This window comes from Luteibacter sp. dw_328, from assembly GCF_018449605.1.
In the GTDB taxonomy this organism is placed as follows: domain Bacteria; phylum Pseudomonadota; class Gammaproteobacteria; order Xanthomonadales; family Rhodanobacteraceae; genus Luteibacter.
The window spans coordinates 230,687-346,029 of record NZ_JAAVUW010000001.1 but is presented as its reverse complement, the minus strand read 5'-3'; the positions used below and the strand labels follow the sequence as shown (position 1 = coordinate 346,029).

Sequence of the window (115,343 nt, the reverse complement as noted above, 5' to 3'; positions counted from 1 at the left end):
CCGAGGCAACCTGAAGCAAAGGACGACCCAGTTTAGTCCCGCTTCGTGACACTCCGCCGCCATCGGCCGGTAAAGCAGTGCTTTGTGCAAGAGCTTGCAAGCCTGCTCCGCTAGCTTAACGCGGGTATGCTGGTCGTAGATCCGGCCATCCCCTTGCGCCCTCCGGAGTTAACCCATGTTCGTCATCCGCCACGCAGCCGACCGCGGCCACGCCAACCATGGCTGGCTCGATTCGCACCACAGCTTCTCGTTTGCCGACTATCGCGACGAGGACCACATGCACTTCGGGCCGCTTCGCGTCATCAACGAAGACCGGGTCGCTGCCGGCGCCGGCTTCGGCACGCACTCCCACCGCGACATGGAAATCATCAGCTACGTGCTCGATGGCGAACTGGCCCACAGCGATTCCATGGGCAACAAGGTCGTGATCCGCCCCGGCGAAGTGCAAATCATGTCTGCGGGCAGCGGCGTGACCCACTCGGAAGAGAACCACGCGAAGACGCTGACCCACTTCCTGCAGATCTGGATCATCCCCAACGAACTGCACCTGAAGCCCGGATACGAGCAGAAGACCTACCCGGACTCTGAAAAGCGCGGCAAGCTGCGCCTGGTTGCCAGCCAGAGCGGCGAACACGGCTCGGTGACCGTGCACCAGGACGTACGGATCTACGCAGGCCTGTTCGGTCCGGACGAAACCGCGCATCACAATATCGACTACGAGCGGCTGGTGTACGTGCACGTCGTACGCGGTACGGTGCACGTCAACGGCCATCCGCTATCGGCAGGCGACGCGGCGAAGATCACCGCCGAGCAACGCGTGGTCCTGAGCGATGGCGTCGACAGCGAGGTGCTGGTGTTCGATATGGCGCCACTGGAATGAGCCCATGCCTGCACCAGCGCCGATAACCGATCGGGACCCGCTGGTCGTCCTGCTCACCTTGCTTTCGCTGACCACGGGTATCGTCGACGCGACGAGTGTGCTCGGCCTGGGCAAGGTGTTTACCGCGAACATGACTGGCAACGTCGTGTTCCTGGGGTTCGCCGCTGCGGGGGCGCCCGGGTTCCACTGGGAGCTTTACGTGCTCGCGCTCCTCGCGTTCGGCCTGGGCGCGATCGGGTCCGGACGTCTGGGTCGCTATTTCATCGGTCGCAGCCGGCGCCGCTGGCTCATCGCCTCCGCCGCGCTGGAAGCGAGCCTGCTCTGGATCGCAGCTGGCTGCGCCTTCGCCATGCCCTCGGATACCGGTGCGAGCCTCCGATCGATACTTATCGCCCTCGTTGCGATTGCCATGGGCGCCCGCAACGCGACGGTTCGTCAACTCAATATCCCCGATCTGACCACGACGGTCGTCACCCGCACCATCACTGGCCTGGCCGCCGATTCCCGCCTCGCGGGCGGACCCGGGCACAATCTCGGCCGACGACTGCGCGCCATCCTCTCCTTGTTCGTCGGTGCCGCCGTGGGCGCGTTCATGGTGCTGCGCTGGGGCCTCGCCCCTCCTCTGGCACTTGCCGGCGCGACGGTCCTCGTCTTTACACTGACCCTCGCAAGGGACGAAGCCCGAAGCGAAGCCTAGGCGCGGTCGTCCCGGTTTTCTCTCCCCGAGGAGGCTCGTATGGCGACGCGAAACCCTGCTGTTTTTGCCCTTCCCCTGCTCATTTGCTGCGTCTCCCTTTCAGCAGCGGAAGCGCCCCCGGCGCTGACCAGGGAGCTGGTCGCGTCCACACAAGCCCTCGTGGACGCGCTCCCGAAAGGCGACAAGGCGCCATGGCAGCGACTGCTTACGGACGATGCCGTGCTGATCGACGAATTCGGGCGGGTGACGCACAAGGCAGACACCATCGCGTCCCTTCATCCTTTTCCAGAGGGCTTTTCAGGCAGCATCGAGTTGCGGGATCCGCACGCCACGCAACACGGCAATACAGCGACCCTGCAAGTGGAGGAATACGAGCAGGAGACCGTCTTCGGCCAGAAACTCACGGTGCGGTACCAGGCGCTGCTCACTTACGTGAAAGAAGGCAACGACTGGAAGGTCGTCGGCTACGCAGATGTCACCCTGCCGACCGAACCACCCAGGCTCGTCGTCAAGAACATACACGCCGACGACTACACCGGAACCTATCGCTACGCCCCCACGCGCGCATGGACCGTTGTGAACACGGGTGGCGAACTCAGCTACACGACGCATCCTGGCGGCACGCCCAACGTGCTCCAGCCGTTGGGCGAGGATATTTTCATGGGCAGCGACGACGAACGGAACCTGCTTATCTTTCACCGTGATGCCGACGGAAAAGTCGATGAGGTGATCGAGCGGCGGAAATTCAACGACCTGAGACTGGCCCGGGATGCGCGCTAGGACGCCCGGTCAGGAGGCTGCGACAAACGAACAACCCCTGACGGACGATGCCAGGAGTACGTTAGCCAAAGTCACCACTGTGAGGGCGATCATGTTCAAGCACATTCTCATTGCGACGGACGGCTCGGACGCGTCCACCCGCGCGGCGGACCAGGCCATCGGCCTGGCGGCACAACTCGGGTCCAAGGTCCTGGTGCTGTGCGTGGAGCCCCCCACGCCTGCCTTCGTCTATATCGCCGAAGCCATACAGGGCGCGGACGCGTTGCCGGCAGCAACGGCGAAACGTACACAGGGTTGCCTGAGCGATGTATGCGCGAAGGCCCAGGCGGCCGGCGTGCCTTTCAGTAGCCAGACCGTGATCGACAGTCGGCCTTACTGCGAGATCGTCAGCATCGCCGCGCGTGAGCATTGCGACCTCATCGTCATGGGTTCGCACGGTACCCGTGGGCTGGACCGCCTATTGCTTGGCAGCGAGACACATAAAGTGCTCTTGAGCACGGACATCTCCGTGCTTGTGTGCCACTAGCCGTTAGCCCGTTTGACATTCTTGGCCCGCGCGATGCGCCGGCCAGCTGGCGTGATCTTCCAGTACTCGTCCGCTTCCCTGGCGACCAGCCCGAAGCGGGCAAGGCGAGCGCATGCGGCGCAGTCGAGATGGCCGATGGCCAGAAAGCTGGTGTCGTCGAGTTGACGCAGTGTGGCCACGTCCAGTTCGTCGAGTGCGTCGGTCGGCAGCGTGCACTCGCCGCCGCGTGGTGATCGGTGTTGCCCTGGCATACGGTCTCCCTGTCCCCAGCGCCATCATGGCGTCGGGGGGAGCGGGAGTCACCGGACCTGCCGGGAACCTGCCGATTTTGCACGTGGATCGACCGCGCGGTTCAGGACGGCGAGGTCAGGACGCCGAGGTATCCAGCACGCGAGCCCCGGTAATGATCATGCGCAGCATCTGCGAGATCTGTTCGATCAGCTCGGGGTCGCGCTCGGGCGGCTGGTCCATCGCCACAGCACCCATGGCGAACACGAGGCGGGTAATCGCCTTGGACACCAGTGCGGGCTCATGCAGCCTGGCGCGCTCGGCGGCCGCCAGCCGGATCAGGTCGACCCGCAGCTCGTCCTCGAAGTAGCTCAATTCGCGTTCGACCGCCTGCTTGAAGGCATCGGAGCCAACCGCGCCTTCGCGCAGGAGCACATGCAGCAGCTTGTCGTCCGCGCGCAGCTGTTCCATGAACGTCTCGACAGACACACGGATCACGCTGCGATCGGTGGACGTGGCGCGCTCGCGCGCCTGGCCGATGATGGTGCGCAGCGAGCGGCCGGCCAGGTCGATCAGGGCGATGGCCAGTTCGTCCATGTCGCGGAACTGGCGATAGAAGCTGTTCGGCGAGATGCCGGCTTCACGCGTTACCTCGCGCAGGCTCACCGTCGACAGGCTGCGGTGCGGCCCGATCAGCTTGAGGGCGGCCACGATCAGGTCCTCACGCGCAATCGCCGGCTTCCGCGGCAGCGGAAGGACGGATGACGGGGTCAGGATGATCGAGGTCATGGGGCGGCGATGAAGGAAGCAGGGTCAATCATAACCCGTCGACACCAATGCACAACTGTATACACAGGTGTATGAGCATGCGTATAGTGACCCCCATGAACGCGATTCTCGCCCCCCGGCCCCTGTGGCCCGTCCGCCTGGCCCGGCGCGTGGTCTCGCCGGCCCTGTTCGACTTCTGGTCCACGCGGATCAACCCGCTGTGGACCCTGGAGCAGCCGCTGGCAAGGCTCGTGTCCCGCTCGCAGGCCAGCCGCGATGCGGTCACGCTCGTTCTCCGGCCCAATCGCCATTGGCGGGGATTGCTCCCCGGCCAGCACGTCAACGTGGATGTCGAGATCGAAGGGCGACGTTTGCAACGCAGCTATAGCCCCACCGTCCTGGACGACGGGAACCTTGAGATCACGGTCAAGGCGATCACCGGCGGCCGGGTCAGCGGCCATCTGGCTCGCGACGCGCGGATCGGTGAGGTAGTGGCGCTGGGAGCGGCCTTCGGCGACATGGTGCTGCCGAACGGGAAGGACGACCTCCTGCTCCTGGCCGCCGGTAGCGGCATCACGCCGATGCGTGCGCTGCTTCGCTCGCTGGCGGCGCGCGGCATGCCGGTCAACGTGGATCTGATGTACTGGGCACGCCGCCGCGACGAGCTGTGCTTCGTCGACGAGCTGGACGCCCTGGCGGCCGCCCATCCTCGCCTGCGTGTGCGTTATTTGCTCACCCGCGAGGACGCCTCGCCGGATCCGCGCATCGACACCGTGTCGCTGGATGCGATCGCCGCGCTCGCCGGGCGTCGCGTTCTTGCGTGCGGCCCGGGTGGCTTCGTGCAGGCCGCTCGCAGCCGCCTGGACGGCAAGGTCGCCCACTTCGACGCTGAAGCTTTCAGCGTTCCTGTACGCGTCGACGGTGACGAAGGCGACGTGGAGGTGCATCTCGCGCGCAGCGGTCGCACGCTGCAACTGCCTCGCGGGAAGTCGCTGCTGGAAGGCCTCGAAGCGCAGGGCATTCGTCCGCGCCACGGCTGCCGCATGGGCATCTGCAACACCTGTGCCTGTGGGCGCCAGTCGGGCACCACGCGCCAACTCCTTACCGGTGATCTCAGCAGCGAACCTTCTTCGCAAGTGCGCCTGTGCATCAGCGCGCCGAGCACCGACCTGATTCTGGACCTCTGAGTACCCTTATGAGCCGTGTCCGCAACCGCACTCTCTCGCCCGCCGACCTGCAGGCCTTCGGTGATGAACTCGACGCCATCCGCGCCCGGGTCACGGCCGATATCGGCCAGCGTGACGCGAAGTACATCCGGAAAATCGTGGCCTCCGTGCGCTGGTGCGGCGTTGCCGGCCGCGCACTCCTGTTCCTCGGCGCCTTCGTCCACAGTGTGCTGATTCCTGCGTGGATCGCCGGCGTCGTGTTGCTCGCCCTGTCGAAGATCCTCGAGAACATGGAGCTGGGCCACAACGTCATGCACGGCCAGTACGACTGGATGAACGATCCCAAGCTCAACGGCCATACCTATGAGTGGGACATCGTCGCGACCGGTGACAACTGGCGCAAGACGCATAACTTCCAGCACCACACCTATACGAACGTCCGCGGCATGGACGACGACATCGGCTATGGCTTGCTGCGTATTTTCCCTGAGCAGCGTTGGCGCCCGTTCTACCTGATGCAGCCGGTCATCGCCATGGTGTTCATGGTGCTGTTCCAGTGGGGCGTGGCCATCCAGGAGCTTCGTGTGGGCCGCTGGTTCGCCGGCAAGAAATCCACCGCGCAGATGCGCGAAGATTTCCGCCCGGTGCGCCGCAAGATGGGTCGCCAGCTGCTCAAGGATTACGTGGTGTTCCCGCTGCTGGCCGGCCCGTTCTTCCTGCCGGTGCTGCTGGGCAACATGCTTGCCAACACGCTGCGCAGCATCTGGACCTTCGTCATCATTTTCTGCGGCCACTTCACCGCTGACGCCGAAGTGTTTCCGAAGGAATCGATCCGCAACGAATCGCGTGGTCACTGGTACCTGCGCCAGCTTCGCGGCTCGTCCAACATCTCGGGCGGCAAGCTGCTGAACGTGCTGTCGGGCAACCTCAGCCACCAGATCGAACATCACTTCTACCCCGACCTGCCGGCCAATCGCTACGCCACGATCGCCGTTGAAGTGAAAGAGATCTGCGCACGCTACGGCCAGCACTACAACACAGGCTCCCTGCCCCGTCAGTTCGGCCAGGTCATCTGGCGTATCTGGCGGCACGCGCTGCCCAGCCGCCCCGGCAGGAAATTGCGAGCGGCCGAACCGGCACTGCAAGGCGGCTGATCCCCACCTTCACTGTTCCTTCGGCGCGCTGGCGCACCATGAGGGTGTGGCAGCTTCGCCGGGCAACGGCCCGGCGCTCCACCCGAGGAGTGCCACGTGCCGTTGCCACGATCCGTTCGCATTCCGTCGCTGCCCCGCATCCATCACGGCTCATGGTTCAAGCGACTGAGCGGGGGCCTCATCACCGGTGCGGCAGATGACGACCCCAGCGGTGTAGCCACGTATTCGCAGGTGGGCGCGAAGTTCGGCTACGCCACGCTGTGGTCACTCCTGTTCTCGTTGCCACTGATGATCGGCATTCAGATCATCAGCGCGCGGATCGGTCGGGTCACCGGCATGGGTCTGGGCCAGAACATGCGCGACCACCTGCCTCGCTGGCTGGTGGTTGCCACCATCGGCCTCCTGGTCATCGCAAACTTCATCAACATCGGCGCCGATGTCGCCGCGATGGGTGCGGCACTCCAGCTCCTGATCGGCGGTCCTGCGATTGCCTACGGCATGGCCTTCGCCTTGCTGTCGCTCCTGCTGCAGATTTTCATTCCCTTTGCCCGTTACTCGCCGATTCTCAAGCTGCTTACGGCCAGCCTGTTCGCCTACGTCGCCACCGTGTTCGTCGCCCGGGTGCCATGGGCCGAAGCGTTCCACGGCGCCTTCGTGCCGGCGTTCCAATGGAACAGGGAATACGCCGTCGCGATCGTCGCCATACTGGGCACCACCATCAGCCCTTACCTCTTTTGCTGGCAAGCTGCGCAGGAGGTGGAAGAGATACGCGCCAGCCACCAGCGCGAACCCCTGCTCCAGAAAGCCGCGCAGGGACCCGATGCCTTGCGGCGGATCAACATCGATACGTCGGTAGGCATGCTCCTTTCCAACGTCGTCGCGTTCTTCATCATGCTGACGGCGGCAGCGGTACTGCACGCGCATGGCAAGACCGACATCCAGACCTCGGCCGACGCCGCGCTGGCACTCAAGCCACTGGCAGGACGTTTCGCCTTCGTTCTCTTCGCCGCAGGCATCATCGGCACCGGATTGTTGGCCGTGCCGGTCCTTGCGGGGGCGACGGCATTCGCCTGCAGCGGTGCCACGCGCCACGTCTACGGCCTCGAATACACGCCGAAGCAAGCGACCTTCTTTTATGGCGTGCTGGTGGTTTCGATGCTCGGCGGCGCCGCACTGAATCTCACCCCCGTCGATCCCATCAAGGCGCTTTACTGGAGCGCTGTCATCAACGGCGTATGCGCCGTGCCGATGATGATCGCCATCCTCGTGCTCGCCCAGCGAACCAGCGTCATGGGCACGTTTGCCGTACGCGGCTGGCTACGTTGGCTGGGCTGGACCGCGACGGCCGTGATGGGCGTCGCCGCCGTCGTCATGTTCGCGACGCTTGGGACGTGAGCACGCGGAGCACGGGGGGCCTGTTGTCCAGCCGCCAGCGGCTTGGCGTCTCGCCGGTCATGCGCCGGAACACGTTGGAGAAGTGCGGCTGGTCGGCCATGCCGCAGGCGAGCGCTATCTCGCTCAGCGGCTGATCGGTCGAGAGCATCAACCGCATGGCGTAGGCGACGCGACGGCGCATCAGATAGGCCCGCGGCCGCTCGCCAAAGCTTCCCTTGAAGGCGCGGCAGAAGTGTCCGACCGAGAGATGCACGAGGCCTGCGAGCTGGTGCAACGGCACCTGCGCGCCGAGGTTCGCTTCCATGAAAGCGGCGATGCGTCGCGCCTGCAGTTCGCTAAGCCGGGCTTCCGGCCTGACATAAGCCACGTTCAATGCCTTTGCGAAAGGCCATGCAGGCGACGCATGCCCGCAAGCAACCGGTGGAAGATATCCGCGTGCGAATCGGTTTGCACGGGCAGGTCCTTGAACGCCTCGGAGGCGATCGCCTGGAAGGCGACGAGTCCGTCCAGCATGTCCTGTCCGGCAGCTGGATTGGCTTGCAGGATCGGCGTCAATGCTGCTTTGGGAACCCAGGCAACCGACACGTGACCGATGGCGCGCAGCTTGATGGGCACACTCTCACCCGTGAGCACTCCTGCCCTGCCCACGGCGTCGCCCGGTGAAAGACGCGCGATCTCGACGTAGCGTCCGGCGTGTTCCGCGAGCAGGCCGGCCACGCCGGAGGTGACGATGTAAAGCGCGCGGCGCTCGTCCGGGCACTGCACGCCCACCTCGTAGATCATCTGGCCCGGCTCGAACTGCTTTCTGTCCATCGCGTCGGCGAGCTGGCCCAGCTCCGCCTCGCTGAGCGAACGGAACATTTCGATCTCGCGAAGCAGGCTGACCGCGTCCTTGGACAGGTCATGCACCGGCTGGCCAGAAGAAAGCGGGATGCCGTTGGCAAGGAAGTGCCGATGGATCTGGTCGATGAGTTGATTGCGCACTTTCACCTTCGCGCTCATCGCGTCGACGTAGACGACCACGCGGTAATCGACATGTTTCCCGTGGAGTCCGATCGCGGTCACCGTCGGCGCGGGCGTCGCGAGAATGCCGCGGGTGCTGGTCACCGCATCGGTCAGCGCGGCGATCACGCTGGCCGGTCGGGCGTGCGTCGTGACCTGCACAGGCACATCCACGCCGTGGGTCTTCTCCGGACGGCTCTGGTTGATGATGTTCGACTTGGCCGCGGAGCTGTTCGGCACGATGACCGTGTTGCCGTCGCCGTTGAGCAGGGTGGTCGCACGCCAGTTGCTCTCGATGACCTCGCCCTGGATATCGCCGATGGTGACCGAATCGCCAATGCTGAAAGGTTCTGTCGCGCTGAGCACGACGCCGGAGAAAACATCCGCGAGCGTGCTCTGCACCGCGAGGCCGATAACGATGGCCACGGCGCCCGAGGTCGCGAGGAGACCGCCGATCGGAAGGTTGACGACAAAAACCAGGCCGGCGACCAGGGCGCCCATGAACGTAAGGGCGCGCACGACGTCGCGGAAGAGTTTTTCGCGCAGCCCCTGCGGAAGGACGAAGGCACTCATCAAGGCCGTGGCGATCTGCGCGAACTGCAGCCACCACATCAGTTCCAGCACCTGGGCAACAAAGTGCCGCAGCGGCTCGCCTTTCCAGGGCGCCTCGTCGAACGGCACCAAGCCATGTGTCCAAAGGACATAAGACAGCAGGAGGAAGAGTGGAATCCGCACGAACGTGTGGCCTTTCCTGCCGCCGAAGCGCAGGAAACGCCAAGACAGGAAGTCGAGGGCGAGGACGCCGACGCCGAGCAGCATCGCGCTATCGAGGAAGGTCACGTGTTCTCCCCCAGGGGCTTGGATGGCAGCGTCCATGCTTTCAGACTAATGGAGCCATCGTTTCACGGAATCGTGCATAGCGACAAGCTGGCTATGCTTTTTCACAAGGTCCCGGTGTGCCGGCTGAGCCGGCGAAGCTGGATCACCAGATCCAGTTTCGATATCCATCCGGGATTGTCCAACTGCGCACCGAGGATCGACTCGAGCCGCGCCAGCCGGTAGTTGAGCGTGTTCGGGTGGATGCCCAGGGCGCTGGCGGTGAGTTTCCGGTGCTGGCCCTGGTCGAAGTACGTCGCGAGGGTGAAAAGCAGCTCGGGCTCGATCGCTATCCGTTCGAGCAGCGAGTTGAGGTAACGCAGTACGTTGTCGGTGCCGAGCACGCTGTCCGTCACTGCCTGATCGGAATACAGGAACACCGCCGGACCGTCACTGCGGTTGCGCCCGGCTTGCAATGCCTTGAAAGCTTCGTCGACCGACGTCGCCCATCCCGCAGCACCCTCGTTCATCAGCCCGACCCCGACCCCATGAACTTGCGAAACGGAACGCACCAGCGAATGGGCGTGCGTCCGCATGCGCAGATCCGTCGTGAGCATGGATTCGCCGCGTACGGCCGGCACCCATATGACGAGGCGGCCCTGATGGACCGCGCTGACCAGATCGTCGGTCGCCAGTTTCAGTTGCCGGGCAATGGCCAGGACGAGTTGTTCCACCTCGCTCTCGTGCCGGGACGCCAGGATGTCCGGAATGGCGAGGTCGAGCGCCAGTGCCACGCGTGGCATGGTCGAGTCCAGCCCAAGCGAATCGCAGGCGCGGCGGAAGCCCGCGGCGTCTTCGGGGAAACTGAACACCACGCAGACCAGTTCGTTGCGGAGCGACTGGCGCCATCTGGCCTGCCGGTACTGTTCGTCCACGTAGGCAACACCGACCGATTGCGCCAGCTGATCGAAGAATCCGAGCAGGCTGGGACATACCGTCGTGAGGAGTCCCTCGAGAACCTCGCGATCTTCAAGGCCAACCTCTACCATCGCCTGCCATAGCTCCAGCGAGCCGATGCGGATAGCCGTGAGCAACGCGGTGAGAGGTACACCCAGGTGCACGCGGCGCCGGCCGTACGCTTCGAGAAGCTCGCGGTCCCCCCGGGTGGGGGCCCTTCCACCGAGCAATGTCTTGAACCAGAGTGTCACGGAGAAGGCGACATGCGCTCTCACGTCTTCCCGGTGCGCCTCGGGCAGTGCGCGATACGCCTCGTCCGACACGGTGATCGCCGCATACACCCGCTCGACGATGCGGGCATGCTCGCCAGCCAGTTGCTCGGTTTTCGCCCGCAGCTTTGGCCCCAGTTCGGGAGCCGTTACCAATATCCGCACAACATCCCTTGCATCCCGTCGCGTCGTCTCGCGCTCAACGCCTGTTGTAGCAGTTGACGCACAGCCGGCCCATCGTGAAAAACGTGGTTCGACTTGTGGAGTTTCACAGTCGCCCGCGCGCATACTCATCCACGATGTCCGGGAGGATCCGTTTGTCTATGCACACCCCGCGCCTGCACGGTCGCCTCCGGGACATGGCCCGGGGGATCGCCGAGGACCCTGCCCCCATCGTTGCGCGGATCGGCCGTACGCTGATCGACAACGACGAAAGCTATGCAGCCCTCTCGCCCGCCATCAAGCAGGACGTCCGCGATTTCCTCGCGTTTTCCGCGGGTGTATGGTTTCGCACACTGCTGGACGGCGATCCTCCCACCGACGCCGAACGTCAGGTATTGAGCGACACGGTACGTCGTCGGGTGCATCAGGGCATCAGCCTCACGTCCATTCTTCGCGCCGTTCGCCTGGGCTCACGCGAGCTTTGGTCGACGCTGCTGGAGGTGGCCCGGGACGACACCGGGGCACGGGACGAACTGGTCCTCGTCTTTTCGACCTACCTGCTCGATTATTTCGACGATCTGGCCGAGCGGATCGCTTCGACCTACCTCGACGAGCAGTTCCAGCACGCGCGCTGGCGGGATGCCCTGCGCTACGAGCTGATGAGCGTCATTTTCAGCTTTCCCGATGATGACGCAGCCTTCCACCGGGCCGCCGCAGCACTCGGCCTGGATCCCGCGGCACCGCGGGTCTGCCTTGCTCTGGACGTGAAGCTGCCCGAAACGCTCCCTTCGCACAGGGAGGGCGAACTGGACCGGACTCTCCTGGCCATTTCCCGCAGCATCGGGGTACCGGCGGACGATCTTGTCCGTTCGCTGTATCGCGGACGCCTGGTGATCTGGCTGCCGGTGGCCCGTGGCGACTCGGTGCTGGCGGCCGACAACCTCGTGCTACACCAGGCCGCCGAGCTCGTGGGCGCCGTCACCTGCGTAAGGAAGGTCGGCATCGGCCTGATGAACCAGGGCGCCCGTGGCTGGTCGACCAGCATGGAGGAAGCGTTCCGCGCGCTCGACCAGGGCCCGCGAACGGCGCCGCAGCGTCACGTCTACGCGTTCTCCGACATGGTGCTCAACGAAAGCGTGCTTCGAAGCGGGAATGCCTTGCGCTACCTCGACGCCCTGATGGAACGCCTTTCCCACGAATCCGAACTGCTCACGACGCTCGCCGCGTTCTTTGACGGCGGTCAGCACCGCAAGCATGCGTCGGAACAGTTGGGTATCCATCCCAATACGCTCAACTACCGGTTGGGCCGGATCGAGGACATCCTCGGTGGTTCGTTCGACGATGCCGCGTGGCTCTCTCGCCTGCACGTGGCGCTGACGCTTCGCCGCGCCAGCGAGCGCGACCCTCCTGTGTAAAAACACATCCGCATTGTGCGTTTACACGATGCCCGTTCGAGCCATTAAGCGCTTAAATCCCTCCCCATCGGCGCTCCGCCGTGGGGATCCCACATGGACCACTTCGTGCCGCAGGCAAGCGGCAGGCTTGCCGATGTAGCGATCGCACTGGCCCGGCATCCGCAGGCCATCGTCGAGCGCGCGAGCCATGCGCTGCTTCATGGCGATCCCGCCTACGCGGCCCTCCCCGCATCCATCCGCGCGGATGTCCGTGATGCCGTCGAGTTCGCGGCACGGCTATGGCTGACAGCGATCGTGGACGGCCGCGCGCCCAGCGATGAAGAACTGCTGACCGTGGCCGAATCGGGCCGACGTCGCGTCCATCAAGGCGTTCCCCTCTCCAGTCTCCTGCACGCCGTGCGCCTGGGCTCGCGCGAACTCTGGCATGCCTTGCTCGAGCAGTGCGGCACGGGACCGGAATCCCGCGAGCAACTGCTCAGACTGTTCTCGCCATTCCTGCTCGACTTCTTCGACGCACTGTCGCAACGGCTGGCGTCGGCCTATGTCGACGAGCAGTACCAACGAGCGCGCTGGCGGGACGCGCTGCGCTATGAACTGCTCAGCATCATCTTCAGCTTCTCCGACGATGCGGCAGCCTTCCGACGTACGACCGAAGCCCTGGGACTGGACCCCGAAACGCCACGGGTGGCCCTCGCGCTCGAGGTGGACCTGCCCGAAGTACTGCCCTCGCGCATGGAAGGCGAGCTCGACCGCATCGTGCTGTCTGTCTCGCGTTGCCTCAAGGTTTCCGCCGGCGACCTCGTCCGTACCTTTCATCGCGGCCACGTGGTGATCTGGCTGCCGACGGTCCGGGGCGATTCGGTACTCGCGACCGATACCTTCATGCGTGCCTATGCCAGGGAAGTCATGGACAGTACGCGCGATGTCCGCGCGATCGGGATCGGCCTGATGAACGCCGGCGCGGCAGGCTGGGCGGCGAGCGTCAACGAGGCCTTGCGTGCCCTGGAGTCGAGCCGACTCGCAGGGGCCGGCGCTCCGATCTCCTCCTATTCCGACTTTGTCCTCGAGGAAAGCGCGCTGCGCTCGGACAACGCGCTTCGCTACCTCGAGGCGCTGATCGACCGCCTCTCTCACGAGCAGGAACTCCTGCAGACGCTCTCCGCGTTCTTCGAACACGGCCAGCACCGCAAGCAAACCTCGGAGCACCTGGGCATTCATCCCAACACCCTCAATTACCGACTCGGCCGCATCGAGGAAATCCTCTGGGCGGACCTGAGCGACATGAACTGGCTGGCCAGGCTGCACGTGGCTATTCAACTGCGGCAGGTCAGCGACCGAACCGCTACCCCGGAGCGACCATGATGTCACCGACCCTTTCCGTCTTCGGCTCGTTCTTTCCTACGTGGCTGCTGTTCGCCCTGCTGGGCGTGATCTTCGCCTTCGTGGTGCGCGCGATCTGCGTCAGGCGCCATTGGGATGTCGCCCTGCCCATGCCCGTCCTTTTTTACCTGGCCTGCGCCGCGGCGTTTACGTTCGGTAGCTACCTCGTGTGGCTGGCATGACCGCGCCCTCGCGCCGTGCCGGTATCGTGGCGACCGCTATCGCGGTCGTCCTCGCCGTCCTGTTCTTTACCCTGGTGCTTCTCCGCATCGATGCGCAGCCCCGCACCCACGTGGCTTACCTGTATGCCGATACCACCGCGCTCGCGCCGGACGTAGGCGGGCGCATCGTTGCCATCCACACGCACGACAACCAGGCGGTGCACGCGGGCGACCTGCTGATCGAGATCGATCCGGAGCCTTACGAGCTGCATCTGCGGCAAGCGCATGCCCAGGTCGCCGCGCTCGAAGCGCAGGTGAGTCTCGCGGGCCGTCAGGTCACGTCGCAGAATTCGGGCGCCCAGGCCGCACAAACCAATGTCGTTCGCGCCCGGACCCAGTTGAAGCTGGCCGACGAAACGCTCGCACGGCTGCAACCGATGGTGGCGCCCGGCTATGTCACCCAGCAAAAGCTGGATGAAGCCATCGCCAACCAACGTTCCGCCGCCGCCGCATTGGACGCCGCGTCGAGTCAGGCCGACCAGGCGCGGCAGGGCGTCAGCGACACCCACACGCTGGAAGCCCAACTGGAGGGATCGCGAGCCTCCCTGTTGCTGGCCGAGCGCGACCTGCGCATGACACGCCTCGTCGCCCCGTTCGACGGCGTCGTGACCGGCCTGCAGATTGCCGAGGGAACGTACGCCGTCGCCGGACACCCGCTGTTCACCCTGGTCGACGCGCGCCGTTGGTACGCCGTGGCGGACTTCCGTGAAACCGATCTGTCCGGCATGGCCGTGGGCGACCGCGCTTCCGTCTGGCTGCTCGGCGATACGGCGCGCAGCGTGCCTGGCCACGTGGAAAGCCTTAGTCCCGGCGTGCAGGGCGAGGTGGGTGGCGGACCCGGTTTGCCGACCGTGGAGCGGTCACTGAAATGGGTCGTCATCGCCCAGCGCTTCCCGGTACGGATCCTCCTGGACAATCCCCCGCCTGCGCTGATGCGCATCGGCGCGACGGTGACGGTCGTCGTGCGAGGCCCGCATGTTCGCTGATGCACCGCCCGCATGGATGAGTCTCGTGCGCCACGAGCTGGGAATGAACCGTGCTCGCTGGGCGCGTATGGCCAGCATGACCGGCTGCGCGACCTTCCTCGCGACCGTGTTCCTCGTCTACCGCGTGCCCTTGCCTGCTTACGGCGCCTACGTGGTGCTGATGGCATCGCAGCGCGACCTCGTCACATCGATCACGCTGTCCATCGGGGCGCTCGCCGCCGCGACCGTGGCGATCGCCTTCAGCATCGTGTTGTACATGCTGGACGTCGACGAGCCCGCGCTTCGTATACCCGCCATGACCGTGGTGATGTTCGGCGCGATGTACTTCTCACGCATACCGAAGCTGGGACCCGTGCTGTTCCTCAGCGGCTTCCTGCTCGTCGTCACGCAGACGCTGGTCGACCAGATACCGGATACCGAGGCGCTGACGCACCTGCTGCTCTGGCTATTGCTGCTGGTTTTCTGCGCCTGCACCCTGGTGCCCCTGGTCGAACTGCTCATCGGACGCAGGCCCGCCCTGGTGTTTGCCGATGGCCTGCAGGAGCGCGTGAGCGGGGCAACACCGTCGATTTCCTTGCGCGAACTGGCCAGCCTGGCCTCACGCCTCGGCCCGCAGGCGCTCCGTCGCCTGGCTGTTGTCGTGCAGCTCGAGCAAGTGGCGTCGCTGGGCGCGAGTCAGGGGGACAAGACGCTTCTCGAGCGCACCCGCCGGGATCTCGAACGGCAGTTGGAACACCCCGCCGATGAAAACGCGACCCCTCTTCCGGCCACGCCCAGCCGTCAAGACCACATCGCGGGTGTGCGATTCGCGTTCAAGGCCACGCTGGCGGCGATGGCCTGCTACATCATCTACTCCGGGCTGGACTGGTCGGGCCTTCGCACGTCGATCATCACGTGCTTCTTCGTTGCCCTCAGTAGTACGGGCGAAACGATTCACAAGCTCGGCCTTCGCCTCTCCGGTGCGCTTATCGGCGGCGTACTCGCCGGCGTGTCGATCGTATTCCTGTTCCCCGTGATGGACGATATCGGCGGTTTCGTCGTGCTCTTCGCGTCGGTGACCCTGCTCTGCACCTGGGTGGCTACGTCCAGCCCCCTGCTCGCCTACGCCGGCTTGCAGATGGCCTTTGCCTTCTATCTCGGCGTGCTTCAGGACACCGGCCCGACGGACGACCTGACGATCCTGCGTGACCGTCTGGTTGGCATCGTACTGGGGAATATCGCCATGTCGCTGGTCTTCTCGACGCTATGGCCTGTCGGCACGAAGGCATCGGCGAGGGCTGTGCTTGCCCGCCTGATCGGGCGGCAAAGGCGCTTGCTCGACGCCGCGAGGCCGCCCGCAGCGGTCGACATCGTCGCGGTGGCCGGCGATCTGGAAGAGGCCTCCCGACTGTGTCTCCTGGCATCGTTTGATATCGGTACGTCGCCAGACACCCTGCTAGCGCCACGACGTGTACTCATGCCGCTTGCGCACGTGGTCGGGTGGTCCAACGCGTGCCTCGCCGAGCAACCCGTGGACGACGTCCGGCGTATGTCGCTGCTGGAGGCGCTGGATGCGCTCGATCGGGAGACGACTGATGCACGCTGAAGCCCGTCTGCGCCGGTGCGCGTTAGTACTGGCGCTGCTACCTCTGCCGGCCCCGGCCGCACCTCCGCCTGCGGTCATTCCGGGACAAAGCTACGACCTGGCAGCGCTCATCGACATGGCCGAGCAACTCAGCCCCGAAACGAGCGAAGCCTGGAACGAAGCGCGCGCCGCGGCAGCCGCTGCCGGCATCGCCCGTAGTGCGTATCTTCCACAGCTCGCCATCGAGGCGCTCGGTGGTGCGCAGCGAACGCCGTTGGCTGCGCCGTCCAATCTGGTTCCCAAGGGCTATTTCATCTCCGACACGCGCGAAGTGCTTCCGACCTTGACGGCTAAATGGCTGCTTTTCGACTTCGGCCGGCGCGATGCGGTTCTCGACCGCGCCAATGCGCAGACCTTCGTCGCCAATGTCGCTTTCACCGGAGCGCACCAGAAGCTCGTCTACACCGTGAGTCACGATTACTACGCGCTCGGCGCATCCACGGGCAAGCTTGGCGCAGCAAAGAAAGGACTCGAAACGGCTCGAATCGACAACGAGGCGGTGAGCGAACGCCGGCGCCGTGGCGTCGCCACCTCGGTCGAACAGGCTCGCTCGGACCGTCAGCTCGCGCAGGCGCGCTTCGCCGTCGTAAGAGCCCAGGGAGCGGCGGATATTGCACAGGCCACCCTCATCGCCGACATCGGTCTGCCCGCGGGGACCGCGCTTCAGGTCGCCGGCAGCACCGGACAAGCCCTGCCTCTTCCGCCAGCCTCCCGCGTCGACACGTACGTCAACGAAGCGCTCTCCGAGCGGCCGGACCTCATCGCGGCCAGGGGCAAGATCGAAGCAGCCGAGGCGACGATTCGCGAGGCGACCGCCGATTTTCGACCGACTGTCGGCGCCACCGGGCAAGCCTTCTTCAACGACGGCAGGTTGCGCTCGGACGGTGGCCCCTGGTCGTCCGTACACCGACCCGGCGGCGCCATCTTCCTGCAGTTCTCGTGGACGCTATTCGACGGCGGCGCACGGCGTTCGAAGCTGGCGCTGGCCACCGCCGAGCGCGATGCCGCGACAGACGCGTATCGCCACTCCCGCGACGTCGCCGGCAAACAGGTCGCGGAGGCTTTCAGCACCCTGCAAACCGCCCTTGCTTCAGCAACGGCGGCGGCCGAAGTGACGCGCACGGCGACCATCGCACACGATGCCGCGCTCGCCGCTTTTCGCAACGGTCTCGGCACCTTCGACGACCTCGCTGGCGAAGCCAGTGCCCTGAGCACGGCGCAAGCGGACGATGAGGATGCGCGCGCCGACGCGTTCACCGCCGCGGCGGCGTTGGCGTTGGCTACCGGTCAATCGGCCCCCGGGATGCCTGCGCGATCGCCATGAGGGTTACTCAGGCACCCCAGAGTCGCCTCGCCTCGTCGGCGATCACCTCCGGGTATTCCTCCTGGAAGAACAGCTTCCCTTCGGGGACGAGGCGAACGCCTCGCGACTGTCCAGCCGTCCGCTCGAGATACCGGGCGTCACTCACGGCGAAGAGTGTGTCCTTCGCGCCCCATACCATCCGCGTAGGGACCGGGCTGCGGGAAAGCACAGCTTCGACACCGACCAGGGGATTTGTCGCGAGTTCGAGGTGATACGACTCGTACTGCGAACGTCGCAGCGGCGAGCTCACCAAGGGCGTCACGTAATACGCGATCGAGGCATTTGTCAGTGTGGACGGGTCACGATAAACGGCGGCGCCAAAGGTGGATCGCGCCGACGCTTGATCCGTCAGCCACATCGCCGTGACATCGGCGAGCTTGCCGGCCCTCGCCATGTCGATCGCCGGCTTCACGCCGGCCGGCGGGCTGTCGACTTCGACATCGCCATTGGTCAGCAGGAGCGTTCGGACCCGCTGCGGGTAGTGCCAGAGGAATAGTTGAGCCACGGCCGTGCCGCTGTCGCTGGCGACGATGTCGACCGAGGTCACACCCAGGCTGTCCAGCAGGGCGGCGAGCATCTGCGCCTGCGCCCGTGGCGCCAGGGATTGCTCCTTCGGAATATCCGAGTACCCCAGTCCCATGAAGTCCGGGGCGATGCAGCGCCGGAAGGAGGCCAGTCGCTGTATCGCACCGCGCCACTGGAAGCCATTCAAGGGTGCGCCGTGGAGAAACAGCGCCGCTGGACCTCTGCCCCGCTCGACGTAAGCGATGCGGCCGAAAGGCAGTGAAGCGTATCGGCGATTGGCCGCGAACCACGCGGCCTCGCTCATGCCCGGGTCGGGTGGCGTGACGGATGACGCACGAGCCAGCTTCGACACCGGCCCCGCCACCAGGGCGGCAGCGGTGACAGCCGCGGTACGCAGGAGGAAATCACGACGCTGCATCGGAGTGCCTTCAGAGGGATGATGGGGCCATGCTGTCGCGTGGCGGGGCCACGGCGCCCGCACAAAGGGACGACCACGAGTACAAACGGATGATCGGCGTCAGGCACTTGCATCGGACCCCGCCTGGTAGAACGATCGGCCCATGACGCCGCGTCCCGCCTGCTATCCACCGCCGCCCGAGGCCTTGCTCGCCGCCGGGCATGCCGATGGCGTCGCCCTGCTGGACGCCCTTACCTCGCCGGTACCCGAAGGCCGCTTCGACTCACCGGTCGATCATCGCCACGTGCTTTGCCTTCACATCGGCGAACCCGTCCCGGTCACCTACCGGGCGGGACGCGTGGAGCGATCGGGTGTCCGGCTGCACGGGCAGTTCTGCGTCGTGCCGGCGGGTTCGTCCACGCGCTGGACGCTCACCGCCCCTGCCCGATCGTTGCTGCTGCGTATGCCGGCGAGCCTGTTCCGGGAAGCCGCCGAAGCGCTGCATCAGGGTGACGCTGCCGACCTCGCGCCGGCCATCCATATTCGTGATCCGCAGGTCGAACGCATCGGATGGCTCATGAAGACGGAAGCCGACGAAGGCCATCCGGGCGGACGACTATTTGCCGACAGCCTCGCCAGTGCACTGGCGGTGAGGCTGCTGTCGCTATCGTCCTCGCGACCGATGGCCGGTCAACCGACAGCCCGCCATGTACTCGCGCCGTGGCGTCTGCAACGCGTGATCGAGTACATCGAAGCGAACCTGGCGGACGACCTGAGCCTGGCCGCACTGGCGGGGATCGCCGGTTACAGCGTCTCGCATTTCAAGCCGCTGTTCCAACGGGCGACGGGTGTATCGGTCCATCAGTTCGTCGTCTCACGAAGAGTCGAGCGAGCCCGCCTGCGACTGGCCGAGGGCGCGAGCCTTGCGGATACCGCGTGGGAGACAGGCTTTACCGACGCCAGCCACCTCGCCCGATGGACACGTCGCCTGCTCGGCGCGTCGCCTTCGACGCTGCGCGGGAGCCTTCCCTCAGTGGTCCAGCCCGTGGTCTTTCAAGGTCAACGAGATATCGAAACGCCAGATGTTTCGTGAGCCGTTCTCGGGTGACGACAGGCGATGCTGCAGTGATCCGAGGTCGTCACGCACTTTCGGATACCGCGGCCCGTCGGAACGATTGCTGGAAAGGTACACCTCGCCGAAGACACGACCCGGCACCGGCGCGATGTCGAGCGACGTGCTGTTGATGTCTCCCGGCAAACGTTCCGGCTTGGCCCATTTGCCGTCCGCGCCGCGGAAGCTGATGTAGATATCGGTACTGCCCACCGAATCGCCCTCGTTGCCCGAGTAGACGATGTAACGCTCGTCGGGATCGATGCCGGGATCCATGCGGTTCTGGGCCACATCGCCGAGGTCGACACGCTCGGGCGCTGCGTAACCCGATTCCGTGCGGCGAGCGACGTAGATCTGGTACAGCTTGCCCGAGTCGGGCCGGTGCGCGGAGAAATAGATATTGCCGCTGGCGGCGACGGACGGGTTGTAGATCTGCGCACCGTCATTGATCTGGCCATCGATGTGCACCGGCGTGCCCCACTTGCCGTTCGACTGCTGCTCCACGTACCAGAGGTTGGTGCCGGGAAACTGCTTTCCGCCCAGCTCCGCGACAAGGGCTTCACCGCCCTCCTTCAGCGGACGGTTCGACACGAAGTAGAGGCGCTTGCCATCAGGTGACAGGGCCGGCTCGGAATCGTGCCACTGTCCGGAGAACGGCGCGACCTCAGGTACCGACCATTGCTTTCCGTCGCGATGCGACACCAGGATCGTATCGTCCTTTTCGGCGAAGTCCGAACGCATGAAGTACACCGTCTTCCCGTCCGGCGTCACCGCCGCCGACGTCTCCTGCAATCCCGTCGAGATGATGCCCGGGGCCAGGAGTTCACCGGCCATCGCCGTGGCTCCGATGAGGCCGAGAAAAAGCGTGGTCGTCAGGATGTACGTGCTCGATCGCATGAGGGGTTCCTCGTCACGGGGTATGTTTGACCCTATGAACGATGAGCCTGTCGGAACGGCCGCGCATGTGAAATGTGATCGATGGTGTGTCGTGTGGGACGAGCGGCGAGCGGCACGTTACGAACGGTCAGCTCATACCCAGCGCGTGGCGTGCACTGGCGCGGAAGCGCCGGCTGAGGTTGAGCCTCGTGCCATCGTGCAGGACCACTTCGGCACTACCCTGGAACAGCGGATGCACCTCGGCGATGCGGTCGACATTGACCACGATGCCACGATGGATGCGCAGAAAGCGCGCGGGATCGAGCGTCGCCAGCAGCCCCGTCAGCGGCTCGCGGTGCAGATGCGAGGTACCGGCGGCATGGATACGGACGTAGTTTCCATCGGCTCGAATCCAGTCGATGTCAGCGGTGGCGATCACCCGGATGTGCTCGCCGCTGGGCACACTGATGCGTTGGAGATACGCCGTCGGAGCGCTCACCGAAGCGACGTTCAGTCCCTGCCAATGCTGCCGCACCCGACACATGGCCTGGTCGAAACGTGCCTGGTCGATGGGCTTCAGCAGGTAATCGATGGCATTCGCGTCGAACGCGCGCAGGGCATGCTGCCCATACGCCGTCGCAAAAACGACCATCGGCAAGGTACTGCGCTGCATCCCGTGCAGCAGACGGAAGCCGTCCATGCCCGGCATGCGGATGTCCAGGAACAGCAGCTCCGGCTCCAGGGCCGCGATAGCCTGCTTCGCCTCGGTGGCGTTGCCGCATTCGCCGACGACGTCGATATCCGGATGCGATGCCAGCGCCTGGCGGAGTGCGAGCCGGGCCAGCATCTCGTCGTCGACCAGCAGAGCGCGAATAGCGGGCGCACTCATGCCGTCTGCTCCCGGTAGGGGAAGCGCATCTCGACGCGCGTGCCGCCGTCGGCACGCCGCGACAGCTCCAGCGTGGCCGAGCCGCCGAACAGCATGTCCAGCCGCGTTCGTGTGTTGCCCAGGCCGATGCCGTCCTTCGCGCCTTCCGGTGGCAGGCCCAGACCGTCGTCGTCGACCTGGACGTGCAGGTCGTCACCGTGGCGACGCGTCACGATGTGCAACGTGCCGCGCTCGGGTTTGTCCAGCAGGCCATGGCGTAACGCGTTCTCTACGAGCGGTTGCAGGATCATGTTGGGCACGAGGGCACGCACCGTATCGCTGGCGACGTCCATGTGCGTCACCAGGCGATCCTGGAAACGCACCTGCTGGATGCCGAGATAGCACTCGAGGAACTCGAGCTCGCGTGACAGCGGCACCTGCTGCGCGTGCCGTTCCTCCAGCGTGAGCCGGAGGAAATCGCTCAACCGGGAAATCATCAGGCGTGCCTGCATCGGGTCGGCGAGTGCCAGCGCCGAGATCGCATTCAGCGTATTGAACAGGAAATGCGGCTGTAGCTGCACGCGAAGCGTCTGCAATTGGGACTGCACGAGTTGGGTTTCCAGGTACGAATTGCGCAGTCGTTCGTCGCGCAGACGCTGCTGCGAGTCGATCGCGCGAAGCAACACCAGCAACACCCAGTAAGTGATGAAACTCAGATGGGCGTTGTAGACGAACTGCATGAGCACGAAGGCAGCGAAGGTCATGCCCTTCATGGACGCCGACGGCCCGCAGATCGCCCAGTACAGCGACAGCGTGAGCAGTACCTGCGCCGTCGCCAGCACCGCGCCAGCCGGTATGTGGATCGCAAAGAAGCGTCCCCAACCGCCCTTCGCGGTCGCCCTGCCAAGCCAGGCCACCACCGGTGTCAGGAACATCCAGAGATAGAAGTCGACGAAGGTCCAGACCAGCGGCCTTGTCCAGCCCGCCGGATGGCCTTCGGCACGCGCGGAGATCACGGCACTCGCGGCGTACGAAACGGCCAGCACCGTCCACAGGGCCAGCACCAGTGCCCGCTTCTTCCACACGGGCCATGTCATCGGATCGGTCACGGCGTTTTCCCCGGCGGAACGGGCCAAGTATGCGAGACGCTCCACGTCGAGAACAGTGCCGTCAGTCGGGTCCATCGTGCAACGATAGAACGTACACGCACGCGTGTAGTGCGCGACAGGATGGACGGCGCGGCGCCCGTGACGAACGGTCCGGAATGCATGTCGAGCGGTCGTCCAGCGGTGTCGCTCAGGCGTTCAGGCGCAACCCTGAAAGCAGGCGCTCCAGCGCATCGCTGTACTGCCGCATGGATTGCGACGGCGATGGACTGGTCGCGCACACCATGGCCGCCTCCGTGACGGCACCGAGCAACAGCCTTGCCAGCGGCTCGACGGGTTGGTTGGCAATGAGGCCCTGGGACACCGCTGCCTGCACGGCAGCGGGAAGCATCGCTCCGAAATGTTGGGCATCGATCTCACGCCAGCGCTGCCAGCCGAGAACCACGGGACCATCGCCCAGGACGATACGGCGCGTCGGCCCCTTCGAGCAGAGCCGGAAGTATGCCCGGGTGCCCTGCGCGATGCCGTCGAGCGCATCGGAAGCGCGGCGGCCCGCCATCGCCACTTCGCGGGCGACGCTGGCGGAGATGGCATCTAACACCCGTTCGAAGATCGCTTCCTTGCTGGCGAAGTGATGGTAAACCGCGCCCTTGGCGACATGGGCGGCGGCGGCGATCTGGTCCACGGACGTCTCGCCAAACCCCTGTTCGCCGAAGAGCCGGGTAGCCGCTTCGATGATGGCGGCGCGCGTGGTTTCGCTTCGTTCGATTTGTCGTGCCATTCGCCTTTTTATCACGAAAGGCGCGCGGATTTGACTTACAGACTTCGGGTCGGTTACTTTACCGACTCGCAGTCTGTATTTCCGAACGAACCACGCACGGAGTGATCGACATGCCGAATCAAGCCACTGTTCTCAGTTTCATGGATGCCATCGAAAGCGGCGACTTCGTGACCGCCATCGAGCGCTATTACCATGCGGACGCCTCGATCCAGGAGAACAACGAAGCACCGCGCGTCGGGCGCGCCCTTCTCGTCAAGGGCGAGCAACAGTTCCTCGAAAGCATGGTCTCCGTCTCCGGCCACCGGATGGCGCCGCCGCTGATCGAAGGCGATCATGTCGCCATCCGCTGGCGATTCGACATCCGGACCAAGGATGGAAAAGACCTGGTTCTCGAGGAAATCGCCTTTCAGACCTGGCAAGGCAACCGCATCAGGGAAGAGACGTTCTTCTACGACCCCAAACAGGTCGGTCGTTAGGAGTGCACCATGATCTGGTCTCGCTGGAGCAACGGGCCGGAATCGCCCGACGCCAACGATGTCTTCGTGAGCGTCACTCGATTTCGGGCTTTCCGCCTCACCGACCTGCCCCGCATCGCTCTTGCCGGCTTTGCCTTGAAACGCCACTGGCGGGAACTACCCGGCGCCATCGGCACCTGGCTTTGGGTCGATATCGGCGAGCGTAGCTCGGGTTCGGTCTCGGTGTGGCGAGCCGAGAGCGACATGCGCCGCTTCGTCAGGTGGCCGCCCCATGTCGAGATCGTTAAGCGCTATCGCGCGACCGGTGTCATGTCATCGACCGCCTGGGTCGCACCACGCTTCGATCGCTCGGCGGTCCGACGCGAGGCCGCGCAGTGGCTAACCGGCGCTGCTACACCGAGCGAATGAACGCGACCAGCGCACGAGCGGCTGGGGTAAACGCGATCGGCCCCGTGATCATCATGCTGACCAGGATGGTCGAAACGCCCCATAGGTAGGCCGGGTGCACACGACGCCGGATGATCGCATCGTAGATCGGCCCCGCCAGTCCGAAGGCCAGGATGGCGGCGAACATCACCAGGGGCGCGGCGCGGCCGAACGATTCCATCGGCAACAGCCGCCCGATGCCCGGCCCAAGGATGGAAATCGTCGCGCAGAGCATCAGGCGCTTGTGCCACTCGGCCTTCTTGCGGTACATCACGCCTGCGGTGACCAGGCCACCGAAGACCAGGATGCCAATCGTATTCATCACCAGGAACAGGGGCGGTGGGAAAAACGAGGGGACCGAACTGGAGTGGATCGCATACAGGGTCGCTGCCAGACCCATCGCGACCATCGCTGCCGCCAGGCCCGCGCCAACCCATCCGACACGGCGATGAAGCTTGAGCGAGCCGCGTGCGACGATCGCCGGCTGGGCAACGAAGAGAACGATCCAGAGGGTGAAGACCGTCCCATGGATGGCCAGAAGCAGCGGAAACGCCGGCCCCGCGGTGAAATCGTCCGGCACCGTTCGCGAAAAGCCGGCGATGATGACCGCCGCCATCGCCAACGACATGACGAGATAGAACGGTGGCCGCACGACCCTCGACGAGGTCCGGCCGATCTCCACGCTGCTCATGCTTATCCCCAGCAAAGGTGCCACGAACGAGCGTAGCGACGACGCAAGCGGTCCGGTAGCACCCAAAAGTCCGAGTCGGAGAGGTATGTCGCAAGGATTACTGCGACGATGCCTGCCGGTGCAGCGCCGTGATGATCTTCGCGACGACCTCGCCGATGCCCGTACCGCCGCGGATACTGATGCCCAGGCGCGCAACGACCAGCCGTTCCGACGGAACGATGACGATGTACTGACCGAACGCGCCACGCGCGAAGTACATGTCCTTAGGCAGCTCGGGCAGCCCCCAGGGCGCGTCCCACACCGGCACGCTGCCCTTGTCGACCAGGTTGGTCCAGAAGCCTGCGCCGTAGCCGGTATCGAGCGTTTGCGAGTGGCTGTAAGCGACCCAGCCCTCGGGCAGGATTCGCTGGCCGTCGATCACCCCATCGTCGAGGTAAAGCTGGCCGAAGCGCGCAAAGTCGCGGGTGGATGCGTAAACATGGCTCGACCCCACGGGCGTGCCGGCGCCATCGGTCTCGATCACGGCATGACGCATGCCCAGCGGTGCGAACAACGCCTTGCGCACGAAGCCTTCGGCCGCGACGGCGTCGCGTGCGCCCGCGGCATCCATCGCCACGCGAGAGAGCCATACGTAGCCGAGGTTGCTATAGGCCCAGGCCATGCCGGGTGCATGGACGAGTGGCACCGTCGCCGCATAGCGGGCCATGTCGCTTTCGAGGAAGAACATGCGCGACATCGGATTGAGCGGCCCGTCCGTCTCGTCGAAAGGCAGCCCGCTATCCATGCGCAACAACTGGTCGATGGTGATCGTCGGATCCGCCGGCATACCCGCTCGCTGATCCAGCCGGAGTTTGCCCTCGCGCACGAGCACGCCCACCAGGGCATTGGTGACCGACTTCGAAAGGGAGTGACCCCAGATTGGCGTTTCCGGCCCGTAGCCGGGTGCATATCGCTCAGCGATGAGCTTGCCGTCGTGGAGTACGACGAGGCCCTTGGTCAGCCGTGGGCTCGTGGGATTGGGCTCGGAGAAGGCCAGGTCGAGGGCCTGGCGAAGGCCAGCGTCGGTCGGCTCGACCACGTCCGGCCCCATCGGGTCTGGCGTATCGCTAGCCGCTACGCCAACGACGCCGGCCACATCGGGCACCTCTTCGCCGCCATGCACGAGCAGGCATCCCAATCCTTCCCGAAAGACCGCCCGCGCGCCGAACGCGCCGAGGACCGTCGTGCGGACCTCACGGTGCTCGCTGTCCACGCGGTAACGAAGGGCCCAGCCGATGCTGCGCATGTTCGGCAGTTGTTCTTCGCGGAAGAGACGGTCGGGATCCACGTGCGAGATGAAAGCCGCCCCGCAAAGCGATCGACTGACGGAGTTGGTAGCCGTGCGGAAAAGATCCCCGACGGAAAGCGTATAAAAGGCGGCCGTGGCCACGGCGAGAAGCACCACCATGCCGCCGACCATCTTGATGCTGCGAGAAGCCATGCGCGCCCGTCCCTTAACCCTGACCCGATTCGCACTTTCTTACCTTGCGAGGCCGCGTGCCAGTGCCTGGGGACGAAACGCCTGATTCCGGGGACGAAAGCGATCGCATGAACAAAGCGACGACCGTCACGGCGAGACTTCGTGTGGACTTTAAGACGTCCATACTGCCATCTTCACTTGACTTTGATCACGCACCATGGGAAATCTCTGTAAGTCCTTACAGATCGAAACCAACGCATGTCCGCACCCTCCCTGGCGATCGTTTACGAACACCCCGAATGGTTCAAACCGCTTTTCTCCGCGCTCGACCGCCGCGGCGTGGCTTACCAGGCCATACGCTTCGAGGATCATGGGTTCGATATCGCCGAGAAAGCCGCTCCGGCCCCACTGGTATTCAGCCGCCTGGCAATGAGCTCCTTCCTGCGGCAGGACGAACACCCCATCTTTTATGCCCAGTCGCTCTATGCGCATTGGGAATTAAACGGCGCACGGGTGATCAACGGCACACCTTCCCTCGCCATCGATGCGTCCAAGGCGCGGCAGATGTCGGTGATCAAGTCGCTCGGTCTGGATATCCCCGCCACGCACGTCGTCCACCGTCAGGCTGATATCGTCGCGGCCACCCGGGGGCTTCGCTTCCCCGTCATCGTCAAGGTGAATATCGGCGGATCAGGCGCTGGCGTGTCGCGCTACGACACGCGGGAAGAACTCGAACATGCCGTCGCCAACGGGACCACACCCAGGGGTATCGACAGCGTCACCCTGGTGCAGGAATACGTGCCGGCGCGCGACCAGCGCATGGTTCGCATGGAAACCCTCGACGGCAAGTTCCTTTACGCCATTTCACTCAACACCGATGGCGGCACCTTCGATCTGTGCCCCGCCGATGTCTGCCTGATCGACAAGCCGACCGTCACCGTGAGCGAATTCAAACCCGATGCCGAAGCGATACGTGCCGCCGAGGCCATCGCGCGCGCCGCGAAGCTGGACATCGGCGGCATCGAGTTCATGATCGACGACCGCGACGGCGTGCGCCGGTTCTACGACATCAACGGTCTTTCCAATTTCGTGGCAGATCCGATCAACGTGTTGGGATGGGATCCCCACGAGAAACTGGTCGACTACCTGTCCCACGCCATCCAAGCCACTACGGGGAAAGCAGCATGAGGTACGGATTCTGGGCGCCTGTCTTCGGCGGATGGCTACGCAACATCCGCGACGAGAACATGGAGGCGAGCTGGGAGTACCTCAGCCGGCTGTGTCTACGCGCCGAGGAGATCGGCTATGACCTCACACTCATCGCCGAATTGAACCTCAACGACATCAAAGGCGTCACTGAGCCCGCGCTCGACGCCTGGTCGAGTGCGGCGGCCCTGGCAGCCGTCACAAAGAAGCTCGAGATCATGGTGGCGGTGCGCCCCAACTTTCACCAGCCGGCCCTCTTCGCCAAGCAGGCTGCCAATATCGACCGCATCTCCGGCGGACGGCTTGCGCTGAACGTCGTCTCCTCCTGGTGGGCGGACGAAGCCAACCAGTACGGCCTGCAATTCGACCAGCACGACGACCGTTACGCGCGCACCAACGAGTGGCTGCAGGTGATCGATGGTCTCTGGTCGCAAACCCCCTTCACTTTCACCGGTGAGCGATACCAGCTGAAGGACGCCATCTGCGAGCCGAAGCCGCTCTCGTCACCACGGCCGACCATCTATGCCGGCGGGGAATCCGAGGCCGCCAAGACGCTTATCGCCGAACGCTGCGATGCTTATGTCATGCACGGCGACGAGCCGGCGTTCATTGCCGAGAAGATCGCCGACATGCGTGCCCGGAGGGAGCGCAATGGCCAGCCGCCGATGCAGTACGGCATGGCCGCCTATGCGATCGTGCGCGACACCGAGGAAGAGGCGCTGGCCGAGGTCGAGCGCATCACGGCATTGGATACCGAGGCGCCCGGCTTTGCCAACTTCGACCAGTGGCTCTCAGGAACGCAGCTCGAGCGCGAGCTGAAGATCAAGGAATACTCGGTTTCCAACCGTGGCCTGCGTCCCGGGCTGGTCGGTACGCCAGCGCAGGTACGCGCCCGTATCGCCGAATTCTCCGCCGCGGGCCTTGATCTGCTGTTGTTGCAGATGAGCCCGCAGCTGGAGGAGATGGAACGCTTCTCGCGGCAGGTGATCCAGGTCACCAGCGATAGCTGACCCTCGTGTACAGATACCTGCCGCTATAGCCGAAGGGGGAATAGTCCGGATACGGCCAGGTGCCTCCCACGGCACCGTCGCTTCCGGCCTTGTACTTCTGCGGATAGACGTTGGTGAGGTTGTCGACGCCTGCGGTGAAGGTCCAGCCCTGAAGCGCATAGCTGCCCGACAGGTCCAGCAGCCAACGCGCGGGGAACACCTGGTCGAAACCGGGATTACTGACCGGATCCTGATTGACGGTGAATTGGCCATAGCGAGTCAACGCGCCATGGAAGTTCCAATGGCCGAGACCGTAATCCGTTCCCAGCGCAATCTTGTCGCGTGGCGCGCCGTTCGTGATGTAACCCTGCGCAATATGCCCCACGCGCACCAACTCGAGGCCGTTCGCCGCGAGCTGCGGCGGATTGGGCGCCACGGAAAGGATCGACGTGTGGTTGCGATTGTACGCGGCAGTGAACTGCAGTGTTCCGGCCGTTCCGAGGTCGAGACGATAGCCACTGCTGAAGTCCACGCCACGCGTTCGCGTCTTCAGGGCGTTGGTGAAATAACTGCCACCCTGGATGTTCGAGAAGCCCCGGCTCTCGAGGAATCCTTGCACCTGATCGCCGACAAGGTTTTCGGAGGGAACGATACGATCGCCAATGGTGATCTGGTAGAGGTCCAGCGACAGCGTCCACGCGCCTGGCGCGTACACCGCGCCCAAGGTGTAGTTGTGCGACTTCTCCGCCTTCAGCGGCTCGGCGCCAAGTGCCTGTGCGACCGGATCGTTCACCGCGAAGTTGCGGATCTGCGTCGGCACGCCACCGATCACGTTGGTCGACGTCGTCGAATAGAACTGCTGTGGCAAGGACGGCGCGCGAAAGCCGGTGGCCGCCGTACCGCGAAGCGCGAAGCTATCGGTGAAGTCGTAGCGCGCCGATAACGTGCCGGATGTCGTGTTGCCGAAGTCCGTATAGTCCTCGTGGCGCAAGGCCAGCGAGCCGCTGAGCTTGTCCGTGATCTGGTTTTCCAGGCTCAGGTACTCGGCCACGTCATGCCGCGTGTGCTTGCCTGCGTCGCCCGGCTGGAAGCCCGGAAATCCCTGCGAGCCCGTACCGAAATACGACGCCGGGTCGCCCGGCTCGATCTCGTATTCCTGATGCAGGTACTCCACGCCAAAGGCTAGCGTCACCGGGTTGTCCAACCAGCCCAGCGTGAGATCGCGCGCGATATCGACGTCGAACGCTTTCTGTGTCGCGATAAGCCGACCCGCATTGAACTGCGTGGGACTGGCCGCGCCCAGGTCGACGTTGAGCGTATGGATCGGGTCGATGCTCACCCGGTTGCGACCGTAGTTGCCGCTGATATCCCATCGCCAACCGTTGTCTGTCGTACCGCGAACGCCGGCGACGACCGCACTGTCGATCGAGCGCACGTCGTTGAGCGGCAGGTAGCCGTCCGGATAAATGGACGGCACATTGCGCGAGCTGTTGTACGTGCGAAAGAGTGCGGGCGACGTTCCTTCACGGCTGCTTGTGTCCGCGAAGGCGTAGAAGTCCACGTTCGACGCCAGCGCGTACTGCACGTTCAACAAAGCCTGGTGAGTGGTGATGTCCGGCTCACCGATACGCTGCGTGCGTTGCCCGTACACAGGCGACGTGGGGTCGCGGAAGTCGCGTCCTCCCCGGTCGGTCGCATCGGCATGCCCATCGACCACGCTCAGGCGTGCCCAGCCCTTGTTGCCTCCGAGCGGCACACCCAGGCTCGCCTCACCCTGCCACTGCTTTCCATCGCCCGCGCTGTATCGCCCCGCCGTGACACTGGCTTCGTTGCTACCCGGCCCCGCAGCGCCCTTCAGAACGATGTTGATCACACCGGCGATGGCATCCGAACCGTATTGCGCGGATGCACCGTCGCGAAGGATCTCGATGTGGTCGATCGCCGAGATCGGAATGGAATTGAGATCGGCAGGCGCTGAGCCCCGGCCAAGCGCGCCCTGCAGGTTCAGCAGGGCGCCCGTATGCCAGCGCTTCCCGTTGACCAGCACCAGGGTCTCATCGGGCGAAAGACCGCGCAGCGCGGCCGGCCGGACAATGCCCGAACCATCGTTGCCCGGGGCGCGGGGGAAGTTGAGCGACGGGGCCAGACGCGACAGCACCGCGCCAAGCTGGGTATCGCCGAAGGACTGGAGATCCTGCGAGGAGACGACGTCGATCGGCGACAGGGAGCTGCTCTGGCTACGATTTACCGAGCGGGTGCCGGTGACCACGACCGTCTGCAATTTCGTGGCCGAATCGCCGGCATCGCCGCTGGGTTTGTCCTGGGCTTGGGCAGCGTGGGCGTACAGGGCAGCCGCGATCAGCACGGACAGGGCAGCGCGTGAGGGCTGGGGATGCCTCATGGGATATTCCTTCGTTTTTGCAGGCAACGCCGTAACGACGCGGCAAGTTAGCCGCGAAAGGCGAGTGGAATCAGCGAACGAGAGCCGCCTTGGTGGCGGCCCGGCTCAGCGCTTCAGCACTGGCGGATCAGGCAGTACGGCAACAACAACACGCAGCGATCGACGGGGCGATGGCCATGGAATGCGTGTTGGTGAGCTGCTGCGGGATCAAGATGGTGTTGCCTCGCGATGTGTCCAGGGGATGGGACGTTTAGATGTCCGAACCTTGTCACATGCTGCTTCAGGAAGTTACGAATGTCAAATACGTGCCGGGATGCCGCGGTCAAGGGCCTCTGAGGTGGACTTTCCGAAGGCATTGACGGGCAACTCGACGTACTTATGGACAAGACACGCGACAAGCACCGACAAAGCCGCGCACGCGAGCCAGGACAATGTGTAGGGCACGCCGTGGTCGATCAGGATCGGCATGGTCACGTATCCGATCATCGAATGAACCAGGTAAAGCGGGAAGCTGATGTCCGCCAGGAAGTCGAGGATCCTGTTCTTCCTGAATCGACTCCGGCGCAGATAGCACGCCCAGAAAAGGACGAGCGCGTACGTGTAGTTCCTGACCAGCGGCCCGAAAATCGCCCTTTCATGGAACGAGCCGATCGTGACGAACAGGCCAAAGATAAGCACCCCGTAACCCATGGCCGACCGCGCGTCGAGCTCGCCGTAAAGAACAAAATAGAACAGGCAGCCGAGGAACATGAAACTCATGTATTTCATGTCGGATACCAGGTACGAGAAGACGGAATCCGGATACTGTCCATGCGTGGTGATGTAGGTGGCAAGGCAAGCCAAAGCCAGGAAACCCACGCAAAGCATGACCACCTTGTGCGCACTCGTTCCGAGCATGAAGATCACGGCCAGGACAACGTAGAACTTTACTTCCACCGCCAACGACCAGCAGACGAAGTCCAGCGACGGTATGCCTACCGCGCTGTGAAGCAGCGGGAGATTTTCTGCCACGAACGACAGGCTCACCCTGCCCGACAGCGGCGTCGACCAGTACCTCGAACTCACCACGTACAGGGCGAGGCTGATTAGCAGACAGAACCAGTAGACGGGATAGATGCGAAAGAACCGGCGCACCAGGAATTGCCCCGCCGACAGATGCCTGAGGCTGATCGGGATGACGAAACCGCTTATGAGGAAGAACACGCCAACGCCGAAGGCGCCGTAGAGAAAGCCGCCCGCCCCGGGCGACAACACGTGCCGCGTATATGCCGGTTGCTCCACGACGAAACGCGCTGGCACGCCGACGATCGCGCGCACGGCCGGCACGAAGAAGATACCCCAGTAGTGGTTCAGCACAACCGACAGCGCGGCGACCGCTCGCAGTTGGTTGGCGAAGACGATCTTCATGCAGGCACCGCGCCCCTGTCCGTCCGTCTGTCTGTTGTAGGAGCCGATTCATCGGCGATCCCGCGGCAGCGGCCTACGGTAGCGGTGAGTGCCTGCGGAGGCCGGAAAGGTTTACCCCTCAGCCAGCCTGCGCCCTATCCGCATGCATGACGAAGGCCAGGGCCTGCTGCAACTCGCCGTAGCCCACCGGCTTGACCAGGTGGTAGTCGAAACCGGCCCGGGCGGTCGCGGCCTTGTCGGCCTCCTGCCCCCACCCGGTCTGCGCGATGATGGGCAGGTATCGGAGGCCGGGATCGTCGCGAAACGCCCGGCAGACAGCGTAGCCGTCGATCGAAGGCATCCCGATGTCGAGCAGGACCACGTCCGGCCGGAACTCACGGGCAGCCTCCAGCGCCGTCCGTCCATCGAGAACGATCCGGTACTCATGTCCCATGTCGCTCAGCAGCCAGCCGAAGGTCTCGGCGATGTCCGCGTTGTCGTCGACGACCAGGATGCTGAGCGGACCACCGTTTGTCCCGGGGTCCGTCACCGTGCGCTCGCTGGCCTCCTCGTCGTTGACCACGAGAAGAGGCAGCCGAACGGCAAACGTGCTGCCCTTGTTCTCGCCGTCGCTACTCACCGAGATCGATCCCTCGTGCATCGATACGAGCTGCTTCACCAGCGCGAGACCGATACCCAGGCCGCCCTGCGAGCGGGTCAGGTGCTCGCCCACCTGGGTAAACAGCTCGAAGATGTTCGACTGCATGGCCTTCGGAATACCCATGCCATTATCGGACACGGCAATCACGACGTCCTGGTCGTCCCGGTAGGTATCCAGCGTGAGCGTGCCGCCCGTCGGGGTGTACTTGGCCGCATTGTTGAGCAGGTTCGCCACCACCTGCGTGAGGCGCGTCTTGTCGCCGTTGACCCAAAGCGACCGGGCACCCGTATTGACCCTGAGCGTGTGATTGCCACCCTCGACAAACGGCTGGCTCGCTTCAAGCGCCGACTGGACGATCTCCGCGATCTCGACCTTCTCGCGCTTCAGCACGATCTTGCCCTGGCTGACGCGTGACACATCGAGCAGGTCATCCACAAGGCGCACCAGGTGCACCAGCTGGCGGTCCATGACACCGTGGATCTGTTCCGTCCGCTCTGGCGAGGGCTGCCCCCGCAGGACATCCAGACCCATCCGCAATGGCGTGAGCGGGTTGCGCAACTCATGGGCGAGAATGGCGAGGAACTGGTCCTTGTAGCGGTCAGAACGGGTGAGCGTCTCGGCGTAAACTTCGAGCTCGTCGCGCTGTGCCGCAAGCTGCTGCTTCTGCCGGTGCAGGTCGAAAAAGACCTTCGTCTTGCTACGCAGGATGTCCCACTCGACCGGCTTCTGGATGAAATCGACCGCACCCGCTTCATAACCCCTGAACTTCCTCTGGCTGTCGGTATTGCTCGCCGTCAGGAAAATAATGGGTACATGACGCGTGCGTTCGTTGCCGCGCATCAGCTCGGCGAGTTCGAAGCCATCCATGCCCGGCATCTGCACATCGAGCAGTCCCAACGCCACGTCGTGGATGAGCAGGAGTTCCAGCGCCTCTTCTCCCGAGCGGGCCCTGAGCAACACCAGGTCGTCACGGCGCAAGAGTGCCTCGAGGGCAACGAGGTTGTCCTCGAGGTCGTCGACGAGAAGAAAATGAACCGGGCTCATGACGGCCGTGTTCTTACCAGTGATGGGAGTAGCCATGTCAAAGATCCTGCTTCTGGTAAATCCTCTCTTCCTGGACGAAGTCCTGGAAGGCATCGGCATGAGCGGAGAACCGGAGGCTTTCCTTCGAGCCAAGACCCAGGAACCCCTTGCGTACGAGCGAATCGCTGAACAACTTGATGGTTCGGTTCTGCAGGGTGTTGTCGAAATAGATCAGCACGTTCCGGCAGGAGATGAGGTGCATCTCCCCGAACACGGCATCGGTGACCAGGCTATGGTCGGCGAACACGACCCTCTCCCGCAGCGAACGATCGAACGAGGCCTTCCCATAGGCCGCGGTGTAGTAATCCGACAGTGAGGAGCGGCCACCGGACTGTTGGTGGTTCTCCGTGAACCCGCGGATGCGGTCCAGGTTGTACACCCCTGCCGACGCTGCCTCCAGTGCTCCCGCGTTGATGTCCGTGGCGTAGAACATCGTTCGCTGTTCCAGCCCCTCCTCACGGAAAAGAATCGCCAGCGAATAGAACTCCTCGCCACTGCTACACCCGGCGACCCAGACCTTAAGCGACGGGTAGGTACGCAGGTGCGGCACGACGTGCTCGCGTAGCGCACGAAAATAGGAGGGGTCGCGAAACATCTCGCTGACCTGCACCGTGAGGTAACTGACCACGTGGGGCCCCACGGACGGATCGTGCAAAAGCGCTTCGAGCATGGCCGAGTGCGTACGGTAACCGAGCTTATCGCGGAGCTGCTTCAGGCGTCGTGTGATCGACGCCCTGGAGTACCCGCGAAAATCGTAGTGAAACCGCTGGAACAAGGCTTCCAGGATCAGCTCTACCTCGATCGCTTCGAGGCGGCCCACCGCGCTGTCTTCCATGTAGCTCACTGCGAGAGCCACACACGAACGAGCGAGAGCAGTTTGTCAACGTCGAGCGGCTTGGCCATGTAATCGCTCGCCCCCGCCTGCAGGCAGGTCTCCTGATCGTCAGGCATGGCCTTGGCGGTGAGCGTAATGATCGGCAGTTTCTTCCAGCGCGGATCGGCGCGAATCTGCCGCGTCGCCGTCAGGCCATCCATCACCGGCATCATTACGTCCATCAGCACCAGATCGATGTCGTTGCCGGAGCCATCGCTGGCCTTGTTCAGGGCATCGATGGCCTCCTGGCCATTGCGGGCAACAGTGAGCACGCAGCCTCTGGGCTCGAGGATGTTGATCAGCGCATAGACGTTGCGCACGTCGTCCTCGACCACCAGCACCCGCCGACCTTCCAGAAGCGCATCGCGATGCTGCGCCTCCTGGATCATCCGCTGGTGTTCCTGAGGCAGTTCGGTGACGACCTGGTGCAGGAACAAGGACACCTCGTCGAGCAGGCGCTCGGGCGACTTCGCGCCCTTGATGATGATGGAGCGCGAGTAGACGCGCAGTCGCGCCTCCTCGTCCGCCGTCAGATCGCGACCGGTATAGACAATTACCGGCGGGAAAGCATAGATACCCTCGGCGCTCAGCGTTTCCAGCAGCGTGAAGCCGGAAGCGTCGGGCAAGGATAGGTCGAGCACCATGCAGTCGAAGGTCTGGTTCTTGAGGTGATCGAGGCACTCCGCCGCCGTCGCCGCCGCCACTGTTTCGACATCCGCGGACGCCAGCAACTGGCGGATGGCGTCGCGCTGCACATCGTCGTCCTCGACCACGAGTACGCGCCGGACCGCCTGCGAAAGCCTCGCGTCCAGCTTGCCCAGCACCTCGGCCAGCTGCGCCCGCTTGACCGGTTTCAGCAGATACCCCACCGCACCCATGGAAAGGGCTGCATGGGAATGGTCCGTCGCGGAAACAACGTGGATCGGGATATGGCGTGTGCGCACGTCGCGTTTGAGGATGTCGAGCACGGAAAGGCCCGACTGGTCGGGCAAGCCGACGTCCAGCACGATGGCCTGGGGAAGATGATGTCTCGCCAGGGCGAGCGCTTCCTGGGCGCTGGTGGCGATCAGGCAACGGAAGTTCATCTCGCGGGCCAGCTCGAGCAGGATCTGCGCGAAGCGCTCGTCGTCCTCGACGACGAGGATGGCCCGTCGCTGATCGGCCGGCTCGAAGCGGTCGTCCGGCACCTTTGGCGCAGGAACGGGGAGCGGCGGCGCCACGTCGGGCCGTGATGCCGCCACTGACAAAACCTCGGCCGCGGCCAGCTCCGCCGATGGTGGCCTGCGGACGGCACCGAGCAGCGGGGGAATCGTCAGGCTGAAGGTACTGCCCCTGCCCACCTGGCTGTCGACAGCGATGCTGCCACCGAGAAGGCGCGCCAGTTCCAGCGAAATGGACAGCCCCAGGCCGGTGCCGCCGTACTTGCGACTGATCGTGCCATCGGCCTGCTGGAACGCCTCGAAGATACGCGTCTGCTGTTCAACCGAGATGCCGATGCCGGTGTCGCTAACGGCGAACACGAAATCACCATGGCCGTCGCAGGATACGTGCAACTGCACGCTGCCCTGCTCGGTGAACTTGAAGGCGTTGGACAACAGGTTCTTGAGCACCTGCTCCAGGCGCTGACGATCGGTCTCGACGATAGGCGGGCAATCCGACGACGTCGATACCTCAAAGATCAGGCCTTTCTGTTCGGCGACCGGCTGGAACTGCGGGACAAGACTCTTGATCATCCGGTCGACGGAAAGCGACTCGGCATGGATCTCGATATGACCCGCTTCGATCTTGGACAGGTCGAGGATATCGTTGATCAGCGTGAGCAGATCGTTGCCGGACGAATGAATGGTATTGGCGAACTTGACTTGCTCTTCCGTCAGGTTGCCGCGCGGATTGTCAGCGAGGAGCTTGGAGAGAATCAGCGCCGAGTTCAGCGGCGTCCGCAGTTCGTGGGACATGTTGGCGAGGAAGTCCGACTTGTACCGGCTCGCGCGCAGCACTTCCTTCGCCTTGTTCTCGATTACTTCATTCGCGCGTGCGAGGTCGTCGCGCTGCGATTCGAGCTGGTTCGCCTGCTCTTCCAGGTGGGCGTTGGTCTGTTCCAGTTCGGCCTGTTGCTGCTCGAGCTCGTGCTGGGACTGCTTGAGCGCGCGGCTCTGCTCCTCGAGTTCCTCGTTGGACACGCGAAGCTCTTCACCCTGCACCTGCAGCGAATCGGACTGCCGGCGCGTCTCCTCCAGAAGACGACCAAGATCTGCCCGGTAGGTGGCCGAACGGAGTGCCACGCCGATGGCGGAGGAGGCCTGTTCGAGAAGCGAAATGACATCCTCGTCAACGGCGCTGAAAAAGCCGAGCTCCAGCACCCCGTTGACCTCGCCATCGACCACGGTGGGCAACAGCACGAGATGACGCGGTTTGTCCTGGCCCAGCGCCGAGCCGATGGCCAGGTAGCCCTCCGGCACGTCGTCGATGACGAAGGTCCGGCGTTCGGCAGCGGTCTGACCGAGCAACCCTTCGGCCGGCAGGAAGCGCTCGACCACATGGTGACCCGGCGCGAGGCCGTAGACGCCTATCCGCTCGTAAAAGTTGGCGGTGTTGACGAAAAGAGCCCCTGCCTGGGCGTCGACGAATCGAGCGAGGAACGCGAGGATGTTCGCGCCAAGCGTTTCCGTCTCCTGCTCACCGGCCATGACGGCCGCCAGTTCGAGCTGACCGGCCTGCAGCCAGGTTGCCCGTACCCGGCTACGCGACGCATTGCGAATCATCACGGCGACAAAAATGGTCAGCGCCACGCCCAGCAGGCCACTGAGCAGCCCGCTGGTGAGTGCATTGCCATAGGCCGCGGTCATTTCCACGACCCGCTTGTCGCGAAGCGAAAATTCCTCGGCCTGCATATTCGTCAGTTGCGCCCGGATGGCATCCATGGCGGCCTTGCCACGATCGCTGTTGACCACCGCCAGGGCCGCATCGAGGCCGCGTGTCCGGCGCAGCTCGATCGTCTCCTTGAGTTCGCTGAGCTTTTCGTCCAGGCGGCCGGTGAGTTCCTTCAGGCGAGCCTGCTGGCTGGCATTGTCATGGGTCGACAGTTTCAGGGATTCGAGACGGGCAGGAATGCTCGCCAGGGCGCCGCGATAGGGTTCGAGGTACCTCTCGTTCCCCGTCAGCAGGAAGCCACGCTGACCGGTTTCCGCGTCCTGGGCCGCGGAAAGGATGTCGCTCAGCGCGGTCACCGTCTGCTGAGACTGGATGACCTTCTGGTTGCCGTCGCGAATGGTTCGGATGTTCAGATACGCGAGTGCGCCGCTGACGACGAAAAAGACAATAACGGCGGCCAGCGCAATGGACGTGCGCTGATCCATCGCGCGCGAGCGCGACGCACGGGGTGCTTTTGAACTCATGATGACCGGGCTGGTTAGCTGTCGTAGCGGGCAAATATATCATCAAGAAACCGTTATCAAACGGTTCTTCCCCTGAGACAAAAAACCTGCGAAATCCTCGCCTTTGGCGAGGAAATTCACCCTGTTTTCACAGCCAATCGTGCATCGGGCGGGCCGGGCGTCGTGCGGGTTTCAGGCTGATCGTGAGGATCGGCAGCGTCCGTGCTTCCGCACCTTCGATGGGCGCAGGAATCTCGCCGACTCGCACCGCCCCGCACGCAACATAGAACGCCTCGGCGTGCGGATCCGACTCGATATAGAGCCTCGAGGCACGAAGTGCCCTGGCGCGTTCGACCGCGTCGTTCAGCATGCTCCTGCCCCAGCCCTTCCCGATGAAGGCGGGCAAAAGCCAGAAGTGCTCGAGCCTGACCGCGCCGTCGGCCTGCCTCCGCAGCTGATAAAAACCCGCCAACGCGCCGTCGAGACGGGCCGTCATGGTCGGCCAACGTTCGATCCCGGTGGACGTGACCCTAAGGTCCGACGCCCACCGTTGCAGTTGATCCGACGAATACGGCCAGTACGATTTTGACGCGAAGGCGAGATCCGAGAGGATGGCTGCCTCGGATGCGCGCGCCTGTTCAAATGCAAGCATCCGGCAGCTCCGGGGGGCTAGGCGGTCACCTTACCCTCTACGCGCCTGATCAGCTCGTCCCACGCCGTCACGAAAGCGGCACCACCCTCGACCTGCAACTGGCTCGCCAGCGCGTTCACATCGAGGCCGCCTTCATTGGCCGTACGTCGCACGGCAGCGCCTTCATCACGGTCGAGGGCCACCTTGCCGGGCACCTTGCCGTGGTCGGCAAACGCGCGCAGCGTCGCGTCCGGCATGGTGTTGATAGTGTCCGGCGCCGCCAGCGCCGTAATGTAGAGCGTGTCGTCGGCTTCGGGATCCTTCACCCCCGTGCTGGCCCAGAGAAGGGTTTGTGGCATGGCTCCGGCCGAGGCCAGCGTCTTCCAGCGCTCGGAGGCGAGCACGCCTTGGTAGGCGTCCCAGACGTCCGCCGCCACGGCAAGGCCGAGACGGTTGCGTAGGTCGGCACGCCCCTGCTTCGCCGCTGCCGCATCCCAGCGACTGACGAACACCGACGCCACCGAACGGACCTTGGGATCGAGACCGCCAAGGATGCGTCGCTCGATACCGCGCATATAGGCCTCCGCCACGGCCAGGTACTGGTCGCGGGAGAACAACAGCGTCACGTTGATCGCGATGCCCTCGAAGATCGCCTCCTCGATCGCGACGGCACCTTGCGGCGAGCCGGGAATCTTCACGAAGGCATTGGGGCGATCCATCTGCGCATGCAACCGTTGCGCCCAGTCCAGCGAGCCCTTCGCGTCGTTGAGAAGGTACGGCGACACCTCGATGGACACCCATCCGTCCATCCCGGATGTCTTCGCGTGGATCGGCGCGAAAAGGTCGGCGGCGCGACGAAGATCCTGGACCATGAGGCGGAACACGATTTCTTCAGGCGTTGCACCCGTTGCCCGCTCGCTGGCGATCTGGGCGTCGTAGTCCGAACCACCAGCCACCGCCTTGGTGAAGATGGAGGGATTCGAGGTCAGACCGGTGATCGAGAAGTCGCGTATGTACGTCTCGAGAAGACCGGTGTCGATCATGTTCCTGGAGATGTTATCCAGCCAAAGACTCTGGCCGAGTTCCTGGAGCTTCGCAATCGCGTTCATGGGCTGTCCCGATAGGGCAGCCCGTATGCCAGCCGGCTGCCAGGTAACGAACGACGGCGCCCATGGCCAGGCGCCGGGGTATTAGCCAAGGAACGCTAACGCAGGCCACGGGTGTCGTCTTGAAGAAACCTGTGTCGAGGACGCAACAGTCACGGCTGAGCGGGTTTCACCAGTTGTGAAAGCAAGACTTTATCCAGGCTCGCGGCCACGCCGACACTCCTGCCGGCGAGATTGGCGACCGTATAATGGACGGAGCTGCCGAGTACCTGTGCGGCCTCGGAGAGCGTCAGCCCGTAGTCCTGCGCTAGCCACTTGATCAGACCGGTGGTTGCGGCCCGCGTCGCTTCGTCGACGGACCCGGCCTGCCCCAGCACCATGATCCGGGTCGGCGACTCGACGCGAGGCATCTGCACCGCTTTTCCTTTGATCACGTCGACGGAAACCTCGACATCCATCGAGGTCTCCAGCGCATATTGGGATGTCTCACCGTCGCCTTGCAGGGCGTGCGCATCACCGAAGTACAACAGCGCGCCAGGCTGGTACACCGGCAGGTACACCGTGTTGCCTTCGACGACCTGGTTGAAGTCCATGTTCCCGCCGAACCGCCCCGTATCGCCCGTCGACATGGCGGGCGTACCAAAACCCGGTGCCACCGCCATGCCACCCAGCATCGGCTGTACCGGCACGCTGTAGTTCGCCAGCGCCGGTGACGCCGTCGCGGGAGTCGCGAGCCCCCTGACGAGGTCCAGCTTCCAGCGCACCGGTTTGCCCAGCTCCTGCGCTTTACCTGCCAGGGACTGGCCCAGCGCCGGTCCCACGATGCTGTCGAGACTGTCCGCATAGTCCCTGTTGAGGCGGAGGCGTTTGATGTGCACGGCCAGTGTATCGCCGGGCTCGGCCGACATCACGTAAAACGGCCCTACCTGTGGATTGCCGAACAACGCGACGGTGTTGCCCTTTTCGTCTACACCGCCCGAGTCGATCGTTTGCGTGCGGATGCCGTCGCCGGGCCATACCGTCAGCACGGGCGCGCGGCTGGCCGAGAACTCGTTGGCATAGTCCTTCGGCGTGAACGTGTAGACCCTCGCCGCGCCGCTGGGCCGATCCGGCAAGCGATACCCGGTGAATACGTGGCTCACTCGCCTTCCGGGGTGATTGGTGTCCGGGTCATCCGCGATGCCCGTCAACGCCTTCCCGTCGACCCTGGCTTTCAGATGGTAGGTCGCCTTGTCCGTGTCCGTGACGGTGAAATCAAGGACATTGCCATGACGGGTTCCCACCAGCGTGTCGCCGTCGAACGTTCCGCTCAAGGCGTCGCCTTCAACGTCGAGCACGAGGGTCTGATAGGCAATATTTCCCCACATGTCGGTTTTTACCAGCCAGCTTTCCGTCGCCGGCGCGGTCGCGTGGACGGCCAGGGGAACACACAGTCCGAACAAGGCGAGGCGACGGAGCATGGTGGTCCTTCAGGCGAGCCGGGGACTCAGCCTAACAGCGCACCTGGCTGGGTCATATGTGGCTGATGGGCCAGAAGCGGTGCCCGGCGCGATCGGTACGAAAGCGTGAATCAAGACACGGTCACTCCGGCACAAGCGGAACACGATGCGGAAACCCCACCACCTATCGGACATCCATGTCGCTCGTCTCGGCTCCCGCATCACGTCGTCTTCGCCACGCGCTCGGTGCCTTTATCGCACTCGCGCTTCTCCAGCCCACCCTCGCATCCGCGGCCGATGTCACCGACACCTCGACCGTGCTCGACAAGGTATTCGCGGCCTACCAGGGATGGTTTCACTGCCCGGGCGCGCCGAGTCCGGAAAGCAACTGGTTCCACTGGACATACATCTCACAGATCGATCCGACCGCAACCAATAGCTCGATTCCCACGTTCCCCATCACCGACGAATATCCGGCGGACGCCCTCTGCCCTGCCCCGGGTCTCACCGTCGGCGGGAAGCAAGCGAACTTCTTCTCATCGTTGAATGCGGGCACGGCGCAAACGCACTTCCGCTGGATGCGCGAGTACGGCGTTGACGGCGCCATTCTCCAACGATTCCTGGGATCGCTCGACATGCTCTACCAGGAAAACGACATCGTCCTGCGCAATGCCATGCGGGCTGCTGGCGACAACGGACGTTCGTTCTTCATCGAGTACGACGTGAGCGGGCAGTTCGAGAACACCAGCACGCAGGCCGATGAAGACGCCATCTTCAATAAGTTGACTGCCGACTGGCTGCACCTGGTCAACGACCTCCATGTCACCCAGAGCGCCATGTACCAGCAACAGGGTGGCCGGCCCGTCGTCTCGCTCTGGGGCATCGACCAGGGAGGCAGCGAAACGACCTGGCAGATGAAGCCAGCCCTCGCCTCGCGTGTGATCGACTGGTTCCACAACGTGGCCCACGCGACCATCATGGGTGGCGTCAGCAATACCTATCTCGAACAGCCCGAATACGCGGATGTCGTCAAGAAGCTCGACATCATTCAGCCGTGGAACGTAGGCGTGTACCAGGACATCGACCTCGACTGGTACGAGACCAACCGTACGCGCGTCCACCTGGCGTCGACCGCAGCCAACGGACAGATCTACATGCCGACGATCCTTCCGGCATCGTCCAGCCGTGACCAGAACAACGGCAACCTTCCGACCGAAGGTGCCAAGGGTCTCGGTGGCAAGTTCTTCTGGGACCAGGCCTACCGCGATCGCAGTGCGGGCGTGCGTACCGTCAAGATCGCCATGTTCGATGAGCTCGGTGAGGGGACATCGCTGCTCAAGGTCGCCTCGAATGCGTCGCAGGCGCCATCGCAATACCCGTGGCTGACGCTGGATGTCGACGGCTACAAGCTGCCGACGGACTGGAACCTGCGCATGACGCATGAAATCGCCGCGATGTTCCACGGCGACAGTCCGGTGACGGCGACGGTACCGACGGATCCGGGCCCCTTTGATGTCGTTCCCGAGTGCGGTGTGCTGCATCCGAACGAGATTCTCGATCCGGTCCATCCACTGACCTCGTGCGACGGCCACATCACCCTCGCACAGGATGCAAACGGCGACGTTATCGTCTACCGCGACGGCATCCGGTTGTATTCGAGCGGCACGGCGGGCCAGCCCATCAAGACGACCATCATGCAGGGCGACGGCAACCTGGTCGAGTACGACACGAGCGGCCAACCCCGTTGGGCGAGTGGCACCGCGGGACAGCCAGGCGCGTATCTCTACCTTCGTAACGATGGCACCACGTGGATTATCGCCGGCGGTAAGGCCATCTGGCAGGCTAGTCCCTGATCCATCGTGACACCGAAATGCCGCCCGGAATCGCCCGGGCGGCATCCGTCGATCAGGCAATACCGAGCAGGTTCTGGAGCTGCGTCGCCACGGTCGAAGCGAGTGTCGACGCTGTCGTGGCGGTACTCGCGGCAGCCGTGCTTGCGGCGGTCGTCGGTGCGCCGGTCAGCGGATCGGTCGTCGCCGTCGCCAGGCTATCGGTGAACGGATCCGACGTTGAATCGGTATCCGTGTTGAGCAGACCCTTGCCGCCGCCGTGGCCGCCGTGGCCGCCGCGAACGTGCATCGTGGGCATCGGATTGACGCTGGGCGTCGAACCAATCGTAGTCATTTACGGTTTCCTTGCTGTGGTGGTCTTCCGTGTCAGCAATGGGCGTGCCAAGTTGGTTGGGATGGCTGTGAGGTGCGGTTGTGACGGGATGTCGACGCTGGGGGGAGAGCTTCGCCGATGAATCGGCTCCTACAGGGAGCATGTCGCGTCGGGACATTGACTGAAGGTGTCAATTTAAAGCCGGCGATTACTTGCGTCGGGCGCAGGACGCTGCGAAAAACATCGACAAAATGCGAAGGCTGACATGCATCGTGGCCCGAGGGTGTGGTGCTCACCCCGGGCCACGAAGACACTAACGTGCGCGGATTCAGCCCTTGATGAAGGCGAGAAGGTCCGCGTTGATCGTATCGGCATGCGTCGTCGGCATGCCGTGCGGGAAGCCCGGATAGATCTTCAGCGTGGCGTGCTTCAATACCTTTGCTGAAAGCACGCCGGCATCCTTGTAGGGAACGATCTGGTCGTCGTCACCGTGGAGGATGAGCGCAGGCTTATCGATCTTCTTCAGGTCGTCGTTGAAGTCGGTTTCCGAGAACGCCTTGATGCAGTCGTAATGCGCCTTGGTGCCCCCCATCATGCCCTGACGCCACCAGTTGTCGATGACGCCCTGCGACGGTGTCGCGCCGGGGCGGTTGTAGCCGTAGAAGGGGCCGGACGGCACATCGCGGTAGAACTGCGCCCGGTTCGCCGCAAGCGCGGCGCGGAGACCGTCGAAGACCTCGATCGGCAAGCCATCGGGATTGGAAGCGCTCTTCACCATGATCGGTGGCACGGCGCTGAGCAGTGCGATCTTCGCCGTGCGCTCCAGTCCGTACTGCGCGACGTAGCGAGCGACTTCACCACCCCCGGTGGAATGCCCGATGTGCACTGCGTTGCGCAGGTCGAGGTGTTCGGTGAGCGCGGCCAGGTCGGCCGCGTAATGGTCCATATCATTGCCTTCCTCCGTCTGGCTCGAGCGGCCATGCCCACGGCGGTCGGCGGCGATCACACGAAAGCCCCTGCTGAGGAAGAACAGCATCTGCGTATCCCAGTCGTCGGCCGAGAGCGGCCACCCGTGACTGAAGACCAGCGGCTGGCCCGTGCCCCAATCCTTGTAGTAAATCGTTACGCCGTCTTTCGTGGTGATCGTGCCGTCCATACAACGCTCCTGACTTAAGGGAAGCGGACGTGGCAGCGCCAACGCCCGCGGAGGTGGCGGATACACGGGGAATGTTTGTTCAACCGAAGGATGTTTTATTGAACAAAACGTTTGCACAACGTCGTTATTCGGCGCCTGACGACGGCACGTCGCGCACGACCTCGGTCAATTCGCCCGTATCGATGTTGTAGAAAAATCCGTAAACATTCACATGCGCAGGCACGCCCGGGCTGGAACGAACCAGGTCGACATCGTATTTCAGCGATGATTCGAAGTCCGAGATGCTGATACTGCCCCGGTCATATGCCCCGGAGATGTCGACGCCGTGCTCATGTTTGTAGGCATCCAGCATGCCATCGGCGGTGAACGACGTTGCTCCGCAGAACGAGTGATGCACCACGACAACGTTCTCGAAGCCAAACAGATGTTCCATCGTGGATATCGACTGCAGGCCAGCGACGGCGCGACCGCCGGCCACTGAAACAGGAAATAGTGTCCGCGTGTGCCCGACGCGATTGCCGGCTTCGTCGATCACGTTCTCGCCGGGATAGATTTCACCAGGAAAATGGCGGGCGACAACCTCCGGAATCTCGACAGCTCGTGGGTCGAAACAATGGATCACGATGGTCTTGAGGTGGATGGCCTGGGCGAACAGCTTGCGAAAGCTGGACTCGTCGAACCCTGGCATGGCGCTGAATACGAACTCGCTGAACGTGCCTTTCGTGGTGGACATACGTATCTCCTGGAAGTGGGAGATGCCTATTGTGGGAATAAGGAAATTCGTCTCAATTACGTGCGGGGTAATCAGACACGGTTGCGTTCGGTAAGCTGAGGCATAAACCGTGCTCATTACCTCCGAGGTAATTGACCCGATCCAGCCAGGATCGAATGCTTCCTTTCTTCCATGCGGCGCGACGACATGACCACCCAAGCGGGCAGTTCCCCAAGCGAGCTAGGCCGGATCCTGAAAGCATGGCGCGGCACGCGCGGCGTCAGCCAGTTCGAGCTTTCACTGCAGACAGGCGTCTCGCAAAGGCACCTGAGCTTCATGGAAAGCGGACGCAGCGCTCCCACCCGGCAGACACTCATGGTCGTGGCGGATGGGCTCGACATGCCGTTTCGCGAGCGCAACCAGTTGCTGCTCGCGGCCGGCTATGCCCCTCTCTACGACGCGGACGAGTCCTGGGACACGGGCTCTTTCGTGATCGTCCGTCACGCCCTCCAGCGCATGCTCCTGCAGCATGAGCCGTTTCCCGCGCTGGTCATGGATCGCTACTGGAACGTGGTGATGGTCAACGAGGCGACGAAGCGGCTCTTCGGCACGTTCATCGACCTGGACCGCTGGCCTCGTCCGCGCAACATCCTCCACATGATCTTCGACCCCGAGGGCTTGCGGCCCTTCATCGGGGACTGGGACCGGTTTTCCGCCTCCATGCTCCAGCGCGTGCGGCGGGAAGCCGTCGGTGGAGCCATTGACGAGCCGACGCGCGTGCTCCTCAACGCGCTCATGGCCTATCCCGGCACGGGACATGTCGCGCAGGACGACCGCGCCGCCGATCTGCCCGTCATCCCCCTCACCCTCGTCGATGCGAACCGCCGGCTTAGCTACTTCTCGCTCGTGACGACCGTCGGTACACCGCGCAGTCCCGGCCCGCAGGAGCTACGCGTCGAATGCATGGCGCCCGTCGACGAAGCGACCGAGCGATGGCACCGCCCGGTGTCGTAAGCCGTGCGTCATGGCGCCGCGCTTGCCGATGCCAACCCGTTCTCCGGATTCCAACCACCACCAAGCGCGAGAAATGCCGCCACCGCGGCGCGCGCCGAACCGGCTTGCGCCTGCACCTTCGCGTCGCGCGTGGCCAGCAGTCGCGAGTTCGCATCGAGCACTTCGATAAGGCTCACGGCGCCTCCTTTATAGGCCTTCTCCGAAGCCACTTCGGCCTGTTGGAGCGAGTCCTCGCCACGGGCCAGGATCTCCGTCTCGCTTTGACGCTTATCCAGCGCGACCAGGGCGTCCTCGACATCTTCCGACGCGCGCAGCACCGCAAGCCGGTAGGTCGCGAGCGCTTCAGCGTCGCGTGCCTTCGCCGCCTTGATTTCAGCATCGACGCGGCCGAAATCGAAGAGACGCCAGCGCAGACCGAGCACGCCCTGCGCCTGGCTGGCGGGTCCCGAGAACTGGCTCCCCGCGCTGGTCGTTGCTGTTCCGATCAGCGCCGAAAGGGAGAACTTCGGGTAGTACTCGGAAATCGCCTGCCCGATGCGTGCATTCGACGCGGCCAGCTGTCGTTCTGCAGCGATGAGGTCGGGGCGCCTGCGTAGCAAGTCGGCCGGGCCGCCGGCGTCGGCCAGCAGCGGCGCCCGAGGAATCGGTTCGACCGCCGCAAGCTCCGTCTGCGATTCGCCCGGCTGACGGCCAAGCATGACATCGAGTGCATTCATGGCATTCGCCAGCGCGGACTCGAGTCGTGGCAAGGTCGCCGCCACCTGTGACAGCGCGCCTTCCGCCTGGTGCAGTTGCAGGGCCGACGCGATGCCCGCGTTGAACTGCAGACGGATCGTATCGGTCAGCCGTGTCTGCGTGCCGACCTGCTCCTGCGCCACGGCGAGCCGCTGCTGGAGACCGCGAACGACGAGGTAGTCGTCGGCCACCTGGGCCTGGACTTCCAACGTGGCGGCGGCGTATCCCGCCTGCGATGCCTCGAGGTCGGCGACCGCGCCCTCGCGCCCACGGCGAAGGCCGCCGAAGAGATCCAGCTCCCAGCCGGCGACAAGATCGCCCTCGTACGCGTTGCCGAACCGATCGAAACCTGGCTGCGAAGCAAGAACACGACCCAGCGGTGTCTCGGTCGATTGCTTCGCCCGTGCAGCCGATGCGGCGATGGAGCCCGATGGAAGGAGTTCCGCCGTCGCTTCACCCAACCCCGCGCGCGACTGCTGGACCCGTGCACGCGCCTGCTCGAGACTGAGGTTCTGCCGGATGGCTAGCGAGATAAGCCGTGAAAGTGTCGGATCCTGGAACGCATCCCACCAATGCTCGAGGCTGGCCACCGGTAACGACGACCCGGCCTGACGTGGCGCCCCGGCGTGAAACGCGCCCGGTGCATGGACATCCGGCCGGACATAATCGGGGCCAACGGCGCAGGCCGACACGGCCAGGGTCGACGCCAGCGCGAGAAGGAGAGACTTCATGGGTGAATCCGGGCATCTGAAGGTGACCAGATTACGATATGGTCACCGGTTGTCAAGAGAAAGCAGCTCCTGTATACGGTTGGCATGATCCAGACACCTGCCCTCACCGAAGACCAGGCCCCCTCCATCCGGGACCAGATCGTCGAAGCTGCCGACGCCCATTTCAGCCGCTACGGCTACGCCAAGACGACGATGGCGGATCTCGCCCGCGCCATCGGCTTCTCGAAGGCGTACATCTATAAGTTCTTCGACTCCAAGCAGGCCATCGGCGAGGCCATCTGCACCCGCTGCCTGACGCCACAGCTGGCCACGATCGCTGCCGCCGTCGAGGCCGCAGCCACGCCTCACGAGAAGGTTCGCGCCCTGTTCCGCACCTCCGTAAAGCAGTGCCAGGAGCAGTTTTTCACCGACCGCCAGCTCTATGACATCGTGGCCTTCTCCCGTTCGGAGAACTGGGCGAGCTCGGCCAGGTACGTCGCGGACCTCAATGCACTCCTGGAAAGCATCATTCGCATGGGGCGCGCCCAAGGCGACTTCGAGCGGAAGACGCCGCTGGACGAAGTGTGTCGGGGCATCTGGATCGCCATGCTGCCATTCGTCGACCCCGTGCTCCTCCAACACAACCTGGACGACGTGGAAGACGGCCTGCCAGCGGTGATCGGGCTCATCCTGCGGAGCCTTTCAACCTGATCGGTTGAGAATTTTCTGTTGTGACCAGTTGACATTTTGGTCACGAGACACAAAAGTGTCGCTTTCCCCTCTCGGAAAGCCGTCATGCACGCCCGTCATAGCGCCCCCCGTTCCATCCCCCTCCTGATCGGGGTTCTTCTGCTGGCCGGCGTCCTCAGCGGTTGCTCACGCACCGAAGCCGATCCCCGCCTGACCGCTCCCCTGGTACGCACGGCCACGCTCGACGCCAGCAAGGCCGGAGAGTCGAGCTTCTCCGGCATCGTCGCCGCACGCGTCCAGAGCAACCTCGGCTTCCGCGTTCCCGGCAAGGTGATCGAGCGTCTCGTCGACGCCGGCCAGACGGTCAGGAAAGGCCAGCCGTTGATGCGGATGGACCGCACCGACCTCGCTCTCGCCGACACCGCTTCCGTCGGCCAGGTGGAAGCGGCACGCGCGCAAGCGCTGCAAACCGCCGCCGACGAGAAACGCCTGCGCGGTCTCGTTGACGCCGGCGCCGTCTCCGCATCCGCCTATGACCAGGCCAAGGCGGCTTCCGATGCCGCCGCCGCGCGTCTTCGCGCCGCCGAGGCACAGGCGTCCGTTTCGTCCAACGAAGCCGGCTATTCGATCCTGCTCGCCGACGCCGACGGGACCGTGATGGAAACGCTCGCCGAGCCGGGCCAGGTCGTCGCTGCCGGCCAGATGGTCGTGCGTCTTGCGCATGCCGGGCCGCGCGAAGCCCTCGTCGATCTTCCCGAAACGGTGCGTCCCGCCATCGGTTCCACGGCACGCGCGACGCTGTACGGCGGCAACGGCGAAGGCGGCAGCGCGCGTCTTCGCCTGCTGTCTGACGCCGCCGATCCCGCCACGCGCACGTTCGAGGCGCGCTACGTACTCGAAGGCGCGGCTGCCGATGCGCCGCTCGGCTCGACGGTCGTCGTGCACCTGCCCAACGCCTCCCGCGCGGCGATGTCGATCCCGATCTCGGCCATCTTCGACCGTGGCAACGGTCCTGGCGTCTGGGTCATCCCCGCGAAGACGCAAGCCGTGTCATGGCGCCCGGTGACGCTTGGTTCCGTCGGCGAGGAGTCGGTCACGGTGACCGGCGGGCTGCAGGGCGGTGAGCGTTTTGTCGCGCTCGGCGCGCATCAGTTGCACGAGGGCGAGCAGGTGCGCACCAGCCTTACCCCAGGAGCGCAGCCGTGAGCGCGGGATTCAATCTCTCGGCCCTGGCGGTTCGCGAACGCGCCGTCACCCTGTTCCTCATCATCGCCGTGTCGGTAGCTGGCCTGTTTGCGTTCTTCCATCTGGGCCGTGCCGAAGATCCCAACTTTACGATCAAGGTCCTGACGATCGTCTCCGCGTGGCCCGGAGCCACGGCGCAGGAGATGCAGGACCAGGTCGCCGAGCCCCTCGAAAAGCGACTACAGGAGCTCCGCTGGTACGATCGCAGTGAGACATTCACGCGCCCGGGACTGGCGTTCACCACGCTCACGCTGCGCGACGATACGCCGCCGGCCGACGTTCCCGAAGAGTTCTACCAGGCGCGAAAGAAAGTCGGTGACGAGGCGGCGAAACTTCCGCCCGGCGTCGTCGGCCCCTTAGTCAACGACGAGTACGCCGACGTCACGTTTGCGCTCTATGCCCTCAAGGCGCGCGGCGAACCGCAGCGCATGCTGGTCCGTGAAGCGGAAAGCCTCCGCCAGGACCTGCTTCATGTGGCTGGGGTAAAGAAGGTCAACATCATCGGCGAGCGTCCCGAGAAAATCTTCATCGAGTTCTCGCATGAGCGTCTGGCCACGCTGGGTGTTGCACCCTCGGCCATCTTCGACGCGCTGAACAAGCAGAACGTACTCACCTCGGCCGGCTCCATCGACACGGCCGGCCCCCAGATCCAGATTCGTCTGGACGGGGCCTTCGACGACGTCAAAGCCATCGAGGACACGCCCGTGATTGCCGCGGGCAAGACGATCCGGCTGTCGGACATCGCCACGGTTCGCCGCGGCTATGAGGATCCTGCAACCTTCCTTATCCGCAACGACGGCGAGCCGACGCTCGTCCTCGGCGTGGTGATGAAGGAGCGCTACAACGGGCTCGAGCTCGGCAAGGCGCTGGAGACCAAGGCGACGGAAATCTCCGCGAATCTTCCGTTGGGCCTCACCTTCACCAAGATCACCGATCAGGCAGTCAACATCGCCGAGGCGTACGACGAGTTCATGTTGAAGTTCTTCGTCGCCCTGGCGGTCGTCATCGCCGTGAGCCTGGTCAGCCTCGGTTTTCGCGTAGGTCTGGTCGTGGCGGCAGCCGTGCCGCTCACCCTCGCCGGCGTCTTCGTCATCATGCTGGTCACCGGCCGCGACTTCGACCGCATTACGCTGGGCGCCCTGATCCTCTCGCTGGGCCTCCTGGTGGATGACGCGATCATCGTCATCGAAACCATCGTGGTGAAAATGGAGGAAGGCCACGACCGTGTCGCCGCGGCCACCTACTCGTGGAGCCACACGGCGGCGCCGATGCTTGCCGGTACGCTGGTGACGGCGATCGGCTTGATGCCGGTGGGTTTTGCGCACTCGTCGGCGGGCGAGTACGCCGGCAACATTTTCTGGGTAGTCATGTTCTCGCTGCTGACGTCCTGGCTCGTGGCGGTGATCTTCACGCCCTACCTCGGCGTCAAGCTGCTGCCGAAGATTCCCGCTATCGAAGGCGGCCACGCCGCCATCTACGGCACACCGCGCTACCGATCGTTCCGACGCCTCATCGCCTTCGTGGTCCGCAACAAGGTGCTGGTGATCGCCTCCGTGGTCGGTCTATTCGTGATTTCCATTTTCGGCATGGGCTTCGTGAAGCAGCAGTTCTTCCCCATCTCCGACCGCCCCGAGGTACTCGTGGAGGTGCAGATGCCCGAAGGTACCTCGATCGACGCGACGGCGAGCGCAGCCAAAAAGGTCGAGGACTGGGCGCGCAAGCAACCCGAAGCGCAGATCGTGACCGGCTACGTCGGCCAGGGTGCGCCGCGTTTCTTCCTGGCCATGGCGCCGGAACTTCCCGACCCCTCCTTCGCCAAGATCGTCATCCTGACCAGGGACGAAAAGACGCGCGACACACTCAAGCTTCGTCTCCGTCAGGCGGTGCAGGACGGTCTCGCGCCAGAAGCGCGCGTGCGTGCCACGCAGATCGTCTTCGGTCCCTATTCGCCCTTCCCCGTCGCCTTCCGCGTGTCCGGGCCGGATGAAGCGAAGGTGCGTGACATCGCGCAATCCGTGCAGGCGGTAATGCAGGCGAATCCAGGCATGCGCACGGTCAATACCGATTGGGCCGAACGCGTGCCCACGGTCCACTTCGTGCTCGATCAGGATCGTCTCCAGGCTATTGGCCTGACCTCTCATGACGCCGCCGCGCAATTGCAGTTCCTGCTTACCGGCGTCACGGTGACGCGCGTGCGGGAAGACATCCGTTCGGTCGACGTCGTCGCGCGAAGCAACGGGCCCACGCGTCTGGATCCGGCGCGCCTCGGTGCGTTTGCCCTGGTCGGCGCCCAGGGGCGGCGCGTGCCACTGGATCAGCTCGGCCATGCCGAGGTACGCATGGAGGATCCCATCCTGCGCCGTCGTGATCGCACGACGACCGTGACGGTGCGTGGCGATATCGGCGAACAGTTCCAGCCACCCGATGTCTCCATGGATGTGATTGGCAAGCTCAAACCCGTGATGGACGCGTTGCCGCCCGGCTACGCGATCGAAACCGCCGGCGCGCTGGAAGAGGCCGGCAAGGCCAACAAGGCACTGGCCGCCGTGTTCCCCGTCATGCTCCTGCTCATGATGATCGTGATCATTTTCGAGGTGCGCTCCATCGCAGGGATGCTGATGATTCTGGCGACCGCGCCCTTGGCTCTCGTCGGTGTCGTTCCGACACTCATCCTTTTCCACCAACCGTTCGGCTTCAATGCCATCCTCGGGCTGATCGGCCTGGCCGGGATCATCATGCGCAACACGCTGATCCTGATCGGCCAGATTCGCACCAATCAACGCCAAGGGCTGGATGCCTACCATGCGGTGGTCGAGGCGACCGTGCAGCGCTCACGTCCGGTGATCCTCACCGCACTCGCGGCGGTGCTGGCCTTCATCCCCCTGACCTTCTCGGTATTCTGGGGTTCGCTGGCCTTCACCCTCATCGGCGGGACGATTGGCGGCACCATCCTGACCTTGTTGTTCCTGCCGGCCCTGTATGCCATCTGCTTCCGCATCCGGCCGGACAAGGACATCGACCCGGGCGCCGTGCCGCACATCACGCACACACCCGTGGAGACCTGACACCAAAATCCCTGTAGGAGCCGATTCATCGGCGAAGGGTGCCCGCGACAGCCTGATTCGCGGCAACCTGGCCCGCTGCCGCGGGATCGCCGATGAATCGGCTCCTACAGGTTCATTCACGCGTGCAACGCCGAAGGTGCAGCTCTCTTCATGACCGATGGCACGGGCTCCCGTCCGCGGCAGCGAGGAGCATCGCGTTGACATGACTACGCCCAAGAAAGTTCTCGCCATCGCCGCAGTCGCCGTCGCCTCGCTGGCCCTCGTCCTCCTCATTGCCGGGACGGCTTACAACGAGCTTTCGCTTCGAAAGCTGCGTTCCCTGGCCCACGCCCCCGGTGAGATCTACAAGGTCGATGGGTACGACGTGCATCTGGTCTGCTCTGGCGAGGGGTCACCCACCGTGATGCTCGATACCGGCCTCGGCGACGACTTCACGACCTGGTTGAAAGTCCAGCCAGCACTGGCGAAAGTGACCCGCGTCTGCTCGTTCGATCGGAGCGGCTTCGGTACGAGCGCCATGACGCCGCGTCCCCATGACGCGGATACGCTGGCCGCGCAGCTGCACGACCTCATTCGCGTCGCGGGTATCGACACACCATTTGTCCTGGCCGGCCACTCCATCTCCGGTCTCTACCTGCGTGCCTACGCCAGGCACTACCGGCACGACCTGGCAGCGCTGGTGTTTATCGACGGTGCCACTCCGCTTCAGGACGACCGCGTGCCCAGGAGTCTTGTCGCTATCCAGGACAACCAGCGCGCGGAAATGCCATGGCAAAAACTGCTCATGACGATTGGCTGGTATCGCATACAAGGTATTTGCTCAACCGTGCCAGCAGGCTTTGAAGCGTACGCCGCCGTCATCCAGGCGGATAACTGCGATCCGACGCAGTTCGATGCGCTCGAGGCCGAGCTGGACGCCTTGCGGCAATCCGGGGATGAGACACGCTGGGTGGGACCCTTCCCCGATCTGCCCGTCCTGATCCTCTCCCGCGACCCGGCGTCGATGCCGTCGAACTGGCCACCGGAAGTCGCCAGGGCAAACGCCGTCGTCTGGAACCAGATGCAAGAAGAGAGCAAGGCGCTTTCACCGATCAGTCGTCGCGTCATTGCCAGGGGCAGCGACCACTACATCCATGTGGATCGACCGGAGCTAGTCATTCGCGAAGTGACCGCTCTGGTTGAATCGCTTCGGCGGGGGAAGGTCGCGTATTCGCAGGCCGAGCCGACGGTGGTGGAGTAGAGCCCGAGGCCTTCACAAGCTCATGTACATGCGGGTAAGGCGTCCGGTCGATATTTAGGCTCAGCAGTTCCGGACGGCTGTAGTGCCCGACCGCATCCATCTGGCGCTTGCGTTTGTCGATGCGCCAGAAATCCAGGTCCTGGATGACTTCGCCTTCGCCCTGGAGAATCGGTTCACCCATGACCTCGCCGTCCGGCGAAATAATGGCCGTGTAGCAGCCGCCGGCGATGGGAGCTGTATCGCCGCCGGTGTCGCGTCCGATCTGAGCGACCTGCTCGGCACTTAGCCATGCGGTCGAGTTGACCACGAACGCTGCCGACTCCAGCGCATGCATGCGGATGCTCACTTCCATCTGGTCGGTAAACAGCTGCCCCGCGAACGAACCTGGGTACATCGAGGCATGAATCTGCTCACCGTCGGCAATCAGGGCGTAGCGGGCGAGCGGGTTGTAATGCTCCCAACAGGCGAGCTGGCCGATGCGACCCACCGCACTGTCCACGGCACGCAGGCCGGACGCATCGCCCATACCCCAGATCATGCGTTCATGGTAGGTCGGGGTGAGCTTGCGTCGATGCTGGATGAGGGACCCATCGACATCGAACAGCAGCTGGGCGTTGTAGAGGCTACGGCCGACCCGCTCGTTTACACCGATGGATACGACCATCCCGGCAGCCTTCGCGGCGGCACCGATAGCCTCGGTCGTGGCCGAGGGTACCTCCACTGCCTGGTCGAGGAGCTTGTAGTGCTCGCCGCCCATCTCAAAGGGAGACTGGATGAAAGAGAAATACGGGTAGTAGGGAACGATGGTTTCCGGGAAGACAGCGAATTGAACGCCCTTCTCGCCAAGTTCGAGAATCTTGGCCACGACCTTGGCAACAGTCCCCTCCCGGCTATAGAGGACAGGGCTGATCTGGACGGCGGCAGCTTTTACGACGGTCACGGTTTTTCTCCTGTGGGATGGTCAACAGGGAAAGGATGGGGCCGGACCGGCATGGCTCAAATGACTATTACATGGTACATTTCGGACATTAGAGGATAATCGTCATGCATACGGTCGGATTTGTGGTTTTTCCACAGTTCCAGGTCATGGGACTTTCTTCGGTCTCTGTATTCGAAGTTGCCAACCAGCTCCTTGGCGCGCCCGACTACGAAATCACCCTGCTCTCCGAAAGCGGTGGCACGATCAGGACCACCTCCGGCTTTCGGCTCGACACCGAAGCGTTCGGCCGGCGCACGTTCGATACGGTCATCATTGGCGCCGGCCTGACGGTCAACCCGTCGACACCCGGCTTGCTGGATTTCGTACGGTTCTCCGCCATCCACTCTCGTCGGATCGCGTCGCTGTGTCTTGGCACATTCGTTCTTGCCGAGGCGGGCGTACTTGCCGGTCGTCACGCCACGACCCACTGGATGCAGGCGCGCCAGCTTCAGGCGAATTACCCGGACATCAAGGTCGACGACGACCGCATCTTCGTGGTCGACGGAAACATCTGGACGGGCGCCGGCATGGCGGCGAGCATCGACCTGGCCCTCGCGCTCGTCGAGAAAGATCACGGTCTCGAACTGGCACAAGGCGTCGCGCGGCAACTCGTCGTGCACCATCGAAGGGCGGGTGGCCAGTCCCAGTTCTCCGCCCTGCTCGACCTCAAGCCGACGTCCGACCGCATCCAGAAGGCGATTGAATACGCCAGCGCACATCTGAAACATGCGCTGTCGGTCGACGAACTGGCCGAGGCAGCTGACCTGAGTCCGCGTCACTTCAGTCGCGCATTCCGCGCGGAGACCGGACGCTCACCGGCAAAGGCGGTCGAAAGTATTCGGGTCGAGGCCGCGCGCATGATGATGGAACGCGGACGGCATCCGATGGATGTGATCGCTCGCGAGACGGGCTTCATCGACCGCGAACGCATGCGCCGGGCGTTCCTGCGGACACTCGGGCAACCGCCCCAGCATGTTCGCCGCGCGGCGCGCGCCGAAGGCGACTGAGCCCGGGGATACCTACGCGATCTTGCGACTGTGTAGGGCATTTCCTACACATCCGCCGACCCCGCAAAAGACTTATAAGCAAAAAGCGACGACTTCTTCACGCTCGCTTGTTTGCGTTCTACACGCATGTTAATGCTACGCCACGCAAGCACTTTGTGTGATGCACGCCATCCCATGTGATGCGCGACCGAAGACAGGGAAAAAGACATGAATATCCGTATCGTCCTGGCGACAGCCATGTCGCTAAGCCTCGCTATGTCCGTCGTTTGGCCATCCGAAACCCTGCATGCGTCGTCCGCGAGCGATCCATCGGCCGGTACCGCGGCTGCGGCGGTTCCGATCACGATCGACAGCAACGTTCCGAAGGAACTGAACGCCTCCGGCGGCGGCGCGCAGAAGGCCGTCCTCTCTCAAGCCGCTGCATTCGCCTGGCAGGAATTCATCGCCCTCAACTGGCCAGCGGTAAATCAGTCCGGCTTCAACGGGCAGCGCGATACACCCAATACGAAGTGCCTGTTCGGCGACCCGAGCTGCGATGGCCCCCTCGTATGGGAAACCTTTCGCAGCAAGGTGGAAATCTTCCCTGGCAAGGGCGTGCCTCCGGGCTATGTCAACAATCCCAACACGTCCTTCGGCTATGACGCGTTGCCTGCGTACAACTACGACAACGTCGTTCCTGCCTGCGGCGCCACATCGACATCGACGGCCTGGGTCAACCTCGACGAAACCGACCAGATCACGCTGGACGACATGTACGCCGGTGCGGCCCCGACCCAGGTGGCAGGCAACAGCTCGCCGCAGTTGATCCGCTTCACCGCCAAGGCCAACCGTACCGAATACGCCTATGTGGCTAACAACCAGTGGTGGACCGCTGTTCCCGGCAGTGTTGCCCAGAAGACGCAAACGTATCTGGAGACGAACAAGGCCAGTCCGCCGCCAGGGAGCAACCAGTACGTGAGCTTGCCGCTCAACACCATTGAAATGAAAGCGGGTTGGCGCGAGCTCACGACGGCTGAACAGCAATCGGGCCGGTTCCACATGGCCAAGGTGCGTTCGTACGAGACGAACACGAGCAAGACCACATGCTACCGCGAAGCCGTGTGGGGCCTGGTCGCCTTGCACATCATTCAGAAGACGGCGACCGCACCGCACTTCATCTACGCCACGTTCGAGCAGGCTGACAATATCCTGCGACCCAACGGCACGCCGCTGGAAGACGAGAACGGCGCGATTGCCGGAGCGTTGCCGGCATGCCGCAGCGATCAGAAGGCACCCTGCCCGACCATCCCTGCCGTGACGCTTGACGACACCGCCACCGTGAGCCCGAGCGGTCTTCCCCCCGAGGTCGATCTCGTACCGGCGAGTGCGCAGTACTGCACACCGTCGGTCGGTACGCGGCCGAAGAACCAGCTCTACTACCAGAACAGCGACGGCAAGCCCGGCCTTCCGGCAGGCGGCTTCATTTGTGTCAACTATCGCGACAACGCCATTCCAAACATCATCGTGCAGGCTAACAAGGATGCGCACGCCGCCATGGCGACCTATGCCAACGCGCATGGGCAGAAGAAGCCCTCGCCGTGGGCGTACTACAAACTGGTCAACGTGCAGTTCGAGGCGGTCGACAAGGACTACGCCGGCGTCTACAAGACCAACGATCCGTACACGGGTCGGAACCCGGCCAGCTATCACCTCGCGAATATCGTCGTGGAAACCAATCGCCCGCTGCAGCTGTTTAGCGGTGGCCTGGTCGGCAGTGGCTATACCGGTGTCAACAGTGACTACGAGTCCCAGTTCGGTGGCACGGGCATTCACAAGAACATGTTCTATGGCGGCGGCGCCTACAACATGGGCGGCTGCATGGGTTGCCACGGCAGCCAGGGACAGCACGCCTCCGGCGATTTCAGCGTGATCCTCGCCAACGGTGCCGTGCATAAGCCTGAGCCCCCGAGCGTGCCGAGTCCGTCCGGGGCTACCGAAGTCGTACGCAATCGCACGCTTAAGTAAGAAGCATCCCTCAACGCAGAGCCAGGAGCCATGCATGACGAACCTACGACCCCAGATCACCGCCGATGCCGCCGCCGCTCCAGCCGGCATCAGTTTCGCGAAGGACATCGCGCCGCTGTTCAACGCGACCGATATCGCCCACATGAAGCAGGTCACGAGGGGAACCCTCGACCTGAGCGTCTATAACGACGTCGTGGTGTACGCGTCACAGATCTATTCGCGCGTGAGCAGCGGCAGCATGCCTCCCCCGCCATCCAAAGCGTGGACGCAGCAAATGGTGCAGCTGTTCGCCGGCTGGATCAGCCAGGGCACGCCGCCTTAGGAGAACGGCTACTAGCCCGATGGCATCCATCGGGCCAGTGTCGCGCCGGGAGAAACCTCAGGCGTAGATGCCGGGTTCGACGAACGCGATGAAGCGCCGGCCACTGTCGGCAAGGTCGCCTGCATGCAAGAGGTTCGCTCCCGCCGAGGCCAGCAGCGCCAGCGTGTTCGGGCGATGCGATACCAGCACCCAGTCAGGTTTGAAGGATTCGTTCGACGCCTCGACCAACACGACATCGAGCGCGGCCAGCAGCTGTGATGGCTCCGGCGTATGCGTCACGACGCCTTCGTTCGTGAGCCCTGCCTCGGTAACACCGAGGAGATCGCACAAACGCCCTTTGGCGTCGGCCTCGCTATAGTCCGCACCGCGACGGCGGACGACCGCGTCTGCCACCGTCTCGTCAGCCCAGTTGCCCGCATCGTTCTGCAGGACGGTCGCGGTTTCCCATGCCTCCGGCGGACAGAGTTTCTGCAAAGGGTCGACCGAAAGAAAGGGATTCACTTCGGCGGGGTAGATGCGGCATGCCATCGGCCGGCGCTCGTAGATGCCGCAGCTCATGTCACTGCGCAGGTTGGGACAGGCCCCTGCGAACGTGGCTAACAACGAAACGGTGACACGTACCGGTAGTGTCCCACTGGCGGTGGGAAAGGATCGCTTACGTTTGTGTTGGGCCACGCCATCGTCCGCCGGAGGTTCCTGCGGCCAGGGGATCGCCTCGCAGAAAATTTCGACATCGCCTCCTTCGCGAAGCCACGTACGCGCTTCGGCCATGCCAAGCGGAAGCCGCAGACCGTGGCAGCAGCGTCCGCACATGGTGCAAGAGAAATTCAGAGGCATGTCATGCGAGTCCGGGCCGGGGTCAGAGGGAAAGCAACTCTGGCTATTCGGTGCGGACGCCTGTTTGGTTACAGGATGCGGATTCCGATCGAGCCCCGTCAGTTGTCGTCGCGGCTCAACAATGAGCCGACGATGCCGCCGAGAAGCGCACCGCCGACACCGGCGCGACCGGCACCGCCCTCACGGCCGGGCATGTATTCGGCAATCTGATGCGCCAGTCGCGAGATCGGAAGCGTCTGCAACCAGACCGTTCCGGGGCCGCTGAGTACCGCCAGGAAGATGCCGTCACCGCCGAACAGTGCATTGCGTATGCCGGGAACGGTGGTGATCTGGAAGTTGACCGAGGCCTCGAAGGCGCCCACATGTCCCGGGTGAACACGCAAGGTCTCACCTGGGGCAAGGTCCTTACGGATCAGTTCGCCAGAGAGTTCGAGCCACGCCGTACCGGTACCGCCGACCCGTTGGAGCATGAAGCCACTGCCGCCAAACACGCCGGCACCCAGCGACTGCTGGAAGCCCATGCCGATGGTGACCTGCGGCGTAGCACACAGGAACCCGTGCCGATGCACGAGGTACTCATTCCCGGGATTCAGCGTTACCGGCACGATGTGGCCCGGCACCTTGGTGGCAAACGCGACTTCGCCCGCGACACGCTGTGCCCGGTACTCGGTCATGAAAAGAGTGCCGCCGCCGACGACGCGCTTGAACACGCCCAGCAGTCCTCCGCCACCGCCCATCTGGGTATGCGTGGTCATCTGGATCGACGCGGTCATCCATGAGAGCTCGCCGCTTTCGGCGAAGACGCTCTCGCCCGGATCGAGCTGTACTTCCAGCACCGGCATCACCGTGCCCTGGATACGAGTCTGCATGTCGTGTTCTCTCGGCGGAAGTCCCCGCCGAGAGTCTTGCGCAGAGGGCATCGCAGTACAAGTGAGCTCCTGCGCCGCGGTGAATCATGCGCTCGACGGTTTCACGCCGCCGCCGAGTAATTCATCCGCTTGAGATCGTCGATCAGCCCGGGTCCCGTCGGATGCCAGCCGAGGCGCTCCCGTGTCCACGCGCTGGACGCCGGCAGATCCATCCCGACAAACATGCCCAGCCAGCCGAAGTGCTCCGCTGCCTCCTCCTGTGACAACGACACCACGGGAAGCTGCAAACCGGCGCCGACCACATTCGCGATATCGCGCACGGCGATGCCTTCCTCGGCCACCGCGTTGTAGCGTTCGCCCGCCTCGCCTTTCTCCAGCGCTAGCCGGTAGAGCTTCGCCACGTCGAGCACGTGCGCCGCCGGCCAGCGATTCTTTCCTTCGCCAAGGTAGGCCACCTTGCCCTTCGCCCTCGACAGGTCGACGTAAGGCGATATCAGCCCCTGCTTTACCGGATCGTGCACCTGCGGAAGCCGCACGACGGCCACGTTAACGCCCGCCTCCAGCAAAACGTTGCCGGCTATCTCGGACGCCGCGCGAGGATTGGGGTTGTTTGCGTTGAAGACATCCTCCGTGGCCATGCCGCTGTGATTGACAGCGCCCATGCCGGTGCCTGAGGTGATGATCAACGGGCGCGGCGAACCTTTCAGTACCGAGCCCAGCGCATCGATGACGCGCTTGTCCTTCTCGCAGTTAGCGACGAAGTTGGCGAAGTCGTGATCGAAGGCCGTGTGGATCACGGCATCCGCCCTGGCCGCGCCCGCACGGATGCTATCGAGGTCTTCCAGCGTGCCACGGTGCACTTCGGCGCCCGCCGCCCGGAGGGCACGCTCGCCGGCATCGGATCGGGTCATACCGATGACCTGATGCCCGGCGGCAAGGAGTTCGGGAACGATGCGGCTGCCGATAAAGCCGGTCGCGCCTGTGAGGAATACGCGCATGAAACTCTCTCCGTGTTGTCCGGAGGGTTTTATCGCGCGTCGCATGTCACGGTAAAAGTAGGGGCGTTATCAGGGTATGGCGACTAACAGGCTCATTCATCGGCGCTATGGGCCCCATAGCAACTAACGATTGGATAGATTCCCTGTTGCGGCGCAGCATAGGCGAGCCTCCTCTTATGCTGACTCCCATGACCACTCTCGCTTTCGTCCGCTCGCCGCTCCGCCTGCTCCCTCTTGCTCTGCTCGTTGCCGCCATGGGCGCGTGGGCTTCGCAGGGCACCGCCTCCGCCACCGCCGAGTCCCCGTCGGCTGCGGCCTCCGTAGCCACGATTGCCCCTTACGGCGCGGTGGCGCACGACGCGAAGGCGGCGCCGGCTTCCGTTCTTCCCTATGGCGCCATGAGCCCCGGCGCGATCGACGCCACGGCATCCATTCTGCCGTATGGCGCCCTCAGCCACGACGCGACGACCGCATCGGCCTCGATTCTGCCTTACGGCGCCGTCAGCCCCCGCGTCGCTCCCTGATACCGATTATTTCGCGGTGTAACCGCGCTCTGCCATGATCTTCGCGACAGCCGCCTCGGCGTCGCGGAAGACCTGCTCGAGCGGCTGGTTAGCGTCGATATCGACGATCGGAGCGCCGTTATAGGTCAGGTACGGGGTCACGGCGATCTTCCGGGCCAGGGCGTCGCGCCGATGGTCAGGCTTGCGGGCGAAGGCGGTGTCGACATCGACATTGAGCCTCAGCACAAGGTCCGGCCGGTAGCCCGCCATCCACTCGAATACAGCCTGTTCGCGTCGCGCGAGGGCCAGCACGAGCTTGGATCCTCCCGGACTGTCCGGGAAGCCCGGGCCATCGTAGGCACCCGGAACCGAGACCTGCGGGAAGCGATCGGTGACCACGATGAGTCCCTGCTTGCGCATGGCAAGCATCCGCTTGAAGCGGCGCTTCCGCCGCAGCGTGAAGGCGGTGATGACCAGGGCCGGCAGGAGGGTCGGCTGCTTGTCTTCCTTGAGACGACGATTCACGTCGTCGGCCTTGCGATGGATCGCCCGGTCCATGACGCCGCCGATGAGCGGCAGCTGGCCGATAGCGCGGCCCACATTGCCTGACTGCTTGCCCAGATGGGCCCGCCCCGCCGGTCCATAGCGGCCGATCCACTCGAGGATATGGTCGCCGACCGTGGACTTTCCGGAACCATCGCTACCGATTATTGCAATCAGTGGCGCCATTGCGCCGGACTCTGCCCGCATTACCGTACCCGCGTTAATAAAAGTGTCATTGAAATGATACCAGCGTGTAGCCACATTGAGACAATTCGTAGGCCGCAACTTCGCATATGTGAAGGCGAGGTTGCGCTCAGGTAGACGCAAGTATGAACAATGTAATAAAATTGTTGCCATCCAGCGCAAACCGGGTATCTGGTGTGCCTATTTCTCCTTCCTTCGCTGCTTCGCGCCCCCTGTCCGTCATCGCCCTTACCGGGAGCGATGGTTCGGGCAAATCGACGCTGCAAGCCGATCTTGTCGCTCGCCTGCGCGAGTTCGGTCCGACCGAAGCCCTTTATCTCGGGCAATCATCGGGCCGCATCGGTGAGTGGATTGCGACGCTTCCGATTATCGGGCCGTCGTTAAATCGTTACCTGCTCAGCAAGTCGAACAAGGTCCACGATCGACCCTCCGCCCCTCCGGGTAATGTCACGGCGCTCGCCATCTACCTGCTGTCTCGCTGGCGCGCCCACAAGTTCGGTCGCATGTTGGCCATGGCTCGCAGCGGCGTCCTCGTGGTGACCGACCGCTACCCGCAGTCCGAGAGGGCCGGCTTTAATTTCGACGGCCCGCAGCTGGCGAAAACCGAGGGTGGCAACTGGTGGGTCCGCCGCCTCCGGGGCAGCGAACGGCGCCTCTACGAATGGATGGCTGCCAGCGTCCCGATGCTGGTGATCCGGCTCAATGTGGACGCGGAGACCGCGCATGCCCGCAAGCCCGACCACAAGCTGTCCTCGTTGCGCGAGAAAGCCGCGGGTTGGCCGCACCTGACGTTCAATGGCGCGCCCATCCTCGACCTCGATGCACGGGACGAAGCCGCGTCGGTCCTGAACTCGTCGCTGCAGGCGATTCGCGCCGCGCTCGAGGCCTCGCCGATCCAGGCGGCAGCGGCGTGACGGCCAGTACAGTGAGGCCGAAAAGCCATATCGACACCTCGACACGTTCGGTCACCGGACTCATCGCCGTGGTCGGATGCGACGGTACGGGCAAGTCGACACTGACCCACGACCTGGTCAAGACGCTGAGCCACGACGGCCCGGCTGTCCGCCGTTACCTGGGGCTTATCTCCGGCGAGACCGGCGACAAGATCAAGCGCCTGCCGCTGATCGGCCCCCGCCTGGAGAAGCGCCTCGCCGCGAAGGCTGCGCACGCCCAGGACATGAAGAACAAGCTGCCCAATGCCTTCGGCGCCCTCGTCATGTACGGCCTGTCGCTGTGGCGTGCGGCTCATCTGCGGCGCGTGGTTCGCCTCGCGGAGCGCGGGGTGACGGTCATCACCGACCGCTATCCCCAAGCGGAGATCGCTGGCTTTCGTTACGACGGCCCCGGCCTGGGCATGGCGCGCAGCCACCACTGGCTGGTGCGCAAGCTGGCAGCACGTGAGCAGGCGCTCTACGAGCGCATGGCGGCGATCCGCCCTGCCCTGGTGATCAAGCTGGATATCGACCTTGCCACCGCACAGGGCCGCAAACCCGATCACGGCACGGCCGAACTGAATGACAAGATCGCGGTGATGAGGCGACTCCAATACAACGGCGCCTCCCTCTTCAACCTGGACACGCGCGTGCCGTACCCCGACGTATTGCAAAAGGCTTTGCACGCCATCACTTCGTCCACCTCGACGCTCCCGCTCGTCCACGACGCTGCTGCCTAGCGCGTTATACGGCGAGTTTCGCTGTCCCACCCCTCCTGATAGACGACTGACTTGAACACTGTTTCTCCAACTGCGACGCAAGCACCGCTATGGCGCCGCCTGTTGATCCGGGGCGGTAAAAACTTCCTGCGCTGGAGCGGTAGCTTCCAGGCGAAGCATTCGCTCGTGCCTACGACGCCGGTCATCGACAACAAGGAGTTCGACTGGGTACCGCGCCTCGAGGCCGCCTGGCCAGAGATCCGCGCCGAGCTCGACCACCTGCTCGAGCACCCGGAGGACATCCCGGCGTTCCACCAGCTCTCGCCCGACCAGAAGCGAATTTCGAAGGGCGATAACTGGAAGACGTTTGGCTTCTACATTTACGGCAAGCGCGTGGACGAGAACTGCGCCGTTTGCCCCCGTACGGCGGCGGCCCTGGATGGGTTGCCGGGCATGCGCACCGCCATGTTTTCGATCCTGAAGCCGCGGTACCGCATCGACGCGCATAAGGGCCCGACCCGTGCGGTCATCCGGGCCCACCTGGGCGTGAAGGTGCCGGCTGACTGGAAGAACGTGTGGATCCGGGTCGACGACCAGATCCTCCACTGGCACGAAGGCAAGGTGGTGCTGTTCGACGACAGCTTCGAGCACGAGGTCCACAACGATACGGACGAGTACCGGGCGGTGTTGTTCATCGACATCGACCGGCCGAGCGACCGGATTGGCACGCTATTCAATCGCGCGATCTTCGCTCTGATCCAGGCGAGCCCGTACGTCAAGGCCCCGCTGAAGAACCTCGCGAAGTGGAATCGGGAGCACAAAAGGCACTGATCGGAAAGGCCGTCGAAAGGACCCCGACTTCTGGCTGTAGCGTTGCTGAAGCAACTTCCGTATTCTTTAACGAAAGATTGAGTAAATTCTTAACAAACCGACCAATTATGGTACCATTAGGTACAGTAACCTCCTAGAAACAACGTGGGAATGTCCCCACTTAGTTTCGGAGAACGCTTGAGAACGCGATAAGACCATGAGCGCAGACGGAAACATTGCCATCCAGGTTGGGCTACCCACGCCCACCATGAACACGGTGCCCCTGCGCCGTGCGGACTTTGCCAGCCTTGCAGAAGTGCTGGACTACGCCGCATGTGGCGTCACGGGTGCCAACTTCTACGCGGGCGGCAAGCTTGATCTGGCCCTGCCCTACCGGACCCTACGCAAAGAAGCCCTTGAGCTGGCGCAGCGACTCGCGACGCTCGGGCTCGAACGCGGTGCCCGTCTGGCCATCGTGGCGGAAACGAACGCGGACTTCCTGCGTTTCTTCTTCGCCTGCCAGTACGTGGGCCTCGTTCCTGTCGCCCTACCGTCGACAGTGAATCTCGGCGGCCATGATGCGTACGTGAAGAAGCTTCGCGGCATGCTTCAGGCTGCGGGCGCTTCCGTCGCGGTCGCTTCGGAAGCCTTCATCGGTTTCCTCGGTGAAGCTGTCGTTGGCCTGGATATTGCCAAGTGGGGCACGCCGGCCGCGTTCGCCGAGCTGCCGATCCAGAATATCGAACTGCAGCCGCTCGGTCCGACCGAAGTCGCGTACCTGCAGTTCACCTCGGGCAGCACCGGTACGCCGAAGGCGGCGATGATCACCGAGCAGGCCTTGATGGCCAACTTGCAGGGTTCGAACAATTACGGCCTCGACCTGCGTGACGATGACCGTTTCGTGTCCTGGCTTCCGTTCTATCACGACATGGGCCTGGTCGGCTGTCTGCTCACCGTCATGGCGGGTCAGCGCTCGATCGACTATCTCGACACGCGCGAGTTCGCGATGCGTCCGCGTCGCTGGCTGGAGCTGATGAGCCGTTCGAAGGCAACGATCGCCTACAGCCCGCCGTTCGGTTACGAAATGTGCGCGCGTCGCGTCAAGCCGTCGGATATCGCTTCCTACGACCTCTCGCACTGGCGTGTTGCCGGTATCGGCGCCGAGCCGATCCTGCCCGAAGTACCCAAGCATTTTGCCGAGCTGCTGGCGCCGGCCGGTTTCGACGCGCGCGCGTTCGTGCCGTCCTACGGCATGGCCGAGGCCTCGCTGGCGATCAGCTTCTCGCCGCTGCAGGCTGGCATCGTGGTCGAGTGGATCGATCCGACCGACCTGGCCGAAGACCTCATTGCGACGCCGGTCGCTGCCGGCACCGGCACGGGTTTCGTCCGTTGCGGCGGCCCACTCCCGGGTCACGAGCTCGAGATCTGGAACGACGCGGGCAAGCAGCTCGCCGACCTCCACGTCGGCCGCATCATGGTTCGTGGTCCGAGCGTCATGTCGGGCTACTTCCAGCAGCCGGAAAAGACCGCTGAAGTGCTTGCCGCTGACGGCTGGCTCGACACCGGCGACATCGGTTACGTCGTCGATGGCGAAGTCGTGGTCACCGGTCGTCACAAGGACATGATCATCGTCAACGGCCGCAACATCTGGCCGCAGGACATCGAGCGCATCGTCGAACGCCAGCCGGAACTGCGTTCGCAGGACGCGTCGGCCTTCGGTGTGCCGGGCCCGGGTGGCGCGGAAGTCGCCGCCGTGGTCGTCCAGTGCAACACCGACGATGTCGACGTTCGCGAGTCACTGGTCAATCGCATCCGTGGCGATCTTCTCGAAGAGCTGGGCATTGCCTGCCTCATCGAGCTGGTGCCGCGTCACACACTGCCGCGTACGTCGTCGGGCAAGCTGTCCCGCTCGGCCACCCGCAGCGGTTACCTGGAGCGTCAGGCCCAGGCTCAGGAACAGGCGCCGCAGGCCGTCGCCGCGGCATGAGCGACGTTGCTGCCGCAAGGCAGCCCGTCGTTGCACTGACGGGTGCCACTGGTTTCATTGGCACCGCGTTGCGGCAACAGCTGGTAGCTTCAGGCTACCGCGTACGTGCTCTCTACCGGCCCCGCGCCGGTCGTGTCCTGAAAGACACCGATAACCTCCAATGGATCGCCGGCGATCTCGGCGATCCGGTTGCCCTGGCTTCGCTGGTGAAGGGTGCCGACGCTTTCGTGCATTGTGCGGGCAGCGTGCGTGGCGCCCGTCGTACCGACTTTGACCGCATCAACGAACAAGGCGTCCTGGACACGGTCCAGGCGGCCAATGGCGAGCCCGGTTGCCGCCGATATCTCCTGATTTCCTCCCTCGCCGCCCGCGAGCCGCAGTTGTCCGACTATGCCGGCAGCAAGTGGCGTGGCGAGCGCGCACTCCAGGCCAACGCCGGCCGGCTGGCCTGGGCCGCCCTGCGGCCACCGGCGGTCTACGGCCCCGGCGATCGCGAGATGCTTCCCCTGTTCCAGGGGATGGCCCGCGGACTGGCGCCGATTCCTGGCGACGGCAAAGGCCGTTTTTCCCTCCTTCACGTCGCCGACCTCGCGTCAGCGGTGGTCGCCTGGCTGGCGTCCGAAGGCGATTCGGGAAATACTTATGAACTGGATGACGGCCACGAAAACGGCTACGACTGGGACACCGTGCTCGCCACGGCATCCCGCGTACTGCGTGGTAATGCACCGATCCGTCGGTTGCCGATTCCCGCGTCATTATTGCGACTTGTTGGCGGCGTTAATCTCGCCGCGGCGCGCGTCTTCGGATACGCGCCCATGCTGACCCTCGGCAAGGTGCGCGAGGTCACGCATGCCGACTGGGTCGGTAATGGCAGCGCCTTCGAACACGCGACCGGGTGGCGGCCCGTATTCGGCTTCGAGCGGGGTCTCGCCGACACGCTCGGCAAACCCTTTGCGCACTGAACGGAGTGCCCTGATGAATCACCAAGACGTTGTTGCACAACTTATCGAACTCGTCACCCCGATCGCGGAAGGTCGCGTGGCGGTGATCACCGAGAACACCGGGATCACGAGTGAGCTGGGGCTGGACTCGTTGCGAGTCATGGACCTCGTGGTCGCCGTCGAGGACCAGTTCGATATCTCCGTGCCCATCAATGCGCTCGCCGAGGTACGGACCGTGGGCGACTTCGCCTCGCTGATCCAGAAGTCGGCTGGCGAAAACGCATAAGCGAACACGCGTCGTCGCGTCACTGATCCAGAACTGCACGGGCAAACATCGCATGAAAGAGAATTCCAGGCTGAAGGCGGTTCGTGCCGTTCGGGAGGAGCTGGCAGCGGTCGGCATCGACCCGTTCGGTGTGCAGATCGACCGGATCGTCTCGCCCACCGAGGGGATCATCGACGGACGACCGACCATCCTCGCCGGCACCAACAATTACCTCGGGATGACGTTCGATCCGGATTGCATCGCGTCCGCGCGCGAGGCACTCGAGAGCGCGGGCACCGGCACGACCGGCTCACGCATGGCCAATGGCAGCTACGCCTCGCATCGCGAGCTCGAGCTGGACCTGGCCCGGTTCTACGGCAAGCGCGACGCCATCGTGTTCTCGACCGGCTACCAGGCCAACCTGGGCATGATCTCGGCGCTGGCCGGCCCGGGCGACACCGTGATGATCGATGCCGACAGCCACGCCAGCATCTACGACGGCTGCACGCTGGCCGGTGCGAACACCATCCGCTTCCGCCACAACGACGCCGACGACCTGGCCAAGCGCATGCGCCGCCTCGGCGACGGCGCCGCCGATGCACTGATCATCGTGGAAGGCGTGTACAGCATGCTGGGCGACCGCGCCCCGCTGCGCGACTTCGTCCGCGTGAAACAGGAATTCGGCGCCACCCTGCTGGTCGACGAAGCCCACTCGATGGGCGTGCTCGGCAAGAAGGGCCAGGGCCTGGCCGAAGAAGACGGCGTGCTTGCGGATATCGACTACGTCGTCGGCACCTTCAGCAAGAGCCTCGGTAACACCGGCGGCTTCTGTGTCGGCGACTCCGCCGACATGGACGTGCTTCGCTACGCCAGCCGGCCGTATGTATTCACCGCCTCCCTCGCGCCGGCAACGATCGCCGCGACGCGCACAGCGCTGCGCAAGCTGGAGGCCGCGACCGACCTGAGGCTGCGCCTGCAGGCCAATGCGGAGCGCCTGCACGCCGGCCTCTCTGCGCTGGGCTTCCGCCTCGGCGCACCAGCCAATGCGGTGGTCGCCGTCCTCGTCGGGGAGAAGCTGGAAGCACTTCGCTTCTGGGATCATCTGCTCAAGAACGGTGTCTACGTGAACCTTATGGTGCCGCCAGCCACGCCGGGCAACGAATCGCTACTCCGCTGCAGCGTCAGCGCCGCCCATACGCCGGAGCAGATCGACGCCATCTGTGCTGCGTTCGGAAGCTGGCCCGGCGTCAAAGCATGAAGCACTGGTTCTCCGATGGCGCATTCCGCGCCATCGTGCGCAACGCGTCCATCCTCGGATCGAGCAACGTCGTCAGTGCGTTGCTCAGCCTGCTGGCCCTCGGTTGCGCGGGCCGCGGCATGACGCCGGCGCTGTTCGGCACGCTGGTCGTCGTCCAGGCATACGCCAAGACGGTCAGCGATATCGCCAAGTTCCAGACCTGGCAGTTCGTCGTCCAGTTCGGCACGCCTGCCCTCGCCCACAAGGACATCAAGCGCTTCCGTGACGTCACGGGGTTCTCGTTCGGCCTGGACCTGGCCAGCGGCATCGTCGCCGCCTTGGGCGGCATGATCCTGTTGCCCCTGCTCAGCCATTCGGTGGGCATTTCGACGGAAGATTTCTGGTGGGCGCTGGCCTACTGCACGTTGATCCCGACCATGACGGCAGCGACGCCCACGGGCATCCTGCGCTCGATCGACCGCTTCGACCTGATCGCCGTACAGCAGGCCGTCACGCCATTCCTGCGCGCCGTCGGCAGCGTCATCGCCTACTTCGCCCACCTTGGATTCCCGGGCTTCCTGGCGACGTGGTACGTGTCCAGCCTGGTTGGCGACATCGCGCTGTGGATCTTCGCGGTGCAGGAGCTGCGCCGGCAGAACATCGATCACGCGCTGCGACCGGGGTTGTTCGGCCCGGCCCGCCGCATCAAGGGTGCCTGGGATTTCGTCTGGACGACCAACTTCTCCCACTCGATCTGGTCGGCCCGTAACGCGGGCACCAACGTGCTGGTCGGCGTCATGCTGGGCCCCACGGCAGCCGGCCTGTTCAAGGTCGCCATGACCTTCTTCGACGCGGCCGGCACGCCCGCCTCGCTCATGCAGAAAAGCTTCTATCCCGAGATCATGCGACTCGACCCGGCCAGCACGCGGCCGTGGAAGCTGGGTCTGCGCTCGGGAGCCCTCGCCGGCGGCCTGGGCGTGCTCGTCGCCCTGCTGGTGTTCGTCGTGGGTAAACCGCTGATCTCCGCGGTGTTCGGCGCGAAGTATCTCGAGTCCTACAGTCTGCTCCAGGTCATGTGCGGCGCCCTCGTGGTCTCCATGGCGGGCTTTCCCCTCGAATCGCTGCTCTACATCGCCAGCCGCCAGCGCGCGGCGCTGGTCGCGCAAGGACTTGCGGCACTGATATACGTCGGGCTGCTCATCGGATTGACACATCACTTTGGCATCATGGGCGCAGCCGTCGCCTATTTCGGTGGTCAGTGCCTGGAAGCGTTCTTCTTCCTGATCCCGACCCTGTCCTCCTTCCGCAGGCGACATACGCTTTCGTTCTACAAGCCCGAGGAAGTGCAGGAATGATCCGCAGTCGTGGAACCACGTGGCAGACCTTTCCGGCCGAAACGTTGCGACGCTTGTTCGACGCCGTGGATGTCAACGATATTGTCGACGCGCACGTCGCCCTTCCCGACCCCATCGATCTGGCATGCCCGGAGGAATCGATCCGGCAGTGTTACGCGCTGTGCCTGCAATTCTGGAAAGACGGCGTCACGCGCGCGGACGCGTTGCGACTGGTCAACAAGCTGCTTCGCAACGAAGCGCTGAGCGCCGACGAACGGCTTGAGTTCAAGCACATCCGTGCGCGATACAAGCACCTGCGCTTTGCGCAACGGCTATACAGCAAGCGTCACGCCGCGGACTACCTGTTCGATAAGACCACGCGCGTCCTGGGCAAGCTGCAGGATGCGTTTCGCAGCGGCCGGCGCGGCGACATCGTCCGCAGTGGGTTGAGACTGCGGGTGCTGCTGTCAAAGCCTGTCTGGTCGGTTGTCCAGCGCTCGATGGAAAACACACAGCTGGACAGCGAGGCGGGAGTTATCGCTTTCCAGAAAGCGGAAATGCGGTCCCTGAAGAAAGCCATCGCCGGCGCCACGTTCGCCGGCCATGAGTTCCATACCGTGCGCAAGATCGTCAGCATGCAGGTCGCCTTCTACGACGCACGCAGGACGCTCGGTCCGAACGATCACGCCCACCGGATGTCGCGGTTCCTCGCCGCCATCAATGGCCTGATGGGTTCCCGACACGACGAGCTCATCGCCGAGTCCCTGTCGGGCCGCCGGCACTACGACACGCCTGCACCGCTGGCCAATGAAACCCGGTCTCGCCTGGAGACCCTGGTCGCCCAGTATCCGCATTGAGCACATTTGCGTTCCTCTGACTGGAAACTGAAAGCAAATCGGTAAATACTTGCGGGCTCGTCACCTCGCAAGCGACCTACGCTTTCGTTGTACACGCCAGAGGAAGCGCAGCAATGACCCGCAGTGGTGGACCCACGTGGCAGAAATTTCCGGCAGAAACGCTGCGGCGCTTGTTCGACGCCGTGGATGTGGACGATATCGTCGATGCCCATGTCGCCCTGCCCGACCCCATCGTGCTGGCCTGCCCGCAGGAGACCATGCGGCGGTGCTATGCGGTCTGCCTGCAGTTCTGGGAAGACGGCTTCACACGTGAGGAACTGCTGGGACTGGTCGAGAAGCTGCTCCGCAATGAAGGGTTCAGCGCCGACGAACGCCTTCAGTTCAAACACATCCGCGCCCGGTACAAGCATCTGCGCTTCGCGCAACGGCTATACAGCAGGGGTCACCGGTCGAGCCGCCTGTTCGACCTGACCACGCGCGCTCTCGGCAAACTGCAGGATGCGTTTCGCAGTGGCCGGCGCAGCGGCATCGTCCGTTATGGCTTCAAGCTGCGACTGCTGCTGTCAAAGCCCGTCTGGTCGATCGTGAAGCACGCGATGGAACACACGCCGATCGACAGCGAGGCGGGACTCATCGCCCTGCAGAAATCGGAAATCCGCGCGCTGAAGCAAGCCGTGGCTCGCACCACCTTCGCCGGCCATCAGTTCCATGCGGTGCGCAAGATCGTCAGCATGCAGGTGTCCTATTACGACACGCTGCGATCGCTCGGTCCGAATGATCACGCCTACCGGATGTCGCGGTTCCTCGCCGCCATCAATGGCCTGATGGGTTCGCGCCACGACGAAATGGTCGCCGAGGCGCTCTCAGGCCGGCGCCACTACGACACGCCGGCGCCGTTGGCCAAGGAAACCCGGTCCCGCCTGGAAACCCTGATCGCCCACTATCCCTTGTAATGGGTTCAGCGCGGCGATTTCGGGTCGCGCACGGACTCCGGCTGCCAACCGCCACCCAGGGCCATGATGAGGTTCACGCTGGCATCCAGGCGGCGAAGGCGAAGCTGCTGCTCGCCACGGCCGGCGTCGAGCGCCGCATTCGCGGCATCGACGACGGCGGGATAGTCCGCGACACCTTGCTTGTACTGGTTCTGCGTGACCCGGTCCGACTCCGTCGCTGCCGTGGCTGCCTTGGCCTGAATGTCGGCGTTAGCCGCCAGGGTGCTGGTGATCACGAGGCCGTCTTCCACTTCGCGGAACGCGTCGAGCACGGTCTGCCGATAGTTCGCGATCGCCTCGTTATAGGCTTCGTCGGCGTTGGTGACCTGTCCGGTCAGGCGACCGCCGGTGAACAGCGGCGCGCGAATGTCCGCCGTTCCCGTGGGGCCCTTCAGGATGCCGATACCCGCGGCCAGATTGATCGAAGGCAGGGTCTCGGCTTTGGCGACACCGATACGGGCGCTGGCGGCGGCCATGCGGCGCTCACTGGCGGCGACATCGGGGCGGCGCTCGAGAAGGCTCGCGGGGACACCCGTCGGTACCACCGGCACGTTCGCGACAAAGGGTGCCGGAGCAAGGGAGAACTCCGCCGGCGCCTTGCCGAGCATCACCGCGATAGCGTGTTCGAGCTGGGCGCGCGCGGCCTTCGTATCGGCCAGCTGCAGCTGCGCCGAGCTGGACTTCATCGTTGCGTCGGCCACATTGGCGCTGGACGCCTGACCCTGGGCGTACTGATTGCCCACCATCCGGTGCCACTGCTCGGCAGCGTCGGCGGAGCGCTGAAGGAGGTCGATCGTGGCGTCGTCCTGGCGTAGCGCGAAATAGCTCTGCACGAGCTGGCCCTGCATCGATAGGGTGGCAGCGGCGAGGTCGTCCTTGCTCGCTTCGGCGATCGCGCGGTGCGACTCGACATCACGACGGATCCGACCCCACAGGTCCAGCTCCCAACTGACGCCGAGACCGATATCGTTTTCGTTCTTGCGGCCGGACTTGAGCGTGCCCGCCGTAACCGACGGCACGCCGGCACCCTTCGCCACCTGGATCAGCGCCTGGGCCTGGCGCACGCGAGCAGCCGCCGCGGCCAGGGACTGGTTGCTCACCGCCACCTGCGACACCAGCGCGTTGAGCGTGGCGTCGTCATAGATCTCCCACCACCTGGCGGAAATCGGCGCCACGGTCGCGTGCTGGGCGTCCTGCGGGGCCGCTTCCTTGTAAGCAGCCGGCGCGTGCGTGGCGGGACGCACGTAGTTCGGGCCGACCTCGGTACAGGCGGCAATGAGCACGACGACACCGGCAACAAGCATGGCGCGCATCATGACGTTGGCCCCTGACGACCGGCCGGCCATCCTGCATTTTCCCGGGCCCTGAAACTCTGCGTCCATCGTCCTGCCCACCTGCTGAATCTGTCGAGATAAAGGTACACAACCGGGGTCGTGTAAAGCGTCAACAACTGGCTCACTACCAGACCACCACCCATCGCGATGCCGAGCGGCGCATGCATTTCCGCGCCGTCGCCTCGCGAAATCGCCAGGGGCACCGCCGCGACCATGACCGCCAACGAGGTCATCAGGATAGGGCGGAAACGCAGACGGCACGCTTTCTGGATCGCTTCGGCCGGCGTCAGTCCCTCGCCTCGCTGCGCGGCAAGGGCGAAGTCCACCATCATGATCGCGTTCTTCATCACGATACCGATGAGGGCGAAGATGCCGATCAACGCGATGACGTCGAGATCGGTACGGAACAGGATCAGCGCGAACACCGCGCCGACGGCCGCCGAGGGCAGCGTCGACAGAATGGTGAGGGGGTGGAAGCAACTTTCGTAAAGGATGCCCAGGACGATGAACAGCGTCAGAAAGGCGCCGAGGATCAGCGCCGGCTCGCTCGAGGCCACCTGCCGGGCCGCACCCGCCGAGCCTGCGAAGGTGCTGCGCACCGACGTCGGCATGGCCGTTCGATTCACCGCACGCTGGATCGCCTGGGTCGCCTGGGACAGCGATACGCCCTCCGCCCTGTCGAACGAAATCGTCGCCGACAGCGACTGCCCGTAGTGGGAGATGCCCAGCGGCACGTTGAACTGACGGACATGCCCCAGCATCAGCAACGGCACTTCGCTGCCGCCGGAGCCCGGCACCTGGATCTGGTTGAACGCGTCCGGCGATTGCGCATGCTCCGGCGCGACGCCCATGAGTACGGGCACCTGGTCCGACGGCGAGAAGATCGTGGCCGCGCGCCGGTCGGCAAAGGCATCGCGTAACACACCGTCGACGCGGGCATAGGTGATGCCGTACTGCGCCGCGGTGTCGCGATCCACGTCCAGTGAGGTCGCCAGCGCGGTGCCGCCATTGTCACTGTGCACGTTGCTGATCTGGGGGATCGTCGCCATAGCCTGGGTGATCCGCGGCGCCCATGCTCGCAGCAGCTCCGGCGAATCGGCCTGGATCGTGTATTCGTTCGACGCGCGACTGCGACGTCCACCAACGCGGATGTTCTGCACCGAGGTCACGGTGAAGGTGCCACCGGACAGCCTCGCCAGCTGTACGTTCAGCCGTGCCGCGACCTCATCGGCGCTGGCGTTGCGCTTGGAGAGCGGCTTGAGCGTCGCGAACAGCGAACCCGAATCGTGCTCGGCATAGCCGGCGACGCTCGCGATGGCGGGGTCGGCGCGCACCACATCGAGGAACTTTGCCAGCTTCTCCCTGGCCACCGGGAAGGAGGCGCTGCCGTCGGTATCGAAGTCGCCCGTCAGCTCACCGGTGTCCTGGCGCGGGAAGAAACCCTTGGGCACCACGATGTAGAGCACGACGCTCAGACACAACACGGCGAGCAGGGAAAGCATGGTCAACGGCGCACGGCGCAGCGCCACGACGAGGCTATCGTCATAAGCCTTCTGCAGCCTGGCAAACGCGCGCTCGCTCCACTGGAAGACGCGGCCATGGGCGCGGCGCGTGCTTTCCGGCTTCAGCCACAGCGCGCACAACATGGGCACGACAGTCAGCGATACCACCAGGGAAATTACGATCACCACCGCAAGCGTGACCGCGAACTCGCGCACGAACAGGCCGACGTAGCCGCCCATCAGCAGCAAGGGGATGAACACCGCGATCAGCACGGCGCTCATGGAAAGCACGGTAAGGCCGACCTCGCCCGCACCGAGCCGCGCGGCCTCGCGCGGCTCCATGCCATCTTCGATGTGGCGGGCGATGTTCTCCACCACCACGACGGCATCGTCCACGGTGAAACCCACCGCGATCGTCAGCGCCATCAGGGAGAGAATGTCGAGGCTGTATCCGAGGAGATACATCACCGTCATGGCGCCGAGCAACGAGATCGGCGCGACCGCGCTGGCGATCAGCGCCGCGCGTACATCGCGCAGGAACAGCAACATCACCAGGACGACCAGCACCACGGCTAGGGCCAGGGTGTGCTCGGCACCGCTCAGGGAGCCGCGTACCGAGGTCGCGCGATCGACGATGACGCTCACCTTCATATCGCCGGGCAACGACGCCTGCAACGCGGGCAAACGCTTCGTGATGCCGTCGATCACCTCGATGATGTTGGCACCGGCCTTGTGGCGGACCAGCGCCAGCACCGCGGGTTCACCGTTGGCGAGCGCCGCGTTATTGGGATCACGCACGGTATTGACGACGCGGGCGATGTCACCGAGGGAGACGGCGGTACCGTCACGGCCGGCCACCACGAGCGAACGGAACGCCTCGGCCGTATCGAGCTGGCCATTGGTGGTCACCTGCAGGTAGCGATCGCCGATGTCCAAGGCCCCGGAGGCCTGGCTCGAGACGGCCGCGGCGACTGCGTGGCGCAACTGCTCGAAGCCCACCCCGCGCTGGTTCATCGCCGTGGGGTCCAGATCGATGCGGACAGCCGGCACCGAACTGCCGACGAGATCCACCTCGCCCACGCCGTCCACCTGCGCCAGCATCTGGCTGAAGGTCGTCGAGGCAACCGCATACATCTGTCCCGGGCTCGCATCGCGCGAGGTCAGGCTGAGCACGAGCACCGGGGCATCGGCGGAACTGACCGCGCGGTACGTCGGGCTGCCCGGCATGTCGGAGGGCAAGTCGCCACGAGCGGCATTGATTGCCGCCTGCACGTCGCGTGTCGCGCCGACCACGTTGCGCGAGAAATCGAAGCTGAGACGGATATCCGTCGAGCCGCTCGTACTCACCGAGGTCATTTCCGTCACGCCGGCGATGCGTCCGAGCGCACGCTCGAGCGGCGTGGCCACGGCGGAGACCATCGTCGCCGGACTGGCGCCGGGCAACGAGGCCGAGACCTTGATCGTCGGCACGTCCACCTCGGGAAGCGACGCGATGGGCAGCAACCGCCACGCCAGCGCGCCGGCGATCACCAGCCCGATGCACAGCAGCGAGGTCGCCACCGGCCGGTCGATGAATAGCCGCGAGATGTTCATGCCCGGCGACGCTGCAACACGCGCTCGAACGCGAGGTAGATCACCGGCGTCGTGAACAACGTCAGCAACTGGCTCACCAGCAGGCCCCAGAAGATGCCCACGCCCAGCGGATGGCGAAGCTCCGCGCCCATGCCGCCGCCCAACATCAGCGGCAACGCGCCGAGCATGGCGGCGAGCGTCGTCATGATGATGGGACGGAAGCGAAGCATGCAGGCCTGCACGATGGCGTCGCGCGGTGTGAGACCTTGCTGACGCTGCGCATCGATCGCGAAGTCGATCAGCATGATGGCGTTCTTCTGCACGATGCCGATCAGCAGGATGACGCCGATGAGCGAGATCACGTCGAGCTCGAACCCACCGATCATCAGCGCGAGCAAGGCGCCGATGCCCGCCGAGGGCAGCGTCGAGAGAATCGTCAACGGATGGATGTAGCTCTCGTACAGCACGCCCAGCACGATATACACGGTGATCAGCGTGGCCAGGATCAGCCAGGGCTGGCCGTCCCGCGACGCCTGGAACGCCTGCGAGGATCCCTGCCAGCGCATCTGCATGCTGGCCGGCATCTTCAGGTCGCGCCATGCGGCGTCCACGGACTTCATCGCGCTATCCAGCGCCACGCCTCGCGCCACGTTGAAGGACACGGTCGCCGCCGGAAGCTGATCGATACGGGTGACCACGAGGGGCCCCGTCCGTTCACTGACCTGGGCGATGGACGACAGGGGAATCAAGGTGGACGAGGGATCGCTCGCATCGGCACCGGTCACGCCCGTACCCGCCTGCGGCGCGAGGTAGATGCCGCCCATCGCACCGGACGTACCATCGGCATTCGGAGCGGCTTCGAGAATCACCCGACGCTGGCTTGCCAGGGTCAGCAGTGTGCTCACCTGACGCTGGCCGAAGGCGTTGTAGAGCGCGTCGCCCACGGCGGCGGAGGTGATGCCGTAGCGGCTCGCGAGGTCATGATCGACCTGGACGAAGGCCTCCAGGCCCTTGTCGTGCTGGTCGCTGGTCACACCCGAAAGCTTCCGGATGTTCTGCAGCGGACCGACGATATGCGGCAACCACTGGGAAAGCAGTGCGGGATCCGAATTCTCGACCGAGAACTGATACTGCCCCGGACTCACGCGATCGTCGATCGTCAGGTCGGGCACGGGCTGCATGTACAGCGTGATGCCATCGACCTTGCTCGCCGCATCGGCGAGACGTTGCATGACCTTGGGCACGCGATTGCGCTTACCCAGCGGCTTGAGGTGGATGAGCAGGCGGCCGCTGTTGAGCGACAACGCGCCGTCACCGACGCCGATGAAGGACGCGACGCTCTCGACCGCGGGGTCCTTCAGGATCTCCGCCGTCAAGGCCTGCTGGCGCTTGGCCATCGCGTCGAAGGACACCGTCGGCGAGGCGACGGAAATACCCTGGATGTCGCCGGAATCCTGGGTCGGGAACAGCCCGCGCGGGATCACGAGGTAAAGCACGACGGCAAGCGCGGCCATGCCCGCTACCGTGACCAGGGTGGCGGTCTGGCGCGCCAGCACCCACTCGAGGCCACGCGCATACTTCGCCAGCACCGTGTCGTGCCATTCCCTGCCCTTGCGGGCCAGGCGTCCCTGCTGGGATACCTCGGGCGTGCGCCGAAGCATGCGCGCGCACATCATCGGCGTGAGCGTCAGCGAGACCACGCAGGAAATCAGGATCGCCACAGCAAGCGTGATCGCAAACTCGCGGAACAGCCGTCCGACCAGTCCACCCATGAACAGCAGCGGGATCAGCACGGCCAGCAGCGACAAGGTCAGCGACACCACGGTGAAGGCGATCTGACGCGAGCCCTTCAACGCGGCGGAGAACGGATCCTCGCCTGCTTCGACATAGCGCGCGATGTTCTCGATCATGACGATCGCATCGTCGACCATGAAGCCGGTCGCCACGATGAGCGCCATCAGGGTCAGGTTGTTGATCGAGAACCCGGCCAGGTACATGACCGCGAACGTGCCGATCAGGGAGAGCGGTACCACCACGCCGGGGATCACCGTCGCCGTGCCGCTGCCCAGGAACAGATAGATGACGAACACCACGAGGATGATCGCGAAAATCAGTTCGAGCTGCGTGTCGCTCACGGCCGCACGCACGGTCTGGGTGCGGTCGGTCAGGGTCGCGACGTCGACCGCGGCCGGCAGTGTCGTCTTCAGCTGCGGCAACAGATCGCGGATGCGATCGACCACTTCCACCACGTTGGCGCCGGGCTGGCGACGGATGAGCAGGATGATCGCCGGATCCTTACCCGACCATGCGGCGAGGCGCGCATTCTCGGCGCCGTCAGCCACCTTGGCGACGTCACCCAGGCGCACCACGGCGCCGTCGCGGTGACCCACGGTAAGGCGCTCGAACTCGGCGGCGGTATCGATGGGATTGCTGATGGCGATGTTCGAGGACCGGACCGGCCCTTCAAGACTGCCCTTGGCCTGGTTCGAATTCGCATCGTGGAGGGCGCTGCGAAGGTCATCCAGGGTCATGCCCTGCGAGCGCAGCTTCGAGGGATCGGCCTGCACCACGATCGCCGGCTGCTGGCCGCCATCGAGGCTGACCAGACCCACGCCGGTCACCTGGGAAAGCTTCGGCACCAGGCGCGTATCGGCCAGCTCACGAAGCACCCGCAACGACAGGGTCGGCGAGGTCAGGGCCAGCGTCATCACCGGCGCGTCGGCCGGATTCACCTTGCGATAAATGGGCGGTTGCGAGATATCGGGCGGCAGCAGGGGTGCCGCCCCATTGATGGCAGCCTGCACTTCCTGTTCGGCGACGTCCAACGGCAGTTCGAGATTGAACCGCAGCGTGATCGTCGACGCGCCGGCGGCGCTCGTCGACGACATCTGGCTCAGGCCGGGCATCTGCCCCATCTGGCGCTCGAGGGGTCCCGTGACGGTCGATGCAACGACCTGGGGGCCTGCACCCGGATAGGCGGTGACGACCTCGATGGTTGGGAAGTCGACTTCCGGCAACGCCGAGAGCGGCAGGAACCGGTACGCGAAGAGGCCGACCAGCAGAATCGCGATGGCCAGGAGCGAGGTCGCAACCGGCCTCAGGATGAACAGGCGGGACGGGTTCACGGGTTATGGCATTCCGGAGCACTCGCAACGGACGCCGGTGCGGGCGTGGCACTCGCCGTGGCGGTGACCGACGTGCCGGAACGGAGCCTGTCCGCTCCCTCGACGACGACCTTCGCACCCGGCGCGATACCCGAGGCGATGACGGCCGTGGTCGTGTCACCCGGGCCGAGCTTGACCGGCACCACGGCAGCGGTCTTGTCGTCGTTGATCACATAGACGAACGGGCCCTGCGCGCCCTGCTGGATCGCAGCGGCCGGCACGAGGATCGCCTGCGGCAACACCTGGACGGGTAGCTTCGCGGTGACAAACTGGTTGGGCAACAGCGCATTGTTGGTATTGGCGAACTCGGCCTCGAATTTCACGGTGCCCGTCGCGGGATCCACCTCGTTGTTCGCCGCGCGCAGGCGCCCGGTGGCAAGCACGTCATCGGGACTGTCGCCATAGGCGTCGACGGGGATGCAGGTGCCACCGTTAAGGCGTTCCAGCACACGCGGCACCACGTTCACCGGCACCGAGAAGATCACCTTGCTCGGCTGCGACTGCGTCACCACCACGATGCCACGGGCGTCCGAAGGACCGACCAGGTTGCCCGGATCGACGCGGCGCAGACCCACCATGCCCGTGATCGGCGAGGTGATCCGTGCGTTGGCGACCTGCAGGTTGGCGGAGCCGATGCGGCCCTGCTCGGACTTCACCTCGGCCTGGTACTGCGCCACCAGCGACTGCTGGTCGGCGAGACGCTGGCGGGAAATGGAATCCTGCGTTGCCAGCACCTGGAAGTGCTTGAGGGTTTCCTGCGCGTTGGCCAGTTTGGCCTGGCTACCCGCGAGATCGCCGTTGGCGAGCTGAAGCTGCGCCTGGGCTGCACGCGGGTCGATCTCGGCCAGCAGGTCACCCTGCTTGACCATCTGGCCGCCGGTGAAGGCGATGCTCTTGAGTACGCCGTCTACCTGACTACGCACCAGGACGCTGTTGGACGGCGTCACGGTACCCGGCTGCGAGCGGTAAACGACGAAGCCACCCTGGCGCGCGGTGGCAATCACCACCGGCACGCTCTGGTCGGCGTCCGACGCGCCCTTCTTCGAACAGGCGACACCGGCGATCGCGACGACGCCGAGGAGTATCGGCCCAAACCGGGAGAACTGCGTGGCCATCAGAGTGCCTTCTCGTAGACGCGGTAACGCTTATAGTCGCGGCCACCGATGGCCTCGATGATGTTACGCATGCCGTCGTTGTCCTCGAGGATCCACGACAGCTCGACCTCTTTCACACCGCGGGCGACGAGGTGATGACGCACTGCGTCGATCACCAGGAAGGCCAGGCCCGGGCCCAGTGGGGTGTTGTGGAAGCTTTTACGTACGCCCATCAGGGGCACGCGGGACGATGTCGGGAACTTCACCTTGAGGCCCCACAGCAACTTCGCCCAGTTGAAGGGCAGCAGCGAGCCGCCGAAATCCTTGATGACCTCGTTGACGTTGGGCAGCGCGACGATGAAAGCCGCCGGCACACCATCGACTTCGGCGATCTGGATCAGCTCGGAAGCGATCAGGACCTTCAGCGTATGGCCGAGATCCTTGAACTCAGCCTCGGTGAAGGGCACGAAACCCCAGTTGTCCGACCAGGCGTCATTGAAGATGTCGCGCAGCACGGCGAGCTCTTGGTCAAACCGCTTGTTGTCCAGCGGACGCACGGTAATGCTCTGCTTGGACCTGCCGAGCAGGCGCTTCATCACCTTCGGTTCGGGGAAGTCCGGCGCCACCACATAGGCCAGCATGTCCTTGGCCTTCTGGTAGCCGGCCTGTTCGATGCGTGCACCGTAATAAGGCTTGGTGTGACCCATCATGAAATAGGGCGAGGTATCGAAGCCGTCCACCAGCAAGCCGACTTCGTCGTTGATCGAAAGGCTGAGCGGGCCGCGGACGCGCTTCATGCCCTCGCTGCGCAGCCAGGCTTCCGCCGCGCCGATCAGGGCGTCGAACGTCTCCTGATTGTCTTCGGCATCCAGCATGCCGAAAAATCCTGCGTCGTCCGCATGGATCTCCAGGTGCAGGGAATCGATCTGGGCGCTGATCCGGCCCACCGGCTTGTCGCCACGGTACGCGATCCAACCCTTCCAGCGGGCGTGCTCGAACCAGGGATTGGTCTTGGCACCAAGGTGCAGGCGCCGCTCGAGGTTCAGCGGCGGGATCCACGCAGGATCGGAGCCCAGGATGGACCCGGGCAGCTTGATGAAGCGATCCAGGTCCGTCTTGACATCAAGAGGGACGATACGCAGCGAATCCGAAGTGCTCAAAATGGGACTTCCCGTGATCAGGCGAAAATAATGTCCGCGCCGGGCGATACGAATCGTTGCCGTAGCGATAACAGTGCGGCTGACCACATGGGGTCAATACCGGCCCTGATCCAGTACAAGCGTCGAAAACGCTCCAGCACTAATGCGGCCTGCGAATCCTTCGCCCGCGAACGGTCATTTTAGACTTGGGGAGGTCAATTTGATATACCCCGGCTATCAGCGGGCTGAGTATCCGCTTAGCTGGTGAACGCCCCAGCAGCCATCCTGCCTTCCGTCGGTGACCACAGGGTGCGAACCTCGCCAGTCTTTGCGATAACTTGTCGCCCTTGGTGGATTGGAACGCGATGATGGGCACTTACACAACTTCGGATTGCACTGGACCCGATCATTCTGTTTAGATAGCCGCTCGTTTTTCTCATCAAGGAATGCATGATGCATAAGATGATCCTGGCGACCGTCCTGGTTGCCAGCGCCGCGTTTGCCCAGCAGTCGCTCGCTGCACAATGCGACGCCAACTTCACGAACGAAGGCAGCTTTTTCAAGGGCCACACATTCAAGACAACGGCGACCCTGAAGGGCGCACCCAACGATGTGTTCAAGGCCGTCTATCAGCAGGTTGTCAAGGAAGGCTGGACCATATCCCAGGCTGATAAGGAACTCGGAAGCATTACGGCGACCCAGACCGTGTCATACGGAAACGGAAAGACCGCGCCGCTCAACGCCATGGTCGAAAGTGCCGGCAGCGGTAGCAAGGTGTCCTTCGTCTTCCAGCTGAGCGGTGGCACCAGCTCGCCGGAGGAAGCCGTGAAAAAGGGGTTCTGCACACTCCTTTCGACCGCGGGCCCCGAAGCGTAATCGGAAAATCTTGCTGTCCGTAATCGCGAATCCCGCCCGTAGGCGGGATTTTTTTTGGAGTATCTTTCGCGGCATACCTCTGAGGACATGCGCGATGCTCCAGCGGAATAAGTATTGGTTCGGTCCGAAACGATTCGGCATCGGTATCAGTCCCAAGACGTGGGAAGGCTGGGTCTGCGTTATCGTTTATTGCCTGGCGATGCTGTTGTTTCGCCGTCTGGCCCATCCAACGCCTGGCGCGCTCGCTGGATTTGGCATTGTCCTCACCATCCTTCTTTTCGCCGTGATGTTTGCGAAGTACGGCTCGCAGAAGTAGGCAGCGCGGAGCCTGGCCCAAGCCCGGCAGAAACGGCTGCTTGATCAGCATATATGAAACATATACGATTCATATATCCTTACATCGAGCACCGCCATGGGCATCGTCAACATCGACGACGAGCTTCACGACCAACTCCGCCGCGCCTGCACGGTCACGCACCGATCGATCAATGCCCAGGCCAATTTCTGGATCAAGATCGGCATGCTGTGCGAGATGCATCCAGAGACGAGCTTCCAGGACATTGTCGCCAGGGAGTTACGAGGTGCCGGCGTGAAGCCAGTGACGCTGAAAGAGGGACGCGCGTGATCAAGCAGCCCCACGAAGTCGCGCTCATGGCGCAAGCGGGGGCGCTCCTTGCCCAGGTGTTCGACGCACTCGGCCGCATGCCGCTGGAGGGCCGAAGCACGCTGGAGATCAACGACTTCGTCGAACGCATGATCGTCGATGAGCTGCATGCTCGCCCCGCCAGCAAAGGGCAATACGACTTTCCGTTCGTTCTCAACGCCTCGATCGACGACGTGGTCTGCCACGGCGTGCCTTCGGCGAAGGACGTGCTACGCAGCGGACAAATCGTCAACCTGGACATCACGCTCGAGAAGGATGGCTTTATCGCCGACTCCAGCACCACCTATCTGGTCGGCGACGTCCCCTACCCCGCCCGTCGCCTCGTTCGGGCAACCTATGAAGCGATGTGGAAGGGCATCTCCGCCGTGCGCCCCGGCGCGCACCTGGGCGATATCGGGCACACGATCGCCCGCTACGCACGCTTGCGCGGCTACAGCGTTGTGAAGGAATACTGCGGACACGGGATCGGCCGTGAGATGCACGAGGAGCCGCAGATTCTTCATTACGGCCATGCGGGGACAGGCATGCAGCTGGAGGAAGGCATGGTTTTCACCATCGAACCGATGCTCAACCAGGGCAAGGCCGCCATTCGCTCGGAGCCGGACGAATGGCCGGTGTACACGCGCGATGGCAAGCTTTCCGCCCAGTTCGAGCACACGGTAGCCGTGACGCGCACCGGCGTGCAGGTGTTGACCCTGCGGCCGGGCGAATCCGCACTATGTCCTGTGGCGATACCTGCTTAGCGAGTGCCTCATCCGTGCCGGTGAACCGGCCCCTGGCACAAGCACTCGCCATCGTCATTGGCGTGACCCAGAAGCGCATCGAGCAGATCGCCTGAAGGCGTCCACTGCCCGATCGCCGGATGGATCAGCATGGCCTTGCGCGCCTCGAGACGACGGTCGTTCAACACCGACGCGATAGCCGCACGCTCGTACGCCTTGACCGCGCGCACGAGGCCGTTCACGGCATCAGGCAACGGTGCGATGGGACGCGGCACGATGGAATCCAGCGAGATATCCGAGGCGATCTCGACGATGTCGTCGTCGGGAAGGTCCGGCATCGCACCGCGGTTGCGCGTATTCACCACGATGCGCGCCGGCTTCGCACCGGTCAGGCCACTCATCACGTCGATGGCGATGCGGTGGTAACCGGTCGCCACGCGGAACGGGTCGCCCTGGAGACTCACGCCCTGGTCGAAGGCCGAACCCCCTTCGGCTTCCAGCTTCATGTACGACCCGGAGCGTTGGTTGAGGTAAGCAGCGTAGATATCCACCGCGGCGTCGCCATCGCCGGCGTCGAGGCGCGAGGTCAGTGCCGCCAGCAGGTCGTCGTTGAGCCGCTGAATTTCACCGCCACGGCTACCACCCTGCTTGCGCTGGTTGTCCAGCGCACGCTGGCGTTCGTAGTAGAAGAACAGGTATTCGGTCGGGATGAGCCGCAACGTGCGGATCATGTCGAAGTCGAATAGCGGCGCCAGGTAGAGCTTGCGCAACAGCTCGTCGCTGTCGAGCAACCGGTCGATGACCTCCTCGCCGCGCACGCGCACACCGCGCACCCAACCAAGGTGGTTGAGTCCGACGTAGTCGCACTCGACATCGCTCGCCGGTTCGCCGAGCGCGTGGGCAATGTTGTGGAACAGCTCGGTGGGCGTGTCGCAGATGCCGACAATGCGTGCCTTGCTATGGTCGCTCACCGCCTGCGTGATGAGTCCGGCGGGGTTGGTGAAGTTGACCAGCCAGGCCTGCGGGCTCAAGCGTTCGACCAGCCGCGCCTGCTCGATGGCCACGGGAATGGTGCGCAGCGCCATGGCGACACCGGCCGGGCCGGTGGTCTCCTGGCCGGGATAGCCCTGCGCGATGGATGCGCGCTCGTCGGCTGCACGGCCGGCGATGCCGCCGATGCGCACGCTGTTGAGCACGAAATCCGCACCGTCGATCGTGTCCTCCAGCGAGGTAGCGCCACGCAGGCGAAGGTCCCCACCAAAGCGGCGAACCACGGCCTTGCCGAGGTCGACCATGATCCGCAGTCGCGCCGGGTCCGGGTCGTACAGCACCATTTCAGCCGCGCCGAGTGCCTCGGCGGCCTCGTTGACGCCAAACACCACCAAGGGCGAGCGGACACCGCCGCCTCCGATCAATGCGATCTTACGATCCGTACGTTTGCTCACGAAGGGTCCTCAATTGGGGGGAATGGGGAAGCGATTGGAGGGCACCGGCCGCGGTTGTGCACAGCGCGCCGCAGATGCAGCCGCGCTCGACACAGCCGTCGATGGACTCGCCATCGAGCAGGCCATCGATGACGCCCGCGTCGAACGCGTCGCCGGCACCGGTGGAATCGAGCGCAACGATACGAGGCGCAGGCACGTGGCGCAGGCCGCGCTCGTCGGCGATCCAGGCGCCGCTGGCGCCCTGTTTCATCACGGCACGGCCGATGCCGGCGCCGATCGACCAGGCTTCGAACGACGAGGGTTCTTCATCGCCGCTCAGCAGTGCGGCTTCCTTCGCATTGGGAAGGAACAGGTCGACGTCGCGAAGGCTCGACCGGTTGGCGGGATCACGCAGCCAGCCGGGGCTGTAGCCCACATCCAGCGATGTCGTGCAGCCGGCCTGGCACAACAGCGGGAGCAAGGTCCCGGCCAGGTCGCGGGGCAAAGGCATCGCGAAGTGCACGTGGCGTGCGGCGGCAAGGTCGGCAACGATTTCCGGCGATGCAAGCAGCTCAGGAAGCGCGCGGTTCACGCCAGGGTACGTAAAGAACGAACGGTCCTCGACCGTGGAGACGCTGACCGTGATGCCGGTGCCGTCGCTACCGATCCGGATGCCCTCCATGCTCACGCCGAACTCGCCAAGGCGGCTTTCGAACCAGTCGAGGTCGGCCTCGCCGATCAAGCCCACCAGGCGTACGCGACGGCCCAGCCGCGACAACGCGCAGGCGGTGTTGATCGCGCCGCCACCGAGCTCGCGCAGGTAGTTCTCGGCGATAACCTCCTCGCCGGGGCCGGGCCATGTGGGAAACCCGCTGAACACGTGGTCGGCAAAGATCTCACCCACCACGGCAACGTCCCACGATTTCAGGGTTGCGGGAATGGCCACGTGCGGGACCTCCGTGCTTGCCACAGGAAAAGAAGGGTGCCAGCGAGCACCGCACCGACGGCGGTGACGATGGACGACATGCCCGCCGTCGCCACGAGGTAGAGCCAACCGATGACGCTCACGACGATCGGCAACGGATACAGCGGCATACGGAAGACATCCGCGTCGGCGCGGCGCTTGCGCAGCGCGACGACGGCGAAACATTGCGCGATGTACTGGAACAGGATCTGCGTGACCATCAGCGTGGCGATCAGATGTTCCAGCGAGAGAAAACACGCCGCCGCCGAGGTCACGCCGACGAACAACAACGACACCGTAGGGAAGCCTCCACGCGGATGCAGCCGGGCAAACACCGCGAAAAACTGACCATCGGCCGCCGCCGCATAAGGCACGCGCGAATACCCCAGCAGGATCACCAGGGCAGAACCCCAACTGGCGAGCAGGATCAGCAGCACCGCCAGCGTACCGCCCGTGTGTCCGTGGATGGCCTGCATGAAATCCGCGACGACCGCTTTCGAATGTGCCGCCTGCTCCCAGGGCAACACGCCGAGGATGCTTAGGTTGAGACCGAGGTAAAGCACAGCCACCAGCGGAATCGAAACGAGCACCGCCATCGGAATGGTGCGCCGCGGTTGCTTCACTTCGCCGCCCAGCATGCAGACGTTGTTGTAGCCGCCGTAGTCGTAGACGGCGATCAACGCGACCGCACCCAGCCCGAGCCAGAAGCCGTGCGACGAGTCGACATGCGCCTGGAAGAAGTGACTGGCGATGGCCATATCGAAGTGCGTGATCCCGCTGAACACAATCCACGCACAGGCCACGACCACGATCGCTGTCACGAACACGGAAAGCCGCTGGATCTGGCCCACCTTGCGATAGAGCACGGCCGTGTTCAGCAGACAGAGCCCCGCTGCGAGGAGCGCCTTCCCCGTCTCGCCCAACGACGGGATGAGGAAGCCGGCGTACTGGGCGAAGCCGACGGCGGCGCTGCCGATCGACAGCGGTGCGGTGAGCAGCGTCTGCCAGAGGTAGAGAAAGCCGAACAGGCGCCCCGCCTTATCGCGACCGTACGCCTCGCGCAGGTAGTGGTACGGCCCGCCGGATTCGGGGATGGTGGAACCGAGCTCGGCCCAGACCAGTCCGTCGCACAGGCAAAGCAGTGCGCCGGCGATCCAGCCGAGCAGGACCGAGGGGCCTGCCAGCGCGGAGAGTGCGATGGGAATCGTGACGAACGGACCGATGCCGATCATGTTCAGCACGTTGGCCGAGAGACCACCCCAGAAGCCGATCGCACGCGGGGGCTGGGTAGGCACGCCGGGCTCGCTCACGCTGGCGCGCATCAGGCACTCCTCGAGGCGTGAAGACTGTCGGCAGCAGAAACGACTGCCGGGGTGCGGCGGTGCAGGTCGAGCACGAGCAGCTCGTTATCGCCCGCCCGAAGCCACGGACCCGGACAGAACAGGCGCTGCTGGGGGCCGATGTTCCAGTAGCGACCGAGGAGCTGGCCGTTGATCCAGAGGTAGCCTTTGGACCATGCGGTCATGTCGATGTAGAGGTCGCCCGGGGTTTCGATGTGCAGGGTCGATGTGAAGAAGATGGCGGGCCGGGCCTCTCGCTCGGTAGGAGCCGATTCATCGGCGAAACCCCGCAGCCCCCGAATCCAATCATCATCCAGAGGAATCGGCCACGCCTCGACCTCGTGCAGCGGCATGTCATCGATCGACACCGGCCCGATCAGACCCTTGTGCTCCCCGATACGCGGGCCAAAGTTGATATGCCCGAAGGTGTCGACAAGGACCTCGAGCGTACGTGTGGTGGCGTCCGCGAACGCTTCCGGCAGAGCCACATCGGGCTTCGAGTTCAGCGCCGGATGTTCCACGCGCGACACCAACCCCACTTCGTGACCATCGACATGGACCACGGCGTAATCGCGCACGTTCTCCAAGCGCAGCACCCGGCCCTTGTTGAACCGTTTCCGGTAAACGACAAGCCCCTGGTCCTGGCCGAACAGAATCTCGTTCGGTCCCGGCGATGGCAGGGTCACCGGCTTGCCAGGCAGGTTGTCCCACAGTGATGCGAATGGTTGCGGCGTCACCGGCGCGAAGGTCGCCGAAGGGGGTGCAGGTGGTAATGCCGGCGGCGTCACGCGCGTGGCATCCGCGATCACACGACGCAGCCGCGCGTACTGATCCGTCGGACGGCCACGCTCGTCGACGGGCGCGCCGTAGTCGTAGCTGGTGATCACAGGCTGGAACTGCGAACCATCGTCTTCGGCGTTCGAGCCTGCGGTAAGCCCGAAATTCGTGCCGCCATGTACCACGTACAGATTGAACGAATAGCCGGCACGCATGATATGGCGCAGGGTCTCCTCATAGTCCTTGGAAGCGAACGTCGGCTCGCCCCAGTGGGTCAGCCACCCGGGATAACCTTCACCCACCCATACGGGCGACTCGCCAGCAAAGCCCCTGCCCTTCAACAGATCGGGCACGTCAGCGCCATCGAGCCCGAGCGCCGATCCCTTCGGATACGCCTTGCGCCGCTGCAGATCCTTCAGGCCATCCGACACCGAGAACGGTCCATCCACGCCGTGCTCGCGCCAGATGTCACGCAATGCATCGAGATAGCCGATGTCATCGGCGAACATCGAGTATTCATTCTCTATCTGAAGCATCAATACCGGACCGCCCGCTTTTGCCATCAGCGGCACGATGCGCGGAGCCAACGCAGCGACGTAACACCGCACGGCCGCCATGTACCGCGGATCGTCCCGCGTGCGCAGCCGCGTGTCGGGGTCGCGCAACAGATAAGCAGGTAGCCCGCCGTTGGTCCATTCACCGCAGATGTACGGGCCCGGCCGCAGGTAAACCCACATGCCCTCCTCCGCGCACAGGCGGATGAAGCCCGCCACATCCCTGTTTCCGCTTTCGAAGTCGAATACCCCGGGCTCGCGCTCGTGGTGATTCCACATCACGTAGATCGCCACGGTGTTGAGCCCCATGGCCCGGGCCATACGGATGCGATGGCGCCAATGCTCCTTCGCGATCCGTGCCGGATGCATCTCGCCGCTGTGCACGCGGAACGTCTCGCCGTCGAGCAGGAACTCACGCTGGCCGAAGCTGAAGGCATGCGGCCGTCCGTCCGGCCCTACCGGGGCGAGGGCCGGGGCAAGCGACGCCGCCCACCCGCGGCCGGCGAACGCCAGCGGGGTGAGCAGCGACAGGGCAAGGAAACGGCGTCGTTGCATGCTCAGAAGTTGTACTTCACGGTCAGCAGGGTGGTCCTTCCCGCATCGACGATATCCGAATTGGCGAGGCTGTTCCTGCCGATGTGCGACCAGTACGAGTACTGCTTGGTCAGGTTGCTGACCTGCAGGTCGAACTGCAGGCCGTTGGACATCGCATACCCCAGATGCAGGTCCACGCGACGAATCGGCCGGATCCACAGGTCGTCCCACGGACTGTTCTGGTTGAGGAAGTCATAGGTCGACAGGTAAGAGCCGGTGTAGTGGTAGCTGAGGTTCACCGAGAAGCCGTACTTCTCGTAGAACAACTCCGCGTTGGCCATGCGCTGCGGAGCCGACTGCAGTCGCTCGTTCTCGAATCCGTCGCGCCCAAGGTCCACCTTTGAGTTCTGTCGTGTCGCGTTGACACTGAAGCCCATGCCGTCGAACGGTGCCGGCAGGTTCTGGAATTTCTGCCGATACGTCGCCTCGAGGCCGACGACGCGACCATCGCCACCGTTGGTCGGCGTCTTGGTCAGCACGGTACCCACGCCCGAGGTGTTCGGGTCGGCCTGGCCGCCGCCGCTGTCGTAGATGTAGTTGCGCAGCTTCTTGTAGTAGCTGGCCAGCGAGACGTAACCGCCGTTCTGGGTAGTCCACTCCGCCCCGAGGTCCACGTTGGTGGCCTTGATCGGGCTGAGGTTGGGGTTGCCGGTGGTGATCGTGGTCACCCCGTCGGACACACTGATCTGCGAGCCGCCGCCCAGCTGCACGAACGCAGGACGCGTGTAGCTCTGCCAGATAGCACCGCGGTAGACGATGTTGCCGTCCGGGCGGTAGTTGATGAACAGGCTACCCAGCGGTTCGTTGTAGATGGTGTGGTTGTTGGAGAAGTAGCCCGGCTGTTCGTTCCCGTCGGCATCCTGCGGGGTGGTCCAGAAGGTGTTGCGAATCGAGGTGTGTTCGAAACGCACACCCGGGATGACCTCCCACGGACCACTCTGGAACGTCGCCATGGCGTAGGCCGCAGTGACGGCCTCGGTGCCACGCATCGTGTCGCAATTGAAGTTGTTGTAGTCGAGCTGGCTACAGGTATCCAGGTCGCCTGGCTGCAGGTTGTTCGCGATCAGCGAAGCGACCGCCGAGCGACTGATTTGCGGCGTTGTCCAGTCGAACTTGCCTGGGAAAATCTGGTTGTAATAGCCCTTGATAATACCGAGATCGTTGAGCGTGGTCGTTCCGTCGTTGATACCGGCGGTCGAATAGTCGCGGTCGGTGAACTCACGGGAGCTGTCGCTGTACTTCATGCCGAACTTGATCGACTGCAGCGGACCGTCCTCGAAGTCGTAGCGCAGGTCGAGCTTGGCACCGCCGCGCTTCTGGCCCGAGCGGATGTCGGTGACCTCGCCATAGTCGTTGGCGTACATGTTCTGCAGGTTGTTGACCGAGTTCAGCAGGCCCGGGGTCAGCGACGGATACGGAAAGCCATGACTGCCATAGGTGAGCAGCGAGCTCTGGTTGTACGCGAAGTTGTCCTGCGAATACTTGTCTTCACGGCCGTCGATCTCGACGTGGTTCGGGCGATCGTTACGACCGATGCTCCAGAACACATTGGGCGAGATGGTCCAGCCACCCGCGGTCTTGTCGGCACCCAACTGGATCGTCGCCAGATCGGCTCGCTCGGGGTTGGTTTCGTACCAGAAGCGGTTGGCGATGCGGCCGATGTTCGGAGTGTAGACACCCGGCGTGGCCGTGGGAACGTAAGTCACGTCCTGCGGCAACAGCTGGTTATAGGTCGTGTTCTGCTCGGTCAGCGCATAGGCATACGTCATGCGCGCATACGCTTTCAGCGTGGGATCCACGTTCCAGTCGAGCGAAATATTGCCGCCGTAGCGACGCTCGAAGCCGGACGCCACGCCGACATTGGTACCCAGGCTGGTCAGGTTGTGCGCCGGGTCGTAACCGGGCGCATTCTGGCCGTCGGACGTCGCGTGCAGGAAGGCCCAGGAGCCGTCGTTCGAGGCACTTTCCGCCGCGCCGATCTCGCTATTGGCGATATTGCGATAGTCGTAGTAACCACTGACGTACACGCCGAACTGCTTTTCCGAGCCGAACTTGCCCTGCAGTTCGCCGGCAAGGCCACTGCCCAGGCCGCTGCCGCCGTAATCCCGCGCACGGCTTTCGACGCGCCCGCTGGCGGTCACGCTGCCGCTGAAATCCTTCTTGAAATCGAACGCGCTAGGCGTGCGAAAGTCGATCGTGCCGCCGATGGCGTCACCGTCCATGTCGGCCGTCGAGGTCTTGTTGAGCACGATGGTCTGCAGACCCGACGGCGGCAACAGACTGAGCTGCACGCTGCGGCTGTACGGCATGCCCTGGGCGACGTTGCTGCCGTTGACCAGGTTGACGTTGTACTCCGAAGGCAGGCCGCGAACCGAGGTAAACATGCCCTCGCCGCGCGCCGCACCGTCGATACCACCGAAGTAGCCCGAGCCCGTGGTCGTCACGTTCACGCCCGACATCAGGCCCAGCGCCTCGGCCACGTTATGCACGGCGGTGTGCTGCAAATCCGCCGCGGACAGCACGTCCACGGTGTTGATCGAGTCCATGCGCATATTGGTGGCGTCGTAGCGGTTAGCGACGACACTCAACGCCTTCATCTGCACTGCCTTGTCTGGCTTCGGCGGCGTCGCCTGGCTGTCGGCCGCAGGCTTCGCGGGCGACGTGGATGGCGGCGGTGCCGGCGTCGCATCCTGCGCAAACGCCGACCCACCGAGCACGGCACATAAGGCCACGGCCAGACACTTCTTGTTGAAACCCCTATCGATACCCACGACTTACCCCCACCCCGAGATGCTTTAGGAAGCACGCGCGACATTGCGCCGCGCGATGCGCAGTTCAGCTGACCAGCGGGTTCGTCGCGCGGCCCGGACGGAATGGATCACACACGCCAGCGTTAGCGGGCGTGCGAAAACATCACGACGGACGGTTGAACGTGCCGATCAGGACAGACGGACGATCAGCGGGAGGTTTGCGGCGGAGAATAGCCAGCGACGCACTTGCCACGCGAACGCAGGGCGCTCAGCTTGGCACGTGCGAGGATCGGCAGGCCGTCGGCCATGACGCGCGCGAACGGACGACCTGCGAAGGCGCAGCTGGCGTTTTCATGTGAATTGGGGCGACGCATCGTAGCGGTCTGTCCGTCATTCATCGCGAGCTGCGAATCGGCATACCGTGTGGTTGCCGGAAGGGTTACGCGAACGGACGTCCAATCGAACGCCGTGCGTGATGCAAGATATAGCGTACTGTAAAAAGGGCGTCAACTGCCAAAAATGCATAGGCGACAGCTTGTTGCATCGCACCAGTGACGAAAGACGTGCAGACGCAAGAAGTCGCGAAGGCCTGTCAGGCAGAGACGCGCGCCCAGGCGCAGCGTCTCATCACGGTTCGCCCCGGCGACGGCGCCGCACCGTGTACAAGGCGCGGTCCGCTTCGCCCAGGGTCGCTTCAACCGACGTCCCGGCCGTGTGCGCCGCGCATCCTGCCGTGAAACCGCACGGCGCGGTATCCGCGCCGACGGCCAAACGTCCGGCGAGTGCATGGGCGTCGCTGATCGCGCCTTTGGGTAGCACGACAAGGAATTCATCGCCGCCCAGCCGGATCACGTAGTCACCGGCACGGACATGACGCTGGAAGAACGTCGCCATGGCAACCAGGACTTCATCACCGCGCTGGTGACCGAACGTGTCGTTTATCGCCTTGAACTTGTCCAGGTCCAGGGTGACGCACGCCCACGGCACGCCGGGTTCGATGCTCTCCATGTACTGGGCAAGAAAGCGCCGGTTGTAACAGCCGGTCAATGCGTCGCGGATCGACCATTCGCGAAGGCGCTGCTCCTGGAGAACTTGTTCGGTGATGTCCTGCGCGTGACCCAACACCTGCGTTTCGCCAGCGTGAGTGTCCACCATGTTGTGGTACTGCCACACCCGCTGCGTGCCATCCCTTGCAAGGAAGCGCAGGCGACCCGCGTCGGTACCGCGCGCCTGGATGCGTGCCAGATATTCCGGCACACGCGCCGCGTCGCGCGCCGTCATGAGTTGGCCCACGTGCATGCCGAGCATCTCGGCTTCCGAATAGCCCAACGACTGACACGCCGCCGGATTAACCGTCAGCAGCCGGCCTTCGAGGTCATGAGTGCAGATCAGGCCGAGGCTATAGGTGAACAGGCTGCGGAAGCGTCGCTCGCTGGCGATCAAGGCATCGATGTCCCGGCGCCGCTCGGTGATGTCCTGGAACGCGCCAATCAGACGCGAGGCCCTTCCCTTTCGCTGCTCGACCGCTCCCTGCGCGCGGACCCATATTTGCCTGCCTGTGGCGGTGGTCATGGGCAACTCGAGGTCCCAGCCCTCCCCTTCCTCGATGCCACGGAGCACCGCTGCCTCGAGCACCGTGCGTACCTCAGGGGCGTAATAGCCAATCGCCTCTTCAAGGGTGGGTTCGTGATCGGCCGGCATGTCGTGGATGCGGCAGGTCTGCGCGGTCCAGCGGAGAGTACCGCTTGCCAGGTCCAGCTCCCATCCACCGACCCCTGCGAGCGTTCCGATCTGGTCCAGGAAATCCTCGCTGGTCCGGACTCTCCGGCGAAGCTTCGCGATGACGGACAACTCACGGGGCATCTCGTAATCCCGACAGAAAGGCGTCCGGCGACGCGCGATCCGGGAAGGCTACCTCGAAGATATGAGGGTGGCTAGCGTCAGGATTTCACGAATTCAGTCTCGACAAGAATCGTGACTTCGTCGGCTTCCAGGGGAGTCCATTCGCCGACCCCGAAATCCGATCGCTTGAATGTCGCCTCGCCAGAGAAGCCCATGCGTGTCTGCGCAAAACCGCGATAGACGACCTTCAGGCTGACCGGCTTCTTTACACCGTGGAAATCCAGCACACCATCGACGGTCACGTGATCGCCGACGATCTTCGTTACCGCGGATGTGAAGGTGATCGACGGGTATTTATCGGCTTCAAAATACTTCTCGGCGATTCGCTTGTCGAAGGTCGGGTCACCCGTACTGACCGACTTCGGGTCGATGGAGATCGCCAGTTTCGAAGCGGTCGCTGACGTGGGGTCGTACGAGAATCCGCCGCTCACACTATCGAAGCGAAGGGTGTAGCGCGACAGATCCATGTGGGCAAGTTTCGCAGTCACGGACGTGTGGTGCGGGTCGAGCTTGTACTCCCCTGCCGCCGCGGCCCTGGGATCCCTGGTCAGATTCAGGTTTTTGTACTGCGACGCGGCGCTCGCGTCTTCCGCCGGCTTTTTATCGGTCTGGGCGACGACGGCGACCGGTATCGCTAAAAGGAATGCCAGCAACGCGGCGGAGGCGATCTTGAGCGGAGTCATCTTTGGGTCCAGTAGCGGGGAGACGGGTCGTCACTGTGACCACCCTAGTCCGTCCGGGCCAAGGCGTCACCCCAACTTTTGGCTGCGGGCGCTCTTATTTCATCCGGGCACAATCCATCAACGGAACGACCCGTCGATGGGATCGCCGTATCATTACCGCCATGAAACGCATCGGCTTCCTCTCATTCGGTCATTGGACCGACTCTCCGCACTCAGCGACGCGGTCTGCGCGCGACGTGCTCCAGCAATCGATCGATCTCGCCGTCGCGGCGGAGCAGATCGGTGCCGACGGGGCTTACTTCCGCGTCCACCATTTTGCCAATCAGCTGGCATCGCCCTTCCCGCTCCTTGCGGCCATCGGCGCGCGAACCAGCCGCATCGAGATCGGCACCGGCGTGATCGACATGCGCTATGAAAACCCCCACTACATGCTGGAAACCGCAGGGGCTGCCGATCTCATCAGTGGCGGGCGCCTGCAGCTGGGCATAAGCCGCGGCTCCCCCGAGCAGGTCATCGAAGGCTGGCGCCACTTTGGCTACGCGCCCGCGGAAGGAGAAACCGATGCCGACATGGGCCGCCGGCATGCCGAAACCTTCCTGCAGTTGCTCGAGGGAAAAGGCTTCGCCCAGCCGAATCCACGTCCCATGTTTCCTAACCCGCCCGGCCTCCTCCGGCTCGAGCCCCACGCACCCGGCCTGCGCGAACGTATCTGGTGGGGTTCGGCCTCCAACGCCACCGCTGTATGGGCGGCCACCATGGGCATGAACCTGCAAAGCTCGACGCTGAAAGCGAACGAGACCAACGAGCCACTGCATGTGCAGCAGGCCAGGCAGATGCGGCTCTATCGCGAGGCGTGGGCCAAGGCCGACCACGGGCGCGAACCGCGTGTGTCGGTTCTGCGGTCCATCTTTCCCCTGGTCAACGACATGGACCACGCGTACTTCGGTCGAAGCAAGTCCACGGACCAGGTCGGCTTTATCGACAACATGGAGGCCGTGTTCGGCAGAACCTACGCGGCTGTTCCGGAGGTCCTCGTCGAGGAACTCGCGGCCGACGAGGCCATTGCCGAAGCCGACACCTTGCTTCTTGCCGTGCCCAACCAGCTTGGTGTGGACTACAACGTGCACCTGATTGAATCGATTCTCACACAGGTGGCCCCGGCGTTGGGGTGGCGGTGAAGCCCGACTTCGACGCCATCATCTGCCAGGCAATTCATGAGCGACTCCTGCTTCTCATTGACTATGGCGACACGCAACGCGTCGTGCAGCCCCATGTGTATGGTGACGACCACGCCGGCGATCGGCTGCTGAGCGCCTTTCAGGTAAGCGGGGAAAGTACCTCGGGTGCCTCCCGGGGCTGGAAGTCGTTTCGCATGGATCGCGTTGCCTCGGTCGCCCTGGCGGGAGGAAGGTTTCATGGAGCCCAACCGGAGTTTCAGCGCAACGATGGCGCATTTGGTCGGATAATTTGCCAACTTAGTAACGGATGATGCCAAGCTGCCCCACATCGACGAGGTGCTTTCCACCTCAGGGGATACATAGCGATGCGCTACGGCCGTGGACTTTGGATGTGCCTTTTGCTGTTGGTATCAACCCGCCCGCAAGCGGCCGATTCGCCAGGCGTCACGTCTGAAGACGTCAGGTTCAGAAGCGAAGGCGTAACGCTGGTCGGCACGCTCATCCGACCCGAGCACCCGTATGCGGCCGTCGTCCTCGTGCATGGATCGGGTCAGGAAAAGCGCATGACGACGTTCGCCTCTCGGCTGGCGAGCCAAGGCATCGCGGTGTTGACGTACGATAAGCGGGGAGTCGGAGAGTCGGGCGGCGTCTACGCAGGCCCGGAAGTCGGCACCAACAATATTGACGCGGCCAACTTCGATCTACTGGCCACCGACGCCAGCGCCGCCGTCGCCGAGCTGTCGACGCGCCTTCCACGCAATAGCATCCCGCTCGGCCTCGTAGGATTCAGTCAGGCGGGGTGGATCATTCCCCTGGCCGCGAAGAAAAATCCCACCGTGAAGTTCATGGTGCTGTTCAGCGGCCCGGTCGTGACGGCTCGCGAGCAGCTGAGGTTTCAGTTCTACACGCAGGGAAATCGGTCCTTCTGGGAGACGCACACCGAAGCCGATGCGCGCGAACATGTTCGCAGTGATCCCGATAAATATCAGTTTGCCGACACCGACCCGCGCGACACCCTCGCCACGCTTTCCACGCCGGGCCTTTGGCTGTTCGGAGGCAAGGACATCCAGGCCCCGGTGGGCTTGTCGATCGAGCACCTCGACGCACTGAAGGCTCGAGGCAAGCCCTACGATTACCAGATGTTCCCTACCCTGGGGCACAACCTGACTTCACCCGACGCCAGCGAGCCGGTGACCGCGGCAGTTGCATGGATCAAAGCGCTCCCGCATAGCTGACGCCGCGGAAGCGAGTCACTCCCCGCCGGGACGGACACCATCCGCCAGCAACTCCCTGAATCGCGTCAGCTCCGCCTCATCCATGTCTGAAACAATCGCTGCCGGTTGTCCGCCCACCGTAACGCGTTCCAGCACATAGCCCTGCGATTGAACGAGTTCGTTGCCGGCAGCGGCAGCCGTTGGCGGCAGCACGAAGACATCGATCACGTGCTTGCCATGGCGATAGACGAGGACGGGAACGCGTTCCGTACCGGCATAGTCGATGCGACCGCCGATGAGCGCATAGCCCTGGGCGGCAAAATCCCGCACGACGGGCGCCGTCGCGATTTTCCCGGCGAACCACGGCTTCACGGTATGTTGGTCGGTAGACACCACGTCGATGGGCGACAACGCGGCCAACGCCCGCCAGTGGCTGGCAAACAGGTCGCGCGTAAGTTGGGCCTGCTCGTGGCCGGGATTGGACGCGTGATTCCACGCAGCCAGGGTGAGCCCGCCTGCCACAAACGCCAGTATCCATGAGGCCGCCAACGCCAGCCGGGGCAGCGGCATGCGAGACCGCACACGGGCGACCGGGGTCGCCATTTCCTGTTGAATACGGGCACGCAACGCCTCCGGCGCCCGATACCGGGGCGCGTCCTTACGCAACGAACTGCGCAAGGCATCGAGCCCGATCAAGGCATCGCGGCAGTCGGCACATTCATCGAGGTGTGCTTCGAACTCGCGACTGGTGGCACGGTCCAGCTCACCGTCGAAGTACAGCGGCAGCATCTCATTAGCCGTCTTACAGTCCATGGGGAGCCTCCCTGTTGCCGTTATCGGTCAGTGCCTTCTGTAGCAGTGCGCGTCCCCGGGCCAGACGGGACATCACGGTACCGATGGGCGTTTGCAGTACGTCGGCGATCTCTCGATACGACAGCTCTTCGATTTCGCGCAGGATGAGCACCTCACGAAAAAGATCCGGCAAGTTTCGCAGGTGTTCGGTGATCAGCTGCCTGCGTCGGGCGCTATCGAGTCGTTCTTCTACCTCGTCCGCCTCCGCACGCGGCATCCAGTGTTCCGCGGCGGCGGGATTGCCGTCGATCGCAACGTTCCGCTTCTCCTTATTGCGTACGGCAAGCCGGGCGAGACAACAGTTACGTACGATCGCGAGCCACCACGCGCGTGCGTTACCACCGGCATAGGTCTCGGACGCGCGGGCGGCGCGCAGGTAGGCGTCGTGCACGGCATCCGCGGCATCCTGCTCGCTGCCAAGCAGCCAACGGCCAAGATTGTAGGCAGCGTCAAGATGGCTCAATGCCAGATCGTCGACAAAGGCACGACTACTCGTCGATGTCATGGTGACTGCGTTCCCTACCCGTCATACACGCAACATACGCTGGATAACGCCATCGCGGTCGATGAGTCGGTGCTTGAGTGCCGCACCGATGTGACCGACGACAAGGATACACAGGACCCACACGAGGCACACATGAAGGGTATCGGTGAGCAGACGCAGGGGCTCGTCCTTGCCGACCAGCACGGGCAGGAAGCCTATCCCGAAGAAACTGACCGGGTGCCCTCCCGCCATGCGGTGCAGGTAGCCGGAAAGAGGAACGGCGAGCATCAACGAATACAGCACCCAATGCAGGGTATGTGCGATCGTTTGCTGCCACGAGGGAAGATGGGCTGGCAGCGCCGGCGGCTTGTGCGTGGCTCGCCAGAACAGACGAAACACGGCAAGCATGAAGATCAGGCTGCCGACCGAGGCATGGTAGAACAACACGGCGTCGTGCCCTGGCGCGCTCTTGGGAAAGGTTTCCATGAAGAAGCCGAGGCCGACATTGAGGAAGATCAGGAGCGCGATAAGCCAATGCATGGTGACGGCCACTTTCGTGTAAGTCATCGGCGGCAAGGTCGATACGGCGTATGAGGCGTTTACGGGCACGGACATGACGAATACCTCTGGGTGACGGCACGGGAGGCGTGCCCACGACAGGTAAGATCGTCCTGGGCCGAACTTTATTCCCGGCCGGCCCAAGGGCCGGAAGCGCCTGCCCTGCCCGCCGCTGTCACATGCCTGTTACAGCATGAAGGTCTTCGTCAGTACCCCATACGTGATCAGCAACGATAGAACGAGCCATACCGCCATCATCCAACGGGGACTATCGTCCCGTCGAAACGCCATCCACAACGCAAAAGGTATGATCGAGTATCGATTTTCGATAAGCACCGACGATGCCAGGCAGACGACACTGAAGGGATAGACAAGCACGCCACGCGGATCTCGAAAGCGCGTGAACACGATGGAGCATGCGGCAAGCGCAACCACAAGAGAGAAGCCGACCCTCGCCCATCCATGCGCCACGAACGCGATGAACGCGTTGCGAATGAAATAATCCTGGAATGCTTGGTTGTCGCCGCTGCCGTGAAGCCTCACCCAGACGCACAGGGCAACCGGAAAACCGATGAGCCACGGCCTGGTGCGCACCGCCGCTGCAAAGTCCTGCAAGCCCTTCCAGGCACTGTGTGGGAACAGCATCAGGAAGAGAAACAACGTCAGCCACACATTCCCCGCATGCAGGGAAAGGTCGGGATGGGCCGAGGAAATCTTTGCTGAAAATACAATGGTTCCGTTCCAGCGCCAGTACGCGAGAAAGGCGATGGCAGGGAGCGCGTACGGCAGCGCCCTGGTGATCGCCTCTTTGAGCTTCACCGCGGCATTCCCTTCTCGCTCCACCAGCGCAGGCCAAGCGGCGTATGCAGCAAGGAGCGCAGCCCATATCACGTTGTTCTGACGTACTGCCAGGGACAACGTCATGATGCAGGCCGCCAGAACATGCCTGCCGTTCATGGCAGACAGGACGGCGAGGAGTACCACCGTCAACGAGAAGATATCCGTATAGACGAGGAAGTAGTACGGATAGAAAAGCGGGAACACGTAAAAGAGAGCCGCGCTCATCAGCGCGTCCTCGTCGGCCAGTTTGCGCCTGATGAAATAAAAGATCAGTGCGGCCGCTACGCCGAATAGGGCACTCAACCCTCGCATGGCGCCCAGGGAGGCGAGTCCGCTCAGGGTCATCAGACCGGCCATCACAACGTGATACCCGGGAATCATGGCCAGAACCGGCTGTGTATCGAAGCTGCCCCGCATAAGGCTTTCGATCTGGGGCACGTGCACGCCTTCATCGACAATGGCCTGCGATTGCCAGCATGCCAGTCGAACAAAAAGTGCCAACAGCAGCACAAGCAATAGCAAACCCGCCCCGCGCCAGCGGGCCGTCACATTTCCGATCACCCTTAAAGCTCCCTTTTTCCCCGGTGCGTAGCTTATGCGATTTTTCTTGCGACTACCGAAGCCGCTGGATTTCGCACCACCAGCAAGGCAAGCTCGCACCAGTGGCTGCATCCGTGGCCTGGCAAACCGGGGAATCGGGGAATCGGCGTGGCGAATTTGCACCTGAGGCCTGGCGGCCTGGCGCGTCCCCTCCGCTTGGCGCTCCTGGATGACGACGACTTGCTGCGCGACCGCGTCCTTGCGCCCAAGCTTAGGCAGTTTGGTTTCGAGGTCACCGCGACCGGCAGCGCGGCCGAGCTGCGCGAGGTGGTCAGCATCGGGCCGCCGGACATCTTTCTACTCGATCTGGGCCTGCCTGATGGCGACGGCTTCGAGGTAGCGAGATCACTCCGCGCCGCCGTGCCTCGGGCCGGCATCATCATCCTCACGGGCCGCAGCGACAACGTCGACCGTGTGCGGGGCTTGTTCGAGGGTGCCGATGCCTACCTGACCAAGCCGGTGGAGATCGACGTCCTCGTGGCCACGCTGTATAGCGTGGCGCGGCGGCTGGAGCCAGCGATGGCGCCGGCGGGGCATTGGGCGCTCAGCCCGGATGAGTGGTTCCTGCTGTCCCCCTCCGGCGGGCGGGTGATGCTGAGCAAGAGCGAGCGCCTCCTGCTCGAAGCGATGATCCAGCACGCTAACCAAGTCGTGTCGCGCGAGGCCCTGATCGCCGTGCTCACCGACGACGTCGACGCCTTCGATCCGCACCGCCTGGATTCCATGGTGCATCGCCTCCGCCGCAAGGTCCTGGCCGCCCTCGGCGAGCCCCTGCCCCTAAACGCCGCCCACGGCACGGGCTACGTTTTGGAAACCTGACGTGTCGGCCACCCGCACGATCAGCGGCAGCAGCAGTCGGATCGTCGTCCCCTGCCCCAGCACGCTCTCCACGATCGTCTGGCCACCGGCCTGCACCACGAGGTCGTGGACGACACTCAGGCCCAGGCCGGTGCCACGATCGGCGGGCTTGGTGGTGAAGAAAGGCTCGAACATCTGCGCGCGGGTCGATTCAGACATCCCGATGCCCGTGTCTTGTACCGATAGCGCGATATAACCGTCGCTGTCTTCCAGGGTGATCGTGCAACTGCCACCACCCGGCATGGCGTCGCGCGCGTTAGTCACCAGGTTGATGACGGCCATTTCAAACTGGCTGCGGTCGAAACGGATAAACCGCGGATCCGGCGGCGCATCGATGCACAACTGGCAGTGCGAGGGCAAGGACTGCCGGGCAAGGGGACGCAACTCCCGCAACGCCGCCACCGCATCGAATTCCTCGGTAACCGTGACATCGTTCCGGCTGAAATTGAGCAGCTTGCGGCACACCGCCGTGCCACGGCGAGCGGCCAACTCGATACCTTCCAACGCATCGGCAACGGCCCGTGTATTGCCGTCCATCGGCTCATCTTCCGCAGGCAGGCGATCGCGCTCGGTGGAAAAGCCAAGGATGATGTCGAAAACATTATTGACGTCGTGGGCGACACCGCTCGCCAGCTTGCCGACCGCGTCCATCTTCTGCGAGTGAAGCAGTCGCTCCTGCGTTCGCTCGCGCTCGGCAATCTCCAGGGCCAGTTGCTGCCGGCGCCGATCCGACTCGAGCAAGCTCTCGCGCAACGCATAGATGCTGCGGTCGACGATCAGGGCAATCAGCAGGTAGCTGGTCAGCGCCCGCATCGGCAAGAGGTTGTAGATGGCCAGCAGAAGACCGGGTGCATCACCGCTTCCGGAAGCCTTCAGAGGATCCACGCTCATCACCAGGATCGCGACCTCCGCTGCGTAAGTCATCCACAACGCCTTGCGCCCGAGCATCAGGCCGCTCAGCGCGAGAATCATCATCAACGTGAGATTACCGTCGGTCGCGTGGTAGCCGAACGCCGCATAGGCCACCGCACCGCACGCGAGCATGGTGGCGACGAATTGCGAGACGGCGGGCGGGAATCGCCCACGACGAATCAGGTAGAAGCCCAACCACGCCGACACGGTCATCGCCAGGTCGGTGCCGATGTCGATGGCCATCGCCGCCGAAGCGCCGATACGCGCCTTGCCGTAGAAATGTTCCTGTAGATACGCGCCGTAAAGGCCGAACAAGTAGAGCTTGGTCGCAGGAATGCGCAAGCCCTCGAAGACCAGAAGCAACTGCATGAAACTCGCGTTGCGCCGGTCGACCGGATCGTCGATCGGCGTGTTGGCAAGCCAATGGCGAATGCGGGACAACATCCTGCGTTTCCCCTCGATGTCCGGCGGTGAGAACTCGGTGAGAAGCCGGCCAGTCGAGCGTGTGTGACTTTGCGACGGATGTAAAGCTATCGTCGAGCGTCCGCATGAACATGCGTCACGCGGACGTGTGCCGAAGGGGCAGCCTTTTACGGGTTGGGCACAAGAACTTACGAGGTAAACGGGCTCTTTTCCTTCGGGGGTACTATGTCAGACATCATGTTCAGGCCTTGGCTTGTGGGCAGCGCGCTGCTCGTTGCCGCGGGCGCCGCATGCGATGCGCACGCCGCTGCCGCTACCGCTACGGTGGGCAGCACCACCACCACACCGTTGATCACCAGGTCAGTCGATAAAAGCCAGATGACGACGCTGCCAGGCAGCGTGCCTGCCAGGGTCCGCAGCAGCGCCGATGCCGGCCCCATGGGAACCACCGAGGTGATTCCCTCGATGACGCTGGTGCTCAAGCGCAGCGACGATCAGCAGAAGCGCTTCGATACCTACCTCGCCTCGCTGGACAATCCTTCCTCGCCCAATTTCCACAAGTGGCTGACCGCCAGCCAGGTGGGCGCGCAGTTCGGTCCGAACCAGAAAGACATCGCCGCCGTGAAGGCATGGCTCGGCAGCCAGGGCCTCGGCGTGACGAACGTCTCCGCCGACGGCATGCTCATCCGCTTCACCGGCTCTGTCGGCGCCGTGCAACAGGCCTTTGGCACTTCGCTGCACCACTTCACCGACGCCAACGGCAAGCGCCACTTCGCCAATAGCGCCGAACAGAAGTTGCCCACTGCCCTCGTACCCGTCGTCCGTGGCGTCGCCTCGCTGACCGACTTCTTCCCGAAGCCCCAGAAGAAGGATGCCCAGCCGGTCAAACGCAACAAGAAGGGTGAATGGGTCACCGCCGGTGCACCCTCGTCCGACTTCAACTTCGTCTACCAGGGCGACGTTCAGTACGACGTGGTGCCAGCCGACTTCGGCACCATCTACAACGTCAATCCCCTGTGGAACCAGACGAACCCGGTACGCGGTGCAGGCCAGACTGTGGCCGTGCTCGAGCGCACCAACGTGCTCGATGCCGATGTCGCCACCTTCCGGCACACCTTCCTGCCGGCCGACGCCAAGGGCGTCTTCACCCAGCTGCACCCGGCGGGATTCGCGGGCGATACCAGCTGCGGCGACCCGGGTACGAACGCCGATGAAGGCGAGGCTGCGCTCGATGCCGAGTGGGCCGGCGCCGCAGCGCCCGACGCCAACGTGACCCTTGCCTCGTGCGCGGACAGCGGTGCGGACTTCGGCGCCTTCCTCGCCGCCCAGAACCTGTTGGAGCAGGACGCTCCACCGCCCATCATGAGCCTGAGCTATGGCGAGTGTGAATCCGTCAGCGCCGCCGTCGGCGACCTCGACGAAGCCGCCGCCCTATGGTCCACCGCTGCCGCCGAAGGCGTGACCGTCTTCGTCTCCACCGGAGATGCTGGATCGGCCGGCTGCGACCAGAACCAGGTCGCCTCCAGCTTCGGTATCGCGGTGAATGGACTGGGCAGCACGCCCTACAACATCGCCGTCGGCGGTACTGACTTCGATGATTTCAAGAAGACGCAAAAGTACTGGCTGGCTGGTAACGGTGAGCTCGGTGCCAGTGCGATCAGCTATATCCCCGAGCAGACCTGGAACGATTCCTGCGCCAGCGCCCAGCTCGACAAGGTCCTGGGCATCGCCAATCCGAACAACGCCTGCAACTCGGCGGCCGGCGAAAACTTCCTCAACACTGCCGGTGGTAGCGGCGGCCCGAGCTACGTCTGGTCGCAGCCAACCTGGCAGCAGGGTATCGCCGGCATGGACCAGAACGTCACACGGGCGTTGCCGGACGTGTCGCTGTTCGCCGCGAACGGTCTCTACGGTCACGCGCTGATCTTCTGCATGTCCGATGCGGACCAGGGCGGCGTGCCGTGTAACTACCTTGACCCGACCGACTCGCTGTTCAACAGCGCCGGTGGCACCTCGTTCGCCGCGCCGGCCATGGCAGGCGTGCAGGCTCTCGTCGACCAGGCAAGCGCCAACCGCCTGGGCAATGTCGGCCCGACGCTCTACGGTCTGGCCCGCACGCAGTACGGTACGGTCGCGACACCGGCGGCGGGCTGCAAAGCCAACGACACCACCTGCGTGTTCCACGATGTCACAGTGGGTGATATCGACGTTCCCTGCTTTGCAGGTACGGGCGATTGCTTCGTCAAGAAAGGCCAGCAATACGGCGTGGTCAGCGACGGTGGCCGTGCTTCGCTCGTCACCGCGTGGAAGACCGGCAAGGGCTACGACTACGCCACCGGCCTGGGCTCGGTCAACGTGACCAACCTGACCAACGCCATCGCCGCCAGGCAGACCCGCGGGCAGATCATTCCCCGCACCTGGGATCTGGCCGGCGCCAACGACAGCGCCAACCCCGGCGTAGGCCTGAACTCCGTGCTGGACGGTAAGAGCACGCTGCTGCTGGTGGGTCCGAAGACCGGTAACGCCACCCTCGTCCGCATGAACGGAAGCACCGTGCTCAGCACCGACACGTGGGTCCCGGTGACACAGGGGACCCAGGTGGCCGACGGCTTCCAGCCGGGCGACCAGGTCAAGGCCATTCCGTTCGATCTCTTCGGCGGCCAGCTGACCAACCAGACCGTGATGGAAAGCGACAACCCGACGACCAACACCCTGAACCTGGCGGTTTACAGCTACGGCTGGGAGAACTTCCGCTTCCCATACCCGGCCGGCTGGAGTCTGGTCGGCGCCGGACTGGTCGACGCGTCGGCCAAGTCCAAGGAAGTCTGGTTCAACGCCGGCACCGGCAAGGTGTCCTTCTGGACCTTCGATTGCAACGGCACCCTCAAGTTCGGCCGCTTCGACACCATGGACTGCGAACAGGGCGCATCCACGTCGCTCGCCGCACCAGCGGGCTTCACGCCTAGCCTGGCCGATCTCAATGGCGACGGCATCCTCGACATCGTCTGGACCGGACCGAAGAACGCGGTGAAGTACTGGATCAACAACGGCCAGGGCGGCTTCACCAAGAGCGATGGCAGTAATGCCCCCGCGGGCTTCGCGCTTGTTGGCGTCGGCGAAGTCGCCGGCAGTGGCAAAACGGACCTGATCTGGTTCAACGCCAGCACCGGCAAACTGCGCTGGTGGGAGATGGACGGCACGACGGTCGCCAGCCAGGGAACCATGGCGGCTCCGGACGGCTATACCGTTGCAACGATCGAAGACTTCGACGGCGACGGCCTGGCCGACCTGGTCTGGACCAATGCCAAGGGTAAGGCCATCCTGTGGCAGGGCATCGGCGACGGCTTCGTCTCGCAGCAGGTGGCCGATGGCGAAGGCACGGCGTATGTCGTGCCCGCTGGCTACAAGGTGCAGATGAATCGCGTGCAGGGTGTCGTGAATGCTGCCGCTTCGTCGAGCGCCGCTGCGCAGGTGGCAGTGGCTGGTACGCACTGACCAGGACGACGTACTAACGAAAAGGGCGGACGGGAAACCGTTCGCCCTTCTCTTTGCCTGATATCAACCGGCGCCGTTGATACTCCGCGCCACCGCTTCCGCCACGCGAATGCCATCGACCGCAGCGGAGAGGATGCCACCGGCGTAACCGGCACCTTCGCCGGCGGGAAACAAGCCGCGCGTGTTGAGGCTCTGGTAGGCGTCGTCCCGACGGATGCGCACCGGCGACGAGGTGCGCGTTTCCACGCCGGTGAGCAGCGCGTCGTGCATGGCATAACCCTTGATCTGGCGATCGAACGCTGGAAGCGCTTCGCGAATGGCCTCGATAGCGTACTCAGGAAGGGCCGGCGCGAGATCGGTCAGACGCACGCCAGGCTTGTAAGAGGGCTGTACGCTGCCGAACCCTTCGGACGGCTTGCCCTTGATGAAATCGCCGACCAACTGCGCGGGCGCGCTGTAATCCCGGCCACCGAGCTCATACGCACGCGATTCGAGTGCGCGCTGCAAGGCGATGCCGGCCAGCGGACTGCCGCTGTCGTCGAACGCGGCGAAGTCCTCCGGATCGATACCCACCACGATCGCCGCGTTCGCGTTACGTTCGTTACGCGAATACTGGCTCATGCCGTTGGTCACCACGCGCTCCGGCTCGGAGGTCGCAGCGACCACGGTACCGCCCGGACACATGCAGAAACTGTAGACCGAACGACCATTCTTGCAGTGGTGCACCAGCTTGTAGTCGGCCGCGCCGAGAAGCGCATGACCCGCCTGCGGCCCGAAGCGTGCCTGGTCGATGATCGACTGCGGATGCTCCACGCGAAAGCCGATGGAGAACGGCTTAGCCTCCATGTACACACCGCGGTCGTGCAGCATGAAGAAGGTGTCGCGCGCACTGTGCCCCACGGCGAGCACGACATGATCGCTCAGCAACTGTTCGCCACTGGCCAGCACGACGCCACGCAGCTGGCGTGACCCGTCGGTAGCGGTGTCGACCAGCACGTCATCGACGCGTTGCGTGAAGCGAATCTCGCCGCCCAGCGATTCGATGGTTTCACGCATGGTCTCCGCCATCGTGACCAATCGAAAGGTGCCGATGTGCGGCTTGCTCACATAGAGAATTTCTTCGGGCGCGCCCGCCTTCACGAACTCGCTGAGCACCTTGCGACCGTGGTGGAGCGGATCGGAAATCTGGCTATAAAGCTTGCCATCGGAGAACGTGCCTGCGCCACCTTCACCGAATTGCGCGTTCGACTCCGGATCCAGCTTGCCCTTGCGCCACAGGTCCCAGGTGTCGACCGTGCGCTCGCGCACCGCCTTGCCGCGGTCGAGGATGATCGGCCTGTAGCCCATTTGCGCGAGCAGCAGGCCCGCGAACAAACCGCACGGCCCAAGGCCGATCACGATGGGGCGCTGCTTCAGATCGGCCGGCGCGTGGCCCACGAACTTATAACTGGTGTCCGGCGACGGCTGCACGTGCTTGTCGTCGGCGTGCCGCGCGAGCAGGCCAGCCTCGTCCGTCACTTCCACGTCCAGCGTATAGATCAACTGGATGTTGCCGCGCTTGCGAGCGTCATGACCGCGGCGGAACACCGTGAAGCCCAGCATGCCGCCCTTCCCCAGCCCCAGCTTGGCGCGAATGGCCGCCTCGATGGCGCCTTCGGCGTGATCGAGAGGAAGCTTGATGTCGGTGAGTCGGATCATGCGTGCAGGTGTTCAGGCGGTTTGGCCGGGTATTTTCGCATGTCTGGGTCGTCGGGGGCTGGCGAGGCTTAACCTCGCGCCGCCGGGACGGCGGTCGTGCTGACAAGCCGACGCAAGCCCCCGCGGGCCACGTCGGCAAACTTGGACGGATCGCCGAAAGCACGAGCGGTGAGCATGGCGCCGTAGATAAGTGAGATGAATGCCTCGGCTTCGGTACTTGCCGCGCCCTGGAGACGGAATACGCCCTGCTGCGCGCCCTTGGTCAGGATGGTCTCGAGCCAACGCGACAAGTCGCGGAAATGCGCGCGGACGCATTCCGCCAGCTCGGGCGGCAACGAGGGCAGTTCTGCCGCCAGCATGCCGGCGACGCAGAACGGAGCCGACGCGTCAGCGATGCACTGCTCCCAGTAGCCGGTGTAGAACCCCAGCTTCTTCACGGGATCGAAGTCGTCGCCATCGAGCAACGCGATCTGCTCGACGATGCCAGCCCGCGATTCTTCAACGACCGCCCGCGCCAGATCCGCCTTGGCCGGAAAATGGTGATGGATGCTCGCCTTCCGGACCTGGACCTGCTCGGCGACGTCGGCGTAGCTGAAGCCGTTATAGCCACGGGTCTGGATCAGATACCGCGCTGAGTCGATGAGTTTCTGCTGGGTAGTCATTGGCGTAGCCTACCATTTAGTAGGTTACATATTCAACAGAAACAGCTTCTGATACGTCAAATATTGGAATGTTGACTCATTGGCCTACCTACTAGTAGGGTTACTATCCCACTTGAGGACACCCCAATGAACACACTACGAAGCTTTTACTTTCTCCGCTCAGGCGTTGCCTTCGCCTGGGTCGCGCTGGTGGTACTGCTATCGAACCTTGACGTGCCACCCTTCGTTTCTGGTGCCCTCCTGGTCCTCTATCCCGCCTGGGATGCCCTCGCGAACATGCTTGATGCACGCCGATCTGGCGGTCTGCGCACCAACCCAGGCCAGCGACTCAACGCGGTGGTCAGCATCGCCACGGCGGCTGTCCTCGTCGTTGCGCTGACTGTCCGCGGGAACGCCGGCGGGTTGTTCGTCTTTGGCATCTGGGCCCTGTTGTCGGGACTGCTGCAGCTTTTCGTCGGCATTCGCCGCAGGAAGCTGGGCGGCCAGATCTTCATGATGATCAGCGGCGTGCAGTCGGCACTGGCCGGCGTCTTCATGACCGTCCAGGCGTTCGGAGAGGCCCCGACGATCGCCAAGCTTGCGCCGTACGCGGCATTTGGCGGGCTGTACTTCCTCCTGTCCGCGTTGCGGCTGACCTTCAAGCGCCCGACTTACGATGCCTATCAGCGTGAATCCACCTGATCCGGCCTGCGTGCCCCGGCAGACGACCAGATGAATCGGGTACTTTGGCCGCGACGGAACGGATTGTCCGGACCGGGATGCGGCGTTGAGGCGCTCTATGGTCAAACGGATCCTGGTGGCGGCGCTCATCGGCGTGACCGTGACGGTTGTGCTCATCGCTCTTTCATTCGCGGCCGACGACGCAGGCCACGAGGCCTTATCGAACGCATTGTTCTGGCAAAACTCCCTTCTACAGTCCCTGGTGCCCGCGCCCCATGGCGAGGCGGCAGGGAATCCGTTCGCCGACGGACTGCCCTTGCCGTTTGTCGTGTGGTTCGCGAGCGTCCCGTTTGGATTCGTAATTTACGGAACGGCCGCGTTTGCCATCATCGGAAGGCTCAAAAAAAAGCCGCCTGGTTAGCCAGGCGGCACTGGGGAGACGCATGTTGCCCTCGCAGGGCAATCTTCTTGTAAGTCGGTGCGGTGCTTAGAAGTCGTACGTTGCCGTCAGACGTGCATAGCGCGGCGTCTGGTAGTACTGGCCAAGGTCGTAATTGTTGAAGACCGTCTGCGGCGACGCCTCATAGGTCGAGAAGCTGTTGAGCGGCTTGAGCTCGTTGGTCACGTTGAAGACGCTCAGGCCAAACGCCAGCTTCCCGTCGAATGCGGCTGGGCGATACGTCAGCGCAAGATCGAGCTGCTTGATCCACGGATTGCGTGTATCACCCGGATGCGAGGGAACGCCGTTGCAGTTGTGATATGACGACATGTAGCCGATCGGATCCGGATCTTCCGCGCCATCGAGGTAGCCCAGGCATGACTTCGGCGAACCGGAAGCGAGCCGAAGGTTTCCCGAGACCATCCATTCCGGCGCGATCTGATAGGCACCATAGGCCTTGAACTGATGCGTACGATCGTTGGCGAGCAGACCGTTGGCGTTGTCCATCAGTAAGGCCGAGTCCCAGTCCTGTGTCTTGGAGATATCGGTCTGGCCAATGTCCGACTTGGTCTGGCCTTCGGTGTTCCCGTACGAGCGCGAGAACGTGTAGTCGATGCGGCCCTGCCACTTTCCGTCAAACGGGTGGTCGAGATACAGGTCCAGCGCGTAGTAGCGGCGCTTTGCCTTTTCATCGAAACCCCAATCGGCCGAGCTCATCTGCACATCGGTACGGCCGATGCCGTTGGCATTGGCAAGGCTGAAGGTATTGGTGAACCCGGGGTTGAAAATGACGCAGCCCGGAATGGTGACCGAGTCGGGGTCGACGCCTTCGGAGGTGAGTTTGTCGCCAATCTTGCCGGTGTCGCAGACATCGTCGATCGCCGTGCGGAGCCTACGTACGGTGATCTTGGCGCCCGTGACCCAACTGGCCCCGAGCGTCTTGTCGAAGCCGATGATGCCTTCATCCTGGTACTGCGAGCGAAGATCACGCGCGGAGACGGAAACCGGATCGATCGGTTGGCCGTATTCACCGTCCGGCGAGATCGGACCCTTGCCGATCGGGGTCAGACCCGTCGGTCGGCCCAGACTATCGATACCCGTGTAATCGAAGTACTCATACGTGAGCGTCGACGGCGAAGCACCGCGTACGGCGACATTGTTGGGCAGTGCGAGGAAATAGCGGCCGAAGTTGCCGTAGATTTTCAGGCTCGAGTCGCCAAAGACATCCCAGGCGGCGCCGAGGCGAGGCGCCCACTGCGCAGCATTATTGACGTAGCTTCTGCCCTGGTCGTTGAAGTTCTTGAAGCGGTCGTTGCGGACACCAATGCTCAGCAGCACCTTGTCGCTGACCTGCCAGCGATCCTCGAGGTACTGCGCGCGCTGGTCCAGCGACATGCTGGTGACCGACGAGAAGATGCGCCTGCTGACGTAGTAGCCGTCACCACCGGGCGCACCTACGCCGCCTGAGGGACTGATGGGAAGGGTCGGGTCGGCCGCGACGCCGTAGCGCCAGTAATAGCCCGGACCGCTGGTCGCCGTACCCACGTTGTGGCCGTCGTAGTGCATGTTGTCGATGCCGCCGGCGACCTGGTGATCGCCGATGTGCCAGTCGAGGTCGATACGAAGACCACGCGTCTTGCTGTTTGCGCCCGGATCCTGCGAGGTCGCGGAGGAGTTCAGGTTGGTCAGCTGGTTGCCACCGTTGAGCTCCGGGTTCTCGTTGTACGGGCGGTCGATGTAAGGCTGCTCGCCCAGGCCGGGCGTCGGGTTCTGCAGGTAGTCGTCCGTCCAGCTCTTGCCGTAAGTCACCGACAATGTGAGGTCGTCGGTGAGGTACGAGGTGTACTTGGCGATGGCGTACTTGGAGTCGAGTTTCGACGTATCCGCATTGGCGCCGGTCGGACCGGTGCTTTGGCGTGCGTCGTAGTCATAGCCGACGTACGTACCGCGCTGCTCATCGGTCGAGTGGATGCCGGTCAATTCCAGGATGTTGGAATCGTTGATGTTCCAATCAAGTTTCGCGTAGTACTTCGGCAGGTTGTACGTGTAGTGGTTCGTGGCTACCGGGTTGGCTTCCACCGAATTGGTCGACGCACCCTCCGACTTCTCGGCTTCCGCTGCAACGAAGAAGAACAGCTTGTCCTTGATCAAAGGACCCCCGACATATGCGCTGTACGTCGTCGTCCATTTCTTGTTGTCTTCGCGGTTGCGGTACAGCGTACCGGGCGCATTCGGATCTTCGAAGCCGTAGCCCTCGGGCAGAGTACGACTCTTGTAATAGATGTTGCCGGGACTTGCCGCCGCGAACTTCGGTTCCCAGAGGACCTGCGCACCAAAGTGCCATTCATTCGTACCGCGTTTACCGACCTGGGAAATCACGCCGCCGTCGGAACGACCGTATTTGGACGAGTAGCCGCCCGTATACACTTCCTGCTGGTCGATGGCGCCGTACGGCAGGCCAACGCCGCCGAGGTTGCGGTACGGGTCGGAGGTCGAATAGCCGTTGACGTAGTAGGCGTTCTCGGATGCACCGCTGCCACCGAACGAAACGGTCCGGTAACGACCGTTGCCAAGGTTACCCGAGCCCGCTACCGCGCCTGGTGCCAGGAGGGCAATCGCTTCGGCGTTGCGCCCCAGTGGGAGTCGGGCCAGCGTCGCAGCGGTGACCACCGTGCGCGAATCGACGGCCGTCGCGTCGATCGGCGGCAAGCTGTTAGCCACGACCGTGACCGAATCGAGCGCCTGGGCGTTGGCCGCCGATGCCGGCTGGTTGAACGAAACATCCGTGCTGCCACCGACCTTGATCTGCACGTTGGCACGCGAATCGACCACGTGGCCGTCCTGCAAGACATTGACCGTGTATGCACCAAGCGGCAGGTTACCGATGCGGTAGCGTCCCTGGGCATCGACCGCGGCTTCACGCGTGACGCCTGTCGAGCCCACCACGGACACGGTCTTTCCTGACGTCGGGTCGACCTGGCCGGCAATGTCGCCGGTGGTCGACTGCGCATGGACACTCATTGACGTGCCGAGCACGACAGCGAGCGCCCAGGCCAGAGTCGTCGGACGCAACGGCGTCCGCCTGGTACGGTGAAGATAATTCATGAACTCCCCATTGCCCCAATAGAGCAGTAATCGCCATCCACAGGATTTCCCTGCCGCGCACCAGGCAGACGTAGCCCGTGCCGTCCGCAAATACACGGACAGCCTCAAGCACCTGTATGGCTATTTAAAAGTCGATGCGCTCAGGCAGCCCCGCTGGCCGCCCTTCCCAAAAACACCCTGCCCGTTCCTTCCACGCCCCCTTTGGCATGTGGTGGAAACTTGCGATGGAAGTTAGCGTTTCGTTGCCAGCTTGTGTGTCGACTTGAGGGAAGGACAGTGTTTCCTTCGCCGCACCACTCATCGTTTCACCGTGCCGCCTGTCATGGCGCACCAAGGGCGAAGCGAGTGACAACTGTCAAAGACGGTCGTTGACACTCCGCCCTCCCGATCGACTCGCGCAAGCGGCAAGCTGGATTTCACGCCACCCAACCACCTGCAACGGAACCCGCCTAGTGAAACCAGTGTCCCGCTTTCCCGTCGTTACTGCGCTTACTGCCGTCCTATGCTGTCTTGCTGCAGGCCTGGCCACCGCGCAATCGGGAGGTGGAGCGCCGGGCCGCCAGCCTGCTGCCCTGGAAGCCGATCAGCTGTTCTGGCAGACCTTTCATAGTGCCGACTACGCGCACATCCAGGACAGTATCGAGGCCTCCACGGCCGCTTACCTGCGTGACCCCAACGATGCCGTAAGTGCCGCCCATGTAGGTTGGCTGCACATGTGGCGCGTCGCGGAAAGACACAGGATGCAACAGGCACCCGCGAGCATCACTGACGACATCGTGCTGGCGAGAAAGTACTTTCAGAAAGCCGTGGCACTCGCCCCCGACGATGCGCGCTACCGCGGCTTCCTCGCCAGCGCGATATTGGCCGAAGCCCAGATCGACCGCGACGCTGCGCTTCGCCAACAGGGTTCGGAGATCATGGGTCAGGCTGTATCCGATTGGCCCGCGTTCAACCTGTTTACCGCGGGATTCGTGGCAAGCGGACTGCCGGCATCCAGCGACGGCTTCAAGCAGGCGCTGGAACAGCAATGGCAGAACCTCGAGGTATGCGGGCATATGAAGGTTGACCGCCACGGCAACAATCTAGACGTCCTTGCCAAAAACATGGAAAAGGCCGTGGGGCAAAGCCGCGATGCACGCGCTTGCCTCAACTCAGCAAAAGCACCGCATAACGAAGAGGGCTTCTTCCTCAACATGGGAGACATGCTCACCAAGTCTGGCGACTGGCAGACAGCACGCAAGGTCTACGCTACCGCCAGGCTATCCACTGGCTACGCTCAGTGGCCCTATCGTGACGTACTGGAAGAGCGTATCCGCGATGCGGAATCGAACGTGGCGGTATTCAACGCGGAAGCTCAACCGGGAAAGAAGTCAGCCAACCCGATGATGATCGGCAGCGACTTCTCCTGCATGGCTTGTCATCACCAGTAGGACTATCCCCCGGCGGTTTCGCGTCGGCGGCGCCTTGGGGATATGAGATGCAGTCGTGACGGAAGTCAGTCGTCAACGGTGTAGACGGCAATGAGGCGATAAGGCCCGGGCTCGCACTCGTGGAGTTTGCCTTGTTCGACGGCGGCCACCGCCTC

Annotated in this window: 101 protein-coding genes (2 of these 101 running past the window's edge); 49 read left to right on the top strand and 52 right to left on the bottom strand. The window is 63.8% G+C overall.

Annotation, left to right across the window (positions count from 1 at the left end):
- On the bottom strand, window position 1 holds a 1-nt sliver of the coding sequence (locus tag HB634_RS01535) for a hypothetical protein (protein WP_213947243.1). 1,127 nt of this gene lie to the left of the window's left edge; just 1 of its 1,128 coding nucleotides falls inside the window; its start codon straddles the left edge of the window (only 1 of its three bases is visible, at window position 1); its stop codon lies beyond the left edge, outside the window.
- Window positions 2-175: 174 nt separating this feature from the next.
- Between HB634_RS01535 and HB634_RS01530 the strand changes: the two genes are divergently transcribed.
- From HB634_RS01530 to HB634_RS01515, 4 genes are all read left to right on the top strand, one after another.
- Window positions 176-880 (top strand): pirin family protein, encoded by a 705-nt coding sequence (locus HB634_RS01530; RefSeq protein ID WP_213947241.1) that lies wholly within the window; start codon window positions 176-178, stop codon window positions 878-880.
- 4 nt (window positions 881-884) lie between these two features.
- The gene (locus tag HB634_RS01525; RefSeq protein WP_213947233.1) at window positions 885-1,577 is read left to right on the top strand and encodes a YoaK family protein; all 693 of its coding nucleotides are present in this window, start codon (window positions 885-887) and stop codon (window positions 1,575-1,577) included.
- Between the two features lie 39 nt (window positions 1,578-1,616).
- A complete protein-coding gene (locus tag HB634_RS01520) occupies window positions 1,617-2,357 on the top strand; it encodes a nuclear transport factor 2 family protein (RefSeq protein WP_213947232.1) in 741 nt (246 codons plus the stop codon).
- A gap of 91 nt (window positions 2,358-2,448) precedes the next feature.
- Window positions 2,449-2,883, top strand: a complete 435-nt coding sequence (locus HB634_RS01515; RefSeq protein WP_213947231.1) for a universal stress protein — start codon at window positions 2,449-2,451, stop codon at window positions 2,881-2,883.
- Here the strand turns inward: HB634_RS01515 and HB634_RS01510 are convergent.
- Entirely contained in the window at window positions 2,880-3,134 is a 255-nt protein-coding gene (locus tag HB634_RS01510; RefSeq protein WP_213947230.1) for a hypothetical protein, read from the bottom strand. The genes HB634_RS01515 and HB634_RS01510 overlap by 4 nt on opposite strands.
- Window positions 3,135-3,249: 115 nt before the next feature.
- Window positions 3,250-3,900: an HTH-type transcriptional repressor FabR gene (gene fabR / locus HB634_RS01505; protein WP_213947226.1), complete on the bottom strand. Its 651-nt coding sequence runs from the start codon at window positions 3,898-3,900 to the stop codon at window positions 3,250-3,252.
- A 95-nt stretch (window positions 3,901-3,995) separates the two neighbouring features.
- On the opposite strand from fabR, the gene HB634_RS01500 reads away from it, so the two are divergent.
- The 3 genes from HB634_RS01500 (at window position 3,996) to HB634_RS01490 (ending at window position 7,594) form a co-directional block, all read left to right on the top strand.
- Window positions 3,996-5,066, top strand: a complete 1,071-nt coding sequence (locus HB634_RS01500) for a ferredoxin reductase (RefSeq protein ID WP_213947718.1) — start codon at window positions 3,996-3,998, stop codon at window positions 5,064-5,066.
- 8 nt (window positions 5,067-5,074) lie between these two features.
- A complete protein-coding gene (locus HB634_RS01495; RefSeq protein WP_213947225.1) occupies window positions 5,075-6,199 on the top strand; it encodes an acyl-CoA desaturase in 1,125 nt (374 codons plus the stop codon).
- 96 nt (window positions 6,200-6,295) lie between these two features.
- Entirely contained in the window at window positions 6,296-7,594 is a 1,299-nt protein-coding gene (locus HB634_RS01490; protein WP_345777445.1) for a divalent metal cation transporter, read from the top strand.
- Here HB634_RS01490 and HB634_RS01485 read toward each other — a convergent pair.
- The 3 genes from HB634_RS01485 to HB634_RS01475 form a co-directional block, all read right to left on the bottom strand.
- The gene (locus HB634_RS01485) at window positions 7,569-7,961 is read right to left on the bottom strand and encodes an AraC family transcriptional regulator (protein ID WP_213947224.1); all 393 of its coding nucleotides are present in this window, start codon (window positions 7,959-7,961) and stop codon (window positions 7,569-7,571) included. The genes HB634_RS01490 and HB634_RS01485 overlap by 26 nt on opposite strands.
- Before the next feature lie 2 nt (window positions 7,962-7,963).
- Window positions 7,964-9,436 carry a mechanosensitive ion channel family protein gene (locus HB634_RS01480; protein ID WP_213947220.1) on the bottom strand — a complete coding sequence of 491 codons (1,473 nt, stop codon included), beginning with the start codon at window positions 9,434-9,436 and terminating at the stop codon, window positions 7,964-7,966.
- Window positions 9,437-9,537: 101 nt separating this feature from the next.
- Window positions 9,538-10,803 (bottom strand): helix-turn-helix domain-containing protein, encoded by a 1,266-nt coding sequence (locus tag HB634_RS01475; RefSeq protein WP_213947219.1) that lies wholly within the window; start codon window positions 10,801-10,803, stop codon window positions 9,538-9,540.
- A 158-nt stretch (window positions 10,804-10,961) separates the two neighbouring features.
- On the opposite strand from HB634_RS01475, the gene HB634_RS01470 reads away from it, so the two are divergent.
- The 6 genes from HB634_RS01470 (at window position 10,962) to HB634_RS01445 (ending at window position 17,750) form a co-directional block, all read left to right on the top strand.
- Window positions 10,962-12,215, top strand: a complete 1,254-nt coding sequence (locus HB634_RS01470) for a helix-turn-helix domain-containing protein (protein ID WP_213947212.1) — start codon at window positions 10,962-10,964, stop codon at window positions 12,213-12,215.
- A gap of 93 nt (window positions 12,216-12,308) precedes the next feature.
- Window positions 12,309-13,577: a helix-turn-helix domain-containing protein gene (locus tag HB634_RS01465; RefSeq protein WP_213947211.1), complete on the top strand. Its 1,269-nt coding sequence runs from the start codon at window positions 12,309-12,311 to the stop codon at window positions 13,575-13,577.
- Window positions 13,574-13,777 (top strand): YtcA family lipoprotein, encoded by a 204-nt coding sequence (locus tag HB634_RS01460; protein ID WP_082879098.1) that lies wholly within the window; start codon window positions 13,574-13,576, stop codon window positions 13,775-13,777. The genes HB634_RS01465 and HB634_RS01460 overlap by 4 nt, the downstream gene beginning before the upstream one ends.
- On the top strand, window positions 13,774-14,802 hold the full coding sequence (locus HB634_RS01455) for an HlyD family efflux transporter periplasmic adaptor subunit (RefSeq protein WP_213947209.1): 1,029 nt from the start codon (window positions 13,774-13,776) through the stop codon (window positions 14,800-14,802). The genes HB634_RS01460 and HB634_RS01455 overlap by 4 nt, the downstream gene beginning before the upstream one ends.
- Window positions 14,803-14,845: 43 nt before the next feature.
- The gene (locus tag HB634_RS01450; protein ID WP_213947208.1) at window positions 14,846-16,387 is read left to right on the top strand and encodes an FUSC family protein; all 1,542 of its coding nucleotides are present in this window, start codon (window positions 14,846-14,848) and stop codon (window positions 16,385-16,387) included.
- Window positions 16,377-17,750 carry a TolC family protein gene (locus tag HB634_RS01445; protein WP_213947207.1) on the top strand — a complete coding sequence of 458 codons (1,374 nt, stop codon included), beginning with the start codon at window positions 16,377-16,379 and terminating at the stop codon, window positions 17,748-17,750. The genes HB634_RS01450 and HB634_RS01445 overlap by 11 nt, the downstream gene beginning before the upstream one ends.
- A gap of 7 nt (window positions 17,751-17,757) precedes the next feature.
- Here HB634_RS01445 and HB634_RS01440 read toward each other — a convergent pair whose 3' ends face one another.
- Entirely contained in the window at window positions 17,758-18,732 is a 975-nt protein-coding gene (locus HB634_RS01440) for an alpha/beta hydrolase (RefSeq protein ID WP_213947206.1), read from the bottom strand.
- Window positions 18,733-18,874: 142 nt separating this feature from the next.
- On the opposite strand from HB634_RS01440, the gene HB634_RS01435 reads away from it, so the two are divergent.
- On the top strand, window positions 18,875-19,804 hold the full coding sequence (locus HB634_RS01435) for an AraC family transcriptional regulator (RefSeq protein ID WP_213947205.1): 930 nt from the start codon (window positions 18,875-18,877) through the stop codon (window positions 19,802-19,804).
- Here HB634_RS01435 and HB634_RS01430 read toward each other — a convergent pair.
- The 4 genes from HB634_RS01430 to HB634_RS01415 form a co-directional block, all read right to left on the bottom strand.
- The gene (locus HB634_RS01430; RefSeq protein WP_213947204.1) at window positions 19,742-20,719 is read right to left on the bottom strand and encodes a PD40 domain-containing protein; all 978 of its coding nucleotides are present in this window, start codon (window positions 20,717-20,719) and stop codon (window positions 19,742-19,744) included. The two genes, HB634_RS01435 and HB634_RS01430, sit on opposite strands and share 63 nt — an antisense overlap.
- 127 nt (window positions 20,720-20,846) lie before the next feature.
- Entirely contained in the window at window positions 20,847-21,587 is a 741-nt protein-coding gene (locus HB634_RS01425) for a response regulator (protein WP_063571720.1), read from the bottom strand.
- A complete protein-coding gene (locus HB634_RS01420; RefSeq protein WP_345777444.1) occupies window positions 21,584-22,675 on the bottom strand; it encodes a histidine kinase in 1,092 nt (363 codons plus the stop codon). The genes HB634_RS01425 and HB634_RS01420 overlap by 4 nt, the downstream gene beginning before the upstream one ends.
- Before the next feature lie 187 nt (window positions 22,676-22,862).
- Window positions 22,863-23,453, bottom strand: a complete 591-nt coding sequence (locus HB634_RS01415; RefSeq protein ID WP_213947200.1) for a TetR/AcrR family transcriptional regulator — start codon at window positions 23,451-23,453, stop codon at window positions 22,863-22,865.
- Between the two features lie 110 nt (window positions 23,454-23,563).
- Between HB634_RS01415 and HB634_RS01410 the strand changes: the two genes are divergently transcribed.
- A complete protein-coding gene (locus tag HB634_RS01410) occupies window positions 23,564-23,929 on the top strand; it encodes a nuclear transport factor 2 family protein (RefSeq protein ID WP_213947198.1) in 366 nt (121 codons plus the stop codon).
- Between the two features lie 9 nt (window positions 23,930-23,938).
- Complete coding sequence (locus HB634_RS01405) at window positions 23,939-24,337, top strand: hypothetical protein (RefSeq protein WP_213947197.1); 399 nt, start codon at window positions 23,939-23,941, stop codon at window positions 24,335-24,337.
- On the opposite strand, the gene HB634_RS01400 is transcribed toward HB634_RS01405, so the two are convergent.
- A complete protein-coding gene (locus tag HB634_RS01400) occupies window positions 24,321-25,046 on the bottom strand; it encodes a hypothetical protein (RefSeq protein WP_213947195.1) in 726 nt (241 codons plus the stop codon). The genes HB634_RS01405 and HB634_RS01400 overlap by 17 nt on opposite strands.
- Before the next feature lie 97 nt (window positions 25,047-25,143).
- Entirely contained in the window at window positions 25,144-26,526 is a 1,383-nt protein-coding gene (locus HB634_RS01395) for a serine hydrolase (protein ID WP_213947194.1), read from the bottom strand.
- 237 nt (window positions 26,527-26,763) lie between these two features.
- On the opposite strand from HB634_RS01395, the gene HB634_RS01390 reads away from it, so the two are divergent.
- Together HB634_RS01390 and HB634_RS01385 are read left to right on the top strand one after the other, a co-directional pair.
- On the top strand, window positions 26,764-27,693 hold the full coding sequence (locus tag HB634_RS01390) for a hypothetical protein (RefSeq protein WP_213947193.1): 930 nt from the start codon (window positions 26,764-26,766) through the stop codon (window positions 27,691-27,693).
- Window positions 27,690-28,721, top strand: coding sequence for an LLM class flavin-dependent oxidoreductase (locus HB634_RS01385; RefSeq protein ID WP_213947192.1), 1,032 nt, complete (start codon window positions 27,690-27,692; stop codon window positions 28,719-28,721). The genes HB634_RS01390 and HB634_RS01385 overlap by 4 nt, the downstream gene beginning before the upstream one ends.
- Here the strand turns inward: HB634_RS01385 and HB634_RS01380 are convergent.
- The 8 genes from HB634_RS01380 to HB634_RS01345 form a co-directional block, all read right to left on the bottom strand.
- Window positions 28,705-31,101, bottom strand: coding sequence for a TonB-dependent receptor (locus HB634_RS01380; protein WP_213947191.1), 2,397 nt, complete (start codon window positions 31,099-31,101; stop codon window positions 28,705-28,707). The genes HB634_RS01385 and HB634_RS01380 overlap by 17 nt on opposite strands.
- Before the next feature lie 297 nt (window positions 31,102-31,398).
- Window positions 31,399-32,508, bottom strand: a complete 1,110-nt coding sequence (locus HB634_RS01375; RefSeq protein ID WP_213947190.1) for an acyltransferase — start codon at window positions 32,506-32,508, stop codon at window positions 31,399-31,401.
- 118 nt (window positions 32,509-32,626) lie between these two features.
- A complete protein-coding gene (locus HB634_RS01370; RefSeq protein ID WP_213947188.1) occupies window positions 32,627-34,228 on the bottom strand; it encodes a response regulator in 1,602 nt (533 codons plus the stop codon).
- Window position 34,229: 1 nt separating this feature from the next.
- Entirely contained in the window at window positions 34,230-35,066 is an 837-nt protein-coding gene (locus HB634_RS01365; protein WP_063571382.1) for a CheR family methyltransferase, read from the bottom strand.
- Between the two features lie 5 nt (window positions 35,067-35,071).
- Entirely contained in the window at window positions 35,072-38,500 is a 3,429-nt protein-coding gene (locus HB634_RS01360) for a response regulator (RefSeq protein ID WP_213947186.1), read from the bottom strand.
- Window positions 38,501-38,627: 127 nt separating this feature from the next.
- The gene (locus HB634_RS01355) at window positions 38,628-39,131 is read right to left on the bottom strand and encodes a GNAT family N-acetyltransferase (RefSeq protein ID WP_213947184.1); all 504 of its coding nucleotides are present in this window, start codon (window positions 39,129-39,131) and stop codon (window positions 38,628-38,630) included.
- Between the two features lie 17 nt (window positions 39,132-39,148).
- Window positions 39,149-40,219 (bottom strand): transaldolase, encoded by a 1,071-nt coding sequence (gene tal / locus HB634_RS01350; protein ID WP_213947182.1) that lies wholly within the window; start codon window positions 40,217-40,219, stop codon window positions 39,149-39,151.
- Window positions 40,220-40,368: 149 nt separating this feature from the next.
- Window positions 40,369-41,676 (bottom strand): acetamidase/formamidase family protein, encoded by a 1,308-nt coding sequence (locus tag HB634_RS01345; RefSeq protein ID WP_213947180.1) that lies wholly within the window; start codon window positions 41,674-41,676, stop codon window positions 40,369-40,371.
- 176 nt (window positions 41,677-41,852) lie between these two features.
- Between HB634_RS01345 and HB634_RS01340 the strand changes: the two genes are divergently transcribed.
- Window positions 41,853-43,508, top strand: a complete 1,656-nt coding sequence (locus tag HB634_RS01340; RefSeq protein ID WP_213947173.1) for a hypothetical protein — start codon at window positions 41,853-41,855, stop codon at window positions 43,506-43,508.
- 52 nt (window positions 43,509-43,560) lie between these two features.
- On the opposite strand, the gene HB634_RS01335 is transcribed toward HB634_RS01340, so the two are convergent.
- The 3 genes from HB634_RS01335 to HB634_RS01325 form a co-directional block, all read right to left on the bottom strand.
- Window positions 43,561-43,839 (bottom strand): hypothetical protein, encoded by a 279-nt coding sequence (locus HB634_RS01335; protein WP_213947172.1) that lies wholly within the window; start codon window positions 43,837-43,839, stop codon window positions 43,561-43,563.
- A gap of 307 nt (window positions 43,840-44,146) precedes the next feature.
- A complete protein-coding gene (locus HB634_RS01330) occupies window positions 44,147-44,974 on the bottom strand; it encodes an alpha/beta hydrolase (protein ID WP_063571852.1) in 828 nt (275 codons plus the stop codon).
- 124 nt (window positions 44,975-45,098) lie between these two features.
- Window positions 45,099-45,707 carry a carbonic anhydrase gene (locus tag HB634_RS01325; RefSeq protein ID WP_213947170.1) on the bottom strand — a complete coding sequence of 203 codons (609 nt, stop codon included), beginning with the start codon at window positions 45,705-45,707 and terminating at the stop codon, window positions 45,099-45,101.
- Window positions 45,708-45,893: 186 nt separating this feature from the next.
- On the opposite strand from HB634_RS01325, the gene HB634_RS01320 reads away from it, so the two are divergent.
- Window positions 45,894-46,700: a helix-turn-helix transcriptional regulator gene (locus tag HB634_RS01320; protein WP_213947168.1), complete on the top strand. Its 807-nt coding sequence runs from the start codon at window positions 45,894-45,896 to the stop codon at window positions 46,698-46,700.
- 8 nt (window positions 46,701-46,708) lie between these two features.
- Here HB634_RS01320 and HB634_RS01315 read toward each other — a convergent pair whose 3' ends face one another.
- Window positions 46,709-48,166, bottom strand: a complete 1,458-nt coding sequence (locus HB634_RS01315) for an efflux transporter outer membrane subunit (protein WP_213947166.1) — start codon at window positions 48,164-48,166, stop codon at window positions 46,709-46,711.
- Window positions 48,167-48,250: 84 nt separating this feature from the next.
- Here HB634_RS01315 and HB634_RS01310 point away from each other — a divergent pair, with 84 nt between their 5' ends.
- The 4 genes from HB634_RS01310 (at window position 48,251) to HB634_RS01295 (ending at window position 54,385) form a co-directional block, all read left to right on the top strand.
- Window positions 48,251-48,856: a TetR/AcrR family transcriptional regulator gene (locus HB634_RS01310; RefSeq protein WP_213947163.1), complete on the top strand. Its 606-nt coding sequence runs from the start codon at window positions 48,251-48,253 to the stop codon at window positions 48,854-48,856.
- Window positions 48,857-48,940: 84 nt separating this feature from the next.
- Window positions 48,941-50,041, top strand: coding sequence for an efflux RND transporter periplasmic adaptor subunit (locus tag HB634_RS01305; protein WP_213947162.1), 1,101 nt, complete (start codon window positions 48,941-48,943; stop codon window positions 50,039-50,041).
- Window positions 50,038-53,145 carry an efflux RND transporter permease subunit gene (locus HB634_RS01300; protein ID WP_213947160.1) on the top strand — a complete coding sequence of 1,036 codons (3,108 nt, stop codon included), beginning with the start codon at window positions 50,038-50,040 and terminating at the stop codon, window positions 53,143-53,145. Before HB634_RS01305 ends, HB634_RS01300 begins: the two co-directional genes overlap by 4 nt.
- A gap of 202 nt (window positions 53,146-53,347) precedes the next feature.
- Window positions 53,348-54,385, top strand: a complete 1,038-nt coding sequence (locus tag HB634_RS01295; RefSeq protein ID WP_213947157.1) for an alpha/beta hydrolase — start codon at window positions 53,348-53,350, stop codon at window positions 54,383-54,385.
- On the opposite strand, the gene HB634_RS01290 is transcribed toward HB634_RS01295, so the two are convergent.
- Entirely contained in the window at window positions 54,300-55,325 is a 1,026-nt protein-coding gene (locus HB634_RS01290) for a nitrilase-related carbon-nitrogen hydrolase (RefSeq protein WP_082878946.1), read from the bottom strand. The genes HB634_RS01295 and HB634_RS01290 overlap by 86 nt on opposite strands.
- A 104-nt stretch (window positions 55,326-55,429) precedes the next feature.
- Between HB634_RS01290 and HB634_RS01285 the strand changes: the two genes are divergently transcribed.
- The 3 genes from HB634_RS01285 (at window position 55,430) to HB634_RS01275 (ending at window position 58,697) form a co-directional block, all read left to right on the top strand.
- Complete coding sequence (locus HB634_RS01285) at window positions 55,430-56,371, top strand: GlxA family transcriptional regulator (RefSeq protein ID WP_063571124.1); 942 nt, start codon at window positions 55,430-55,432, stop codon at window positions 56,369-56,371.
- 207 nt (window positions 56,372-56,578) lie between these two features.
- Window positions 56,579-58,375 (top strand): hypothetical protein, encoded by a 1,797-nt coding sequence (locus HB634_RS01280; RefSeq protein WP_213947155.1) that lies wholly within the window; start codon window positions 56,579-56,581, stop codon window positions 58,373-58,375.
- Window positions 58,376-58,409: 34 nt separating this feature from the next.
- The gene (locus HB634_RS01275; RefSeq protein ID WP_063571126.1) at window positions 58,410-58,697 is read left to right on the top strand and encodes a hypothetical protein; all 288 of its coding nucleotides are present in this window, start codon (window positions 58,410-58,412) and stop codon (window positions 58,695-58,697) included.
- 57 nt (window positions 58,698-58,754) lie between these two features.
- On the opposite strand, the gene HB634_RS01270 is transcribed toward HB634_RS01275, so the two are convergent.
- From HB634_RS01270 to HB634_RS01260, 3 genes are all read right to left on the bottom strand, one after another.
- Entirely contained in the window at window positions 58,755-59,510 is a 756-nt protein-coding gene (locus HB634_RS01270) for a YkgJ family cysteine cluster protein (protein WP_255548350.1), read from the bottom strand.
- Window positions 59,511-59,632: 122 nt separating this feature from the next.
- Entirely contained in the window at window positions 59,633-60,403 is a 771-nt protein-coding gene (locus HB634_RS01265) for a TIGR00266 family protein (protein ID WP_063571128.1), read from the bottom strand.
- A gap of 101 nt (window positions 60,404-60,504) precedes the next feature.
- Complete coding sequence (locus tag HB634_RS01260) at window positions 60,505-61,401, bottom strand: SDR family oxidoreductase (protein WP_213947153.1); 897 nt, start codon at window positions 61,399-61,401, stop codon at window positions 60,505-60,507.
- Between the two features lie 188 nt (window positions 61,402-61,589).
- On the opposite strand from HB634_RS01260, the gene HB634_RS01255 reads away from it, so the two are divergent.
- Window positions 61,590-61,925, top strand: coding sequence for a hypothetical protein (locus HB634_RS01255; protein ID WP_213947151.1), 336 nt, complete (start codon window positions 61,590-61,592; stop codon window positions 61,923-61,925).
- Window positions 61,926-61,931: 6 nt separating this feature from the next.
- On the opposite strand, the gene HB634_RS01250 is transcribed toward HB634_RS01255, so the two are convergent.
- Window positions 61,932-62,633, bottom strand: a complete 702-nt coding sequence (locus tag HB634_RS01250; protein WP_063571131.1) for a hypothetical protein — start codon at window positions 62,631-62,633, stop codon at window positions 61,932-61,934.
- Window positions 62,634-62,827: 194 nt separating this feature from the next.
- Here HB634_RS01250 and HB634_RS01245 point away from each other — a divergent pair, with 194 nt between their 5' ends.
- The 10 genes from HB634_RS01245 (at window position 62,828) to HB634_RS01200 (ending at window position 72,686) form a co-directional block, all read left to right on the top strand.
- Complete coding sequence (locus HB634_RS01245; protein ID WP_213947149.1) at window positions 62,828-63,565, top strand: thymidylate kinase; 738 nt, start codon at window positions 62,828-62,830, stop codon at window positions 63,563-63,565.
- Window positions 63,562-64,323, top strand: coding sequence for a hypothetical protein (locus tag HB634_RS01240; protein ID WP_213947147.1), 762 nt, complete (start codon window positions 63,562-63,564; stop codon window positions 64,321-64,323). The genes HB634_RS01245 and HB634_RS01240 overlap by 4 nt, the downstream gene beginning before the upstream one ends.
- 51 nt (window positions 64,324-64,374) lie before the next feature.
- A complete protein-coding gene (locus HB634_RS01235; RefSeq protein ID WP_063570617.1) occupies window positions 64,375-65,133 on the top strand; it encodes an aspartyl/asparaginyl beta-hydroxylase domain-containing protein in 759 nt (252 codons plus the stop codon).
- Between the two features lie 196 nt (window positions 65,134-65,329).
- Window positions 65,330-67,099, top strand: coding sequence for a fatty acyl-AMP ligase (locus HB634_RS01230; protein ID WP_063570618.1), 1,770 nt, complete (start codon window positions 65,330-65,332; stop codon window positions 67,097-67,099).
- The gene (locus HB634_RS01225; RefSeq protein WP_213947144.1) at window positions 67,096-68,061 is read left to right on the top strand and encodes an NAD-dependent epimerase/dehydratase family protein; all 966 of its coding nucleotides are present in this window, start codon (window positions 67,096-67,098) and stop codon (window positions 68,059-68,061) included. Before HB634_RS01230 ends, HB634_RS01225 begins: the two co-directional genes overlap by 4 nt.
- 13 nt (window positions 68,062-68,074) lie before the next feature.
- On the top strand, window positions 68,075-68,326 hold the full coding sequence (locus tag HB634_RS01220; protein ID WP_063570620.1) for an acyl carrier protein: 252 nt from the start codon (window positions 68,075-68,077) through the stop codon (window positions 68,324-68,326).
- 52 nt (window positions 68,327-68,378) lie between these two features.
- Window positions 68,379-69,563: an aminotransferase class I/II-fold pyridoxal phosphate-dependent enzyme gene (locus HB634_RS01215; RefSeq protein WP_063570621.1), complete on the top strand. Its 1,185-nt coding sequence runs from the start codon at window positions 68,379-68,381 to the stop codon at window positions 69,561-69,563.
- Window positions 69,560-70,897 (top strand): lipopolysaccharide biosynthesis protein, encoded by a 1,338-nt coding sequence (locus HB634_RS01210; RefSeq protein ID WP_213947142.1) that lies wholly within the window; start codon window positions 69,560-69,562, stop codon window positions 70,895-70,897. Before HB634_RS01215 ends, HB634_RS01210 begins: the two co-directional genes overlap by 4 nt.
- Entirely contained in the window at window positions 70,894-71,733 is an 840-nt protein-coding gene (locus HB634_RS01205; RefSeq protein ID WP_063570623.1) for a hypothetical protein, read from the top strand. Before HB634_RS01210 ends, HB634_RS01205 begins: the two co-directional genes overlap by 4 nt.
- Before the next feature lie 113 nt (window positions 71,734-71,846).
- Window positions 71,847-72,686: a hypothetical protein gene (locus HB634_RS01200; protein WP_063570624.1), complete on the top strand. Its 840-nt coding sequence runs from the start codon at window positions 71,847-71,849 to the stop codon at window positions 72,684-72,686.
- 5 nt (window positions 72,687-72,691) lie between these two features.
- Here HB634_RS01200 and HB634_RS01195 read toward each other — a convergent pair whose 3' ends face one another.
- From HB634_RS01195 to HB634_RS01175, 5 genes are read right to left on the bottom strand one after another with little or no spacing between them, the layout of a single operon-like run.
- Window positions 72,692-74,041: an efflux transporter outer membrane subunit gene (locus HB634_RS01195; RefSeq protein WP_213947141.1), complete on the bottom strand. Its 1,350-nt coding sequence runs from the start codon at window positions 74,039-74,041 to the stop codon at window positions 72,692-72,694.
- Complete coding sequence (locus tag HB634_RS01190) at window positions 74,038-77,154, bottom strand: efflux RND transporter permease subunit (protein WP_213947140.1); 3,117 nt, start codon at window positions 77,152-77,154, stop codon at window positions 74,038-74,040. The genes HB634_RS01195 and HB634_RS01190 overlap by 4 nt, the downstream gene beginning before the upstream one ends.
- On the bottom strand, window positions 77,151-80,258 hold the full coding sequence (locus tag HB634_RS01185) for an efflux RND transporter permease subunit (protein ID WP_063570626.1): 3,108 nt from the start codon (window positions 80,256-80,258) through the stop codon (window positions 77,151-77,153). The genes HB634_RS01190 and HB634_RS01185 overlap by 4 nt, the downstream gene beginning before the upstream one ends.
- Window positions 80,255-81,412 carry an efflux RND transporter periplasmic adaptor subunit gene (locus HB634_RS01180; protein WP_213947139.1) on the bottom strand — a complete coding sequence of 386 codons (1,158 nt, stop codon included), beginning with the start codon at window positions 81,410-81,412 and terminating at the stop codon, window positions 80,255-80,257. The genes HB634_RS01185 and HB634_RS01180 overlap by 4 nt, the downstream gene beginning before the upstream one ends.
- Window positions 81,412-82,551, bottom strand: coding sequence for a hypothetical protein (locus HB634_RS01175; protein ID WP_213947138.1), 1,140 nt, complete (start codon window positions 82,549-82,551; stop codon window positions 81,412-81,414). The genes HB634_RS01180 and HB634_RS01175 overlap by 1 nt, the downstream gene beginning before the upstream one ends.
- 432 nt (window positions 82,552-82,983) lie before the next feature.
- On the opposite strand from HB634_RS01175, the gene HB634_RS01170 reads away from it, so the two are divergent.
- The 4 genes from HB634_RS01170 to map all read left to right on the top strand — a co-directional run bounded on the left by HB634_RS01170 (window position 82,984) and on the right by map (window position 84,813).
- The gene (locus HB634_RS01170; RefSeq protein ID WP_063572593.1) at window positions 82,984-83,406 is read left to right on the top strand and encodes a hypothetical protein; all 423 of its coding nucleotides are present in this window, start codon (window positions 82,984-82,986) and stop codon (window positions 83,404-83,406) included.
- A 94-nt stretch (window positions 83,407-83,500) separates the two neighbouring features.
- Window positions 83,501-83,722, top strand: a complete 222-nt coding sequence (locus tag HB634_RS01165) for a hypothetical protein (RefSeq protein ID WP_063572592.1) — start codon at window positions 83,501-83,503, stop codon at window positions 83,720-83,722.
- 96 nt (window positions 83,723-83,818) lie between these two features.
- Window positions 83,819-84,031, top strand: a complete 213-nt coding sequence (locus HB634_RS01160) for a ParD-like family protein (RefSeq protein WP_213947136.1) — start codon at window positions 83,819-83,821, stop codon at window positions 84,029-84,031.
- Window positions 84,028-84,813, top strand: a complete 786-nt coding sequence (gene map / locus HB634_RS01155) for a type I methionyl aminopeptidase (protein WP_063572590.1) — start codon at window positions 84,028-84,030, stop codon at window positions 84,811-84,813. Before HB634_RS01160 ends, map begins: the two co-directional genes overlap by 4 nt.
- Window positions 84,814-84,821: 8 nt before the next feature.
- Here the strand turns inward: map and HB634_RS01150 are convergent, their stop codons facing one another.
- The 8 genes from HB634_RS01150 to HB634_RS01115 all read right to left on the bottom strand — a co-directional run bounded on the left by HB634_RS01150 (window position 84,822) and on the right by HB634_RS01115 (window position 95,780).
- On the bottom strand, window positions 84,822-86,237 hold the full coding sequence (locus HB634_RS01150) for a 6-phospho-beta-glucosidase (RefSeq protein WP_213947129.1): 1,416 nt from the start codon (window positions 86,235-86,237) through the stop codon (window positions 84,822-84,824).
- The gene (locus tag HB634_RS01145) at window positions 86,215-87,162 is read right to left on the bottom strand and encodes a carbohydrate kinase family protein (protein ID WP_345777443.1); all 948 of its coding nucleotides are present in this window, start codon (window positions 87,160-87,162) and stop codon (window positions 86,215-86,217) included. The genes HB634_RS01150 and HB634_RS01145 overlap by 23 nt, the downstream gene beginning before the upstream one ends.
- Window positions 87,141-88,502, bottom strand: coding sequence for an APC family permease (locus HB634_RS01140; RefSeq protein ID WP_213947127.1), 1,362 nt, complete (start codon window positions 88,500-88,502; stop codon window positions 87,141-87,143). Before HB634_RS01140 ends, HB634_RS01145 begins: the two co-directional genes overlap by 22 nt.
- A complete protein-coding gene (locus tag HB634_RS01135) occupies window positions 88,502-90,406 on the bottom strand; it encodes a beta-galactosidase (RefSeq protein WP_213947126.1) in 1,905 nt (634 codons plus the stop codon). Before HB634_RS01135 ends, HB634_RS01140 begins: the two co-directional genes overlap by 1 nt.
- Before the next feature lie 2 nt (window positions 90,407-90,408).
- Window positions 90,409-93,216, bottom strand: coding sequence for a TonB-dependent receptor (locus HB634_RS01130; RefSeq protein WP_063572795.1), 2,808 nt, complete (start codon window positions 93,214-93,216; stop codon window positions 90,409-90,411).
- A 185-nt stretch (window positions 93,217-93,401) separates the two neighbouring features.
- Entirely contained in the window at window positions 93,402-93,569 is a 168-nt protein-coding gene (locus tag HB634_RS01125; protein ID WP_213947125.1) for a hypothetical protein, read from the bottom strand.
- Window positions 93,570-93,822: 253 nt separating this feature from the next.
- The gene (locus tag HB634_RS01120) at window positions 93,823-95,058 is read right to left on the bottom strand and encodes a sensor domain-containing diguanylate cyclase (RefSeq protein WP_213947124.1); all 1,236 of its coding nucleotides are present in this window, start codon (window positions 95,056-95,058) and stop codon (window positions 93,823-93,825) included.
- Window positions 95,059-95,135: 77 nt separating this feature from the next.
- Window positions 95,136-95,780 carry a YceI family protein gene (locus HB634_RS01115; RefSeq protein ID WP_063573325.1) on the bottom strand — a complete coding sequence of 215 codons (645 nt, stop codon included), beginning with the start codon at window positions 95,778-95,780 and terminating at the stop codon, window positions 95,136-95,138.
- Between the two features lie 161 nt (window positions 95,781-95,941).
- Here HB634_RS01115 and HB634_RS01110 point away from each other — a divergent pair, with 161 nt between their 5' ends.
- Together HB634_RS01110 and HB634_RS01105 are read left to right on the top strand one after the other, a co-directional pair.
- Window positions 95,942-96,958 (top strand): LLM class flavin-dependent oxidoreductase, encoded by a 1,017-nt coding sequence (locus HB634_RS01110; protein ID WP_213947121.1) that lies wholly within the window; start codon window positions 95,942-95,944, stop codon window positions 96,956-96,958.
- A gap of 365 nt (window positions 96,959-97,323) precedes the next feature.
- Window positions 97,324-98,193: an alpha/beta fold hydrolase gene (locus tag HB634_RS01105; RefSeq protein ID WP_213947119.1), complete on the top strand. Its 870-nt coding sequence runs from the start codon at window positions 97,324-97,326 to the stop codon at window positions 98,191-98,193.
- 15 nt (window positions 98,194-98,208) lie between these two features.
- On the opposite strand, the gene HB634_RS01100 is transcribed toward HB634_RS01105, so the two are convergent.
- From HB634_RS01100 to HB634_RS01085, 4 genes are all read right to left on the bottom strand, one after another.
- Window positions 98,209-98,985, bottom strand: coding sequence for a zf-HC2 domain-containing protein (locus tag HB634_RS01100; RefSeq protein ID WP_213947116.1), 777 nt, complete (start codon window positions 98,983-98,985; stop codon window positions 98,209-98,211).
- Window positions 98,975-99,529: a sigma-70 family RNA polymerase sigma factor gene (locus HB634_RS01095; protein WP_213947113.1), complete on the bottom strand. Its 555-nt coding sequence runs from the start codon at window positions 99,527-99,529 to the stop codon at window positions 98,975-98,977. The genes HB634_RS01100 and HB634_RS01095 overlap by 11 nt, the downstream gene beginning before the upstream one ends.
- Window positions 99,530-99,550: 21 nt before the next feature.
- The gene (locus tag HB634_RS01090; RefSeq protein ID WP_063571702.1) at window positions 99,551-100,123 is read right to left on the bottom strand and encodes a cytochrome b; all 573 of its coding nucleotides are present in this window, start codon (window positions 100,121-100,123) and stop codon (window positions 99,551-99,553) included.
- 129 nt (window positions 100,124-100,252) lie between these two features.
- Complete coding sequence (locus tag HB634_RS01085; RefSeq protein WP_213947111.1) at window positions 100,253-101,578, bottom strand: hypothetical protein; 1,326 nt, start codon at window positions 101,576-101,578, stop codon at window positions 100,253-100,255.
- Window positions 101,579-101,662: 84 nt separating this feature from the next.
- On the opposite strand from HB634_RS01085, the gene HB634_RS01080 reads away from it, so the two are divergent.
- Window positions 101,663-102,325: a response regulator transcription factor gene (locus HB634_RS01080; protein WP_255548308.1), complete on the top strand. Its 663-nt coding sequence runs from the start codon at window positions 101,663-101,665 to the stop codon at window positions 102,323-102,325.
- Here the strand turns inward: HB634_RS01080 and HB634_RS01075 are convergent.
- Window positions 102,284-103,720 carry an ATP-binding protein gene (locus HB634_RS01075; protein WP_213947110.1) on the bottom strand — a complete coding sequence of 479 codons (1,437 nt, stop codon included), beginning with the start codon at window positions 103,718-103,720 and terminating at the stop codon, window positions 102,284-102,286. The genes HB634_RS01080 and HB634_RS01075 overlap by 42 nt on opposite strands.
- A gap of 204 nt (window positions 103,721-103,924) precedes the next feature.
- On the opposite strand from HB634_RS01075, the gene HB634_RS01070 reads away from it, so the two are divergent.
- Complete coding sequence (locus tag HB634_RS01070; protein WP_213947109.1) at window positions 103,925-107,194, top strand: protease pro-enzyme activation domain-containing protein; 3,270 nt, start codon at window positions 103,925-103,927, stop codon at window positions 107,192-107,194.
- A 63-nt stretch (window positions 107,195-107,257) separates the two neighbouring features.
- On the opposite strand, the gene HB634_RS01065 is transcribed toward HB634_RS01070, so the two are convergent.
- Together HB634_RS01065 and HB634_RS01060 are read right to left on the bottom strand one after the other, a co-directional pair.
- Window positions 107,258-108,892, bottom strand: a complete 1,635-nt coding sequence (locus HB634_RS01065) for an NAD(P)/FAD-dependent oxidoreductase (RefSeq protein ID WP_213947107.1) — start codon at window positions 108,890-108,892, stop codon at window positions 107,258-107,260.
- A gap of 68 nt (window positions 108,893-108,960) precedes the next feature.
- On the bottom strand, window positions 108,961-109,554 hold the full coding sequence (locus tag HB634_RS01060) for a TetR/AcrR family transcriptional regulator (RefSeq protein ID WP_213947106.1): 594 nt from the start codon (window positions 109,552-109,554) through the stop codon (window positions 108,961-108,963).
- 126 nt (window positions 109,555-109,680) lie between these two features.
- Here HB634_RS01060 and HB634_RS01055 point away from each other — a divergent pair, with 126 nt between their 5' ends.
- Both HB634_RS01055 and HB634_RS01050 read left to right on the top strand, forming a co-directional pair.
- A complete protein-coding gene (locus HB634_RS01055) occupies window positions 109,681-110,235 on the top strand; it encodes a hypothetical protein (RefSeq protein ID WP_213947105.1) in 555 nt (184 codons plus the stop codon).
- Window positions 110,236-110,332: 97 nt separating this feature from the next.
- Window positions 110,333-110,635, top strand: coding sequence for a hypothetical protein (locus HB634_RS01050; RefSeq protein ID WP_213947103.1), 303 nt, complete (start codon window positions 110,333-110,335; stop codon window positions 110,633-110,635).
- A 66-nt stretch (window positions 110,636-110,701) separates the two neighbouring features.
- Here the strand turns inward: HB634_RS01050 and HB634_RS01045 are convergent, their stop codons facing one another.
- Window positions 110,702-113,758: a TonB-dependent receptor gene (locus HB634_RS01045; RefSeq protein WP_213947102.1), complete on the bottom strand. Its 3,057-nt coding sequence runs from the start codon at window positions 113,756-113,758 to the stop codon at window positions 110,702-110,704.
- 461 nt (window positions 113,759-114,219) lie between these two features.
- Here HB634_RS01045 and HB634_RS01040 point away from each other — a divergent pair, with 461 nt between their 5' ends.
- Window positions 114,220-115,188 (top strand): hypothetical protein, encoded by a 969-nt coding sequence (locus HB634_RS01040; RefSeq protein WP_213947100.1) that lies wholly within the window; start codon window positions 114,220-114,222, stop codon window positions 115,186-115,188.
- Window positions 115,189-115,253: 65 nt separating this feature from the next.
- On the opposite strand, the gene HB634_RS01035 is transcribed toward HB634_RS01040, so the two are convergent.
- A protein-coding gene (locus HB634_RS01035; protein WP_213947098.1) for a hypothetical protein crosses the window boundary here: on the bottom strand, window positions 115,254-115,343 show its end. Its footprint extends 456 nt past the window's final position; the window shows 90 of its 546 coding nt (coding positions 457-546); the start codon falls outside the window, past its right edge — the gene reads right to left on this strand; its stop codon occupies window positions 115,254-115,256.

Excerpts from the sequence above, each read along its gene's own strand:
- HB634_RS01470 (WP_213947212.1), top strand. The coding sequence starts at position 10,962 with ATGCACACCCCGCGCCTGCACGGTCGCCTCCGGGACATGGCCCGGGGG.
- HB634_RS01375 (WP_213947190.1), bottom strand. The coding sequence starts at position 32,508 with ATGAAGATCGTCTTCGCCAACCAACTGCGAGCGGTCGCCGCGCTGTCG.
- HB634_RS01095 (WP_213947113.1), bottom strand. The coding sequence starts at position 99,529 with ATGACATCGACGAGTAGTCGTGCCTTTGTCGACGATCTGGCATTGAGC.
- HB634_RS01140 (WP_213947127.1), bottom strand. The coding sequence starts at position 88,502 with ATGCGCGCCAGCGTGAGCGAGCCCGGCGTGCCTACCCAGCCCCCGCGT.
- HB634_RS01230 (WP_063570618.1), top strand. The coding sequence starts at position 65,330 with ATGAGCGCAGACGGAAACATTGCCATCCAGGTTGGGCTACCCACGCCC.
- HB634_RS01335 (WP_213947172.1), bottom strand. The coding sequence starts at position 43,839 with ATGACTACGATTGGTTCGACGCCCAGCGTCAATCCGATGCCCACGATG.
- HB634_RS01160 (WP_213947136.1), top strand. The coding sequence starts at position 83,819 with ATGGGCATCGTCAACATCGACGACGAGCTTCACGACCAACTCCGCCGC.
- HB634_RS01210 (WP_213947142.1), top strand. The coding sequence starts at position 69,560 with ATGAAGCACTGGTTCTCCGATGGCGCATTCCGCGCCATCGTGCGCAAC.
- HB634_RS01260 (WP_213947153.1), bottom strand. The coding sequence starts at position 61,401 with ATGCGCGTATTCCTCACAGGCGCGACCGGCTTTATCGGCAGCCGCATC.
- HB634_RS01250 (WP_063571131.1), bottom strand. The coding sequence starts at position 62,633 with ATGGCGCCACTGATTGCAATAATCGGTAGCGATGGTTCCGGAAAGTCC.
- HB634_RS01520 (WP_213947232.1), top strand. The coding sequence starts at position 1,617 with ATGGCGACGCGAAACCCTGCTGTTTTTGCCCTTCCCCTGCTCATTTGC.
- HB634_RS01120 (WP_213947124.1), bottom strand. The coding sequence starts at position 95,058 with ATGCCCCGTGAGTTGTCCGTCATCGCGAAGCTTCGCCGGAGAGTCCGG.
- HB634_RS01320 (WP_213947168.1), top strand. The coding sequence starts at position 45,894 with ATGACCACCCAAGCGGGCAGTTCCCCAAGCGAGCTAGGCCGGATCCTG.
- HB634_RS01465 (WP_213947211.1), top strand. The coding sequence starts at position 12,309 with ATGGACCACTTCGTGCCGCAGGCAAGCGGCAGGCTTGCCGATGTAGCG.
- HB634_RS01495 (WP_213947225.1), top strand. The coding sequence starts at position 5,075 with ATGAGCCGTGTCCGCAACCGCACTCTCTCGCCCGCCGACCTGCAGGCC.
- HB634_RS01255 (WP_213947151.1), top strand. The coding sequence starts at position 61,590 with ATGACCACTCTCGCTTTCGTCCGCTCGCCGCTCCGCCTGCTCCCTCTT.
- HB634_RS01410 (WP_213947198.1), top strand. The coding sequence starts at position 23,564 with ATGCCGAATCAAGCCACTGTTCTCAGTTTCATGGATGCCATCGAAAGC.
- HB634_RS01310 (WP_213947163.1), top strand. The coding sequence starts at position 48,251 with ATGATCCAGACACCTGCCCTCACCGAAGACCAGGCCCCCTCCATCCGG.
- HB634_RS01285 (WP_063571124.1), top strand. The coding sequence starts at position 55,430 with ATGCATACGGTCGGATTTGTGGTTTTTCCACAGTTCCAGGTCATGGGA.
- HB634_RS01385 (WP_213947192.1), top strand. The coding sequence starts at position 27,690 with ATGAGGTACGGATTCTGGGCGCCTGTCTTCGGCGGATGGCTACGCAAC.
- HB634_RS01500 (WP_213947718.1), top strand. The coding sequence starts at position 3,996 with ATGAACGCGATTCTCGCCCCCCGGCCCCTGTGGCCCGTCCGCCTGGCC.
- HB634_RS01275 (WP_063571126.1), top strand. The coding sequence starts at position 58,410 with ATGACGAACCTACGACCCCAGATCACCGCCGATGCCGCCGCCGCTCCA.
- HB634_RS01370 (WP_213947188.1), bottom strand. The coding sequence starts at position 34,228 with ATGGCTACTCCCATCACTGGTAAGAACACGGCCGTCATGAGCCCGGTT.
- HB634_RS01430 (WP_213947204.1), bottom strand. The coding sequence starts at position 20,719 with ATGCGATCGAGCACGTACATCCTGACGACCACGCTTTTTCTCGGCCTC.
- HB634_RS01330 (WP_063571852.1), bottom strand. The coding sequence starts at position 44,974 with ATGGACGGCACGATCACCACGAAAGACGGCGTAACGATTTACTACAAG.
- HB634_RS01435 (WP_213947205.1), top strand. The coding sequence starts at position 18,875 with ATGACGCCGCGTCCCGCCTGCTATCCACCGCCGCCCGAGGCCTTGCTC.
- HB634_RS01110 (WP_213947121.1), top strand. The coding sequence starts at position 95,942 with ATGAAACGCATCGGCTTCCTCTCATTCGGTCATTGGACCGACTCTCCG.
- HB634_RS01045 (WP_213947102.1), bottom strand. The coding sequence starts at position 113,758 with ATGAATTATCTTCACCGTACCAGGCGGACGCCGTTGCGTCCGACGACT.
- HB634_RS01445 (WP_213947207.1), top strand. The coding sequence starts at position 16,377 with ATGCACGCTGAAGCCCGTCTGCGCCGGTGCGCGTTAGTACTGGCGCTG.
- HB634_RS01090 (WP_063571702.1), bottom strand. The coding sequence starts at position 100,123 with ATGTCCGTGCCCGTAAACGCCTCATACGCCGTATCGACCTTGCCGCCG.
- HB634_RS01225 (WP_213947144.1), top strand. The coding sequence starts at position 67,096 with ATGAGCGACGTTGCTGCCGCAAGGCAGCCCGTCGTTGCACTGACGGGT.
- HB634_RS01180 (WP_213947139.1), bottom strand. The coding sequence starts at position 81,412 with ATGGCCACGCAGTTCTCCCGGTTTGGGCCGATACTCCTCGGCGTCGTC.
- HB634_RS01355 (WP_213947184.1), bottom strand. The coding sequence starts at position 39,131 with ATGCTTGCATTTGAACAGGCGCGCGCATCCGAGGCAGCCATCCTCTCG.
- HB634_RS01280 (WP_213947155.1), top strand. The coding sequence starts at position 56,579 with ATGAATATCCGTATCGTCCTGGCGACAGCCATGTCGCTAAGCCTCGCT.
- HB634_RS01510 (WP_213947230.1), bottom strand. The coding sequence starts at position 3,134 with ATGCCAGGGCAACACCGATCACCACGCGGCGGCGAGTGCACGCTGCCG.
- HB634_RS01415 (WP_213947200.1), bottom strand. The coding sequence starts at position 23,453 with ATGGCACGACAAATCGAACGAAGCGAAACCACGCGCGCCGCCATCATC.
- HB634_RS01190 (WP_213947140.1), bottom strand. The coding sequence starts at position 77,154 with ATGAACATCTCGCGGCTATTCATCGACCGGCCGGTGGCGACCTCGCTG.
- HB634_RS01450 (WP_213947208.1), top strand. The coding sequence starts at position 14,846 with ATGAACCGTGCTCGCTGGGCGCGTATGGCCAGCATGACCGGCTGCGCG.
- HB634_RS01215 (WP_063570621.1), top strand. The coding sequence starts at position 68,379 with ATGAAAGAGAATTCCAGGCTGAAGGCGGTTCGTGCCGTTCGGGAGGAG.
- HB634_RS01195 (WP_213947141.1), bottom strand. The coding sequence starts at position 74,041 with ATGATGCGCGCCATGCTTGTTGCCGGTGTCGTCGTGCTCATTGCCGCC.
- HB634_RS01390 (WP_213947193.1), top strand. The coding sequence starts at position 26,764 with ATGTCCGCACCCTCCCTGGCGATCGTTTACGAACACCCCGAATGGTTC.
- HB634_RS01460 (WP_082879098.1), top strand. The coding sequence starts at position 13,574 with ATGATGTCACCGACCCTTTCCGTCTTCGGCTCGTTCTTTCCTACGTGG.
- HB634_RS01405 (WP_213947197.1), top strand. The coding sequence starts at position 23,939 with ATGATCTGGTCTCGCTGGAGCAACGGGCCGGAATCGCCCGACGCCAAC.
- HB634_RS01270 (WP_255548350.1), bottom strand. The coding sequence starts at position 59,510 with ATGTGCGGACGCTGCTGCCACGGTCTGCGGCTTCCGCTTGGCATGGCC.
- HB634_RS01085 (WP_213947111.1), bottom strand. The coding sequence starts at position 101,578 with ATGCAGCCACTGGTGCGAGCTTGCCTTGCTGGTGGTGCGAAATCCAGC.
- HB634_RS01050 (WP_213947103.1), top strand. The coding sequence starts at position 110,333 with ATGGTCAAACGGATCCTGGTGGCGGCGCTCATCGGCGTGACCGTGACG.
- HB634_RS01170 (WP_063572593.1), top strand. The coding sequence starts at position 82,984 with ATGCATAAGATGATCCTGGCGACCGTCCTGGTTGCCAGCGCCGCGTTT.
- HB634_RS01265 (WP_063571128.1), bottom strand. The coding sequence starts at position 60,403 with ATGCAGACTCGTATCCAGGGCACGGTGATGCCGGTGCTGGAAGTACAG.
- HB634_RS01205 (WP_063570623.1), top strand. The coding sequence starts at position 70,894 with ATGATCCGCAGTCGTGGAACCACGTGGCAGACCTTTCCGGCCGAAACG.
- HB634_RS01200 (WP_063570624.1), top strand. The coding sequence starts at position 71,847 with ATGACCCGCAGTGGTGGACCCACGTGGCAGAAATTTCCGGCAGAAACG.
- fabR (WP_213947226.1), bottom strand. The coding sequence starts at position 3,900 with ATGACCTCGATCATCCTGACCCCGTCATCCGTCCTTCCGCTGCCGCGG.
- HB634_RS01365 (WP_063571382.1), bottom strand. The coding sequence starts at position 35,066 with ATGGAAGACAGCGCGGTGGGCCGCCTCGAAGCGATCGAGGTAGAGCTG.
- HB634_RS01125 (WP_213947125.1), bottom strand. The coding sequence starts at position 93,569 with ATGCGTCGCCCCAATTCACATGAAAACGCCAGCTGCGCCTTCGCAGGT.
- HB634_RS01115 (WP_063573325.1), bottom strand. The coding sequence starts at position 95,780 with ATGACTCCGCTCAAGATCGCCTCCGCCGCGTTGCTGGCATTCCTTTTA.
- HB634_RS01340 (WP_213947173.1), top strand. The coding sequence starts at position 41,853 with ATGTCGCTCGTCTCGGCTCCCGCATCACGTCGTCTTCGCCACGCGCTC.
- HB634_RS01380 (WP_213947191.1), bottom strand. The coding sequence starts at position 31,101 with ATGAGGCATCCCCAGCCCTCACGCGCTGCCCTGTCCGTGCTGATCGCG.
- HB634_RS01400 (WP_213947195.1), bottom strand. The coding sequence starts at position 25,046 with ATGAGCAGCGTGGAGATCGGCCGGACCTCGTCGAGGGTCGTGCGGCCA.
- HB634_RS01325 (WP_213947170.1), bottom strand. The coding sequence starts at position 45,707 with ATGTCCACCACGAAAGGCACGTTCAGCGAGTTCGTATTCAGCGCCATG.
- HB634_RS01060 (WP_213947106.1), bottom strand. The coding sequence starts at position 109,554 with ATGACTACCCAGCAGAAACTCATCGACTCAGCGCGGTATCTGATCCAG.
- HB634_RS01360 (WP_213947186.1), bottom strand. The coding sequence starts at position 38,500 with ATGAGTTCAAAAGCACCCCGTGCGTCGCGCTCGCGCGCGATGGATCAG.
- HB634_RS01345 (WP_213947180.1), bottom strand. The coding sequence starts at position 41,676 with ATGCTCCGTCGCCTCGCCTTGTTCGGACTGTGTGTTCCCCTGGCCGTC.
- HB634_RS01315 (WP_213947166.1), bottom strand. The coding sequence starts at position 48,166 with ATGAAGTCTCTCCTTCTCGCGCTGGCGTCGACCCTGGCCGTGTCGGCC.
- HB634_RS01055 (WP_213947105.1), top strand. The coding sequence starts at position 109,681 with ATGAACACACTACGAAGCTTTTACTTTCTCCGCTCAGGCGTTGCCTTC.
- HB634_RS01425 (WP_063571720.1), bottom strand. The coding sequence starts at position 21,587 with ATGAGTGCGCCCGCTATTCGCGCTCTGCTGGTCGACGACGAGATGCTG.
- HB634_RS01100 (WP_213947116.1), bottom strand. The coding sequence starts at position 98,985 with ATGGACTGTAAGACGGCTAATGAGATGCTGCCGCTGTACTTCGACGGT.
- HB634_RS01075 (WP_213947110.1), bottom strand. The coding sequence starts at position 103,720 with ATGTTGTCCCGCATTCGCCATTGGCTTGCCAACACGCCGATCGACGAT.
- tal (WP_213947182.1), bottom strand. The coding sequence starts at position 40,219 with ATGAACGCGATTGCGAAGCTCCAGGAACTCGGCCAGAGTCTTTGGCTG.
- HB634_RS01530 (WP_213947241.1), top strand. The coding sequence starts at position 176 with ATGTTCGTCATCCGCCACGCAGCCGACCGCGGCCACGCCAACCATGGC.
- HB634_RS01135 (WP_213947126.1), bottom strand. The coding sequence starts at position 90,406 with ATGCAACGACGCCGTTTCCTTGCCCTGTCGCTGCTCACCCCGCTGGCG.
- HB634_RS01515 (WP_213947231.1), top strand. The coding sequence starts at position 2,449 with ATGTTCAAGCACATTCTCATTGCGACGGACGGCTCGGACGCGTCCACC.
- HB634_RS01070 (WP_213947109.1), top strand. The coding sequence starts at position 103,925 with ATGTCAGACATCATGTTCAGGCCTTGGCTTGTGGGCAGCGCGCTGCTC.
- HB634_RS01220 (WP_063570620.1), top strand. The coding sequence starts at position 68,075 with ATGAATCACCAAGACGTTGTTGCACAACTTATCGAACTCGTCACCCCG.
- HB634_RS01395 (WP_213947194.1), bottom strand. The coding sequence starts at position 26,526 with ATGGCTTCTCGCAGCATCAAGATGGTCGGCGGCATGGTGGTGCTTCTC.
- HB634_RS01165 (WP_063572592.1), top strand. The coding sequence starts at position 83,501 with ATGCTCCAGCGGAATAAGTATTGGTTCGGTCCGAAACGATTCGGCATC.
- HB634_RS01525 (WP_213947233.1), top strand. The coding sequence starts at position 885 with ATGCCTGCACCAGCGCCGATAACCGATCGGGACCCGCTGGTCGTCCTG.
- HB634_RS01105 (WP_213947119.1), top strand. The coding sequence starts at position 97,324 with ATGCGCTACGGCCGTGGACTTTGGATGTGCCTTTTGCTGTTGGTATCA.
- HB634_RS01305 (WP_213947162.1), top strand. The coding sequence starts at position 48,941 with ATGCACGCCCGTCATAGCGCCCCCCGTTCCATCCCCCTCCTGATCGGG.
- HB634_RS01455 (WP_213947209.1), top strand. The coding sequence starts at position 13,774 with ATGACCGCGCCCTCGCGCCGTGCCGGTATCGTGGCGACCGCTATCGCG.
- HB634_RS01065 (WP_213947107.1), bottom strand. The coding sequence starts at position 108,892 with ATGATCCGACTCACCGACATCAAGCTTCCTCTCGATCACGCCGAAGGC.
- HB634_RS01295 (WP_213947157.1), top strand. The coding sequence starts at position 53,348 with ATGACTACGCCCAAGAAAGTTCTCGCCATCGCCGCAGTCGCCGTCGCC.
- HB634_RS01440 (WP_213947206.1), bottom strand. The coding sequence starts at position 18,732 with ATGCAGCGTCGTGATTTCCTCCTGCGTACCGCGGCTGTCACCGCTGCC.